General features: G+C 72.1%; 111 protein-coding genes (2 of these 111 cut by a window edge). 54 read left to right on the top strand and 57 right to left on the bottom strand.

Translation table 11 applies throughout. From position 1 onward, the window contains the following. Positions 1 to 292, bottom strand: partial view of a VOC family protein gene (locus ACIQM3_RS01675; RefSeq protein WP_401617400.1) — the 5' portion only. Its footprint begins 503 nt before the window's first position; the window shows 292 of its 795 coding nt (coding positions 1-292); it begins with the start codon at positions 290 to 292; the stop codon falls past the left edge of the window. Positions 293 to 647: 355 nt separating this feature from the next. On the opposite strand from ACIQM3_RS01675, the gene ACIQM3_RS01670 reads away from it, so the two are divergent. From ACIQM3_RS01670 to ACIQM3_RS01650, 5 genes are all read left to right on the top strand, one after another. Further along, positions 648 to 1295, top strand: coding sequence for a TetR family transcriptional regulator (locus ACIQM3_RS01670; protein WP_401617397.1), 648 nt, complete (start codon positions 648 to 650; stop codon positions 1293 to 1295). Between the two features lie 142 nt (positions 1296 to 1437). Beyond that, a complete protein-coding gene (locus ACIQM3_RS01665) occupies positions 1438 to 2103 on the top strand; it encodes a pyridoxal 5'-phosphate synthase (protein ID WP_401617394.1) in 666 nt (221 codons plus the stop codon). 86 nt (positions 2104 to 2189) lie between these two features. Beyond that, the gene (htpX, locus tag ACIQM3_RS01660; RefSeq protein ID WP_401617391.1) at positions 2190 to 3101 is read left to right on the top strand and encodes a zinc metalloprotease HtpX; all 912 of its coding nucleotides are present in this window, start codon (positions 2190 to 2192) and stop codon (positions 3099 to 3101) included. Between the two features lie 9 nt (positions 3102 to 3110). After that, on the top strand, positions 3111 to 3695 hold the full coding sequence (locus ACIQM3_RS01655; RefSeq protein WP_401617388.1) for a hypothetical protein: 585 nt from the start codon (positions 3111 to 3113) through the stop codon (positions 3693 to 3695). An 89-nt stretch (positions 3696 to 3784) separates the two neighbouring features. After that, positions 3785 to 4972 (top strand): flavin-containing monooxygenase, encoded by a 1188-nt coding sequence (locus ACIQM3_RS01650; protein ID WP_401617385.1) that lies wholly within the window; start codon positions 3785 to 3787, stop codon positions 4970 to 4972. Positions 4973 to 4982: 10 nt separating this feature from the next. Here the strand turns inward: ACIQM3_RS01650 and ACIQM3_RS01645 are convergent, their stop codons facing one another. Both ACIQM3_RS01645 and ACIQM3_RS01640 read right to left on the bottom strand, forming a co-directional pair. After that, a complete protein-coding gene (locus ACIQM3_RS01645) occupies positions 4983 to 6293 on the bottom strand; it encodes an MFS transporter (protein ID WP_401617382.1) in 1311 nt (436 codons plus the stop codon). A gap of 79 nt (positions 6294 to 6372) precedes the next feature. Beyond that, entirely contained in the window at positions 6373 to 6798 is a 426-nt protein-coding gene (locus tag ACIQM3_RS01640) for a DUF2809 domain-containing protein (RefSeq protein ID WP_401617379.1), read from the bottom strand. Between the two features lie 62 nt (positions 6799 to 6860). Here ACIQM3_RS01640 and ACIQM3_RS01635 point away from each other — a divergent pair, with 62 nt between their 5' ends. Next, positions 6861 to 7850, top strand: coding sequence for a GlxA family transcriptional regulator (locus tag ACIQM3_RS01635; RefSeq protein WP_401617377.1), 990 nt, complete (start codon positions 6861 to 6863; stop codon positions 7848 to 7850). A gap of 21 nt (positions 7851 to 7871) precedes the next feature. Here ACIQM3_RS01635 and ACIQM3_RS01630 read toward each other — a convergent pair whose 3' ends face one another. The 3 genes from ACIQM3_RS01630 to ACIQM3_RS01620 all read right to left on the bottom strand — a co-directional run bounded on the left by ACIQM3_RS01630 (position 7872) and on the right by ACIQM3_RS01620 (position 9921). Further along, positions 7872 to 8333: an ATP-binding protein gene (locus tag ACIQM3_RS01630; protein ID WP_401512790.1), complete on the bottom strand. Its 462-nt coding sequence runs from the start codon at positions 8331 to 8333 to the stop codon at positions 7872 to 7874. A gap of 594 nt (positions 8334 to 8927) precedes the next feature. Further along, positions 8928 to 9464, bottom strand: coding sequence for an EF-hand domain-containing protein (locus ACIQM3_RS01625; protein ID WP_401617374.1), 537 nt, complete (start codon positions 9462 to 9464; stop codon positions 8928 to 8930). An 82-nt stretch (positions 9465 to 9546) separates the two neighbouring features. Continuing rightward, positions 9547 to 9921: an STAS domain-containing protein gene (locus tag ACIQM3_RS01620; protein ID WP_401617371.1), complete on the bottom strand. Its 375-nt coding sequence runs from the start codon at positions 9919 to 9921 to the stop codon at positions 9547 to 9549. A 289-nt stretch (positions 9922 to 10210) separates the two neighbouring features. Between ACIQM3_RS01620 and ACIQM3_RS01615 the strand changes: the two genes are divergently transcribed. Both ACIQM3_RS01615 and ACIQM3_RS01610 read left to right on the top strand, forming a co-directional pair. Further along, complete coding sequence (locus tag ACIQM3_RS01615) at positions 10211 to 10792, top strand: RNA polymerase sigma factor (RefSeq protein WP_401617368.1); 582 nt, start codon at positions 10211 to 10213, stop codon at positions 10790 to 10792. After that, complete coding sequence (locus ACIQM3_RS01610; protein ID WP_401617365.1) at positions 10789 to 12075, top strand: maleylpyruvate isomerase N-terminal domain-containing protein; 1287 nt, start codon at positions 10789 to 10791, stop codon at positions 12073 to 12075. The genes ACIQM3_RS01615 and ACIQM3_RS01610 overlap by 4 nt, the downstream gene beginning before the upstream one ends. Before the next feature lie 4 nt (positions 12076 to 12079). Here the strand turns inward: ACIQM3_RS01610 and purU are convergent, their stop codons facing one another. Both purU and ACIQM3_RS01600 read right to left on the bottom strand, forming a co-directional pair. Further along, positions 12080 to 12979: a formyltetrahydrofolate deformylase gene (purU, locus tag ACIQM3_RS01605; protein ID WP_401617363.1), complete on the bottom strand. Its 900-nt coding sequence runs from the start codon at positions 12977 to 12979 to the stop codon at positions 12080 to 12082. 28 nt (positions 12980 to 13007) lie between these two features. Next, positions 13008 to 13454, bottom strand: coding sequence for a hypothetical protein (locus ACIQM3_RS01600; RefSeq protein ID WP_401619927.1), 447 nt, complete (start codon positions 13452 to 13454; stop codon positions 13008 to 13010). 174 nt (positions 13455 to 13628) lie between these two features. On the opposite strand from ACIQM3_RS01600, the gene ACIQM3_RS01595 reads away from it, so the two are divergent. Continuing rightward, complete coding sequence (locus ACIQM3_RS01595) at positions 13629 to 14897, top strand: ABC transporter substrate-binding protein (RefSeq protein ID WP_401617360.1); 1269 nt, start codon at positions 13629 to 13631, stop codon at positions 14895 to 14897. A 91-nt stretch (positions 14898 to 14988) separates the two neighbouring features. On the opposite strand, the gene ACIQM3_RS01590 is transcribed toward ACIQM3_RS01595, so the two are convergent. After that, a complete protein-coding gene (locus ACIQM3_RS01590; RefSeq protein ID WP_401617357.1) occupies positions 14989 to 16488 on the bottom strand; it encodes a hypothetical protein in 1500 nt (499 codons plus the stop codon). Positions 16489 to 16647: 159 nt separating this feature from the next. After that, positions 16648 to 18030, bottom strand: coding sequence for a transcriptional regulator (locus ACIQM3_RS01585; protein WP_401617354.1), 1383 nt, complete (start codon positions 18028 to 18030; stop codon positions 16648 to 16650). Positions 18031 to 18285: 255 nt separating this feature from the next. Between ACIQM3_RS01585 and ACIQM3_RS01580 the strand changes: the two genes are divergently transcribed. The 3 genes from ACIQM3_RS01580 to ACIQM3_RS01570 are packed head-to-tail and all read left to right on the top strand — an operon-like array spanning position 18286 to position 21466. After that, positions 18286 to 18963, top strand: a complete 678-nt coding sequence (locus tag ACIQM3_RS01580) for a bifunctional DNA primase/polymerase (RefSeq protein ID WP_401617351.1) — start codon at positions 18286 to 18288, stop codon at positions 18961 to 18963. A 38-nt stretch (positions 18964 to 19001) separates the two neighbouring features. After that, on the top strand, positions 19002 to 19826 hold the full coding sequence (locus ACIQM3_RS01575; protein ID WP_401617348.1) for an ABC transporter ATP-binding protein: 825 nt from the start codon (positions 19002 to 19004) through the stop codon (positions 19824 to 19826). After that, positions 19823 to 21466, top strand: coding sequence for a transporter (locus tag ACIQM3_RS01570; RefSeq protein WP_401617345.1), 1644 nt, complete (start codon positions 19823 to 19825; stop codon positions 21464 to 21466). Before ACIQM3_RS01575 ends, ACIQM3_RS01570 begins: the two co-directional genes overlap by 4 nt. A 32-nt stretch (positions 21467 to 21498) precedes the next feature. Here the strand turns inward: ACIQM3_RS01570 and ACIQM3_RS01565 are convergent, their stop codons facing one another. Continuing rightward, complete coding sequence (locus tag ACIQM3_RS01565; RefSeq protein WP_401619925.1) at positions 21499 to 22392, bottom strand: alpha/beta fold hydrolase; 894 nt, start codon at positions 22390 to 22392, stop codon at positions 21499 to 21501. 830 nt (positions 22393 to 23222) lie between these two features. Continuing rightward, entirely contained in the window at positions 23223 to 23915 is a 693-nt protein-coding gene (locus tag ACIQM3_RS01560) for a metal-dependent transcriptional regulator (protein WP_393757682.1), read from the bottom strand. A gap of 209 nt (positions 23916 to 24124) precedes the next feature. On the opposite strand from ACIQM3_RS01560, the gene ACIQM3_RS01555 reads away from it, so the two are divergent. Continuing rightward, a complete protein-coding gene (locus tag ACIQM3_RS01555) occupies positions 24125 to 24880 on the top strand; it encodes an SIS domain-containing protein (RefSeq protein ID WP_401617343.1) in 756 nt (251 codons plus the stop codon). Between the two features lie 45 nt (positions 24881 to 24925). Here ACIQM3_RS01555 and ACIQM3_RS01550 read toward each other — a convergent pair whose 3' ends face one another. Together ACIQM3_RS01550 and pdxH are read right to left on the bottom strand one after the other, a co-directional pair. Continuing rightward, entirely contained in the window at positions 24926 to 26314 is a 1389-nt protein-coding gene (locus ACIQM3_RS01550) for a PAS domain-containing protein (RefSeq protein WP_401617341.1), read from the bottom strand. Positions 26315 to 26716: 402 nt separating this feature from the next. Next, positions 26717 to 27349 carry a pyridoxamine 5'-phosphate oxidase gene (gene pdxH, locus ACIQM3_RS01545; RefSeq protein ID WP_401617338.1) on the bottom strand — a complete coding sequence of 211 codons (633 nt, stop codon included), beginning with the start codon at positions 27347 to 27349 and terminating at the stop codon, positions 26717 to 26719. 258 nt (positions 27350 to 27607) lie between these two features. Here pdxH and ACIQM3_RS01540 point away from each other — a divergent pair, with 258 nt between their 5' ends. Continuing rightward, complete coding sequence (locus ACIQM3_RS01540; RefSeq protein WP_401617335.1) at positions 27608 to 28717, top strand: citrate synthase 2; 1110 nt, start codon at positions 27608 to 27610, stop codon at positions 28715 to 28717. A gap of 107 nt (positions 28718 to 28824) precedes the next feature. Here ACIQM3_RS01540 and ACIQM3_RS01535 read toward each other — a convergent pair whose 3' ends face one another. From ACIQM3_RS01535 to ACIQM3_RS01495, 9 genes are all read right to left on the bottom strand, one after another. Next, positions 28825 to 29403, bottom strand: coding sequence for a TetR/AcrR family transcriptional regulator (locus ACIQM3_RS01535; RefSeq protein ID WP_401617333.1), 579 nt, complete (start codon positions 29401 to 29403; stop codon positions 28825 to 28827). Further along, positions 29391 to 30125: an enoyl-CoA hydratase family protein gene (locus tag ACIQM3_RS01530; protein WP_401617330.1), complete on the bottom strand. Its 735-nt coding sequence runs from the start codon at positions 30123 to 30125 to the stop codon at positions 29391 to 29393. Before ACIQM3_RS01530 ends, ACIQM3_RS01535 begins: the two co-directional genes overlap by 13 nt. Beyond that, complete coding sequence (locus ACIQM3_RS01525) at positions 30122 to 31699, bottom strand: 4-coumarate--CoA ligase family protein (RefSeq protein ID WP_401617327.1); 1578 nt, start codon at positions 31697 to 31699, stop codon at positions 30122 to 30124. The genes ACIQM3_RS01530 and ACIQM3_RS01525 overlap by 4 nt, the downstream gene beginning before the upstream one ends. An 82-nt stretch (positions 31700 to 31781) precedes the next feature. Continuing rightward, complete coding sequence (locus ACIQM3_RS01520; protein WP_401617324.1) at positions 31782 to 32945, bottom strand: acyl-CoA dehydrogenase family protein; 1164 nt, start codon at positions 32943 to 32945, stop codon at positions 31782 to 31784. Then, positions 32942 to 34915, bottom strand: coding sequence for an acetyl/propionyl/methylcrotonyl-CoA carboxylase subunit alpha (locus tag ACIQM3_RS01515; protein ID WP_401617321.1), 1974 nt, complete (start codon positions 34913 to 34915; stop codon positions 32942 to 32944). Before ACIQM3_RS01515 ends, ACIQM3_RS01520 begins: the two co-directional genes overlap by 4 nt. Before the next feature lie 8 nt (positions 34916 to 34923). Next, positions 34924 to 36519 (bottom strand): acyl-CoA carboxylase subunit beta, encoded by a 1596-nt coding sequence (locus ACIQM3_RS01510; RefSeq protein WP_401617318.1) that lies wholly within the window; start codon positions 36517 to 36519, stop codon positions 34924 to 34926. Further along, the gene (locus ACIQM3_RS01505) at positions 36516 to 38219 is read right to left on the bottom strand and encodes an acyclic terpene utilization AtuA family protein (RefSeq protein ID WP_401617315.1); all 1704 of its coding nucleotides are present in this window, start codon (positions 38217 to 38219) and stop codon (positions 36516 to 36518) included. Before ACIQM3_RS01505 ends, ACIQM3_RS01510 begins: the two co-directional genes overlap by 4 nt. After that, positions 38216 to 39022: a TIGR03084 family metal-binding protein gene (locus ACIQM3_RS01500; RefSeq protein ID WP_401617312.1), complete on the bottom strand. Its 807-nt coding sequence runs from the start codon at positions 39020 to 39022 to the stop codon at positions 38216 to 38218. The genes ACIQM3_RS01505 and ACIQM3_RS01500 overlap by 4 nt, the downstream gene beginning before the upstream one ends. Before the next feature lie 112 nt (positions 39023 to 39134). Then, positions 39135 to 39530, bottom strand: a complete 396-nt coding sequence (locus tag ACIQM3_RS01495) for a signal peptidase I (protein ID WP_401617309.1) — start codon at positions 39528 to 39530, stop codon at positions 39135 to 39137. A 229-nt stretch (positions 39531 to 39759) separates the two neighbouring features. On the opposite strand from ACIQM3_RS01495, the gene ACIQM3_RS01490 reads away from it, so the two are divergent. After that, the gene (locus ACIQM3_RS01490; RefSeq protein WP_401617306.1) at positions 39760 to 40173 is read left to right on the top strand and encodes a spore-associated protein A; all 414 of its coding nucleotides are present in this window, start codon (positions 39760 to 39762) and stop codon (positions 40171 to 40173) included. Positions 40174 to 40235: 62 nt separating this feature from the next. On the opposite strand, the gene ACIQM3_RS01485 is transcribed toward ACIQM3_RS01490, so the two are convergent. The 3 genes from ACIQM3_RS01485 to ACIQM3_RS01475 form a co-directional block, all read right to left on the bottom strand. Continuing rightward, a complete protein-coding gene (locus ACIQM3_RS01485; RefSeq protein ID WP_401617304.1) occupies positions 40236 to 40403 on the bottom strand; it encodes a hypothetical protein in 168 nt (55 codons plus the stop codon). Positions 40404 to 40451: 48 nt separating this feature from the next. Beyond that, a complete protein-coding gene (locus ACIQM3_RS01480; RefSeq protein ID WP_401619922.1) occupies positions 40452 to 40967 on the bottom strand; it encodes a DinB family protein in 516 nt (171 codons plus the stop codon). Positions 40968 to 41060: 93 nt separating this feature from the next. Next, positions 41061 to 42020 carry an EamA family transporter gene (locus ACIQM3_RS01475; RefSeq protein WP_401617301.1) on the bottom strand — a complete coding sequence of 320 codons (960 nt, stop codon included), beginning with the start codon at positions 42018 to 42020 and terminating at the stop codon, positions 41061 to 41063. A gap of 141 nt (positions 42021 to 42161) precedes the next feature. Here ACIQM3_RS01475 and ACIQM3_RS01470 point away from each other — a divergent pair, with 141 nt between their 5' ends. After that, a complete protein-coding gene (locus tag ACIQM3_RS01470) occupies positions 42162 to 43091 on the top strand; it encodes a LysR family transcriptional regulator (protein ID WP_401617298.1) in 930 nt (309 codons plus the stop codon). 63 nt (positions 43092 to 43154) lie between these two features. After that, on the top strand, positions 43155 to 44321 hold the full coding sequence (locus ACIQM3_RS01465) for a serine hydrolase domain-containing protein (RefSeq protein ID WP_401617295.1): 1167 nt from the start codon (positions 43155 to 43157) through the stop codon (positions 44319 to 44321). 64 nt (positions 44322 to 44385) lie between these two features. Here the strand turns inward: ACIQM3_RS01465 and ACIQM3_RS01460 are convergent, their stop codons facing one another. After that, the gene (locus ACIQM3_RS01460; protein ID WP_401617293.1) at positions 44386 to 46155 is read right to left on the bottom strand and encodes an LCP family protein; all 1770 of its coding nucleotides are present in this window, start codon (positions 46153 to 46155) and stop codon (positions 44386 to 44388) included. 458 nt (positions 46156 to 46613) lie between these two features. Between ACIQM3_RS01460 and ACIQM3_RS01455 the strand changes: the two genes are divergently transcribed. The 8 genes from ACIQM3_RS01455 (at position 46614) to ACIQM3_RS01420 (ending at position 53991) form a co-directional block, all read left to right on the top strand. Beyond that, positions 46614 to 48116 (top strand): sensor histidine kinase, encoded by a 1503-nt coding sequence (locus ACIQM3_RS01455; RefSeq protein ID WP_401617290.1) that lies wholly within the window; start codon positions 46614 to 46616, stop codon positions 48114 to 48116. Then, positions 48113 to 48559: a roadblock/LC7 domain-containing protein gene (locus ACIQM3_RS01450; RefSeq protein WP_401617287.1), complete on the top strand. Its 447-nt coding sequence runs from the start codon at positions 48113 to 48115 to the stop codon at positions 48557 to 48559. The genes ACIQM3_RS01455 and ACIQM3_RS01450 overlap by 4 nt, the downstream gene beginning before the upstream one ends. After that, on the top strand, positions 48556 to 48927 hold the full coding sequence (locus ACIQM3_RS01445) for a DUF742 domain-containing protein (protein WP_401617284.1): 372 nt from the start codon (positions 48556 to 48558) through the stop codon (positions 48925 to 48927). The genes ACIQM3_RS01450 and ACIQM3_RS01445 overlap by 4 nt, the downstream gene beginning before the upstream one ends. Continuing rightward, positions 48908 to 49564 carry a GTP-binding protein gene (locus ACIQM3_RS01440; RefSeq protein WP_401617282.1) on the top strand — a complete coding sequence of 219 codons (657 nt, stop codon included), beginning with the start codon at positions 48908 to 48910 and terminating at the stop codon, positions 49562 to 49564. The genes ACIQM3_RS01445 and ACIQM3_RS01440 overlap by 20 nt, the downstream gene beginning before the upstream one ends. Continuing rightward, a complete protein-coding gene (locus ACIQM3_RS01435; protein WP_401617279.1) occupies positions 49561 to 50796 on the top strand; it encodes a cytochrome P450 in 1236 nt (411 codons plus the stop codon). The genes ACIQM3_RS01440 and ACIQM3_RS01435 overlap by 4 nt, the downstream gene beginning before the upstream one ends. Beyond that, positions 50793 to 52001, top strand: coding sequence for a cytochrome P450 (locus tag ACIQM3_RS01430; protein WP_401617276.1), 1209 nt, complete (start codon positions 50793 to 50795; stop codon positions 51999 to 52001). The genes ACIQM3_RS01435 and ACIQM3_RS01430 overlap by 4 nt, the downstream gene beginning before the upstream one ends. Positions 52002 to 52109: 108 nt before the next feature. Beyond that, a complete protein-coding gene (gene serC, locus ACIQM3_RS01425; RefSeq protein WP_362939070.1) occupies positions 52110 to 53228 on the top strand; it encodes a phosphoserine transaminase in 1119 nt (372 codons plus the stop codon). A gap of 151 nt (positions 53229 to 53379) precedes the next feature. Beyond that, positions 53380 to 53991: a Uma2 family endonuclease gene (locus ACIQM3_RS01420; protein ID WP_401617273.1), complete on the top strand. Its 612-nt coding sequence runs from the start codon at positions 53380 to 53382 to the stop codon at positions 53989 to 53991. A 4-nt stretch (positions 53992 to 53995) separates the two neighbouring features. On the opposite strand, the gene ACIQM3_RS01415 is transcribed toward ACIQM3_RS01420, so the two are convergent. The 4 genes from ACIQM3_RS01415 to ACIQM3_RS01400 form a co-directional block, all read right to left on the bottom strand. Next, positions 53996 to 55732, bottom strand: coding sequence for a GAF domain-containing SpoIIE family protein phosphatase (locus tag ACIQM3_RS01415; RefSeq protein WP_401617270.1), 1737 nt, complete (start codon positions 55730 to 55732; stop codon positions 53996 to 53998). Positions 55733 to 55822: 90 nt separating this feature from the next. Further along, positions 55823 to 56377 (bottom strand): GNAT family N-acetyltransferase, encoded by a 555-nt coding sequence (locus tag ACIQM3_RS01410; RefSeq protein WP_401617267.1) that lies wholly within the window; start codon positions 56375 to 56377, stop codon positions 55823 to 55825. Between the two features lie 32 nt (positions 56378 to 56409). Further along, positions 56410 to 57240, bottom strand: a complete 831-nt coding sequence (locus tag ACIQM3_RS01405) for an ABC transporter permease (protein ID WP_401617263.1) — start codon at positions 57238 to 57240, stop codon at positions 56410 to 56412. Beyond that, positions 57237 to 58235 carry an ATP-binding cassette domain-containing protein gene (locus ACIQM3_RS01400; protein WP_401617260.1) on the bottom strand — a complete coding sequence of 333 codons (999 nt, stop codon included), beginning with the start codon at positions 58233 to 58235 and terminating at the stop codon, positions 57237 to 57239. The genes ACIQM3_RS01405 and ACIQM3_RS01400 overlap by 4 nt, the downstream gene beginning before the upstream one ends. Positions 58236 to 58346: 111 nt before the next feature. On the opposite strand from ACIQM3_RS01400, the gene ACIQM3_RS01395 reads away from it, so the two are divergent. Next, positions 58347 to 59120: a TetR/AcrR family transcriptional regulator gene (locus ACIQM3_RS01395; protein WP_401617257.1), complete on the top strand. Its 774-nt coding sequence runs from the start codon at positions 58347 to 58349 to the stop codon at positions 59118 to 59120. A 43-nt stretch (positions 59121 to 59163) separates the two neighbouring features. Further along, a complete protein-coding gene (locus ACIQM3_RS01390) occupies positions 59164 to 59565 on the top strand; it encodes a PPOX class F420-dependent oxidoreductase (protein ID WP_401617254.1) in 402 nt (133 codons plus the stop codon). A gap of 78 nt (positions 59566 to 59643) precedes the next feature. Here ACIQM3_RS01390 and ACIQM3_RS01385 read toward each other — a convergent pair whose 3' ends face one another. Continuing rightward, positions 59644 to 60492 carry an SDR family NAD(P)-dependent oxidoreductase gene (locus ACIQM3_RS01385; RefSeq protein ID WP_401617251.1) on the bottom strand — a complete coding sequence of 283 codons (849 nt, stop codon included), beginning with the start codon at positions 60490 to 60492 and terminating at the stop codon, positions 59644 to 59646. Between the two features lie 107 nt (positions 60493 to 60599). Between ACIQM3_RS01385 and ACIQM3_RS01380 the strand changes: the two genes are divergently transcribed. Then, a complete protein-coding gene (locus ACIQM3_RS01380) occupies positions 60600 to 61550 on the top strand; it encodes a LysR family transcriptional regulator (protein WP_401617248.1) in 951 nt (316 codons plus the stop codon). Positions 61551 to 61808: 258 nt separating this feature from the next. After that, positions 61809 to 62954 carry a serine hydrolase domain-containing protein gene (locus tag ACIQM3_RS01375; protein ID WP_401617245.1) on the top strand — a complete coding sequence of 382 codons (1146 nt, stop codon included), beginning with the start codon at positions 61809 to 61811 and terminating at the stop codon, positions 62952 to 62954. Positions 62955 to 63006: 52 nt separating this feature from the next. Here ACIQM3_RS01375 and ACIQM3_RS01370 read toward each other — a convergent pair whose 3' ends face one another. Together ACIQM3_RS01370 and ACIQM3_RS01365 are read right to left on the bottom strand one after the other, a co-directional pair. Then, entirely contained in the window at positions 63007 to 63681 is a 675-nt protein-coding gene (locus ACIQM3_RS01370; protein WP_401617242.1) for a histidine phosphatase family protein, read from the bottom strand. A 97-nt stretch (positions 63682 to 63778) separates the two neighbouring features. Further along, entirely contained in the window at positions 63779 to 64765 is a 987-nt protein-coding gene (locus ACIQM3_RS01365; RefSeq protein ID WP_401617239.1) for a WD40 repeat domain-containing protein, read from the bottom strand. Between ACIQM3_RS01365 and ACIQM3_RS01360 the strand changes: the two genes are divergently transcribed. Both ACIQM3_RS01360 and ACIQM3_RS01355 read left to right on the top strand, forming a co-directional pair. After that, positions 64764 to 65522 (top strand): GDSL-type esterase/lipase family protein, encoded by a 759-nt coding sequence (locus ACIQM3_RS01360; RefSeq protein ID WP_401617236.1) that lies wholly within the window; start codon positions 64764 to 64766, stop codon positions 65520 to 65522. The two genes, ACIQM3_RS01365 and ACIQM3_RS01360, sit on opposite strands and share 2 nt — an antisense overlap. A gap of 41 nt (positions 65523 to 65563) precedes the next feature. After that, complete coding sequence (locus tag ACIQM3_RS01355) at positions 65564 to 66523, top strand: endonuclease/exonuclease/phosphatase family protein (RefSeq protein ID WP_401617233.1); 960 nt, start codon at positions 65564 to 65566, stop codon at positions 66521 to 66523. A gap of 24 nt (positions 66524 to 66547) precedes the next feature. Here the strand turns inward: ACIQM3_RS01355 and ACIQM3_RS01350 are convergent, their stop codons facing one another. The 4 genes from ACIQM3_RS01350 to ACIQM3_RS01335 all read right to left on the bottom strand — a co-directional run bounded on the left by ACIQM3_RS01350 (position 66548) and on the right by ACIQM3_RS01335 (position 70369). Continuing rightward, on the bottom strand, positions 66548 to 67189 hold the full coding sequence (locus tag ACIQM3_RS01350) for a TetR/AcrR family transcriptional regulator (RefSeq protein WP_401617230.1): 642 nt from the start codon (positions 67187 to 67189) through the stop codon (positions 66548 to 66550). A gap of 220 nt (positions 67190 to 67409) precedes the next feature. Beyond that, entirely contained in the window at positions 67410 to 68357 is a 948-nt protein-coding gene (locus ACIQM3_RS01345) for a C45 family autoproteolytic acyltransferase/hydolase (RefSeq protein WP_401617227.1), read from the bottom strand. A 427-nt stretch (positions 68358 to 68784) separates the two neighbouring features. Next, positions 68785 to 69651, bottom strand: coding sequence for a DUF4429 domain-containing protein (locus tag ACIQM3_RS01340; protein WP_401617225.1), 867 nt, complete (start codon positions 69649 to 69651; stop codon positions 68785 to 68787). An 82-nt stretch (positions 69652 to 69733) separates the two neighbouring features. Continuing rightward, positions 69734 to 70369 carry a TetR/AcrR family transcriptional regulator gene (locus ACIQM3_RS01335; RefSeq protein WP_401617222.1) on the bottom strand — a complete coding sequence of 212 codons (636 nt, stop codon included), beginning with the start codon at positions 70367 to 70369 and terminating at the stop codon, positions 69734 to 69736. 132 nt (positions 70370 to 70501) lie between these two features. Here ACIQM3_RS01335 and ACIQM3_RS01330 point away from each other — a divergent pair, with 132 nt between their 5' ends. Further along, positions 70502 to 71635 (top strand): hypothetical protein, encoded by a 1134-nt coding sequence (locus ACIQM3_RS01330; protein ID WP_401617219.1) that lies wholly within the window; start codon positions 70502 to 70504, stop codon positions 71633 to 71635. 12 nt (positions 71636 to 71647) lie between these two features. Here ACIQM3_RS01330 and ACIQM3_RS01325 read toward each other — a convergent pair whose 3' ends face one another. After that, on the bottom strand, positions 71648 to 72676 hold the full coding sequence (locus ACIQM3_RS01325; RefSeq protein ID WP_401617216.1) for an aldo/keto reductase: 1029 nt from the start codon (positions 72674 to 72676) through the stop codon (positions 71648 to 71650). 113 nt (positions 72677 to 72789) lie between these two features. Between ACIQM3_RS01325 and ACIQM3_RS01320 the strand changes: the two genes are divergently transcribed. Continuing rightward, positions 72790 to 73398, top strand: coding sequence for a TetR/AcrR family transcriptional regulator (locus tag ACIQM3_RS01320; RefSeq protein WP_401617213.1), 609 nt, complete (start codon positions 72790 to 72792; stop codon positions 73396 to 73398). A gap of 119 nt (positions 73399 to 73517) precedes the next feature. Here the strand turns inward: ACIQM3_RS01320 and ACIQM3_RS01315 are convergent, their stop codons facing one another. Then, positions 73518 to 74801, bottom strand: coding sequence for a hypothetical protein (locus ACIQM3_RS01315; RefSeq protein WP_401617210.1), 1284 nt, complete (start codon positions 74799 to 74801; stop codon positions 73518 to 73520). A 56-nt stretch (positions 74802 to 74857) separates the two neighbouring features. Beyond that, entirely contained in the window at positions 74858 to 75367 is a 510-nt protein-coding gene (locus tag ACIQM3_RS01310; RefSeq protein WP_401617208.1) for a SigE family RNA polymerase sigma factor, read from the bottom strand. Between the two features lie 162 nt (positions 75368 to 75529). On the opposite strand from ACIQM3_RS01310, the gene ACIQM3_RS01305 reads away from it, so the two are divergent. Beyond that, positions 75530 to 76375 (top strand): aminoglycoside phosphotransferase, encoded by an 846-nt coding sequence (locus tag ACIQM3_RS01305; RefSeq protein WP_401617205.1) that lies wholly within the window; start codon positions 75530 to 75532, stop codon positions 76373 to 76375. 28 nt (positions 76376 to 76403) lie between these two features. Here the strand turns inward: ACIQM3_RS01305 and ACIQM3_RS01300 are convergent, their stop codons facing one another. Then, positions 76404 to 77744 carry an FtsX-like permease family protein gene (locus ACIQM3_RS01300; protein ID WP_401617202.1) on the bottom strand — a complete coding sequence of 447 codons (1341 nt, stop codon included), beginning with the start codon at positions 77742 to 77744 and terminating at the stop codon, positions 76404 to 76406. A 3-nt stretch (positions 77745 to 77747) separates the two neighbouring features. Beyond that, positions 77748 to 78557, bottom strand: coding sequence for an ABC transporter ATP-binding protein (locus ACIQM3_RS01295; RefSeq protein WP_401619919.1), 810 nt, complete (start codon positions 78555 to 78557; stop codon positions 77748 to 77750). Positions 78558 to 78745: 188 nt separating this feature from the next. Here ACIQM3_RS01295 and ACIQM3_RS01290 point away from each other — a divergent pair, with 188 nt between their 5' ends. Further along, complete coding sequence (locus tag ACIQM3_RS01290; RefSeq protein WP_362939111.1) at positions 78746 to 79024, top strand: metal-sensitive transcriptional regulator; 279 nt, start codon at positions 78746 to 78748, stop codon at positions 79022 to 79024. 20 nt (positions 79025 to 79044) lie between these two features. Here ACIQM3_RS01290 and ACIQM3_RS01285 read toward each other — a convergent pair whose 3' ends face one another. Next, a complete protein-coding gene (locus tag ACIQM3_RS01285; protein WP_401617199.1) occupies positions 79045 to 79539 on the bottom strand; it encodes a hypothetical protein in 495 nt (164 codons plus the stop codon). Between the two features lie 197 nt (positions 79540 to 79736). Between ACIQM3_RS01285 and ACIQM3_RS01280 the strand changes: the two genes are divergently transcribed. From ACIQM3_RS01280 to ACIQM3_RS01265, 4 genes are all read left to right on the top strand, one after another. Continuing rightward, on the top strand, positions 79737 to 80318 hold the full coding sequence (locus ACIQM3_RS01280; RefSeq protein ID WP_401617197.1) for a hypothetical protein: 582 nt from the start codon (positions 79737 to 79739) through the stop codon (positions 80316 to 80318). Between the two features lie 101 nt (positions 80319 to 80419). After that, positions 80420 to 81250, top strand: a complete 831-nt coding sequence (gene nadE, locus ACIQM3_RS01275; protein ID WP_401617193.1) for an ammonia-dependent NAD(+) synthetase — start codon at positions 80420 to 80422, stop codon at positions 81248 to 81250. A 178-nt stretch (positions 81251 to 81428) separates the two neighbouring features. Beyond that, entirely contained in the window at positions 81429 to 82403 is a 975-nt protein-coding gene (gene pip / locus ACIQM3_RS01270) for a prolyl aminopeptidase (RefSeq protein ID WP_401617191.1), read from the top strand. A 49-nt stretch (positions 82404 to 82452) separates the two neighbouring features. Next, positions 82453 to 83448 carry an aldo/keto reductase gene (locus tag ACIQM3_RS01265; protein ID WP_401617188.1) on the top strand — a complete coding sequence of 332 codons (996 nt, stop codon included), beginning with the start codon at positions 82453 to 82455 and terminating at the stop codon, positions 83446 to 83448. A gap of 142 nt (positions 83449 to 83590) precedes the next feature. Here ACIQM3_RS01265 and thpR read toward each other — a convergent pair whose 3' ends face one another. The 3 genes from thpR to ACIQM3_RS01250 all read right to left on the bottom strand — a co-directional run bounded on the left by thpR (position 83591) and on the right by ACIQM3_RS01250 (position 86173). Next, positions 83591 to 84163: an RNA 2',3'-cyclic phosphodiesterase gene (gene thpR, locus ACIQM3_RS01260; RefSeq protein ID WP_401617185.1), complete on the bottom strand. Its 573-nt coding sequence runs from the start codon at positions 84161 to 84163 to the stop codon at positions 83591 to 83593. A gap of 141 nt (positions 84164 to 84304) precedes the next feature. Beyond that, a complete protein-coding gene (locus tag ACIQM3_RS01255) occupies positions 84305 to 85639 on the bottom strand; it encodes an MFS transporter (RefSeq protein WP_401617182.1) in 1335 nt (444 codons plus the stop codon). A gap of 93 nt (positions 85640 to 85732) precedes the next feature. Next, positions 85733 to 86173, bottom strand: a complete 441-nt coding sequence (locus ACIQM3_RS01250; RefSeq protein WP_356707868.1) for a MarR family transcriptional regulator — start codon at positions 86171 to 86173, stop codon at positions 85733 to 85735. A gap of 134 nt (positions 86174 to 86307) precedes the next feature. Between ACIQM3_RS01250 and ACIQM3_RS01245 the strand changes: the two genes are divergently transcribed. Further along, positions 86308 to 86523 carry a hypothetical protein gene (locus ACIQM3_RS01245; protein WP_187355795.1) on the top strand — a complete coding sequence of 72 codons (216 nt, stop codon included), beginning with the start codon at positions 86308 to 86310 and terminating at the stop codon, positions 86521 to 86523. 50 nt (positions 86524 to 86573) lie between these two features. On the opposite strand, the gene ACIQM3_RS01240 is transcribed toward ACIQM3_RS01245, so the two are convergent. Further along, on the bottom strand, positions 86574 to 88025 hold the full coding sequence (locus ACIQM3_RS01240) for an NCS2 family permease (RefSeq protein ID WP_401617179.1): 1452 nt from the start codon (positions 88023 to 88025) through the stop codon (positions 86574 to 86576). A gap of 175 nt (positions 88026 to 88200) precedes the next feature. Between ACIQM3_RS01240 and ACIQM3_RS01235 the strand changes: the two genes are divergently transcribed. Continuing rightward, a complete protein-coding gene (locus ACIQM3_RS01235; protein ID WP_401617176.1) occupies positions 88201 to 88488 on the top strand; it encodes a DUF2530 domain-containing protein in 288 nt (95 codons plus the stop codon). Between the two features lie 151 nt (positions 88489 to 88639). After that, positions 88640 to 91048: an HAD-IC family P-type ATPase gene (locus ACIQM3_RS01230; RefSeq protein WP_401617174.1), complete on the top strand. Its 2409-nt coding sequence runs from the start codon at positions 88640 to 88642 to the stop codon at positions 91046 to 91048. 19 nt (positions 91049 to 91067) lie between these two features. Here ACIQM3_RS01230 and ACIQM3_RS01225 read toward each other — a convergent pair whose 3' ends face one another. Continuing rightward, the gene (locus tag ACIQM3_RS01225) at positions 91068 to 91931 is read right to left on the bottom strand and encodes a calcium-binding protein (protein ID WP_401617171.1); all 864 of its coding nucleotides are present in this window, start codon (positions 91929 to 91931) and stop codon (positions 91068 to 91070) included. Positions 91932 to 92151: 220 nt separating this feature from the next. Between ACIQM3_RS01225 and ACIQM3_RS01220 the strand changes: the two genes are divergently transcribed. Beyond that, a complete protein-coding gene (locus ACIQM3_RS01220; RefSeq protein WP_401617169.1) occupies positions 92152 to 92412 on the top strand; it encodes a hypothetical protein in 261 nt (86 codons plus the stop codon). A 46-nt stretch (positions 92413 to 92458) separates the two neighbouring features. Here the strand turns inward: ACIQM3_RS01220 and ACIQM3_RS01215 are convergent, their stop codons facing one another. Together ACIQM3_RS01215 and ACIQM3_RS01210 are read right to left on the bottom strand one after the other, a co-directional pair. Next, positions 92459 to 95638 carry a sacsin N-terminal ATP-binding-like domain-containing protein gene (locus tag ACIQM3_RS01215; protein WP_401617167.1) on the bottom strand — a complete coding sequence of 1060 codons (3180 nt, stop codon included), beginning with the start codon at positions 95636 to 95638 and terminating at the stop codon, positions 92459 to 92461. A gap of 246 nt (positions 95639 to 95884) precedes the next feature. Beyond that, entirely contained in the window at positions 95885 to 96814 is a 930-nt protein-coding gene (locus tag ACIQM3_RS01210; RefSeq protein ID WP_401617165.1) for a DUF3027 domain-containing protein, read from the bottom strand. Between the two features lie 441 nt (positions 96815 to 97255). On the opposite strand from ACIQM3_RS01210, the gene ACIQM3_RS01205 reads away from it, so the two are divergent. The 4 genes from ACIQM3_RS01205 to ACIQM3_RS01190 are packed head-to-tail and all read left to right on the top strand — an operon-like array spanning position 97256 to position 100837. Continuing rightward, entirely contained in the window at positions 97256 to 98701 is a 1446-nt protein-coding gene (locus ACIQM3_RS01205) for an MFS transporter (protein ID WP_401617162.1), read from the top strand. A gap of 27 nt (positions 98702 to 98728) precedes the next feature. After that, entirely contained in the window at positions 98729 to 99211 is a 483-nt protein-coding gene (locus tag ACIQM3_RS01200; protein ID WP_401617160.1) for a DUF2771 domain-containing protein, read from the top strand. Between the two features lie 29 nt (positions 99212 to 99240). Further along, positions 99241 to 99960, top strand: coding sequence for a futalosine hydrolase (locus ACIQM3_RS01195; protein ID WP_401617157.1), 720 nt, complete (start codon positions 99241 to 99243; stop codon positions 99958 to 99960). Continuing rightward, positions 99932 to 100837 (top strand): 1,4-dihydroxy-6-naphthoate synthase, encoded by a 906-nt coding sequence (locus tag ACIQM3_RS01190; protein ID WP_401617154.1) that lies wholly within the window; start codon positions 99932 to 99934, stop codon positions 100835 to 100837. Before ACIQM3_RS01195 ends, ACIQM3_RS01190 begins: the two co-directional genes overlap by 29 nt. 40 nt (positions 100838 to 100877) lie before the next feature. On the opposite strand, the gene ACIQM3_RS01185 is transcribed toward ACIQM3_RS01190, so the two are convergent. Next, entirely contained in the window at positions 100878 to 101261 is a 384-nt protein-coding gene (locus ACIQM3_RS01185) for a cold-shock protein (RefSeq protein ID WP_014154805.1), read from the bottom strand. Positions 101262 to 101427: 166 nt separating this feature from the next. On the opposite strand from ACIQM3_RS01185, the gene ACIQM3_RS01180 reads away from it, so the two are divergent. Beyond that, positions 101428 to 101664, top strand: a complete 237-nt coding sequence (locus tag ACIQM3_RS01180) for a hypothetical protein (protein ID WP_401617150.1) — start codon at positions 101428 to 101430, stop codon at positions 101662 to 101664. Positions 101665 to 101670: 6 nt separating this feature from the next. Here the strand turns inward: ACIQM3_RS01180 and ACIQM3_RS01175 are convergent, their stop codons facing one another. Further along, complete coding sequence (locus tag ACIQM3_RS01175) at positions 101671 to 102288, bottom strand: HAD family hydrolase (protein ID WP_401617147.1); 618 nt, start codon at positions 102286 to 102288, stop codon at positions 101671 to 101673. Between the two features lie 89 nt (positions 102289 to 102377). Here ACIQM3_RS01175 and ACIQM3_RS01170 point away from each other — a divergent pair, with 89 nt between their 5' ends. From ACIQM3_RS01170 to ACIQM3_RS01150, 5 genes are all read left to right on the top strand, one after another. After that, a complete protein-coding gene (locus ACIQM3_RS01170; RefSeq protein ID WP_401617144.1) occupies positions 102378 to 102929 on the top strand; it encodes a hypothetical protein in 552 nt (183 codons plus the stop codon). A gap of 116 nt (positions 102930 to 103045) precedes the next feature. After that, positions 103046 to 104056, top strand: coding sequence for a FecCD family ABC transporter permease (locus ACIQM3_RS01165; RefSeq protein WP_401617141.1), 1011 nt, complete (start codon positions 103046 to 103048; stop codon positions 104054 to 104056). After that, positions 104053 to 105138, top strand: coding sequence for a FecCD family ABC transporter permease (locus ACIQM3_RS01160; RefSeq protein ID WP_401617138.1), 1086 nt, complete (start codon positions 104053 to 104055; stop codon positions 105136 to 105138). The genes ACIQM3_RS01165 and ACIQM3_RS01160 overlap by 4 nt, the downstream gene beginning before the upstream one ends. Then, on the top strand, positions 105135 to 105995 hold the full coding sequence (locus tag ACIQM3_RS01155; RefSeq protein ID WP_401617136.1) for an ABC transporter ATP-binding protein: 861 nt from the start codon (positions 105135 to 105137) through the stop codon (positions 105993 to 105995). Before ACIQM3_RS01160 ends, ACIQM3_RS01155 begins: the two co-directional genes overlap by 4 nt. 1 nt (position 105996) lies before the next feature. Continuing rightward, positions 105997 to 106974, top strand: coding sequence for an ABC transporter substrate-binding protein (locus tag ACIQM3_RS01150; RefSeq protein ID WP_401617133.1), 978 nt, complete (start codon positions 105997 to 105999; stop codon positions 106972 to 106974). An 11-nt stretch (positions 106975 to 106985) separates the two neighbouring features. Here the strand turns inward: ACIQM3_RS01150 and ACIQM3_RS01145 are convergent, their stop codons facing one another. The 4 genes from ACIQM3_RS01145 to ACIQM3_RS01130 form a co-directional block, all read right to left on the bottom strand. Then, complete coding sequence (locus tag ACIQM3_RS01145; protein WP_401617130.1) at positions 106986 to 107615, bottom strand: hypothetical protein; 630 nt, start codon at positions 107613 to 107615, stop codon at positions 106986 to 106988. A gap of 102 nt (positions 107616 to 107717) precedes the next feature. Beyond that, on the bottom strand, positions 107718 to 108257 hold the full coding sequence (locus tag ACIQM3_RS01140; RefSeq protein WP_393757521.1) for a TetR/AcrR family transcriptional regulator: 540 nt from the start codon (positions 108255 to 108257) through the stop codon (positions 107718 to 107720). Between the two features lie 11 nt (positions 108258 to 108268). Continuing rightward, on the bottom strand, positions 108269 to 108850 hold the full coding sequence (locus ACIQM3_RS01135; RefSeq protein ID WP_401617127.1) for a sugar O-acetyltransferase: 582 nt from the start codon (positions 108848 to 108850) through the stop codon (positions 108269 to 108271). A gap of 56 nt (positions 108851 to 108906) precedes the next feature. After that, a complete protein-coding gene (locus ACIQM3_RS01130) occupies positions 108907 to 110073 on the bottom strand; it encodes a hypothetical protein (protein WP_401617124.1) in 1167 nt (388 codons plus the stop codon). A gap of 63 nt (positions 110074 to 110136) precedes the next feature. On the opposite strand from ACIQM3_RS01130, the gene ACIQM3_RS01125 reads away from it, so the two are divergent. After that, positions 110137 to 110306, top strand: partial view of a helicase-associated domain-containing protein gene (locus ACIQM3_RS01125; protein ID WP_401617121.1) — the 5' end (the start) only. The gene runs 2296 nt beyond the window's last position; only the first 170 of its 2466 coding nucleotides appear in the window; its start codon is at positions 110137 to 110139; its stop codon lies beyond the right edge, outside the window.

The raw sequence follows: 110306 nt of genomic DNA, 5'->3' as shown, positions 1-110306 counted from the left end.
CGGCCCGCACCGGGTCGGTGATCACCTGGCCGCCCGCCTTCCTGACCAGGGCCACGGTGGCGCGGATGTCGTCGGTCGAGAAGTAGACGCCCCAGGTCGTGGGCATGCGGCCGTCCCGCTTGGCCGCGAGCGCGGCGACGAGCTCACCTTCGCTGTACGCGTCCGCGAACGGCATGCCGTCGCCCGCCCGGAAGGTCCAGCCGAAGAGCCCGCCGTAGAAGCGCTTGCCGGCCTCCAGGTCGGAGAGCTGCACATCCACCCAGCAGGGCGCGGACTGCGCGAATACGGCCATGGCCCGGGTCCTTCCGTCGCATGGATCACCGTGACGCCCGTCACACTCAACGTAGCGTCGGGGGCCTTCCGGCGCGCCCCGAGGGGTTGAATAGAACCTTTGCCCGAATCGTGAAGGTTCTGCGACCTGCGTGGACAAGGTTGTCCACCGAAGTTATCCACAGGCTGTTGATAACAACATCCCACCGGAGCTCCTGCGGCGCGGCAATGAAGAGCAAATCCATAAACAGGTACGCCCGGCGAAAAGCGGATCACACAGCTCCGGGAATTGCGCTGTTCACCCCGTCCGCACTGGGGCGTTCCCCATTTGCAGTCGGTCAGATCGCGCTCGGATCACCCCTCGGTAAGCTGACGGCATGACAGGACAAGTACGCACCGTCGACGGCCGCGTGGCTGGTCGGCGAGGTCAGGCGACGCGGCAGAAGCTGCTCGACTGCCTCAGCGAGATGCTCAGCTCCTCGCCGTACCGGGACGTCAAAGTCATCGACGTCGCACGGAAGGCGGGGACTTCACCCGCGACTTTCTACCAGTATTTTCCCGACGTCGAGGGCGCCGTTCTCGAACTCGCCGAGGAAATGGCCAAGGAAGGTGCCGGACTGACCGAACTGGTCGGTGACCGCTCCTGGGTCGGCAAGGCCGGCTGGCAGGCCTCCGAAGAACTCGTCGAGGGATTCCTCGACTTCTGGCGGCGCCACGACGCGATCCTCCGCGTCGTCGATCTCGGCGCGGCCGAGGGCGACAAGCGGTTCTACAAGATCCGCATGAAGGTCCTGAGCTCCGTCACCAACTCCCTGACGGACGCGGTCAAGGAGCTCCAGTCCAAGGGCAAGGTGGACAAGGACGTCAGCCCCGGCGCGGTGGCCGGCTCCCTGGTCGTCATGATGGCGGGGGTCGCCTCGCACCAGAAGAGCTTCACCACCTGGGGCGTCAAGCAGGCCGAACTCCGGCCGAATCTCGCCCTGTTGGTCCATCTGGGCATCACCGGCAAGAAGCCGGTCAGGTAGGCGCCGGCCAGGACTCCCCCGCACACGCCGGGCGCCGCGCTCCTTCGCGGCTCCCCACGTCCTGTCTCACCGACGGCGGACCACCCCCTGTGGTCCGCCGTCGGCGTTTCCGCACCGGCGCGGGACGCTGTGGAATGGGCCCATGAGCGATGCACAGAAGGACTTCCGCGACCTGCTCCACGCGCAGCGCGTCTGGGACGTGTCCCTCCCCCTCTTCGACCCGTCCGCCGCGCCCGCCGCACCCCTCCCCCTCTTCCACACCTGGTTCGCCGAGGCGGTGGCCGCCGGGCAGACCGAGCCGCACACCATGACCCTGGCGACCGCGGACACGGAGGGCCTGCCCGATGTGCGCACGCTGATGCTGCACGACGCGGACGAGCGCGGCTGGCACTTCGCCACGCACGCCACCAGCGCGAAGGGCCGGCAGCTCGCCGCCCGGCCGTACGCGGCGCTCGGCTTCTACTGGCCCGCCCAGGGCCGCCAGGTGCGCGTCCGGGGCACGGCCGTTCCCGCGCCCCGGGAGGAGAGCCGGGCGGATCTGCGGTCCAGGTCCACCGGCGCGCTGGCCGCCGCGCTGACCGGCTCACAGAGCGAGGTGCTGCCCGCGCACGAGGACCTCGTACGGGCCTCCGAGGCGGCCTGGGAGCGGGCGCGGGCGGAGCCCGACACCGAGGCGGCGACCTGGACGCGGTACGTCGTCGAGCCTCGGGAGGTGGAGTTCTTCCAGGGTGACGACCGGCGCCGGCACGTGCGGCTGCGCTACCGCCGGGACGGCGCGGGCTGGACCAGTGAGCTCCTCTGGCCCTGAGTGGCCCTGAGCGCCCTGAGCCCCCTTCATCCGGTTCCTACCGGAAAGGAGCACTATGGGAGGCAGGTGAGCTGCTGGAGGCACCCATGGCACGAACGCGTTCCCGTTACGCCCCGGACCGAGGCCTGACCACCCGCATGGTGGGCACGATGTTCGTCATCGGCCTGCTGTACGTGGTCCTCGTGGGCGTGCTGCTCGCAGCCCTGCGCGGCTCCTGGCCCGTCATCCTGGTCATCACGGGCGGTCTGTTCATCGCCCAGTTCTGGTTCAGCGACCGCATCGCGGCGTACGGCATGGGCGCCCGGGAGGTCACCCCCGAGGAGGCGCCGGAGCTGCACGGCGCGATCGACCGGATCTGCGCCCTCGCGGACATGCCGAAGCCCCGGGTGGCCATCGCGCGGAGCGACGTCCCGAACGCCTTCGCGACCGGCCGCAGCGAGAGGACCGCCCTGGTCTGCGCCACGACGGGGCTGCTGCGCAGACTGGAACCCGAGGAGCTCGAGGGCGTCCTGGCCCACGAGATGTCGCACGTCGCGCACCGCGACGTGGCCGTGATGACCATCGCGTCGTTCCTCGGGGTCCTCGCCGGCGTCGTCACCCGGGTCGCCCTGTGGGGAGGCTTCGCCCGCAACAGCCGGGGCAACGACCCGGCGGGCATCATCATCATGCTCATCCCGCTGATCAGCGCGGTGGTGTACGCCCTGAGCTTCCTGCTGACCCGGCTGCTCTCCCGCTACCGGGAGCTCTCCGCCGACCGTACGGCCGCCCTGCTCACCGGGCGGCCGTCGGCGCTGGCCTCCGCCCTCACCAAGGTGAGCGGACAGATGGCCAGGATCCCGACGGAGGACCTGCGGAAGGCGGAGCCGTACAACGCCTTCTACTTCGTGCCCGCCTTCGCCGCCAGGGAGAGCCTGGGCCGGCTGCTCTCCTCCCACCCGACCCTCGAACAGCGGCTGGACCAGCTGGCCCGCATCTCCGCCGGCCTGTCCCACCCGTAAGGAGCTTCCGTGGGCCTGCTCGACAGCATCCTGGGCCGCAGCAAACCGGCCCGTCCCGACCTCGACCAGCTCTTCGCCGTGCCGTCGGCCGCGCTCACCCTCCAGGCCGGCACCGGTTTCACGCCGACCGGGCTCGGGTCGGTGTGCTTCGCGGGGGTGGAGGGCGGCACGTTCGCCCGTGTCCAGCAGGACGTCCGGGAGTTGCTCGACGCGGACACGGGGCGGGGCGGGGTCCCGGTCGAATTCAGCCGGGACACCTACGGCTACACCTGGCTGCTCGCCCGTCAGGAACCCGATGACACGGCCGCCCTGGTCAATGACCTGCACGCGGTCAACACCCTCCTCCAGGACGGTGGCTTCGGCCCGCATCTGCTCTGCTCGATGATCGGGTTCCGGAACCCGGAGGGACGTTCGCTGGCCCTCGTCTACCTCTACAAGAGGGGGACGTTCTATCCCTTCGCCCCGGCCCCCGGCGGCGGCGAGAAGCGCGACAACCAGCTGGAACTCCAGGTACGCGCCACACTCGGCGACGACCTCCGGGTGGAGGGCGACCTCTCGCGATGGTTCCCGGTGTGGGGCGCTCCCGGGTTGTGAAGGCCGCAGCCGCGTCCCGTGATCATTTTGCAACCGATTCCCGCCCGGACCGGAACCCATCATGTCCATGTCCTATTACGCTCCGAACCATGCCCGAATCGACCCCCGCCTCCGGTGAAGCCCTGCCCGCCTCCATCGACCGCACCGACGGCCGGCCGGTCTATGTGATCGGCGGCGGCCCGGGCGGTCTCGCCGCCGCGGCGGCCCTGCGGGAACAGGGCGTACGAGCGGTGGTGCTGGAGAAGTCCGGCCGCGTCGGGACGTCCTGGCGCAACCACTACGACCGGCTGCACCTCCACACGACCCGGCGCTGGTCGGCACTCCCCGGGCTGGCGATGCCCCGCCGGTTCGGGCGCTGGGTGTCGCGCGACGACATGGTGCGCTACCTGGAGAAGTACGCCGAGTACCACGAGCTGGAAGTGGTGACGGGCGTCGAGGTCTCCCGGATCGAGCGGACCGCCGACGGAACGGGCTGGCAGCTGAGCGCGACCGGCGGCCGGGTGCTCACCGGGCGGGCGGTGGTGGTGGCCACCGGCTTCAACCACACTCCGCGGATCCCCCTGTGGCCCGGCCGCGAGGACTTCACCGGCGAGCTGGTGCACGCCGCGCGGTACCGCGGCCCGGCCCCGTACGCCGGCAAGGACGTCCTCGTCGTCGGTATCGGCAACACGGGCGCCGAGATCGCCGTGGACCTGGTCGAGGGCGGCGCGTCCAGGGTGCGGATCGCGGTCCGCACGACCCCGCACATCGTGCGCCGCTCCACGGCGGGCTGGCCCGCCCAGGCCACCGCCGTCCTGGTCCGCAGGCTGCCGGTCGGACTCGTCGACCGGGCAGGGAGCGTGATGTGCCGCGTCTCCGTCCCCGACCTGGCGGAACAGGGCCTCCCCCGCCCCGACACGGGCCTGTACTCCCGGGTCAAGGAGGGCGCGATCCCCGTCCAGGACGTCGGTCTGATCGACGCGGTGAAGCGCGGCCGGGTGGTGCCCGTGGCAGCGGTCGAGTCGTTCGACGGGGACGCCGTGGCACTGGCCGACGGCACCCGGATCACCCCGGACGCCGTGATCGCGGCCACCGGATACGACCGCGCCCTGGAGGACCTGGTCGGCCACCTCGGCGTACTGGACTCCCGGGGCCGCCCCGTGGTGCACGGCGCCCGCACCCCGGACGGAGCGCCGGGCCTCTACTTCACGGGCTTCACCAACCCGATCAGCGGGATGCTCCGCGAGATGGCGCTGGACGCGCGGAAGATAGCCGCGCGCGTGGCGAGGACGGGCTGACCGCGGCCCCTCAGCGGACGGCCGCCGGCACCGGGGCCGTCCCCTTGCGGCGGATCACCAGGGCCATCAGGGCCGCCGTCGCGCAGAGGGCCCCCGCGGCGTACCAGACGAGGTCGTACGAGCCGGTCACGTCTCGTACGACCCCGCCGAGGAACGCCACCAGGGCCGCCCCCACCTGGTGCGATGCCAGGACCCAGCCGAAGACGATCGCGCTGTCGTCGCCGTACTGCTCCCTGCACAGGGCCAGTGTCGGCGGGACCGTCGCGACCCAGTCCAGTCCGTAGAAGACGATGAAGAAGACCATCGACGGCTGCACCGTCGGCGCCATCAGCATCGGCAGGAACAGCAGCGAGATCCCACGCAGGGCGTAGTAGACGGCCAGCAGCCTGCGGGCCTCGAAGCGGTCCGTGAGCCAGCCGCTGAAGATCGTGCCGATGATGTCGAAGACGCCGATGACGGCCAGCAGCGAGGCCGCCGCGGTGATCTCCATGCCGTGGTCATGGGCCGAGGGCACGAAGTGGGTGCGGATCAGGCCGTTCGTGGAGGCACCGCAGATCGCGAACGAGCCCGCCAGCAGCCAGAACGGGCCCGTGCGGGCCGCGTCGAACAGGACACGCACGGTGCGTGCCGCGGCACCCGTCGCGGGTGCCGGCTTCTCCACGTAGGTGCCGCCGTACGGGGCGAGCCCCACATCGGCCGGATGGTCACGCATCAGGAGCCAGACGAACGGGACGACGACGAGAGCCGCCAGCGCGACCGTCACCGAGGCCGGCTCCCAGCCGTGCCTGTCGATGATCCAGGCGCACAGCGGAAGGAAGACCAGCTGACCGGAGGCGCCGGCCGCGGTCAGGATTCCGGTCACCAGACCGCGCCGGGCCACGAACCAGCGGTTGGTGACGGTCGCCGAGAACGCCATCGCCATCGAGCCGGTGCCCAGCCCGACGAGCAGGCCCCAGTAGAGCATCAGCTGCCAGGACGCCGTCATCCAGACGCTCGCCAGCGCCCCGGCCGCGACCGCGCCGAGTGCGACGACCACGACCCGGCGGATACCGAACCGGTCCATCAGCGCGGCCGCGAACGGCGCCGACAGGCCGTACAGCGCCATGTCGAGGGAGACGGCGAGGCCGATCTCGCCGTACGTCCAGCCGAAGTCCTTGTTGAGGGGCTCGATGAGGAGACCGGGCAGGGAGTTGAAGGCCGCTCCGCCGATGATCGTCACGAAGGTGACGGCGGCGACGATCCACGCACGGTGTATCCGCGGGAGGGAGCGGCGGCGGCGGGGGGCGCGCTCGATCGTCGCGCTGTCGGTTGTCCGGTTCACGCCGACCAGCATCCGGCCCCCGGCCACCCCCGGACGAGTGGCCGGGGAGACACCCTTCGCAGGGATCGGGCCACCGGGGTCAGGACCGCGCGAGGGAGCGCCCGGACGGCAGGAGGCTGTGGACGGCCCAGGCCAGGGCCGCTCCCACCCCGTACCAGAGGAGATCCGGGGCGTTGAACGTCGAGCCCAGCACCAGCCGTGCCACCGCGCTCCGTTGCGCCAGCCCGGCCGGTACGCCGGTGAGCTGGGCCAGTTCCACCGCCCAGCTGAAGGCCAGCGCGGCGCCCGCGGCCGTCAGCGGCCGCACGCGGGGCACGAGGAGGACCACCAGGGCGTGGATCAGCACGGTGTAGAGCGCGTCGCCTGCGTACTTCGCCACGTCCCCGCTCGCCGCCGAACGCACGCCGAGGCCGGCGGCCACGGTCACGAGCGCCGCCGCCGCGGCCGCCGCGCGGACGAGGGCGGACCGGGGAACAGATGAGCGGGCAGCCGGCATTTCCTTCATGGCCGGTACGTTTATCAGTCCGTAGCCGGTCAGGCCCAATCCGTGGGAGAACGGGAGCCCAGATGCGCCACCGCGTCGTCGTGCTCGCCCTGGACGGAGTGATCCCCTTCGAACTGGGCATCCCGCAACGCATCTTCGGCCGCACACTGAGCACGGAGACGCCCGGCGCGGGCGAGAGGCTGTACGACGTCGTGACCTGCTCCGTGCGCCCGCCGGGCCCGGTCCGCACCGACGCCGACTTCAGCATCGTGGCCGAGCACGGCCCCGAGGCGCTCGCCACCGCCGACACCGTCGTCGTCCCGGCCTCGTACGAACTCGGCCCCGTCCACGAGGAGGGCCGGCTCACCGGCGAACTGGCCGCCGCCTTCGCGTACATCAGGCCGGGGACCCGTATGGTATCCATCTGCACGGGCGGCTACGTCCTCGCCGCCGCCGGATACCTCGACGGGCGGCCCGCCACGACCCACTGGGCTTCGGCCGAACACTTCCAGCGGCTCTTCCCGAAGGTCCGCGTCGACCCGGACGTCCTGTTCATCGACGACGGCGACGTCCTGACCTCGGCCGGTGTGGCCGCCGGGATCGATCTCTGTCTGCACATCGTGCGCCGCGACCACGGCACCGCCGTCGCCAACGACATCGCCCGCCGCACCGTCGTGCCCCCGCACCGCGACGGCGGTCAGGCGCAGTTCATCCGGCGTCCGCTGCCCGAGGCGGGGCTCGCCACGACGACGGCCGCGCGGACCTGGGCGCTGGGACGGCTGGAACAACCGATCCTGCTGCGCGACATGGCGCGGCAGGAGTCGATGAGCGTGCGCACCTTCACCCGCCGCTTCCGCGAGGAGGTCGGCATCAGCCCGGGTCAGTGGCTCACCCGGCAGAGGGTCGAGCGGGCGCGGCAGCTGCTGGAGTCCACGGGCCTCTCGATCGACCAGGTGGCACGGGACGCCGGCTTCGGTACGGCCACCTCGCTGCGGCAGCATGTGCAGGCCGCGCTGGGGGTGTCGCCCACGGTCTACCGGCGGACGTTCCGCTCGACGGCCCCGGGGCGCTGAGGAGCGCACCGGGCGGTGTCCTCAGGCGTTGGCCCGGTCTCCGGGCTGCTCCTGGATCACCGGGACCATCACCGGTCCGCCCCGGTCGATCTCGCACCAGATCCGCTTGCCCGCGCCCTCCGGCTGCCAGCCCCAGCGGTCCGCCAGGCCGTCCACCAGCTCCAGGCCGCGGCCGTTGGTGTCCTCACCTTCCGCGTGACGCGGCTGGGGCGGACGGCAGCTGGTGTCGGCCACCTCGACCCGCACCGTCCCCGCCGAACCGGCCGGACTCGCCGAGCCGAACAGCATCCGCAGCACGGCCGGACAGCCCGTGTGGACCACCGCGTTGGTGACGAGCTCCGAGATCAGCAGGATCAGAGTCTCCGCGAGCGGCTCGTCGTCCTCCATCCCGGACCCGATCAGCCGCGACCGCGCCCATCTGCGGGCCCGCCCCACCTCCGCGGGATCCGGCCCGACCTCCAGCTGAACCTGAAGCACCTGCACCGCTCACACCATCCGAACCGGCGGACACATCGCCTAGCGCCTCCTCGGAGTCACGGAACGTGACTCCCGTGCGAGACAGCATGGTTGACGTACAGTCACCGCAACAAGCGCTTCGGGCATATTCCAGCGCGAAGGAGTACGCGTGGTCCATACTGTGCGACGCGCGCTGCGGAGAGTCGAACAGAAGCGCACCGGCACCCCGGGGACCGAGTCCCCGGCAGGCCCGTCGCAGCTCCGTGGGTCACGAGCAGGGCACCGCGCGCCGCCCGGGGCGGCCACAGGGGCCGTACCCGGATCCTCCGCTTCCAGTACCACTCGCATCCAACGGAGCGTACCCGAGCGCGGGCCCGCGACTCCGCCCGGTGACCGCTCGCCCCGGCCGCACACCCGGGATCCGGATGCGTTGCGTCACCCGATCCGCACGGGCCGTACGCCCCCGGTCAGCCACGACCACCCCTGACCCCGCACCGCGGCCCGGCCGGGGCGCACCCCGAGCCGGGCCGCGGAAGGGCTCGAACTGCTCATGTCGTTGGGCGTGTTGACGCGCGGTCGCGGGCGATCACGGTGGCTGCGCGCCGGTTTCGCCCGCGCGGGCTACGCGTCGGGCTCGATCACGGTGAAGTACGCGGAGAAGGCGGCGACCGCCTCCGTCTCGGCGATCCGGCCGTCCTGGTCGGTGTCCAGGCTCCGGGCCGCGACGCTCGCGATGTCGTCCGCGGCGCCCAGCACCCGCAGGGCGCGCTCCACCGCGGCGACCGGCGCCGAGGCGGGCCCGGCCCCCTCGGGGTCCTTGCCGGCGGCGACGGTGAGCGCCGCACGCAGGAAGGGGCGCGCGATCTCCGCGAAGCGTTCGGGGTTGTCACGCAGCCGCTTCACGGCCCCGCCGACGAACTCCTCCCGGGTGACGCGCTGGTCCCCGTCCACGTCTGCGATGCCCGCCATGCCCTGCCAGAAGGCCTCGGCGCCCGTGTAGAGGGACTGGCCCCGGTCGCAGCGGGCCGTCGTACCGAACTCGGTGAGCAGACGGGCCGCCGCGGCGTTGAAATCGGCGCGATCGATGTAGCCGTTGCCGTCCTGGTCGAAGGCGGCGAAGCGGTGTGCGATCTTGCGCTCGTACTCTGCGCTGTCCATGCGGGGAGCGTACGACGCCGAGCGGCGTCACGTGTCACCGATGGTCGGCAGGGGTGTGACAATTTCGCGCCGGTCCGGCGTTTCAGGCGGTGAGGGGCTGGGAGTCGTCGTCGGTGGCCGCGTCCGAGTCGGGGTAGACGTCGAAGAGCCGGCGTACCCCGAGGGCGCCGAGCACCTTGTTGACGTGCGAACCGTCGACCGCACCGCGGGCCGGGAGGATGAGCCGCAGCCGGCCGCCGCAGGACTTCATGAGGCGTCGGGAGGCGATCAGGACGCCGACACCGCTGGAGTCGCAGAAGAGGACGCCGGAGAGGTCGAGGACCACGTCGTGCCGGCCCGCGGCCACCGCCCCGTGGACGGACTGACGCACGACAGGTGAGCTCACGAGGTCGAGTTCGCCGTGGATCCGCAGCACCGTCCACGCGTCCTGCTCGGTCTCGTACACCTTCAGCGTCACGCGACTCGGCCTCTCGTTCCGGGGCTCCGGAGGATCCGGAAGTTTCCGTTCCTCCTCGCGGCTGCCCGCGTACCCGCCCCGTGAAACACCTTTCCGCCCACCGGCCTGGCACAGGTTTCATCCAGAAATGATCGCTTCAGGATCGTTTACGCGGTCAGGAAAGGGCAAGGGGCGAAGCGTTCCCTATCATTCGGCGCCACTTGAGGGACGTACTTGCCGTAAAGGCACGTGTCCGGACCAGGCCGCCGACTACATTCGGCATGACGAAAGGCACAGGGCTGGGGGCTGGATGGCGAAGGACGCACCACCGCGCTGGGACCGCCGGATGCAGCAGCGGCTGGCGCGTGGCGAGGCGGCCGCCCTCGGTGAGCTCTACGACCGGTTCGCCGCCCTCGTGCACAGCCAGGCCCACCGCATGCTGGACGACGAGGACGCCGCGGACCAGGTGACGCGGGAGGTCTTCGGCTACGTCTGGGAGAACCCCGACGCGTACGACCCCAAGCACGGCTCCATGCGCTCCTGGGTGGCACGGCTCACACACCGCCGGTCCGTGCAGCGGATCCGCAGCACGCACGGTGAGGCCGACGGGCCCGACGCTGAAGCGCGGGCCGAGGAGCTGGAGCACCGGGTGCTCAAGGCCACAGCGGCGGCCCGGGCCGACTACATCGTCGCCTCCATGCCCGCGCCGCTGCGCGCCGCCCTGGAGCTCGCGTACGTCCAGCGCCGGGACTACCGGCAGGCCGCCGCAGACCTCGGTGTCACCGGGGACGAGGCCAGGCGCCGGCTGCGGCTCGGCCTCCAGCTGCTCGCCACCGCGAACACCCGGCCGTCGGCCGACTCCGCGCCTCCCGGATACGGGCCGACGCCGTGAACGGCGGACGCGACGGGGAGCAGCCGGTCGAGCGGCGCATACCGGGGCCGAGGGCAGCCGCGGACGACCGGGAGAGGCTGCCCCCGGTCCGGCCCGGCGGCTCGGAACCGCCCGAACCACCGGCACCTCCCGATCCTCCGGGACCGCCCGGGCCTCCGGATCCTCCGGGACCGCCCGCCCCACCGCTGCCCCACAAGGTGCTCAAGTCCCTCCTCGGCGCCTGGGCCCTGGCCGCCTGCTCCGCCGAGGAGACGGCGGCCGTCGAGGAGCACCTCACCTCGTGCGCGCCCTGCGCCGACGAGGCGCTGCGGCTGCGCGACGCGGTGGGTCTGCTGCACAGCGACGGCACCCTGGACCTGGACCCGATGCTCCGGTCCCGGGTCCTGGAGGGCTGTCTGGGCCGCCGCCCCGCGCGCATCCCCGTGCCGGCGTGGGCCGCGCCGTACGACGCGGAGACCGCACGGCTCGACGCGCTGCTCCGGGACATCGGCGACTCTGAGTGGCACGCGCCGGTGCGGCTGAAGTGGTTCGAGGACGACCGCCAGGTGAACCGCAAGACGACGGTCGCCGGGGTGATCAGCCACCTCATGGCGGTCGACGGTCTGGTCTCCAAGGCCCTCGGCCTGGACGACCCGCTCGGGAAGGGCGACCAACCCCTGCCGCCCACCGCGCGCACCGAGGCGTTCTGGTCGGCCGCCCACCGGCCGCCCACCCGGGCCGTGCGGGAGCCCTGGCGTGACCAGAGTCACTCCCTCGTCCGTACGGTGTCGTTCGCCGGCCGCGGCGTCTCGGAGCTCTCCGTCCCGTACGGCGGCTTCGCCCTCCCGCTGCAGGACTCGCTCCTGGAGCGGGCCTTCGAGTGCTGGGTGCACGGCGGTGACATCGCGGACGCGGTGGACTACCCGTACGAGCCGCCCGCCGCCGCCCATCTCCACCGGATGATCGACCTGGCCGCCCGGCTGCTGCCCGCCACCCTGGCCGAGCGCCGCCGCGCGGGGCTGGCCGCACCTGCCCGCCACCTGGTCACCGCCGGCTCACCGGGCCGCTCCCTCCACCTGGAGGTCGAGGGCCGCGGTGGCGGCGACTGGTACATCGCGCTGGACTCCCCGGCCGCCCTCGGCTCCCCCGCCCACACGGTCGCGCAGGTCGCGCTCGACGGGGTGGAGTTCTGCCGGCTGGTCGCCGGTCATGTGCTGCCGGTGGAAGCCGCGGCGGGCCAGGAGGGCGACCGCGAGGCGATCCGCGACGTCCTGTCCGCCGCGGCCTCCCTCAGCCGGCTCTGAATCCCTACGGGAAGACGACCGTACGGCGGCCGTTGAGCAGGATGCGCCGCTCCGCGTGCCACTGGACGGCGCGGGCCAGCGCCTGGCACTCCACGTCACGCCCCACGGCGACGAGCTGGTCCGGCGTGACGCCGTGCCCCACGCGCTCGACCTCCTGCTCGATGATCGGCCCCTCGTCGAGGTCGGCGGTCACGTAGTGCGCCGTCGCGCCGATCAGCTTCACACCGCGAGCATGGGCCTGGTGGTACGGCTTGGCGCCCTTGAAGCTCGGCAGGAAGGAGTGGTGGATGTTGATGATCCGGCCGCTCAGCTGCTTGCAGAGATCGTCCGAGAGCACCTGCATGTAGCGCGCCAGGACGACGAGTTCGACGTTCTCCCCACGGACCAGCTCCAGCAGCTGCGCCTCGGCCTCCGGCTTGTTCTCCCTGTTCACGGGGATGTGCCGGAAGGGGACGCCGTACGAGGCGACGAGCTCGGCGAAGTCGGTGTGGTTGGAGACGACCGCCACGATCTCGACCGGCAGGGCGCCGGTGCGGGAGCGGAACAGCAGGTCGTTGAGGCAGTGCCCGAACTTGCTGACCATCAGCACGATCCGCATCCGGTCGCTCGCCCGGTGGATCTGCCACTCCATCCGGAAGGCGTCCCCGATCGCGGCGAAGCTGGCACGCAGCTTGTCCACGGTCACCGTGGCGTCCGCCGAGAAGTGGACGCGCATGAAGAAGAGACCGGTGTCGTGGTCGCCGAACTGCTGACTGTCCTCGATGTTGCAGCCGGTCATGAAGAGGTAGCTCGACACGGCGTGCACGATGCCCTGCTTGTCGGGGCAGGAGAGCGTGAGGACGTACTGCTCGGCGACGGTGTCCGAGGCAGCGGATACGGATTCGGCGGGCTGCGGCGCGGTCATTCCCGTAGGGTGCCACACCCTCCGCAGGTCACGCCGATCTGGTCATGATGCGGAGCACGTCCAGGGACCGCGGCGGGGTGTCGGGGTCCTCGCCGTCGTTGGTGGCGAGCATCACATGGGCCTCGCGGGCGGCCACGACCGCATCCTGCCAGCCCGGGTGCTCCAGATAGGCGGGGACGGGGGCGTCGGCGCCTATCTGGTGCATGATGCGCAGCACCCGCAGGGCGGCGACGTCCACGAGGGCGGCCTCGGCGGAGTCGCGGAAGATCGTCCCGACGTATTTCTCGGCGGACCAGTTGTCCAGCCAGGTGTCCTCGACCAGGCGGTACACGGCGTCGGTGACGTCGCCGTACCCTTCCCGGCCGGCCAGCCAGCACTCGTGATGGAAGACGGGGTCGGAGAGCATGTGCAGCGCCGAGCGCACGTTGCTGCGCCAGCGCCACCACGGCATGTCATTGAGCGGCATGCCGCCCATGGTGGAGGAGCGACGGCCGCGACGGGAAGTGTTCTCCGAACCTTGCTGCACGGTTGCCGATCGTACGTTCCCTCGCCGGGGCCGTGCGCGGCCCCCCGTAATTCACCTCCAGGTCACCCTGTGTTGACCGGAGCACGCTGTGGCGTTACCCGTGAACCGCAAAAGTTCATGCCCATGACCGGATGGCGACGCGTCACCTCCCCCCGCCCCCACAGGCTCCTCACATCGGTGGCGGCCGGGGCACTGCTGATATCCGGCTGCGGTGTACTCCCTGGAGTCTCGGGGGGCTCCAGGGAGCCCGTCACCGTGATGACGTGGGCCCCCGACACCACCGGAGCCGACACCGTGAACATGGCGGGCATGCCGGCCATGGCCAGGACCTACGCCCGCTGGATCAACGAGAAGGGCGGGATCGACGGGCACGAGCTGCGGGTCCTCACCTGCAACGAGCAGGACACCGCGACCGGTGCGTCGAAGTGCGCCCGGCGGGCGGCCGACGAGGACGTGGCGGCGGTCGTCGGCTCGTACAGCAGGTACGGGCGGGCGTTCCTGGCGCCGCTGGAGGCGGCCGGGATCCCGTACATCGGCGGGTACGGCGCCTCCGCCGACGAGTTCACCAGCTATCTCTCCTACCCGGTCAACGGCGGCCAGCCGGCACTCGTCGCGGGCAACGGCGAGCAGCTGGCGGCCAGTTGCGATCGGGTGTCGCTCGTGCGGCCCGACACCCTGGTCGGCGACACCATGCCCGGGCTCCTCGACACGAGTCTCAGCCGGAGCGACCGCCCCGCTTCCTACGACATCAGCGCGGCCGAGGAGGCCACGTCGTACGACTCCGAGGCGGCCAAGGCCCTCGCCCAGGCCGACGACGGCTGTGTGACGGCGGTGCTCGGCAAGGGGACGGAGACGTTCTTCGACTCCTTCCGCCGGCTCGAACCCGAGGACAGCGGCGTGCGGATCTCGTCCGTGCTCGGCAGCGTCGGCCAGGGCCTCATCAACCGGTCGGGCGGCGCGGAGAGTCCCTTCGAGGGGGCTCTCGTCACCGGCTGGTACCCGGCGTCCGGCGACGCCCGCTGGAACGAGATGCGTGACGTGGTCGCGGAGTACGCCTTCGGGGACAACCGGATCGATCCCGAGGACACGGGCGTACAGACGACCTGGATCGCGTACACCGCGCTCAAGGCGGTCGTCGAGGCGATGGACCGGACCGACATCACGGCGGGCGGGATCTCCGTCAGCCTCAACCGCGGCACCGAGGTGGACACCGGCGGCCTCACCCCGGTCCTGCGCTGGCGCTTCCAGGACATGGTCGGCACGGCGGCCTACGGGCGCATCGTCAACGGACGGGTGACGTTCCAGGTGGTCCGCGACGGGCGTCTCACCGCCGCGAAGAAGGGCTTCGTGGATGTGACGGAGACCCTCGTGAACGCCCGGTCCGGCGGCTGACGCGCGCTCACCGGCCTCGTTCGAGAGCCTCCGCCCCGGCGTCCGCCCCGGCCTCCGGCCCCGGTGAGCACCGGGGTCGGAGGCCGCCGCGTCAGAGCTGCGTGGGGGCGCGCTCGGTCAGCCCGTACTTCTGCGCGATCTTGTTCCACAGCCCCGACGCCGTGCGCTTCTGGATGGTGGCGTCGCTGCTCGACGCGGCGGCCTTGGCGGTCGCGTCGGTCGATCCGGCCTTGCCGCCCTTGCAGACCTTCTTGCTGTTCTTGGCCTGGCTCGCCCACGTGGCGTAGTGGTCGTCGGCCTCCGCCGACGCCTGCCAGGCCTTGGTCAGGGAGGTCTTCAGCTTGTCGTGGGAGGGGAGCTGGTCGACGCTCAGCGCCTCGAGCCGGGTCACGAGATCCCGGCGCTGCGCGGCGGCGCCCTTCAGATCGGTGACCGCCTGGTCGAGTGCCTTGCAGGCCTTGATCTTCTCCACCGCGCCGATCACCGCCGAGCGGCTGTTGTTGCTGTCCGCGAGCAGCTTGTCGAGCTCCACGGCCTGGGGCTGCGCGGGGTCGTCCGCCGCCTTCTCGGAGGCCTCCGACGCGGGCGAACTCTGCGAGGCCACCGGCTGCTTGTCGTCCGAGGGGCTGTCGTCGCCCCCGCTCATCAGCGCGCCGGCGCCGAGCCCGATGACGGCACAGCCGACGACGACGGCGGCGATCAGCGGGATGTGCGCGGACCGCCTGCGCGGCGCGTCACCGCCCTGGCCCGGCTCCTCCGGGCCGTTCCCCCCGTGCCCGCCGTGGAAGCCCTGCGGGTCCGACCGGTAGGGCTGGGCGCCCTGCGGCGGCTGCGGCGCACCCGCGTGGGGCTGGTACGGCTGCTGGGGGCGCTGCTGCTGGGGCGGCCCGTCGAAGCGGGGCATCTGCTGCGTGCCGCCCGCGGGCTCGTCGCTGCGGAAGAGGCTGTCGAACTCCGCGGGCGGCTGTCGCTCGCCCGGGGTTCCCGGCCGGATTCCGTACGGAGCGCCGCCGGGGACCGGGGGTATGTACTGGGTCGCGTCGGCGTCGGACGGCTGCCCGGCGGCGGACTGCCCCAGGTAACGGGTGGACTCCGCCGGTCGCTCGGGCGGCAGCCCCCCGGGGAGAGGGCCGCCGGGCACCGGCGCGATGTACTGCGTGGCGTCCGCGTCCCCGCCGTGCCCCATGCCCTGCCCGGGCGCGGCGGCCTCGGGCGGCAGGGGCTGGGCGTACGGCTGCTGCTGGTGCTGCTGGTGCTGCTGGTAGGAGTCCTGCTGGTACCCGCCCTGCTGGGGCGCGTAGTGCTGAGGCTGCTGGTACTGCCCGTGCTGCGGCTGCTGGTACCCGCCCTGCTGCTGGTACTGCTGCTCCGGCGGCAGCTGCCCCGGTGGCGGGCCGTCCTGGTGCGCGGCCTGCGGCCCCCAGGGCTGGCCCCACGGCTGCCCGCCCGCGGGGACGGCCTGGTCCGGCTGCCCGCCCGCCGGTCCCCCCGCGTTCCAGGGGGCACCGCCCTCCGCGGGCAGCACGACACCTTCGTGGGCGTGCCGTACAGCGGGAAGCTGCGGCTCGTCACCCTGTCCGCTCTGCGTCACCGGGACTCCTACGTGTGAACCTATGGAATCGTCGGCTCACGCTACCGGGTGCCCGGAGCCCCGCGCCAAGCGCCCGACAGCCTCACGACCCCTTCACACAGGGGGTAACGTCTGGGGCCCCCACGGCGCTGTTCATGGTCAACTCGCCGAAGACGCCGGTCAGGCGGCCTGGAGCTCCAGCCTGGCGCCGAACTCGCGGACCGCCGGCTCGTCCGCGTACGGCTCGAAGCGCTGCTGGAGGTCATCGAGATATTCGGCGCCCCGGCTGGAGCGCACCGTCCCGAGGAGCTCCATCGCCCGCAGCCCCGTGTGGCACGCCTGCTCCACCTCACGGTGCTGCACCTGCGCCGAGGCCAGCAGCACCAGGCCGATGCCCCGGCGCCGGGTCCGGGACTCCGGGAGTGCCGCCAGGGCCTCCTTCGCCCGCCGGGCGGCCGGCTCGGCCTGCCCCAGGTCCCGGTGGCAGTGCGCCAGTTCGTCGGCGAGGTAGCCCGCGTCGAAGTGCGTGATCCAGGCCGGGTCGTCACCCTTCTCCGGGTCGGCCTGCTCCAGGGCGGCCAGCGCACGGCCCGCAGCGGCCTGGCAGGTGCGGGCATCGCCCATCAGCGCGTGTCCCCGGGCCTCCGCCGCATGGAACATCGCCTCCGCCCGGGGGGTCACGCGTCCCCGCGCGCCCTCCTGCGCGGCCCGCGCCAGCTGGGCGATCTCACGCGGATTGCCGAGCTGCGCCGCGAGATGGCTCATCGACGCTGCCAGCACATACCCCCCGTACGCCCGGTCACCCGCGGCCTGGGCAAGGCGCAGCGCCTGGATGTAGTACCGCTGGGCCAGACCCGGCTGGCCGGTGTCCACGGCCATGTACCCGGCGAGCTCCGTGAGTCTTGCGACCGCGCCGAACAGCTCCCGGCCGACCGATTCGCGGTACGAACCCGAAAGGAGCCCGGACACCACGCTGTTGAGGTAGTGCACCAGGACGGGACGTACATGCCCGCTGCCGAAGCGGTGGTCGAGGTCGACGAGCGCGGCCGTCATCGCCCGCACCGCCTCCACGTCCGGCATGCCGACCCGGTTCCCCGACGTCCGCGCCACCTGCGGGTCGGCGCCCGTGATCAGCCAGTCGCGGCTGGGCTCGACCAGGGCGGAGGCGGCCACCGCCGATCCGGACAGCAGGTCGCGGCGGCCCACGTCGCTGCGCCAGAGTTCGCAGACCTGCTCGACGGCGCCGAGCACGGTGGGCGCGAACTGCAGGCCGACGCCGGAGGCCAGGCTCTTGCCGTTGGCCATGCCGATCTCGTCGATCGTGACCGTGCGGCCGAGCTTCCGGCCGATCGCCTCGGCGATGATCCCCGGCGCCCTGCCGCGTGGTTGCTGTCCGCGCAGCCAGCGGGCCACGGACGTCTTGTCGTAGCGGAGATCGAGCCCTCGCTCCGCGCCGACCATGTTCACCCGGCGGGCGAGACCGGCGTTGGAACACGCCGCCTCCTGGATGAGCGTCTGGAGCCGTTCGTTCGGCTGACGGGCGACGAGAGGCCTGGCTGCCATATTTCCCCCTGAGACCGCAGTGATTCGGTGCGGGAATCACTGCCCGGCACGGCACGAGAAATGCGCATATTCATCTGTATCGGGTACGAGTCGTGCCGAGTTGGCACAGTCCTGCACCTGGTTACCCTCACATCGGTGCGTTTCCTCCTACGCGCCCCCGGCCGTGCATCCGTGCGCCCCGCGTGCAGGATCGATCCCTCTCGAAGGGCGCACGCACGCCCGTAACCCCTGGTGACGGCGGGAGTTGAGCGGGGCGTGGAAGAGCCCATCGGAGTGACGGAAGCCGCCCGGATCCCCCGACAGCGCAGTGAACAGCTGCTCGAGGCCGCGGCCTGGTACGCCCAGGAACGGCACTGGGACGTGTTCCCGGGCACCTGGCTCGTGGCCGCCGGGGGGACGGAGCGCTGCTCGTGCGGTGACGCCGGCTGCGCCGCCCCCGGAGCCCATCCCACCCGGCCGGACTGGGCGGGCCAGGCGACCGGCAGCGCCGCCGCGGCCCGCCGGATGTGGGCCAGGCAGCCCGGGTCGTCGGTCCTCCTGCCCGCGGGCCGGACCTTCGACGCCCTGGACGTACCGGAGTCCGCCGGCTTCCTGGCCCTCGCCAGGATGGAGCGCCTGGGCCTCACGCTCGGCCCGGTGACCCGGACCCCGGACCGCCGGATGCTGTTCCTCGTCCTGCCGGGCGCGGCCGCCAAGGCACCCGAGCTCGTGCGGCAACTGGGCTGGGACGCCGGGACGATCGGCCTGACGGCAGTTGGCGAGGGCCATTACGTGGCCGCGCCGCCGACCCGGGTGGCCGGGCGCGGTGCCGTGCAGTGGGCCCGGAGGCCCTCCCGCGCCGATCTCTGGCTGCCCGACGCGGAAGAGCTGATCAGTCCGCTCGCGTACGCCTGCGCCCGGGAAACGGCCGACGCCCGGACACGTCTTTCGTAGGGTGGTCCCCACACGTGGGGATATCGAAAGGCAGTGCCATGCCGGACCAGGCGGACAGCACGAGCAGGACGGACACGGCGGGTGTGGCGGCGACCCCACCACCAGCCGTGCGGGTCGAGGGGCTCTGGAAGCGGTTCGGGGAGCAGATCGCGGTCGGCGGGATCGATCTCGAGCTGCCGGCCGGCAAGTTCATCGGCCTGGTGGGCCCGAACGGTGCGGGGAAGACGACCACCCTCTCGATGGTGACCGGGCTGCTCAGGCCCGATATGGGCCGGATCGAGGTCGGCGGTCACGACGTGTGGCGCGACCCGGTCGAGGTGAAGGCCCGGATCGGGGTCCTGCCGGAGGGTCTGCGGCTCTTCGAACGGCTCTCCGGGCGTGAACTCCTCGGCTACACCGGGCGTTTGCGCGGGCTTCCGGGGGCCGAGGTCGACAAGCGGGCCACCCAGCTGCTCGACGTGCTGGATCTCGCGGGGGCGCAGGACAAGCTGGTCGTCGACTACTCGACCGGGATGCGGAAGAAGATCGGACTGGCGTCCGCCCTGCTGCACAACCCCGAAGTGCTGTTCCTCGACGAGCCCTTCGAGGGTGTCGACCCGGTGTCGGCGCAGACCATCCGGGGGGTCCTGGAGCGCTACACCCGCTCCGGCGCGACCGTGGTCTTCTCCAGCCATGTGATGGAGCTCGTCGAGTCCCTCTGCGACTGGGTGGCCGTCATGGCGGCGGGGCGGATCCGCGCCCAGGGCACACTCACCGAGGTACGCGGCGAAGCCGCCTCCCTCCAGGACGCCTTCCTGGAACTGGTCGGCGCGGGCGCCCGGGACACCGGGGACTCCCTGGACTGGCTCGGCGGTGCCCGATGACGGTGCTGGACGCCCCCGCCGGTTCCGCCGTCCCTGCCGTACCCGGCCAGGGCATCGTCCCCGTCTTCGTACGGCTCAAGCTGACGCTGCTGCGCAACGGACTGCGCCAGTCGTCCGGGCGCCGGGCCGCCTATGTCGCTTCGCTCGTCGTCACCCTGCTCTTCGCGGCGGCCCAGGTGATCGGCCTGATCGCGCTCCGCGGCCACGCCCAGGCAGGCACCCTGGTGGTGCTGCTGACCGCGGTGGTGGCGGTGGGCTGGGCGGTGATGCCTCTGTTCTTCCCGAGCGGCGACGAGACCCTGGACCCGAGCCGGCTGGTGATGCTGCCGCTGCGGCCCCGCCCCCTGATCGGGGCGCTGCTGGTGGCCTCGCTGATCGGCATCGGCCCGCTCTTCACACTCGCCCTGGCCTTCGGCTCGGTGATCGCGGTGGCGCACGGCGCCGCCGCGGTGGTGTTCGGGGTGGTCGCCGTGCCTCTGACGCTGCTGGTCTGTGTGGCGCTGGCGCGGTCCGTCGCCACGGCCAACATCCGGCTGCTGACCTCGCGCAAGGGCCGCGACCTCGCGGTGCTCAGCGGGCTGGTGATCGCGGTGGGCATCCAGTTCGTCAACTTCGGCGCCCAGCGCCTCGGCCGGGCGGGCGGGCTGTCCTCGCTGGAACCGGTCGCGGAGGTGGTGCGCTGGCTGCCACCGGCCTCGGCCCTCGGCGCCGTGGGGTCCGCCTCGGAGGGTTCGTACGGGGCGGCGCTCGGCCAGCTGCTGGTCTCGGTGCTCGCGCTGGGCGGCCTGATGTGGCTGTGGCAGCGGAGCCTGGTGAAGCTGATGACGTCCCCGGACGGCTCCACGCTCGCCGCCGCCGAGCCGTCGGCCCGCCGGTCGGGCACCGAGCGCTCCGGGCTCTTCTCGCTGCTGCCCGAGGGACGCACGGGCACGGTGATGGAGCGCAGCCTGAGGTATGTCGTACGCGACCCGAAGACCAAGGCGTCCTGGGTGACGGCCCTGGCGATCGGCCTGATCGTGCCCGTGCTCAACGCGGTGCAGGGGTCCGGGTCGGTCTACTTCGCGTGCTTCGCGGCCGGGATGCTCGGCATGCAGATGTACAACCAGTTCGGGCAGGACACCTCCGCCTTCTGGATGGTGGCGCTGTCGGTCTCCTCGACCCGGGACGCCTATCTCGAACTCCGGGCGCGTGCGCTGGCACTGCTGCTGATCACCCTGCCGTACACGGTCCTGGTGACGGTGGTGACCGCGGCGGTGCTCGGGGACTGGACGGCGCTGCCGGGGGTCATGGGGCTGTCGTTCGCCCTGCTGGGCGCGATGCTGGCGACGGGGGCGCTGGCTTCGGCTCTGTTCCCGTACTCGATCCCTCAGGACGGGGCGTTCAAGAACGTCGTGCCGGGGCAGGCCGGGCTCGCCTGGATCTCCATCTTCGGCGGCATGGTCGCGGCCGCGGTGCTCAGCGGGCCGGTGATCGGTCTGACGATCTGGCTGCACGTGGCGGACCGTCAGGACCAGCTGTGGCTGCTGCTGCCGGTGGGAGCGGTCTACGGCGCGCTCATCGGATGGCTGGGCGTGCGGCTGGCGGCGCCGCGCACGGCGGACCGGCTCCCGGAGATCCTGGCCGCGGTCAGCAAGGGCTGAGGGACCGGCTCACGGGGGCGGGGCGTCCGGGATCAGGGGCTGACGGCCTCCCGGTCGTCCCGGAAGCCGTCGGTGAGGCGCTCCAGGAAGGGCTCCACCGCCCGGCGCCAGCCCTCGGGCCGGTCGTAGTGGACGAGGTGGCCGGCGTCCTCCACCTCGGCGTACTGCCCGCGCGGCAGGACGCGGACCATCTCCTGGGCCTCGGCCCTGCCCAGCTCCCCGTCGATCCCGCGCAGGACCAGGGTGGGGCAGCGCACCTGCGCCAGCTCCTCCCAGTGGGCGTCGTAGACCCAGGTGGCCCGGGACGTCAGCATCTGCTCCTGGGAGAAGACGGGCCGCCAGCCGTCGGCGGTCTCCGCCATCACCTCGGCGAAGAACTCACCGCGGGAGGGGTTGGGCCGCTCCACCCAGGGGTCGTCCTCTCCGAACCACTTCCGTACGTCGGCGAGTGTCGCGAAGGGGAGCGGCCAGGTGTTGAACCAGTCCGCCCACTCGCGCTGCGAGGCCGCCCCGAGCGCGGAGGCCCGCATGTCGCAGATGATCAGCGCGTTGACGAGATCGGGGCGCTTCGCGGCGAGCTGCCAGGCGGTGAGCGCGCCCATCGAGTGCCCGATCAGGGTGACCGGGCCGAGGTCGAGCTGTTCGATCGCGGCCTCGGCGTCCGCGACGTAGGCGTCGCGGGTGTACGGGCCGTCGGCCGGCTTCTCGCTGCGCCCGTGACCGCGCTGGTCGAGACCGACCGGCCGGTGGCGCTCGGAGAGCCAGCGGGCTGTGGCGGCCCAGTGCGTGGCCCGGCCCATCAGCCCGTGGAGCATTAAGATCCCGGGGGCGTGCCCGGCCTCCGCGCGCCCTTTGGGCGGATCGGCGAACTCCCAGGCCGCGAGGCGTACGCCGTCCGATCCGGTCACATCGATGCGCCGCACCATAGGTTCTGGCACCCCCTTCTGGTCCTCGATCACCGTGTGTTCGTGCGTGCCAGACTATCGAACCTTTATTCGAAAACTCGCTTCCGGCTCGCAACATCCCACGTTTGAGTGACAGCGGTTCAGGATTGACGACGGCTCCCCAGGGGAGACCTTCTCCGGGAAGCGGACCACTCGGGGACAGGGGTCCGCGGAGACTGACCTCGAGAGCTCGGGGCTCCAGGTCAGGGCAGGGGAGGACCGGCCCCGGCACCTTCGGGCGCCGGGGCCGTCCCCTGTTCGGGAACGCACGGATCCGCACTCGGGGCGGACCGCCGGGATCGCCCGGCCGGCCGCCGGAGTGGCGCGGAGGCCCACCGGGGCGATTCGAACGCCCCGCACGGCCGTGGCAGCACCGGGGGGCATGGCACCGGAAGGCATCCAACCGGGATACGCGACACCGGAAGTCATGGCGCGGGGAAACCTGGCGCTGGGGTACGCGGCGCCGGAACGCATGGCGCCGAGATACATGGCGCCGGGATGCATGGCACCGGGCGCGGCGACCCCGGGAGGCGCGAGGGCGCCCGGCGTACGGGCGCGGGAAAGTCCGGCAGTCACCTCACGGTGCACGTGCCAGTGCGACGGGCGCATTTCCTGCTCCCTCCCCGACCGCCCGGCAGGCTCTGCCGGCACCCTCAGGTCATAGGCCTGGCCACAGCCTGGCACGCGTTTCGCCCGGGCGCTGCGATTCCGGGCGGAAAACAGAAACCGGGCTTACCGGTTCACATCTGCACGTGCATCCGCACCGGCGCCTGCACTTGCGGGCAGGCCACCGGTGGGTGGAAAAGCCCTGCTCAGCGCTTCGCGACGAAGACGTGCGAGGCGACTTCGGCGTCCAACTCGGCCGCCTCACCACTGGATCCGACCAGCACGCCGCCGGCCGACTCGGTCACGCTGACGACCGAACCGGGCTGCACGCCCGCCCGCCGCAGCGAATACATCAGCTGTGCGTCGGTCTGGATCGGCTCACCGATCCGGCGCACCACCACGGTCTTGCCCTCCGAGCCCGGGTCGAGCTCGGCCAGGCTGACCATGCCCTCGTCCAGGAACGGATCGGCCTCGGCCTTCTCGCCCAGCTCCTCCAGGCCCGGGATCGGATTCCCGTACGGAGACTCCGTCGGGTGCCGCAGCAGCTCCAGGACCCGGCGCTCCACCGCCTCGCTCATCACGTGCTCCCAGCGACACGCCTCCGCGTGGACCTGCTCCCACTCCAGGCCGATGACGTCGACGAGCAGGCACTCCGCGAGCCGGTGCTTGCGCATCACCCGGGTCGCCAGGCGACGCCCCTCCTCGGTCAGCTCCAGATGGCGGTCTCCCGCGACCTGGACCAGGCCGTCCCGCTCCATGCGCGCCACCGTCTGGCTGACCGTCGGACCGCTCTGGTCCAGCCGTTCGGCAATCCGGGCGCGCATGGGGACCACGCCTTCCTCTTCGAGCTCGAGGATGGTGCGGAGATACATCTCCGTTGTGTCGATCAGTCCGGACATACGTGCCCCTCGATGCTGTGACATGAAGTCGTCGTGCGATGGCCCTCCACCAATTCTGACGCATAGCACGGACAACCGTGCCCCGCCGTCGGGAGTCCGTGGTGACGGACGGTCCGGAGCGCTATTGACAGCCCACTGGTCCAGACCGCAACGTGATCCGCGACACGGGCACCGCACGGACCCCCACCTCCGCAGGAAAGGTCTCCTCGATGAGCGACAGCAAGCTCGCCGGTCAGTTCTTCGACGCAGCGATCGGCCTGCTGGAGCGGGTGCGCGACGAGGAGTCCGAAGCGATCGCCGCCGCGGGAGCCGCGATCGCCGACACCGTCGCCGCGGGCGGGCGGCTCTTCGCCTTCGGCGCCGGGCACTCCTCGCTCGCCGCGCAGGACGTCGTCTACCGCGCGGGCGGACTGGCCCTGATGAACCTGCTCGCCGTACCCGGCACCGTCGGCGTCGACGTCATGCCCGCCACGCTCGGCTCCGCGCTGGAGCGGGTGGACGGCCTCGCGAGCGCCGTGCTCGACTCCAGCCCGGCCCGGGCCGGCGACCTCCTCGTGATCATCTCCCTGTCCGGACGCAACGCGCTGCCCGTGGAGATGGCGCAGAACGCGCGCGCTCTCGGGCTGACGGTCGTCGGGGTCACCTCGGTCGCGTACACGACGGGCACCAGGTCCCGGCACGTCTCAGGCGGATTCCTCCGGGACCACTGCGACATCGTGCTCGACAGCAAGATCGCGATCGGCGACGCGGAGCTGAGCGTGGAGGGCGTCGAGGCGCCGTTCGCACCCGCGTCGACCGTCGTCACCAGCGCGCTGATGCAGGCCATGATGGCCACCGCCGCGGAGGAGCTCGTCGCCCGCGGCATCGAACCGCCGCTGCTGCGCTCGGGCAACGTCGACGGCGGCCACGAGTGGAACGGGCGCGTGATGCGGGAGTACGGCGACCGCATCTTCTACCGGCACTGAGACCGACCGGCACTGAGACCGACCGGCAACGGGGGCCGAGGCCCTTCAGGCACCCGGCCCGGCCGTCAGCCGGGCCAGGTCGACCGCCGAGGCGACCCGGACCGCCACACTCTCCGCGTACGTCACGTCGGGCCGCTCGAACGCGCCCCGGTTCGCCGCCCGAAGGAACGTCACCACACCCAACGTCCGCCCCCGGCTCCGCAGCACCGCGCACAGGGCGTGCACCGAGTCCCCCGGCCACTGGTGCTCCACCGCCCACGCCTCGCCCGCACCGGCCGGCGCCACGGCGCGCACGGAACCCATACGCTCCACGGCCTGGAGGGCGGGGTGCCCCGGCCCGTACCGCACCGGGAGCGAACCCCCGGATACCGGCAGACACGGACCAGGCGCGTCGGGCGGCGTGGACGCGGCCCGTACGAGCTTCCACCCCGCCGCCAGATCCGCCATCAGGTCGACCACCACATGGTCGGCGAACCCCGCCAGGGCGTAGTCCAGCGACGTGGTCGCCGCCTCCATGGGGTCCTCGCACTCCGCCGCCTGGCGCGCAGCCCGGTGCAGCTGGTTGGAGCGGAAACGCACCCGGTCCGCGTCCTGCTCCGCGAGCTTCGCCGCCGTGACGTCCCGGAACAGCCAGCCGACCCCCAGCGGAACGGGCTCCTCCGCCAGCGGCGAGGCCAGCCTCAGGAACCCGCTGCGCCAACAGCGCCGCCGCTCCCCCTCGGCGGTCCGCAGGGTCACCCACAGCTCGGCCGGGGCGGACGGAGCTCCCTCGGCGAGAACATGCTGCAGCGCCCCCTCCAGATCCTCGACACCCTGCACGATCAGCTCACCCAGCGGGCGCCCCAGCAGCGTCGTACGCCCGCCGCCCAGCGCCCGGGCGGCGTACGCGTTGACCACGGTCGGACGCAGGTCGACGTCCACGGCGACGACGCCCCAGGACGCGTCCTCGAACAGGGCCTCGCTGAGCGCGATGGACCGCTCCAGATCGATCTGCGCGTGCACCTCGCTGAACGCGCAGTACACCCCGGCGGGCTTCCCGTCCTCGCCGCGCACCCCGGACGACTGGGTCCGTACGAGGACGCGCCCGCCGTCCTTGCGCAGCAGCGCGAATTCGTGGACCTGCCTCCCCGGCGCGTCCATGGCCGCCAGCAGCCGCCCCTGCACGTCCTCCGCGTCCGCGCTCCGCACGGCCCACCCCGCGAAGCCGCGCCGCCCCACGGCCTCCGCGGCGCTCCAGCCGAGGATCCGCTCGGCCTCACGGTTCCAGTGGGTGATGGTGCCGTGGGCGTCGAACGCGCAGAGCGCGGCGTCCATGCCGTCGAGCAGCGCGGCGAGAAGCCGGGACCCCGGGATCGCCACCGCCGAGGGCTCCCGCCCGGGGTCCTCGTCGGGGCCGAGCGCGTCGGTGGTCCCGGTGCTTCTGGAAGCACTCACTCCGTACCTCCTGCAGGGCATATTCCGCTGCGGGTTCCGCATTGCCGCACGTCAGACCCATTGAACTCGAACGTGAGCCACCACACAGCCACTTCCACGAAATCCGGCGTCCATCGACGGATCCGTTAATTCGCTTGTGTGGCGCCGGGGGACGTTCTTAGGCTGTGGGCACACGTTGAAAGGAGGTGATCCGAAAAGTGCAGTCTTATCGGATTCGTGAGGTGGCTGCGGGCTGACAGCCCGTCGTCGCACACTGTGCACCTCGGCAGGCTGTCTGCCGAAACCCAAGCAGTCACCGACCCGCAGGCTCGCCGGTAAGTCCGGCCGGCTCCTCCGCAAGGAGGGACCAGAGCCTGCGGGTTTCTGCGTATCGGGGCCCGGAGACGGGCCCCGATTGACCGCTCACGGGCAGAGTCGCTCCACCCGCCAGTCCGCCGCCGGGCTCTCCCGGACGTAGCGCAGCCGGTCGTGCAGCCGGTTCTCGCGGCCCTGCCAGAACTCGATCGCGTCCGGTACGACGCGGAATCCGCCCCACTGCGGCGGCGCCGGGACCTTCTCGCCCTCCGGGTAACGGGCGGCGAGCTCCTCGTAGCGGTCGACCAGCTCCTGGCGGGAGCCGACCACCGTCGACTGCTCACTGGCCCAGGCGCCCAGCTGGGAGCCGTGGGGGCGGGTGCGGAAGTACGCGACCGTCTCCTCCCGCCCGACACGGGCCGCGGTGCCCGTGACGATGACCTGGCGGGCGAGCGGGTGCCAGGGGAAGAGCAGCGAGACGTACGGGTTCGCCGTCAGCTCGCGGCCCTTGCGGGAGCCGTAATTGGTGAAGAAGACGAAGCCGCGGTCGTCGTAGTGCTTCAGCAGCACGGTCCGGGAGGACGGCCGGCCCCGGGAATCAGCCGTGGAGACCACCATCGCGTTCGGCTCGTGGAGCGCGCCGCCCCCTGCGACCTGGCGGAACCATTGCGCGAACTGGTCCATCGGGTCGGCGGCGAGGTCCTGCTCCACGAAGTCCTCCGAGCGGTACTGCTCGCGCATCGCGGCCGGATCGGTGGTGCAATCGGATGACGGAACGCGAGAGGAGGCGGAAGCGGAAGACGGAGTGGCATCTGCTGTGGGCACGGGGCCATCCTGCCGCAGCGGGCCGGAATCCCTGCGGGGAGGGGCGCGATCGCCGGTCCGCGAGCCGGGAGGCTGTGCCCGACGTCACCCTTCCCCGCGTCGTGGTAACCCGCCAGTATGCGTGGACCGGCCTTTGTGGCCGTCATACAGCCGCCGAGTCGAGGGAGCCGCCCGATGTCCGACTTCGTACCCGGACTTGAAGGAGTCGTCGCGTTCGAGACGGAGATCGCCGAGCCCGACAAGGAAGGCGGATCGCTCCGTTATCGCGGTGTCGACATCGAGGACCTCGTCGGCCACGTGTCGTTCGGCAACGTCTGGGGTCTGCTGGTGGACGGGGCGTTCAACCCCGGCCTGCCGCCCGCCGAACCGTTCCCCATCCCCGTGCACTCCGGCGACATCCGCGTCGACGTGCAGTCCGCGCTGGCCATGCTGGCACCGGTGTGGGGCCTGAAACCGCTGCTCGACATCGACGAGCAGACCGCGCGTGACGACCTGGCGCGGGCCGCCGTCATGGCCCTGTCGTACGTCGCCCAGTCGGCCCGTGGCCAGGGGCTGCCGATGGTCCCGCAGAGCGAGATCGACAAGGCGCAGTCCGTGGTCGAGCGGTTCATGATCCGCTGGCGCGGCGAGCCGGACCCGAAGCACGTCAAGGCCGTCGACGCCTACTGGACGTCGGCCGCCGAGCACGGGATGAACGCCTCCACGTTCACCGCCCGCGTCATCGCGTCGACCGGCGCGGACGTCTCGGCGGCGCTGTCCGGGGCGGTGGGCGCGATGTCGGGCCCCCTGCACGGCGGGGCGCCCTCGCGGGTCCTCGGGATGATCGAGGAGATCGAGCGGACGGGCGACGCCAGGGCCTATGTGAAGCAGGCGCTGGACAAGGGTGAGCGCCTGATGGGCTTCGGCCACCGCGTCTACCGCGCCGAGGACCCCCGGGCCCGCGTCCTGCGCCGCACGGCCCGTGAGCTGGCCGCCCCGCGCTTCGAGGTGGCGGAGGCCCTGGAGAAGGCGGCCCTGGAGGAGCTCCACGCCCGCCGCCCGGACCGTGTCCTGGCGACGAACGTCGAGTTCTGGGCGGCGATCGTGCTGGACTTCGCCGAGGTCCCGGCACACATGTTCACGTCGATGTTCAGCTGCGCCCGTACGGCGGGCTGGTCGGCGCACATCCTGGAGCAGAAGCGGACCGGCCGCCTGGTGCGCCCCTCGGCGACGTACGTCGGCCCGGGCACGCGTGACCCCCGCTCGATCCAGGGCTACGACCAGCTGGCGGACCTGGGGAACTGACGGGGCGCGTTGTCCCGTACGCCCGGTCGTTGGAAGGTTACGGACGCCAGAGCCGGGCATATGGGGCAGCCACCCGTCCGTGACTTCCCAGCGAGCAGCGGGAGGCCTCAGGACAGGACGTCGTCCAGCAGCCGCGCCCACTGCGCGACCACCCTCTCCCGCCGCGCCCTGTCGTCCGTCAGCAGGTTGGCGAGGCCCAGGCCGCGGGCCATGTCGAGGAGGCCCTGCACCGTCTCGCGTACCCCTGGCCGGGTCTCGTCGGCGCCGAGGAGTTCGACGGCGATGCGGTGGGTCTCGCGGCCCACCCGTGCTTCGAGTTCGGTGACGCGGGGCCGGAGCTGGGCCTCGTTCGACGCGGCGACCCAGAGCTGGAGCGCGGCGCGGAAGAGCGGCCCGGTGTACAGGTCGACGAGCGCGGCGACGACCTCGGCGCGGCCCTGCACGGGCAGGGCGCGCAGGGCGGCGGAGCGTTCCTCGGCGACGTATTCGACGGCGCCGGTGAACAGGTCCTCCCGGGTGGGGAAGTGGTGCTGGGCGGCGCCTCGCGAGACCCCGGCGTGTTCGGCGACGACGGAGACGGTGGAGCCTGCCCAGCCGCGTTCGGCGAGGCAGGCGACCGCCGATGCCAGGAGCCGCTGCCGGGTGGCGCGGCTCCTGTCCTGCTTCGGGGGCGTCACAGCACCCATGCGGGATCCCGTCGTTCCAGGAAGGCCGTCATCCCCTCCCGTGCTTCGTCGGAGGCGAAGAGCGTTGCAGAGCGGGCGATGAGGTCTTCGGCGTGACTGTCGAAACTCTTCAGCACAGTAGCCGTGACCAGCTCCTTCGATGCCTTCAGCCCCTGGGGTGAGGCCCTGCGCAGTCCGTCGAGTACCGGTACGAGCGCCTTGTCCACGTCCTCGGCCGCCATGGTGACGAGCCCGGTACGGGCCGCTTCCACCGCGTCGAAGCGTTCACCGGTGAGGTAGTAGCGGGTGGCGGCGCGTGGGTCGAGGCGGGGCAGCAGGGGCAGGGAGATCACGGCGGGGGCGAGGCCCAGGCGCGATTCGGTGAGGGCGAAGGAGGACTCGGGGCCCGCCACGGAGACGTCGCACGCCCCGAGCAGCCCGAGGCCGCCGGCCCGGACGTGCCCGTTGACCCGGGCGACGACGGGCCTGGGCAGGGCGACGACCGCCCGCATCAGGCCGACGAAGGCCGCCGGTTCGGGGGGCGCCGTCAGGTCGGCGCCCGCGCAGAACGTGTTGCCGGTGTGGGTGAGGACGACGGCGCGGACGGTGTCGTCGGCCGCGCAGTCGGCCAGTGCCTCGGTGAGCTCGCCGACGAGACGGGCCGAGAGCGCGTTGCGGTTGGCCGGGGAGTCGAGGGTGAGGGTGGTGATTCCGCGGTCGTGGGCCGGGGGCACCAGGGTCATCGCGGCTTCTCCCGGTCGCGCAGCTCGCGCCGCAGGATCTTGCCGGACACCGCGCGGGGCACCGCCTCGATGAACTCGGCCTGTCTGACCTTCTTGTACGGGGAGACGCGCTCGGCGACGTACGCGATGACGTCGTCCTCCGTGAGGTCCCCCGCGTCCGGCCGGCGCACCAGGTAGGCCTTGGGGATCTCGTTGCCGTCGCTGTCGTGGACGCCGATGACGGCGGCGTCGGCGATCGCGGGGTGGGTCAGGAGGAGGGCCTCCAGGTCGGCGGGGGCGACCTGGTAGCCCTTGTACTTGATGAGTTCCTTGACCCGGTCGACGACGTACAGCCAGCCGTCCGCGTCGACGCGGCCGACGTCCCCGGTGTGCAGCCAGCCCTCCTCGTCGATCATGGCGGCGGTGGCGTCGGGGCGGCCGAGGTAGCCCTTCATCACCTGGGGGCCGCGGATGAGGATCTCGCCGTCGGTCCCGTCGCGGACGTCGGTGCCGGGGTCGGTGAGCGAGACGATCCGCATCTGGGTGCCGGGCAGCAGCTTGCCGACGGTGCCCGGTGGCGGGTTCTCCGCGTCGAGGGGGACGACATGGGTGCCGGGCGAGAGTTCCGTCATCCCGTAGGCCTGCCGTACGGCGGGCACACCGAGCCGGGTGGAGCAGGCGGCGGCGAGCTGGGCGTCCAGCGGGGCGGCGGCGCTGACGATGTACTCCAGCGAGGAGAGGTCGTAGTCGCCGACGAGCGGGTGCTTGGCGAGGGCCAGGACGATGGGCGGGGCGACGTACAGGCCCGTGATGCGGTGGGTCTGGATCGTCTCCAGGAACTGGGCGAGGTCGAAGCGGGGCAGGACGACGACCGTGGCGCCGTAGCGCAGCGGCCCGTTCATGAGCGCGGTCAGCCCGTAGATGTGGAAGAAGGGCAGCACCGCCAGGATGCGTTCGCGTTCGCCGAGGGGGACGAGGGGGCGCAGCTGCTCCAGGTTGGTGGCGATGGACCGGTGGGTGAGCATGACGCCCTTGGGGGTGCCTGTGGTGCCCGAGGAGTACGGGAGTACGGCGATGTCCTCGGCCGGGTCGAAGGCGATGTCGGGCTCGGGGGCGGTGGAGCCCAGCATGTCGAGTACGGAGGTGTGGCCCTCGGCCTGGTCGCAGACGTAGATCTCCTCGATGCCGCCCGCGAGCTCGGCGGCCCGGCGGGCGACGTCGAGGAGCAGGGAGACGGTGACGATCCAGCGGGCGCCCGAGTCCTTGAGCTGTTTGGCGAACTCCTCGGGCGTGGCCAGCGGGTGGATGGTGGTGACGGTGGCGCCGGCCCGGGTCGCCCCGTAGAAGACGGGCGGGTAGGCGATCGTGTTGGGGCTGTGCAGAGCGAGGACGTCGCCCTTGCGCAGGCCCGCCGCGGCGAGGTGGGCGGCGATGCGCCGGTGGAAGGTGTCGAGCTGGCCGTAGGTGACGGTCATCCCGTTGGTCCCGTCGATCAGGGCGGGGATGTCACCGAAGTCCGGGGCGTTGCCGAGGACGGCTTCGTGGATGGGTTTTTCGAGGGGCGTGACGTCTGCGTACTCGCTGTGGAACACCATGGCGGTCCCCTTCGACGCGGGTGGAGAGCCAGAATCGCCCCTGCGGGGGCGGATGGGGAGACCTGGGGAGCGACCGGAAGACTCAGTACGACTTCGGCAGGCCCAGGGTCTGGTGGGAGACGTAGTTCAGGATCATTTCCCGGCTGACCGGCGCGATACGGGAGACACGCGCCGCCGTGATGAGGGAGGCGAGCCCGTACTCGCGGGTGAGGCCGTTGCCGCCGAGGGTGTGGACGGCCTGGTCGACGGCCCTGACGCAGGCTTCCGCTGCGGCGTACTTCGCGATGTTGGCGGCCTCTCCCGCGCCGGTGTCGTCGCCGTCGTCGTAGAGCTTGGCGGCCTTCTGCATCATCAGCCGGGAGAGTTCGAGCTCGATGTGCGCCTGGGCGAGCGGGTGGGCGATGGCCTGGTGGGCGCCGATGGGCGCGCCCTTCCAGACGGTGCGGGTCTTCGCGTACCCCACGGCCCGATCGACGGCGTAGCGGCCCATGCCGATGGAGAAGGCGGCACCCATGATGCGTTCCGGGTTCAGTCCGGCGAAGAGCTGGAGGATGCCCGCGTCCTCCTCGCCCACCAGGGCGTCGGCGGGGAGCCGTACGTCGTCGAGGACCAGCTCGAACTGCTTCTCGGCCGCCTGGAGCTCCATGTCGATCTGGGTGCGGGAGAAGCCCGGGGCGTCGCGGGGGACGATGAAGAGGCAGGGCTTGAGACTGCCGGACCCGGCGTCCTCGGTGCGGCCGACGATCAGGGTGGCGTCGGAGATGTCGACGCCGGAGATGAAGACCTTGCGACCGCTGAGGACCCACTCCTCGCCCTCCCGCCGGGCGGTGGTGGTGATGCGGTGGGAGTTGGAGCCGGCGTCGGGCTCGGTGATACCGAAAGACATGGTCAGGGAGCCGTCGGAGAGGCCCGGGAGCCAGGCCCGTTTCTGCTCCTCGGTACCGAAGCGGGCGATGACGGTGCCACAGATCGCCGGGGAGACGACCATCATGAGCAGAGGGCTGCCGGCCGCGCCGAGCTCCTCCAGGACGATGGAGAGTTCGGCCATGCCGCCGCCCCCGCCGCCGTACTCCTCGGGGAGGTTGACGCCGAGGTAGCCGAGCTTGCCCGCCTCTTCCCAGAGTTCGCGGGGGTGCTCGCCCTTCCGGGCCAGACCGGTGCTGTAGTCGCGGCCGAAGCGCTTGCCGAGGGCGGCGACGGCGGCGCGGAGGGCCTTGTGCTCTTCGGTTTCGAGGACGGTGCTCATGGGGTCGTCTCCTCCTGGTGCGCGGGGGCTTCCGTGGCGTCCTGTACGACGGCGAGCAGTGCGCCGACCTCGACCTGGAGTCCGGGGGCGGCGTGGAGCGCGGTGAGGGTGCCGGAGGCGGGGGCGAGGATGCGGTGCTCCATCTTCATCGCCTCCAGCCAGATCAGCGGCTGCCCGGCCTCGACGACCGCGCCGGGGGCGAGCCCGTCGGCGAGACGTACGACGGTGCCGGGCATGGGGGCGAGCAGGGAGCCGGGTTCGGTGCGTTCGGCGGGGTCGGTGAAGCGGGGCAGGGCCGTGAAGGTGTACGAGCCGGTGGCCGTGTCCACGTACACCCGGTCGCCGTGGGTGGTGACGGTGAAGTGGCGCGTCACACCGCCGGTTTCGAGGGCGACCGCGCCGGGGCGGGCGGCGAGGACCCGCTCGCCGGTCCCTGGGGCGGGGATGCCGCTCCGGCCCGTGCGGTAGGGGATCTCATAGGCGGTGCCGTCGGGCTCGCACCGGTAGCTCCTGCTCTGCGGCTGTGAGGCGAGGTTGCGCCAGGCGCCGAGGCCGGCGGGGCCCGGACCACTGCCGGCCCCCACGGCGGAGGCGAGTGCGGCGGCGGTGGCGGCGAGGCGGCGGGTCTCCTCGTCGCCGGGGGCGGCTGACGTGGTCAGGGCGGCCAGGTGCCGGTCGTAGAAGCCGGTGTCGAGGTGCCCAGCGACGAAGTCCGGGTGGCGCAGGGAGCGTACGAGGAGCTCCCGGTTGGTGACCGGGCCGTGGATGCGGGCGCGTTCCAGGGCGCGGGCGAGGAGGCGGACGGCTTCGGTGCGGGTGGGGGCGTGGGCGATGACCTTGGCGAGCATCGGGTCGTAGTGCACCCCGACGGTGTCGCCGCCGGTGTAGCCGGTGTCGAGGCGGACGCCGGGTCCGTCGGGCACGTCGAGTGTGAGCAGTGCTCCGGTCTGTGGCTGCCAGTCCCGCGCCGGGTCCTCGGCGTAGAGCCGGGCCTCGACGGCGTGTCCGGTCGGCTGCGGTGGTGCGGCGGCCGGCAGGGCCTCGCCCTCCGCGACGCGCAGTTGCAGGGCGACGAGGTCGAGGCCGAACACCGCTTCTGTGACGGGGTGTTCGACCTGGAGCCGGGTGTTCATCTCCAGGAAGTACGGGCGCCCTTCGGCCGATACGAGGAACTCGACGGTCCCCGCGCCCCGGTAGCCCACCGCCTGCGCCGCGGCGACGGCGGCGTCGTGCAGCGCCCGGCGCAGCCCGTCGTCGAGTCCGGGTGCGGGGGCCTCCTCGATGACCTTCTGGTGGCGGCGCTGGAGCGAGCAGTCGCGGGTCCCCAGCGCCCAGACCGTGCCCTGCCCGTCCGCCATGACCTGGACCTCGACATGCCGGCCCCGTTCGACGTACGGCTCGGCGAAGACCTCGCCGTCCCCGAAGGCGGAGGCGGCCTCGGCGGAGGCTGCGGTCAACTCCTCCGGCAGTGCGGTCAGTTCCCTCACGATCCGCATCCCGCGCCCCCCGCCGCCCGCCGCCGCCTTCAGCAGCAGCGGGAGATCGGCGGCGGTGGCGCTCCCCGGGTCGACCGGAGCGAGCAGGGGGACATCGGCGGCGGCCATCAGCTCCTTGGCGCGGGTCTTGGACGCCATCAGCTCGATGGCCTTGACCTGCGGCCCCACCCAGACGAGGCCCGCGTCCAGCACGGCCTGGGCGAACCCTGCGTTCTCCGAGAGGAATCCGTACCCCGGGTGCACGGCGTCGGCGCCCGCGGCGAGCGCGGCGGCGACGACGAGGTCGCCGCGCAGATAGGTGTCGGCGGGAGCGGCCCCCGGCAGGCGTACGGCGGTGTCGGCCTCCCGTACGTGCAGGGCGTCGGCGTCCGCGTCGGAGTACACGGCGACGGTGGAGATGCCCAGTTCACGGCAGGTGCGGAAGATCCGGCAGGCGATCTCGCCCCGGTTGGCGACAAGCAGTGCGGTGATCATCCGATTCCTCACATCCGGAAGACGCCGAAGCCGCGCGCGCCTTCGACCGGTGCCGTATGGATCGCGGACAGGCACATCCCGAGGACGGTCCTGGTGTCGCGCGGGTCGATGACCCCGTCGTCGTACAGCCGCCCCGAGAGGAACATCGGCAGCGACTCGGACTCGATCTGCTGCTCCACCATGGCGCGCAGACCGGCGTCGGCTTCGTCGTCGTAGGGCAGCCCCTTCGCGGCGGAGGAGGCGCGGGCGACGATCGAGAGGACGCCCGCGAGCTGCTGGGGGCCCATGACGGCGGACTTGCTGCTGGGCCAGGCGAAGAGGAAGCGGGGGTCGTAGGCCCTGCCGCACATGCCGTAGTGGCCGGCGCCGTAGGAGGCGCCCATCAGTACGGAGAGGTGCGGGACCTTGGAGTTCGACACCGCGTTGATCATCATCGCGCCGTGCTTGATGATGCCGCCCTGTTCGTACTCCTTGCCGACCATGTAGCCGGTCGTGTTGTGCAGGAAGAGGAGCGGGATGTCGCGCTGGTTGGCGAGCTGGATGAACTGCGCGGCCTTCTGCGACTCCTCGCTGAACAGCACACCCTGCGCGTTGGCGAGGATGCCGACGGGATAGCCGTGCAGGCGCGCCCAGCCGGTGACCAGGCTCGTCCCGTAGAGCGGCTTGAAGGCGTCGAAGTCCGAGCCGTCGACGAGACGGGCGATGACCTCGCGGGGATCGAAGGGGACCTTGAGGTCGCCGGGGACGATCCCGATCAGTTCGTCCTCGTCGTACTTCGGCGGTTCGGCGGGCCCGGGATCCGGGTGCGCCTTACGCCAGTTGAGCCGGGTGACGATCCGGCGGGCCTGGCGCAGCGCGTCGTGCTCGTCGAGGGCGTAGTGGTCGGCGAGGCCGGAGGCGCGGGCGTGCATCTCGGCGCCGCCGAGCGATTCGTCGTCGCTCTCCTCGCCGGTGGCCATCTTCACCAGGGGCGGGCCGCCGAGGAAGACCTTGGACTGCTCCTTGATCATCACGGTGTGGTCGGACATGCCGGGGACGTACGCGCCTCCGGCGGTCGAGTTCCCGAACACCACGGCCACGGTGGGGATTCCTGCGGCGGACAGCCGGGTGAGGTCGCGGAACAGCGCCCCGCCGGGGATGAAGATCTCCTTCTGCGACGGCAGGTCGGCGCCTCCCGACTCCACCAGCGAGATGCAGGGCAGCCGGTTGGCGAAGGCGATCTCGTTGGCGCGCAGGGCCTTCTTCAGGGTCCAGGGGTTGGAGGCGCCGCCGCGCACGGTCGGGTCGTTGGCGGTGATCAGGCACTCCACGCCGGACACGGTCCCGATGCCGGTGACGAGCGAGGCGCCCACCGCGTAGTCGCTGCCCCAGGCGGCGAGCGGGGACAGCTCCAGGAAGGGGGTGTCCGGATCGACGAGCAGCTCGATGCGCTCACGGGCGAGGAGCTTGCCGCGCCCCCGGTGGCGGGCCACGTATTTCTCGCCGCCGCCGGCCAGGGCCTTGGCGTGCTCGGTGTCCAGCCCGTCGAGCTTCGCGAGCATGGCCTCGCGGTGGGCGGCGTATTCGGGCCCCGTGGTGTCGAGCGCGGTGGGCAGGACGGTCATGCGTTCGCCTCCGGTCGGTCCAGCAGCCGTACGGGCACGGTGACGTGCCGGGACCGCAGCCACTCCCCCAACGCCTTGGCCTGCGGATCGAAGCGCGCCTGCGCGGCGACGCCCTCGCCGAGGAGGCCGTGGACGACGAAGTTCAGCGCCCGCAGCCGGGGCAGGACGTGGCGTACGACGGTGAGCCCGGCGGTCTCCGGCAGCAGTTCCCGGAACCGCGCGACGGTCAGTTCGTGGGCGAGCCACCGCCAGGCGTCATCGGTGCGCACCCACACGCCGACGTTGGCGTCGCCGCCCTTGTCGCCGCTGCGGGCGCCCGCGATCCGTCCGAGGGGGGTGGTGCGGGTGGGCCCGGCGGGCAGCGGTTCGGGCAGGGCCGGCTCCGGCACCTCGTCGAGTTCCCGGTACGGGCCGGTGGCCGGGACGGCCTCGCGGGTCCCGTCGGGCCCCACGGCGACGTGCTCGACCTCGTCGGCCGGTACGTACGCGGCCTCGAACACCCCGTACGGCGCGCCCTTCCCGGGCGGGGCCGTCACATGGAAGCCCGGATAGCTGCCGAGTGCCAGCTCGACGGCCGCCCCGGAGACGGCGCGGCCGACCGCGTCCGCGTCCGGGTCGCGCACGACGAGGCGGAGCAGGGCGCTCGCGGTCTCCTCCGTCGCGGCGTCGGCCCGGTCGGTGCGGGCGAGTTCCCAGCGCACCTCGGCGGGTTTCGAACCGGCGCGGTCGAGCGCATCGGCCAACTGCCCCCGCACGAGCTGCGCCTTGGCCTCGATATCGAGCCCCGTCAGCACGAAGACGACCTCGTTGCGCCACCCCCCGAGCCGGTTGAGCCCGACCTTGAGCGTGGGCGGCGGGGCCTCGCCGCGTACGCCGTCGATCCGCACCCGGTCGGGCCCGTCCTGCGTCAGCGCGACGGTGTCGAGGCGGGCGGTCACGTCGGGCCCGGCATAGCGGGCGCCACCGGTCTCGTACAGCAGCTGGGCGGTGACGGTGCCGAGGTCGACGACACCGCCCGTGCCGTCGTGCTTGGTGATGACACTGCTGCCGTCCGCGTGGATCTCGGCGATCGGGAATCCGGGGCGGCGGACGTCGTGGTCGCCGAAGAAGGCGTAGTTGCCGCCGGTGGCCTGGGTTCCGCACTCCAGGACGTGCCCGGCGACCACAGCTCCGGCGAGGGCGTCATGGTCTTCGGGCGCCCATCCGAAGTGGGCGGCGGCGGGCCCGGTGACGAGGGCCGCGTCGGTGACCCGGCCGGTGACGACGATGTCGGCCCCGGCGCGCAGACAGGCGGCGATGCCGCCGCCGCCGAGGTAGGCGTTGGCGGTGAGGTAACCGTCGGGCACGGGCCGGCTGTCGCCCTCGACGTGCGCCACGCGCACGGGCACACCGGTCCGCGCCGCCAGCTCCCGTACGGCGTCGGCGAGGCCGGCCGGGTTCAGCCCGCCGGCGTTGGCGACGATCTTCACGCCACGCTCGTGGGCGAGCCCGAGCCCCTCCTCCAGCTGCCGCAGGAAGGTGGAGGCGTAGCCGCGCTTCGGGTCCTTGAGGCGGCTGCGGCCGAGGATCAGCATGGTGAGTTCGGCGAGGTAGTCCCCGGTGAGGACGTCCAGCGGGCCGCCGGTGAGCATCTCGCGCAGGGCGTCGAAACGGTCGCCGTAGAAGCCTGACGCGTTGCCGATGCGCAGCGGCCGGGTCATCGGTCCGCCTTCCGGGGGCGCCCGGGTCCGGCGGGTCCGGCGAAGGCCTGCGCGATGTCCAGCCACTGCCCGGCGTCCGTGCCCACCGCCTCGACGGCGAGGTCGTCCCGGTGGGCCCGCTGGGTGACGAGCAGACAGAAGTCGAGGAGCGGCCCGGTGACCCGCTGGGCGGCGTCCTCGGGCCCGTACACGGTCAACCCGCCGTCCTCGGCGCGCAGTTCGATACGGAACCGCTCGGTGGGCGGTTGCAGGCCCCGTACGAAGTAGGCGTAGTCCCGGGCCCGTACGCCGATCCTGGCGACGTGCCGCAGCCGGGCGGTCGGCTTCCTGGTCACGCCGAGCGCGTCGGCGATGTCCTGGCCGTGCGCCCAGGTCTCCATGAGCCGCGCGGTCGCCATCGAGGCGATGCTCATCGGCGGCCCGTACCAGGGCAGTTTCGTCCCCGCCGGCGCCGCGCGGAGTGCCTTCTGGAGCCGGGCCCGGCCCTCCCGCCACTCCACGAGCAGCACCTCGGGGGTCAGGGCGGCGACGGCTTCCTCGGCCGCGTCGCCGACGAAGGTCTCGGGGGCGGCCAGCGCCCTCTCGACCTCGGCGGCGAAGGCTCCGGGCTCGGTGGCGGCGGTCAGGGCCACCTCATCGGTCCAGTTGAGGTGGGCGATCTGATGGGCGACGGTCCACCCTTCGGCGGGGGTCGGCGCGGCCCACTCGGGTGCGCTCAGACCCGCTACGAGCAGGTCGAGTTCGTCGCTCTCCTCCCGCATGTCGTCGAGCACGGCGGCGGTCACGGCCGAAGCGTCGGGCACGGTGCGCTCCCCTCGGGGCGTGGCGGTGTGCACCGGAGCATGCCAGCGCCCCATAAAACAAGCAAGCATGCTTGCATGATTTATTCGGTGGCCCTGATGCGGTGGAGGGCGCTCAGTCGGCCCGGTATCCCGGCACGGAGGGCCAGCGCACGGTCAGCACCACGGACTCCTCCTCCGCGCACCAGGAGTGGTCGACGCCCCGGCCCCACACGACGTAGTCGCCCTGGCGTTCCAGCAGGACGTCGCGCTCGGGGAACCGCATCCGGAAGCGGCCGCTGATGAGCACGAGCAGGGCGGTGCGCTCCTCGCCCCGCACCCACTCCGGCCGCTCGTCACCCTGCGGATGGACACCCCACTTGATCTCCAGGGCCTCACTGTGGCGGGGGTCGGAGGGGTCCTTGAAGTGGCCGAGCAGCCATCCGCGGTCCAGCGCCGCGTCCGTCCCCGCATGGCCTGTGTATACGCCGTCGTCGCCGTTTGGGCCCGGCCGACGGGGAGTCACCGACATCCGGTTCGGACCTTCCGCACGTAACTCTGTCCGCGACTTCCCGGCGCACGCCGGGGCGGGCTCACATCGGCCACTGTTCGCACCCATTCAGTCATCGCCGCACAGCGGTTCCCCGGAGTGATCGAGTCATGAAATGATCTTGATCGCTACGGACCATACCGCGCGATGGCTCCGCCTCGCCCGGCCACTTCCCACATCTGACAAGCCCACCAGGAGTTCACTCATGCGCATGCCCAGACGACTCGCGTCCGCTGCGACAGTCCTCGGCCTCACCGCCGCCGGCATGACCCTCACGGTCGGCACCGCCGAGGCCGCTTCCTACAACAGCGCCTGTGGGTCGGGTTACAGCGTGATCGACTCCATGGATGTCGGCGACGGCAACACCTTCCTGACCTACAACAGCTCCACCGGTTACAACTGCGTCGTGACCGTCGGCGACGCCCCGGGGACGTCCCAAATCCTGGGCGCCCGTCTGCGACTGCACAGCACTTCCACCACATGGAAGTCCGGCGAGATGGACGACGGGGTGTTCAGCTACTACGCGGGTCCGGTCTACGCCTACGCCAAGGGCTCGTGCATCGACTGGGGTGGCCGCGCGGCGTCCAACTACACCCGCGTCAATTACGGCGTCCACTGCGGCTGAGCCGACGAACCCCACGCCTCGGGTCGGCGACCTCGTCGCCGACGGGTGAGAGATCTCCCGGGCTACTCCGTGCGGTCGCCCTCCGCCTGTGAGGGTTCGGTCCGGGGGACGTCGGGGTGGGTCTCGGGGGCCCTGCCGCGCACGGCCGGCTCCTCGCGTTCGCCCTCGGCCTGCGAGGGGGTGTGCGAATACAGCCCGGCGTACTCATCGGTTTCCTTGGTGACTCCCATGCGCGGGCCTCCTTCCTTCGCTCCCTTCCATCGTGCTCCCCGTGCCCGCTACCGGCCTTCCGACGCCTCCTTCATCTTCGTCGTCGTGCTGGCGCCGTCCAGCGCCTCCCGGATGATGTCGGCGTGGCCGCTGTGGTGGGCGATCTCGCGGAAGATGTGCCACAGGACGTGGCGGACGGTCCAGACGACCGGCTCCGGGGGCGACCAGGGGTACGAGGGCAGCGTGACCTCGCGGTCCAGGTCGGCCTCCTCGCGCACGGTGCGGTCGAACGCGGCCGCCGCCGCGTGGAAGGCCTCCAGCAGCCCGGGCACCGTCTCGGCGTCGGTCATCCGGTTGCCGTCGGGGTCGAGGTCCGCCCAGCCGACCTCGGCGGGGGCGGTGCCCTCGACGACGTCGAGCCAGCCGCGCTGCACGAGTCCGAGGTGCTTCAGGAGTCCGCCGAGGGTCAGCTCGCTGACCGTCGTCCGGGCACGGGCCCCGGCGTCGTCGAGCTCAGCGACGGTGTAGAGAAAGTTGGTGCGCTGATCGGTCACGAGCGCCAGCAGGTCGTCGCGTTCCGGCATGTGTTCCTCCAGGTCGGCCATCGCGACCACCCTAGGATCGGACGCCTGCCCGCGCAGGCGGAACGGGCAGGCCGGTCCCCCGACGCGGTGGACTCACCGCTTCCGCGAGCCCCGCGTCTGGCTGCGCACGGCGCCCATGCTCGCCCCGATGACCAGGGCGATGGCGAGGGCGTCGGTGGACGAGAGTGCCTGGTCGAGGAGGAGGAAGCCCGCCGTGGCCGCGATGGCCGGTTCCAGGCTCATCAGGACCGCGAAGGTGGGTGCGGGCAGCCTGCGCAGGGCCATGAGTTCGAGGGTGTACGGAAGGACCGAGCTCAGCAGCGCCACGGCGACACCCAGGGCCAGCGTGGTCGGGACGACGAGCTTCGAGCCCGATTCCATGATGCCGAGGGGCAGCGAGAGGACCGCCGCCACCGCCATGGCGAGGGCCAGCCCGTCCGCCTGCGGGAAGCGGCGGCCGGTGCGGGCGCTGAAGAGGATGTACAGCGCCCACATCACGCCCGCGCCCAGGGCGAACGCCGCCCCGACCGGGTCCAGGCGGTCGAAGCCGCCGCCACTCAGCAGGACGACACCACCGAGGGCGAGAGCGGCCCAGACGAGGCTGGTCAGCCGGCGGGAGGCGACGACGGACAGGACCAGGGGCCCCAGCACCTCCAGGGTGACGGCCGCGCCCAGCGGGATGCGGTCGACGGCCTGGTAGAAGAGCATGTTCATGCCGCCCATCGCGACACCGAAGGCGACCACCGTGCCCCAGTCGGCGCGCGAGTGCCCCCGCAGCTTCGGCCTGCAGATGACCAGCAGGACGACGGCCGCGGCGGCGAGGCGCAGGGTGACGACGCCGAGCGCGCCCGCCTTCGGCATCAGCAGAACGGCGACCGCCGCGCCGAACTGGACGGAGAGCCCGCCCGCCACCACCAGCGCGACCGGGCCGAGCGCGGCTCTCCGGGCGCCGGGGCGACCCGGCAGGCCGTGTCCCGGCTCGTCGAGCGCGGACACCGCCTCGGGTACGGCAACGGCGGCGGCGGGCTCTGCGGCAGCGCGCGGGTCGTTCACCGGAAACCTTTCGTTCGGTCTAATGGAGTGCACCAGGAGGTATACGGTACGGCACCGAGCAGGGGCCGTTCACCTCCTCACCGTAGGGACCCGCGCGCCTCCCGTGAAATGCCGATTGCGCTCCCGTTATGCTCCGCAGGCATGAGCACTGGACAGGGCACGGGGAACGGCGGCCGCTCCCTCGAGGTCCGACACCTCCGCACCTTCCTCGCCATCGCCGACGAGGGCGGCGTCACCCGCGCCGCCGCCCGGCTCGGCGTCACCCAGCCCGTCGTCTCCCGCACGCTGGCCGCCCTGGAGCGGCACATGGGCGTCCGGCTCGTCGACCGGTCCACCCACCACCTCGCCCTCACCCCCGAAGGCGTCGCCTTCCGCGACAAGGCGGCCGCCGCGGTCGGCGCCTTCGACGAGGCCGTCGACCCGGGACGGCCGCACGACCGGCCGCTGCGGATCGGGCACGCCTGGTCCGCGCTCGGCCCGTACACCACGCCGCTGCTGCGGGCCTGGCAGCAGCGCCACCCGGGGACCCCGCTCGAACTGCTGCGGATCGACGACCGCACGGCCGGCCTCACCCGCGGCGAGGTCGACGCGGCACTGCTGCGCGGGCCAGTGGAGACCCCGGGGCTCGTCACCGAGGTGCTGTTCACCGAGGCCCGGGTGGCGGCCGTGGCCGCCGACGGCCCGCTCGCCGCGCGCACGTCCGTGTCACTGGCGGATCTGGCCGGCGATCCGGTCGTCCTCAACACCGTCTCGGGCACCACCACGCTCGGCCTGTGGCCCCCGGACACCCGGCCCGCCGCCACCGTCACCGTCGCCAACACCGACGACTGGTTCACCGCCATCGCGGCCGGGCGGGGTGTCGGGGTCTCGGGGACCTCCACCGCCCGGATGCACGCGTACGCGGGTGTCACCTACGTGCCGCTGGACGACGCCCCGCCGCTGCCCGTCCTGCTGGCCCGCCGGGACGGCCCGGGCCATCCCGCGCTGCCCCGACTGGCGGCGCTGGCCCGGGAGATCGTGGCGCGCCAGCAGGGCACGCCGTCCGGAGATTCCGCTGCTGCTGGGGAATGAAGCTGTGACGTAAGGGAGTTGGGGACCTGTACCGACCAGGTCGATCACTCCAGGGGGCGTCTCATGACCGACACAGCCGACACCACCATCACCGTGCACGGCACGGTCGCGGCGGGTTTCGACGGCGTACGGGAGGAGTTCGCCGCCGTACTCGCCGCGGACCACACCGAGCCGGGCAGCCAGCTCGCCGTGTACCACCACGGCCGGCTCGTCGTGGACCTGTGGGCCGGGGAGGGCATCGACGGTGACTCGCTGCCCGCCGTGTACTCCTCGACCAAGGGCGCCGCGCATCTCGTCGTCGCCCTCCTCGTCCAGGACGGGGTCATCGATCCGGACCGTACGGTCGCGTCCTACTGGCCGGAGTTCGCCGCCGAGGGCAAGGGCGAGCTGACCGTACGCGAGCTGCTGGCACACCGGGCCGGGCTGATCTGGGCCGACGGCGGATTCGGCATCGAGGAGTTGGCCGACGACCGCGTCATCGCCGGGCGGCTGGCAGGACAGCGGCCCTACTGGACGCCCGGTACCGAGGTCGGCTACCACGCGCTGATGATCGGCGCCCTCACCGGCGAAGTGGTCCGCCGGGTCACGGGGCGGTCGATCCAGGAGATCTACGAGGAGCGGATACGCGCCCCGTACGGCCTCGACTTCCACCTGGGCCTGCCCGAGGCCCTCGAACCCCGCTACGTGGCCATCCGTCCCGCCGTGGCCACCCCCGAGCAGCGTGCGGAGGCCGCGGCGAACCCGCTCGACCTGGACAGCCTGATGGCGCTCGCGTTCGGCTTCGCCGAGGACCCGCCGCTCGACCTGGTCGCCCTCGCCAACACCCGCGCCGTGCGCGCGCTCGGGCCGGCCTCGGTCGGCGGGGTGGGCTCGGCGCGGGGGCTCGCGGGGATGTACGCGGCGGCGGTCTCCGGGCTGGACGGCCTGCCGCCGCTGCTCACCCCGGAGACGGTTGCCGAGGCCGGCCGGGTGCGGTGGAAGGGCACCGACGTGGTGACCGCTCAGGCCGATCCCTTCGCCCTGGGCTTCGAGGCGCAGCAAGGGCACTACCCGGCGCTCGGCGAGGGCGCCTTCGGGCACTCGGGAGCCGCGGGCTCGCAGGCATACGCGGACCCCGTCAACGGCGTGGCCTACGGCTACACCCGGCGTCGCTTCGCCCTTCCCGGCGGCGCCGCCGCGGAGAACGAGCGACTGTCCGCGGCGGTGAGCGAGGCCGTCGCCGAGCTCTGAGACGGCGCCCACCGCGGGGCCCGGCCCCGGCCGGCCCCGCGGTGGGCCGCGGGGCCGGCCGGAGTCACTTGGCGCAGACCGCCTTGTCGGCCTCCACGCGCTGGACGCCCTCCGGCGTCTTCTCAGGGGCCGAGAGCGGGCTGCCCGCCTCGGTGAAGTCCGGGCCCAGGGTCAGCACCATGGGGTCCATCTCGCCCGCGTCCGTCGTGGTCGGCTTGAGGGCCGAGGCCGACAGGCCCATCATGGCGGCCAGGCTGCGGGCCTGGTCCGCCTGGTTGGGGGCGTAGACGAGCTGGGTCTTCTTCACGTCCTCGGGCGCGTTCGCCTTGTTGGTGGACTTCAGCACGCCTTCCTCGTTCTGCAGCCAGTCCAGGGCGCTCTGCGCGGAGCCGGCGGGCGCGCCGCCGTTGAAGACGTCGACCCGCACGTCCGCCGCGTCGGCCTTCTCGCCCTTCAGCTTGGCGTCGTTCTTGGCCTTCGCCGCGGCCTTCTCCTGCTTCTCCACCGCGGTGAAGGAGACGTCCTCACGCATCATCGAGAAGACCTTCTGAGCCTTGGCGCTGTCCAGCAGGACGGTCGCCACGTCATCCGGGTTGTCCCGCACCGGGACGGTGGTGAACGTGATGTTCTTGGGATCGACCGACGCCAACTCCATGCCCAGCTTGCGGAGCTGATTTATGTCGGAGATCTTGTCGTCGACGGTGAGCGCCTTGGTGGCGGCCTCCGCCAGCGACCACATCTTGGTGGGGCTGGTCAGGGTGTCGTTGGACTTCAGCTTGCGCATCAGCGAGCCCAGGAACTGCTGCTGGATCTCGATGCGGCTCAGGTCACTGCCGAATCCGACGGAGTGCCGGGTGCGCAGGAAGGCCAGGGCTTCCTCGCCCTGGAGGGTGTGCTTCCCCTTGGACAGCTTGAGGTGGGAGTCCTTGTCGTCGATGTCCTTGGCGAGACAGACTTCCACGCCGTCGACGGCCGTCGTCAGGGACTTGACCGCGTTGAAGTCGGCCACCATGAAGTGGTCGGGCGTGATGCCGGTGAGCTCGGTGACGGTCCGCATGGTGCAGCTGGGGGTGCGGTCGGACTGTCCGAGGCTGGTGTTGAAGCGACTGGCGGCCGTCGCGGGGATGTCCTTCTTCTCCCCGTTCTCCAGGGTGGTCGGGCAGTTGGGGATGTCGGTTATCAGGTCCCGGGGGATGCTCAGCGCGGTCGCGTTCGTGCGGTCCTTGGAGACGTGGAAGAGGATGTTGGTGTCGGCGTGGCCGACACTGCCCGCGTCCCCGTAGCCCTCGTTGCCGTCGCCGGTCCGCTTGTCGGTCCCGATCACCAGGACGTTGATCGCCCGGTCCTTGCTGAAGCCACCGGTGCCGGCCCCGTCGGTGGAGACGGCGGTGATGTTGCCGTTGAAGTGCTGGTACACGAGGTAGCCCGCGGTGCCGGTGCCCACCAGCAGGAAGGCGAGCACACCGCCGGTCCACACCAGGGCCTTCTTCTTACGGGTCTTCCTGGGCTTCGCCTTGCGGCGTCCGGTGGAAGGCGCTGCCGCCCGGCTCCCCGGCCTCCGCGGCTCGTCCCGGTCCCCGCGCCCGCCGGCGCCACCCGCACCCCTGCGGCCGCCGCGCTGGCCGGGCACGGAGGCCCGGTCGCCGGGCGGTGTCGTCTCCGGCTTCGGCCTCCGGCGCGGTCCGGGCGTTCTGGCGTCCGACGCACCGGCCGACGCGGATGATCGCCCTGGGGAGGGAGTCAGTCGCAGTTCGTAATCACCGGTGTCCGGGTTGAGTACCCACTGGTCTGCGGGGTCGATATTTTCGTCCCGCCCACGGCCTTGCGCGTCCACGGTTGCCTGCGTCCTCCGTCGGGGCCACGCGGCGCCTCCCCCTTCAAGGCGCGCGGTCTGTCTTACGGCAGTGCCGACCTGGGAGGTCGGACGCACCGGAGCGCTCACACTAGCTGGCCACCGGCCCGGGAGCGACGATCGTGACAAATCAAGCCCCACACAGGGGACATACCTACGCATTCAACGCGCCTCGCCCATCCGACCTCTCGCGCAACACCGGAAACACTCGCCAACGGGCACGAATCAGGTCGGTACAAGCCAGATTTCATACAGAAGTGGCCACAAGGAATCCCCAAACAAGTCGCCAATTCTCCTATAGTTGCCGTGACTTGATCAGGAACAATCAGCTCCAGTTGTGGTTCTTTCGCCGTCACCACACCGATATGTCCTGATTGTCCCTTCGTTACACCAGCCGCACCTGTCCCTCCCGCCGCACCGTCCGCCCCGAGGACTCCCGATTGCGCCCTTCACTCCGGCCGACCGCACTCGCCCTGCTGATCTCGGCAGCCGTTACCGGTGCTCTGTGCCTGTGGACGGTCTCCGCCGCGCCCGCCTCGGTACGGACACCGCTCGCCTGGGGGGCGGGTGCCGCCGCCGTACTGCTGTGCGTCGCGGTGGCCGTGACGGTCCACACACTCGCCACCGCACGCAACCTGCGGGCCCTGCGGGCCGCCGACTCCGAACGCTTCACCGCCGAGACCTCCCGCCTCGTCTCGACCTCCGCCGCCGAGGCGCAGCGCTTCACCGCGGAGACCGCCCGGATCAGAGCTGCGGCCTCGGCCGAGGCGGCGCGGGTCACCGCCGAGGCGGACGAGCGGGTCGCACGGGTCACCGCCGACGCGGCCGAGCAGCACGAGAGGCTCACCGCCGAGACCGCCCGCCTCACCGCCCGCGCCCGGCGCAGCGAGACCGAGCGCTCCGCCGCGGTCGCCGCGTGTGCCAACGCCGCCGGCCGGATGCAGGCCCTGGCCACGAGCATGCTGGCCGACCTGCGTGAGATGGAGCACCGGCACACCGCCGAGGACGTGCTCGGCGACCTGCTGCACCTGGACCACCGCACGGCCCAGGCGGGCCGGCTCGCCGACTCCATCGCCGTGCTGACCGGGGCGCGTTCCGGGCGCCGCTGGGCCAAGCCGATCGTGATGGAGTCGATCCTGCGCGGCGCGATGGGCCGTATCGGCGGCTACCAGCGCATCCGCCTCCACTCGACCAGCGATGTGGCGATCGCCGGCCACGCCGCCGAGGGCGTCATGCACGCCCTGGCGGAGCTCCTCGACAACGCTGCCAACTTCTCGCCGCCCACCGCCGAGGTGCATGTGTACGTCGAGGAGGTCCCGGCGGGCATCGTCGTCACCGTCGAGGACAGCGGCCTGGTGATGAGCGATGTGCAGCTGCGCCGCGCCGAACGGGCCGTCTCCGCCGACAACCAGGACCTCACAGGGCTCTCCGGAACCCGGCTCGGCCTCGCCGTCGTCGGCCGGCTGGCCAGGAAGCACGGCCTCACGGTCTCGTTCCGGCCGTCGGCACGCGGCGGCACGGGCGCGCTGATGATGCTGCCGCAGGAGCTCATCTCCCGTACGCCCACGCCCGCCCCGGCCCCCGCGTCCGCCCGGCACCCCGAGCCGGAGCCCGACCACGCGACGCCGGACGCGGAGAACCAGGGCCGGGCCACGGCGGACTCCCCCGGGCCCGCGTCCCGCACGGCGGCCGCGCCCGGGAAGCCCGAGTCGGCGTCCGAGTCCACCGGTTCCGTCCCCCAGTTCGGAGAGAGCGGCCTGCCCAAGCGCCGCCGCGGCCGCACCCTGGCCGCCGCCGAAGCCCGTACCGGCGATGCCGCCCCCGGCGGAGCCGAAACCCCCAGGCCCCGTACCACCGACCCGAAGGTGCAGGCTGCCCGCTTCAGCACCTTCAGCAAGGCCGTACGAGCCAACTCCCCGCACCCGGAAGGCAACACCCGATGAGCGCGACCACCGACGAGAAGCTGAACTGGCTGCTGGAGGGGCTGCTCGACCGCACACCCGGCGCCCGGCACGCCCTCGTCCTCTCCCGGGACGGCCTGAAGCTGTGCCGCACCCCCGAACTCTCCGTCGACCAGGCCGACCAGCTGGCCGCGATCTCCGCCGGCATCCAGAGCCTGTCCCACGGCGCGTCCATGGAGTTCGGCGACGGCACCGGCGGCGTACGGTCCGCGATGACCGAGTTCTACGGCGGCGTGCTGTTCATCGTCGAAGCGGGCGCGGGCGCCCATCTGGCGGTCGTGGCGGCGGAGGACTCCGACGTCGGCCTCGTCGGCCACAACATGAGCGAACTCGTCGAGCAGCTCGGCGAATACCTCGTCGCCCCTCCGCGTGACCCCGCCGCCGGTGACGCGGCGGCCCCGGCCACGGAAAAAGCGGACGTATGACATCGGTCCCGCGCCCCCGCCCCGGACGCGACGACGACCCGGACCGGCTGTACACCCTGACGGGTGGCCGCAGCCGGTCCGACTCGGCCGCGTTCGACCTGGTGACGCTCGTCGTCGCCGAGTGCGAACCGAGCCCCGGGATGCAGTCGGAGCACGTCGCGATCCTGCGGATGTGCGACAGCCCCACCGCGGTCGTCGAGATCTCGGCCACCCTGAATCTGCCCGTCAGCATCGTGCGCATCATGCTGTGCGACCTGCTCGACACCGGCCGGATCAGCGCCCGCCACCCCCGTACTGCACGTGTCGAGGACCGGCTCCCCGACACCGACACCCTGGAACAGGTGCTCGTTGGACTCCGCAACCTCTGACCGTGCCGCCCTGCAGGCGACGGCCGACAACGGACTGAAGATCGTCGTTGTCGGCGGCTTCGGGGTCGGCAAGACCACCATGGTCCGATCCGTGAGCGAGATCCGTCCGCTCAACACGGAGGAGACCATGACCCGCGCGGGCGAGGCCGTCGACGACCTCGACGGTGTGCACTCCAAGACGTCCACCACGGTCGCCTTCGACTTCGGCCGCATCACGCTCGACGCGCGTTCGGTCCTCTATCTCTTCGGCGCGCCCGGACAGGAACGCTTCTGGTTCCTGTGGGACCGCCTCTTCTCCGGCACCCTGGGCGCCGTCGTGCTCGTCGACACCCGGCGGCTCGCGGACTCCTGGTACGCGATCGACCGGCTGGAGCACCACGGCACGCCGTTCATCGTCGCGTGCAACGACTTCGGCGGGCCGCTCCACACCGAGCAGCAGATCCGTGAGGCCCTCGACCTGTCCCCCGACGTCCCGCTCGTGGAGTGCGACGCCCGGGACCGCTCGTCCAGCAAGTACGTCCTGATCACGCTGGTCGAGCACCTCCACGCGCTCTCCCTCGCCCGCGCGAAGGGGGCCGACGCGGCCCTCGCGGGCGGTCAGGGCGCCACGGCGATGACCCCGGAGCGGACCCCGTGACCAAGTGCCCCGTGTCCCACGGCTCCGTCCCCCTGTCCGGGCCGCGGTTCCAGACCGACCCCGTGCAGCTGTACCGGGACATGCGCCGCGACCACGGCGCCGTGGCCCCCGTCGCGCTCGACGGCGACATACCCGCCTGGCTGATCCTCGGCTACCGCGAGCTGCACCAGGTCACCAACGACCCGGTGCTCTTCAGCCGGGACTCGGACCTGTGGAACCAGTGGGAGAACATCCCGGACGGCTGGCCGCTGCTGCCGATGATCGGCCACAAGCAGCCGTCGATCCTCTACACGGTGGGGGAACGGCACACCGTCCGGGCCTCGATGATCAGCAACGCGCTGGAGGCTGTCGACCCGTTCGCGCTCAGGCGGTACGCGGAGGAGTTCGCCGACGACCTCGTCGACGGCTTCTGCTCCACCGGCCGCACCGACATCATCGCCGAGTACGCGATGCTGCTCCCGGCCCGCGTCCTCGCGAGGATCTACGGATTCAGCGACGAGGTCGGAGGGCCCCTCGTCGGCGCGCTCAACGACATGATCGACGGCCGTGAGAGGGCCCTGGCCGGACAGCAGCACCTCGGCACGGCCATGCAGCAGCTCCTCGCCGACAAGCACGCCGGGCCCGGCGACGACGTCGCGAGCCGGATGCTCCAGGACCCGGGCGGCTTCACGAACGAGGAGGTCGCCCAGGACCTCATGGTGATGATGGCCGCCGGCCACCAGCCGACCGCCGACTGGATCGGCAACTCGCTGCGGCTGATGCTCACCGACGACCGCTTCGCCGCGTCGCTCTCCGGCGGCCGGCACAGCGTCGCGGAGGCCATGAACGAGGTGCTCTGGGAGGACACCCCCACCCAGAACGTCGCGGGCCGCTGGGCGTCCCGCGACACCCACCTCGGCGGACGCCACATCCGCGCCGGTGACCTGCTGCTCCTCGGTATCGCCGCCGCCAACGGCGACCCGCAGGTACGCACCGACGGCTCCGCCCTGACCGGCGGCAACAACGCGTTCCTCTCCTTCGGCCACGGCGAGCACCGCTGCCCGTTCCCCGCCCAGGAGACCGCGGAGGTCATCGCCCGTACGGGGATCGAGGTGCTCCTGGACCGGCTCCCGGACGTGGACCTCGCCGTCCCCGAGGACAAGCTGACCCGGCGCCCGTCCCCGTGGCTGCGAGGGCTGACGGAGCTGCCGGTGCACTTCACGCCCACCCCAGCACTTGGAGGCCCGAAATGACCAGGATCGCCCTCGATCCCCTCGTCGCCGACCTCGACACCGAGAGCGCCGCGCTGCGCGCCGCCGGGCCGCTGGCCGAGGTGGAGCTCCCCGGCGGGGTGCACTGCTACGCGGTGACGCACCACGCCGAGGCACGCCAGCTGCTCACCGACAGCCGCGTGGTCAAGGACATCAACGTCTGGAACGCCTGGCAGCGCGGCGAGATCCCGATGGACTGGCCGCTGATCGGCCTCGCCAACCCGGGCCGCTCCATGCTGACGGTCGACGGGGCCGAGCACCGCCGGCTGCGCAGCCTGGTCGCGCAGGCGCTCACGGTGAAGCGGGTGGAGCGGCTGCGGTCCGGCATCGAGGCGCTGACGAACGCCTCCCTGGACCGGCTCGCGGCGCTGCCCCAGGGCGAGACCGTCGACCTGAAGGCGGAGTTCGCCTACCCGCTGCCGATGAACGTCATCAGCGACCTGATGGGCGTGGACGCGGCGGACCACCCCCGGCTCAAGGAGCTGTTCGAGAAGTTCTTCTCGACGCAGACCCCGCCGGAGGAGGTCCCGCAGATGATGGCGGACCTCGGCACCCTCTTCACGAAGATCGTCGACGACAAGCGGGCGAACCCGGGCGACGACCTGACCAGCGCCCTGATCGCGGCCTCCGAGGAGGGCGACCACCTCACCGACGAGGAGATCGTCAACACACTGCAACTGATCATCGCGGCCGGGCACGAGACCACGATCAGCCTGGTCGTCAACGTCGTGGAGGCGCTCCAGACCCACCCGGAGCAGCGCAAGCGCGTGCTGAGCGGCGAGGTGCCCTGGGAGAACGTCATCGAGGAGACGCTGCGCTGGAACACCCCCACCTCGCACGTCCTGATCCGCTTCGCGACCGAGGACATCGAGGTCGGCGACAAGGTCCTGCCGAAGGGCGAGGCCCTCATCGTCTCGTTCGGGGCGCTGGGCCGCGACGAGAAGCAGTACGGGCCGACCGCCGGTGAGTTCGACATCACCCGCTCCCCCAACCGCCACATCGCCTTCGGCCACGGCCCGCACGTCTGCCCCGGCGCCGCGCTGTCCCGCCTGGAGGCGGGGGTCGCGCTGCCCGCCCTGTACGAGCGCTTCCCCGACCTGGACCTCGCGGTCCCGGCCTCCGAGCTGCGGAACAAGCCGATCGTGACCCAGAACGACCTGTACGAGCTGCCGGTCGATCTCGGCTGATCAGCGGCCCCGGTTCCCCGCCGCACCGGGCGCCCACGATCCGGAGCGTGTGTCTCATCGGACGGACACGGTCCTCGACCGCTTCCGGGAGGGACTACGCTCCGGATCGTGGCTGACATCCAGATTCCCGCAGACCTCAAGCCCGCCGACGGACGTTTCGGCGCCGGGCCCTCCAAGGTGCGGACGGAGGCGGTCGACGCGCTGGCCGCGACCGGCACCTCTCTTCTCGGTACGTCTCACCGCCAGGCCCCGGTCAAGAACCTGGTCGGCGAGGTGCGTGACGGCGTGCGCAGCCTCTTCTCCCTCCCCGAGGGATACGAGGTGATCCTGGGCAACGGCGGCTCCACCGCCTTCTGGGACGTCGCGACGCACGGCCTGATCGAGTCGAAGTCCCAGCACCTGAACTTCGGCGAGTTCTCCTCGAAGTTCGCGAAGGCCGCCAAGCTCGCCCCGTGGCTGTCCGACCCGACCGTCATCGCCTCGGACCCGGGCACCCACCCGGACCCGAAGGCCGAGGCGGGCGTCGACGTCTACGCCTTCACCCACAACGAGACCTCCACCGGTGTCGCGGCCCCGGTCAAGCGGGTCGCGGGCGCCGACGAGGGCTCCCTCGTCCTGGTGGACGCCACCTCCGGCGCGGGCGGCCTGCCGGTCGACATCACCGAGACGGACGTCTACTACTTCGCCCCGCAGAAGTCCTTCGCCTCCGACGGCGGCCTGTGGATCGGCGTGTTCTCCCCCGCCGCCCTGGACCGCGCCGCGCGCGTCCACGCCTCGGGCCGGCACGTCCCGGAGTTCTTCTCGCTGCCCACGGCGATCGACAACTCCCTGAAGAACCAGACGTACAACACCCCGGCGCTGGCCACCCTCTTCCTGCTGAACGAGCAGCTGAAGTGGATGAACACCCAGGGCGGCCTGGACTTCACGACCGGCCGCACGGCCGCGTCCTCGCAGCACCTGTACGGCTGGGCCGAGGAGTCCAAGTACGCCACCCCGTTCGTCACCGACCCGGCGAAGCGCTCGCAGGTCATCGGCACGATCGACTTCGAGGACGGCATCGACGCCGCGGCGGTCGCCAAGGTGCTCCGCGCCAACGGCATCGTCGACACGGAGCCGTACCGCAAGCTGGGCCGCAACCAGCTGCGCGTGGCGATGTTCCCGGCGATCGACCCGGCGGACGTCCAGGCGCTCACCGCCTGCATCGACTACGTGATCGACAAGCTCTGACGGTCACCGGACACGGTACGGCCCCGCACACCTCGGTGTGCGGGGCCGTTTCTGCTTCACTCAGCCAGGTGACGAACCGCCTGCGGGACGAAGTGGGGCGTCCCGCCCTACGATGATGGTCTCGACACCAGCCATTCCAGGAGGGCCCTCAATGTCTGCAGCAGCAGTCGAGCACCCCTGTGACGATGAACCGGAACCGATGCTCGTGACGGCCAACCACCTCATGGAGCAGCTTCCGGGTTATCGCGTCGAGATCATCGGAGGCGTCATCACCGTGGCCCCACCCCCGGACGGACCGCACGCCAACGCGCTGACCACACTCATGATCCCGTTCCTTGCCGCAGGGCTCCACGGCGACGAGACCAGGGTCCTCCAGGCCATCGGCCTGTGGCTGCCCGGCGGGCCCGAGGACTACGCCATCCCGGACCTCGCCATCGTCGACGCCGACTTCGACGAGCACCTGGTCGAGAACAACTGCTACGACCCGGCCGTCTTCCGCCTCGTGCTGGAGGTGACCTCCGGGAACTACAAGAGCGACCTGCGCAACAAGGTCACCGCGTACGCCGAGGCCAAGATCCCGGTCTATGTGATCGTCGACCGCAAGCACAGCCGCCTCCACGTCCTCACCGAACCCACCGGCGGCACCTACGACAACCACGAGGTGTACGCCCCCGGTCAGACCGCCGCGCTCCCTGACTCCATCGGTGCCGAAGTGGCGCTGGACGTGGCGGAGTTGGTGCGGGCCGGACGCCCTCGCGCCTGAGCGGTCACCTCCCGCCCTCCGTGACGCGGACGACGAGTACGGCCACGTCGTCCCGCTGAGGGGCGTCCGCCAGTCCGTGGGAGAGCGCCTCCAGGAGCTGCGGGAGCGGCTCGTCGCCGTGTGCCGCCAGGGTGGACGCCGCCTGGCCGATGCTCGCGTCGATGTCGTTGTCGCGGCGCTCCACCAGCCCGTCGGTGTACAGCAGGAGCACGCTGCCCCGGGGGAGTTCACGCGCGTGGTCGTGGCGGGCGGGGCCGGCCGGGGCTCCGAGGAGGAGCAGGCCGTGTTCGTCCAGGGCCGAGACTCGGCCGTCGGGTGTCCGGAGCAGTGGCGGTGGGTGGCCTGCGTTGGACCAGGTCAGACGCCACCGGCCGCCGTCCGGGTCGAGGCGGGCGTGCACCGCGGTGGCGCCGGGGCCCAGCGGCAGCGCGTCGAAGGCCCGGTCGACCGCGTCCAGCGCGGCGGCGGGTGAGTGCGCGGGGTGTCCGAGGGTGGCCATGCGCAGCATGCTGCGGATCTGCCCCATCACGGCGGCGGCCTGGACGTCGTGTCCGATGATGTCGCCGATGGACAGCATCAGGGCGCGCTGCGGGGCGTCCGGGAGCGGCGGCAGGAGGTAGGCGTCGTACCAGTCGCCGCCCACCATGTCCTGGTCGGTGGCCGGCAGGTACAGGGCGGACATGTCCAGGCCCGGCACGTCCGGGAGGTCGGTCAGCATCGCGGCCTGGAGCTGTTCGGCGGTGCTGAGCCGGGTCTCGACGAACAGGGTGCGGTCCACCGCCTGTCCCACGTACCCTGCCACCGCGGTGAGGGCCGCCTCCTCCGTCACCGCCAGGACGTGGGGCCGGGGCCAGCACCACATCAGCACACCACGGCCGCCCGGGAGCGGCACGCACAGCACGGAGCGGATGCCCAGCGCGTCGTACCCGGCGACGGCCTCGGGACTGAAGCCGGCCACGAGGGTCTCGTGATCCGGGACGAAGACGGTGCGCTGTTCGCGCATGGCCCGCGTGCTGGGGAAGCCGGCGTCCATGTCCAGGCGGTCGATGGCTGTCTCGACGGGCTTCACGTCGTCCGGGTCGATCACGCGCCACAGCCCCCGGCGGTCGGCGAGCAGCAGACCCACGAAGGACGGCGCGTAAGGGCCGTCGAACACGTGGCGCAGGCGCCGGGTGAGGTCCGTGAGGTCGTGGGAGTGGCCCAGCTCGACGGAGGCGCGCAGCAGCAGATCGGCGTGGTCGCGGTCCTGCCGGATCTGCTCGGAGGCGATCCGCAGGCGCAGTTCCACCGAGCAGGCGGCCGTGAGGTCCTCGAGGTCCTGCAGTTCGCCCTCGGTCCACTTCCGGGGCTCGTGGTCGATGGCGCACAGCGATCCCAGGACATGCCCGTCGGCATCCGTGAGCGGCATCCCGGCGTACGCGATCACCTGGAGGTCGGGGATGGCGAGACTGGCGCAGGTGCGCGGATGTGCCCGTGTGTCCTCCAGGACCAGCGGCCGGCCGTCCATGACGACGTGCTGGCAGAAGGAGTGGCTCAGGGGGGTCTCGCGCCGTTCTGCCCAGGGTTCGGCGAGTCCGACCATGCCGGGGAAGACCTGCCGGTCGGTCTCCAGCAGCGAGACCAGGGAGACGGGGACGCGGAGGAACCGGGCGACCAGTCGCGCGAACCGGTCCATGCCGGGGTCGGCCGCCGCCGTGAGCCCGGCGAGCCGCAGCGCCTCCAGCCTCCCCAGTTCGCCCATCCCGGGGCCTCCGTCGATTGCTCGGCAGCCGTGGCGGTGTCCACGCACCGCGCTCTACGAAGGTATAAGACAATTCCGGCCATGTCGTGATCAGGGGCCGTGCCCGGCGTCCGCCACCCGGCCCGGCGCGGCCTCCCGGGACACGTCCCGCCGCCACCGCACCTCGCCGTCCTCCCACTCACCCGTCGGCAGCAGCCCTGCGGCCGAGGCCACGGCGGCCGACGCCGCGTGGCCGGGGTGGATGTGGGCGACGACGGTACGGACGGAGCCCTGGCCCAGCAGGTGCCCGACCAGGCCGGCCGCCGCCTCCTTGGCGTATCCCCTGCCCTGCCACCGGGCCCCGACCACCCAGGCGACCTCCGCCCGTGCCCCGCGCACGGTGGCCTGGACGTAACCGGCCAGGCATCCGTCGGCACGCACCCGGAGCACCCAGTTCCACCAGCGTTCGGCGGGGTCGGGCGAGCCGGCGCCCTGGCGCTCGTAGCGGGCGCGCAGGGCGTCGGCGTCCTCCGGAACGCCTCCCGTGTAGGTGTGCAGGGCGGGGTCGAAGAGGACCACGGCCATCTCCTCCGCGTGCGCGACGTCCAGCGGGAGCGCGTCGAGACGGGAGGTGGAGAAGGGCTCGGGGGCCCCGTTGACCTGCATGGGGCGGAGCCTACGCGGCGTCCCGCCGAAGATCAGCGGCTGAGCCGCTGAAATCTGCGTACGGCGAGCGGCAGGAACACCGACGTGATCACCACGGGCCACACCAGTGCCATCAGCAGGGCGTGTTCCTCGACCCAGGTGCCGCCGCTCGCCACCGGGTTGCCGAACAGCTGCCGGGCGGCGGTGACCGTGGAGGAGACCGGGTTCCAGGCGGCGAGCGTGCCCAGCCATCCGGGCATCAGCGAGGGGGCGACCAGGGCGCTGGAGATCATGGTGACGGGGAACGCGACGGCGTACAGCCCGCCCGCCGACTCCGCGTTCGGGACGAGCAGCCCCAGCCAGACGCCCACCCAGATCAGGCTGAACCTCAGCAGCAGGAGCAGCGCGAAGGCCGCCACCGCCTCCAGCGGGCTGCCTCCGGCCCGCCAGCCGATCGCGAGCGCCGTGGCGGCCAGGATCGTCAGTTCGGCGCAGGCCACCACGAGGTCCGCGACGCCGCGCCCGGTCGCGACGGCGGACGGCGCCATGGGCATGGACCGGAAGCGGTCGATGACGCCCTTGCCCGCGTCGGTGACGACGGCCATGGCGGTGCCCATGAAGCCCATGGTCATGGTCGTGGCGAACATGCCGGGCATCAGGAACTCCCGGTAGTCGCCGCCCCCGGGGACCTTCATCGCGCTGCCGAAGACATAGCCGTACAGCAGCACGGAGATGATCGGGAAGCCGAGCTGCCAGACGATCGCGAGAGGCTGCCGCTGGTAGTGGGTGAGGCTGCGGCGGGTGACGTTCCAGCAGTCGGCGAGCGCCCAGTACGCGCGGCTCCGCTCGCGGCCGCTGGTGGGGTGCAGGTCCAGGGTGGTCATGCCGCGACCTCCATTCCCGCGGCGGCTTCCGCCCCGCGTCCCGTGAGGCGCAGGAACACGTCGTCCAGGCTCGGCCTGCGCAGCCCGATGTCCTCCACCGCGATCCCCTCGTCCTGGAGGGCGCGCGCGACCTCGGTCAGCGCGGCCACCCGGTCGGTGACCTGGGCGTGCACACGGCGGGCCGGCGCGTCCGTCACCACGAGCCCGCCGCCCGCCACCCGGTCCACGGCCTTCGCCACCGCGGGCAGGTCGGCCGGTTCGGCGGCGACGACCTCGATCCGGTCACCGCCGACCCGGTCCTTGAGCCCGTCCGGACTGTCGTCGGCGATGGCCCGCCCCCGGTCGATGACGGTGATGCGCGAGGCGAGCTTGTCGGCCTCGTCGAGATACTGCGTGGTCAGCAGCACCGTCGTCCCGCCGGCCACCAGCGCCCGTACGGCGTCCCAGACCTCGCCGCGGCCGCGGGGGTCGAGCCCGGTCGTCGGCTCGTCGAGGAACAGCACGGTGGGTGCCAGGATCATCGAGGCGGCCAGGTCGAGCCGCCGCCGCATCCCGCCGCTGTACTCCTTGACGCCCTTGCCCGCGGCGTCGGCCAGGTCGAACCGCTCCAGCAGTTCCCCGGCGCGCCGCCGGGCCCCTCCGCGGCCCAGGTGGAAGAGGCGGCCGAACATCTCCAGGTTCTGCCTGCCGGTGAGCACCTCGTCCACGGCGGCGTACTGACCGGCGAGCCCGATCCGGCTCCGTACGCGGCGCGGTTCGCGCGCGACGTCCAGGCCCGCGACCTCGGCCCGGCCGGCGTCGAACCGCAGCAGGGTCGCGAGGACCCGTACGGCGGTGGTCTTCCCCGCCCCGTTCGGCCCGAGCAGCCCGTGCACGGTCCCGGGGCGGACCGCCAGGTCGAACCCGTCGAGCGCGTGCTTCTCCGCCGCCCCCTTCTCCGCCCCGTACCTCTTCACCACCCGTTCGGCCAGCACGGCATATCCGGATGCGGACATGGCTCACTCCCCTCTCCGACTCCCGGGACCGGCCCCGAGAAACTGAGTACACCGTACCCGATTACGAGTACACCGTACCCAGTTTTGCGCCGACGGGCTTACCCTGTGGCCATGGCGAAGAGCGGACGGGCAGAGGGCACGACCACCGGCAGCGGCGACATCGGTCGCAGCCTGGAGCTCCTGTGGGGCACCGGGGAGCGCCCCAGCCGCGGCCCCAAACCCGGCCTCACGCTCGACCGGATCGTCACCACGGCCATCGGGATCGCCGACGCGGAGGGTCTCGACGTCCTCTCGATGCGCTCCCTCGCCACGGAGCTCGGCACCGGCACGATGACGCTCTACCGGTACGTCCCCGGCAAGGCCGAACTGCTCGACCTGATGCTCGACCGCGTCCAGGGCGAACCGCTCACCGTGGACGCCTCGGAGGTGCCCGGGGAGTGGCGGGTGGCCGTCGACGTGATGGCCCGCACCTATCTGGCGACTCTCCGGGCCCACCCGTGGCTCCTCAAGATCAACCAGGCGCGTACGGTCCTCGGCCCGAGCGCTCTGCGCGGCCTCGAACTGGCCCTCACCGGCCTCCGGGGCATGGGGCTCACCGACCCCGAGCTGATCGGGGTGATCATCACGGTCAACAGCTTCGTCGAGGGCCTCGCCCGCACCGAGAGCCACGCCGCGGAAGCCGCCCGGGAGACGGGCCTGGACGACGCCGCCTTCTGGGAGGGCCAGCGCCCCTACCTGGAGCGGGCCATGCTGAGCGGCGACTACCCGCACATGGCGGCCCTGTCGGAGGATGCGTTCGCCTCCGACTTCGACCACTTCGCGTTCGGCCTCGGCCGCATCATCGACGGCTTCGAGACCCTGGTCCGGCAGCGCGAGGAACAGTGACCGAAAAGCCCGGATCGCGCCGTTTTCATGCACCATGGGATACATGGAGACGATCCGTGAGCTCGAGCCCTTCGTGAAGCAGTACACCGTCCTGCTCAGCAGCCGCAGGCCGGACGGATCAGCTGCCAGGACCCCCGTCAGCATCGCTGTCGAGGGGGACCACGCCTACATCCGTACGTTCTCCTCGGCCTGGAAGGTCGACCGGATGCGTAACCACCCGGTCGTGGAGATCGCCCCGTGCACCGTGCGGGGCGCGCCGACAGGGCCGCCGGTGAAGGCATGGGCGCGGCTCCTGCCGCAGGACTCGAAGGAGAACACCCACGCCGCCCGGACGCTCTCCCGGAAGTACCCGGCGCTCCAGGGCGTGGCCGTCCCGCTCACCCACCGGCTGAAGCGCGACCACACGCTCCACTACGAACTGCGGCCCTTCACCGACGACGTCTGAGCGGACCGGGCTGGGCCGCCGAGCGCCGCTGCCGGCACGGCGCGGCGGCACGGCGGCGGGCGATCCGGCGGGCGGGGGTCAGGCGCCGTCGAAGTCCGTGCCCCGGGAGACCTTCTCCCACTCGGTCAGCTCCGCCCGCACCGAGTCCAGGTGGCCGGCGAGGGCGTCCACCGCGTCCCCGCCGAGCGGCAGCCGCAGAGGGGTCTGCCCGGCCTCCAGCGCCAGTCGGATCGCCGCCGCGGCCTTCGCCGGGTCGCCCGGCGCGTCACCTCCACCGGCCTCCACGGTCCGCCGGGTCACACCGGCCGTACCGGCGTAGGCCTCGGTCTCCTCGCTGAAGTACGCCGCGCCCTTGCCGAAGAGGTTGGTCCTGAAGGCGCCCGGCTCCACGATCAGCACCTTGATACCGAAGGGCCGCACCTCGTCGACCAGTCCCTCGGAGAGCTGTTCCAGCGCGGCCTTGGTGGCGCTGTAGGCCGAGAAGCCGGGGAAGGACAGCTGGCCTCCCATGCTGCTCATCATGACCACCGCCCCGCTGCGCCGCTCCCGCATGCTCGGCAGGAGAGCCCGGGTCAGCCGGGCGGGACCGAAGACATGCAGGTCGAAGAGGTCCCGCAGCTCCCGCTCCGTGGTCTCCTCGAACGCTCCGACCTGGGTGCGCCCGGCGTTGTTGACCAGGACGTCCACCCTGCCGTAGCGGGCCAGGACATCGGCGGCGACCTCGTCCACCCGCTCGCCGTCGGTGATGTCGAGGCCGATCGCCTCGACCTGGTCGGGGTGGGCGGCGACCAGGTCGTCCATCGCCGAGGTCCGCCGGACCGCGGCGATCACGGTGTCGCCGGCGGCGACCGCGGCCTCCGCGACGGCGCGCCCGAAGCCGCTGTTCGCCCCGGTGACCAGCCACACCTTGCCGTCGTTCGCGCTCATGATGGTCTCCCTCGTCGCCTGCCGTCCGGGACCGTTCCCGTCGACAGGTCCCACCCTTCACCCGGGCCCCGGGGCGCGTCCAAGACTTCCTGTGATAGCCATGGGTTATGGACGTCCACGGGCGCGATCTCCGCTACTTCACCGCTGTGGCCGAGGAGTTGAGCTTCACCCGGGCAGCCGAGAGGCTCTTCGTGTCGCAGCCCGCGCTGAGCAAGCAGATACGGATGCTGGAGAAGCAGACCGGCGCCGACCTCTTCGTCCGGGACCGGCGTACGGTCCGGCTCACGGCGGCCGGCGAGGCCCTGCTGCCGCACGCCCGCGCGGTGCTGGCGGCCTGGACGGCGGCGGAGCAGGCGCTGGAGGAGGCGAAGGCCGCCGAGCGGACCACACTGACCATCGGTATGTCCACGAGCCCGGGCCGCGGCCTACTGCCCGCCCTGCGGGCCCGCCTCACCGCCCGCTTCCCCACGGTCCGCCCGGTGCTGCGCCAGGTCAACTGGGCGGACGCGAGCGCGGGGTTGGCGGACGGTTCGTGCGATGTGTCGTTCGTCTGGCTGCCGCTGCCTGATGCCGGGCGGTACCGCTGCGTGGTCGTGGCCCGTGAGCCGAGGCTGATCGCGCTGCCGGACGACCACCCGCTCGCGGCGCGGGCGTACGAGGACCCCGAGGGCATGGCCGACTTCACGGACTTCCTGGACGAGCCCTTCCTCGCCCTGCCTCCGGACGCCGGACCGATGCGGGACCACTGGCTGGCCCTGGACGCCCGTGGCGGCCGGGAGCCGGTGATCGGGGGCGTGATCGCCAGCGCAGAGGAGACCCATGAGGCCGTGGCCAACGGGCAGGGCGTGGCGCTGCTGGCGTCCGGGAACGCCCCGCTGATCGCCCGTGACCACGTCATCTGCCTGCCGGTCCGGGGCATCACCCCGTCGGAACTGGCGGTGGCGGCCCGCCGCGACGACGAACGCCCCCTGGTACGCGCCTATCTGGCCGGGGCGAAGCAACTGGCCGCCGGGACGGGAGCGCCTTCCCGCGTGTCCCTCGGCGACGAGAAGCCATAGGCCATGCCCGCGAGGTCCCGCCCGGCCCGCGACGCCTGGCACTCCGCTGTCCCCGCGGTTCAGGGGGCCGCCGTGGGGCCTTCCCCCGGCACGCCCTGAGGACAGCGCGTCCGCGCATCAGGGGGAAAGCCGGATGGGCCGATCCCCTCTCCGCTGGTGGGATGGTCGCCGACCACCGGCTCCGGGGACGAAACAGCTCCGGCAACGGCCCGAGCGGTCCCTGAACGCACGGGCAGCCCGAACAGAAAAGGGATCACCATGCATGTGTCGAACAGGCGCCGGCGAGGCCTGCTGGCCCTGACCAGCCTGGCCGTTGCCCTCCTCACCGCATCGACCGGGCCGGCGACGGCGAAGCCGCGGCAGGCCGATCCGCTCCAGCGGCAGGTGGACGCGATCCATGACACCGGAGCCGTCGGCGTGCTTGCCGAAGTGACGTCACCGCACACACGTGAAAGGGCGAGGGCCGGGACGGCCCAGCGGGGCACCACGCGGCCGATGCCGCAGAACGGCAGGTTCCGGATCGGCAGCGCCACCAAGACCTTCACCGCCACGGTCGTGCTGCAACTCGTCGGCGAGGGACGGATGTCGCTGGAGGACACCGTCGATGAATGGCTTCCGGGAGTGGTCCGGGGCAACGGCAACGACGGCGGCCACATCACCGTACGGCAGCTCCTGCAGCACACGAGCGGCATCCCCGACGTCGAGCCGATGATCCCCGCGTTGCACAGCGCCGACGGCTACCGGACCGAGCGGTTCCGCACCTACACGCCCGAGGAGTTGGTGGGGCTGGCGATGCGGCACACTCCCGAATTCACTCCGAGCGGCACCGACTGGTCGTACTCCAACACCAATTACATTCTCGCGGCGATGATCGTCCACGAGGTCACCGGGCGGAGTTGGGCCCGGGAGGTGAACGAGCGGATCATCCGCCCGCTGGGCCTGAAGGGCACCGGTACGCCCGGCACCTTCCCATTCGTTCCGGGCCCGCACGCCCATTCCTACGCCGCGTTCGGCACCGACACCGCCATCGACGTCACGGTGCTCGATCCGAGTATGGCCATCGGCTCCGGCTCGGTCATCAGCACCACGCACGACCTGAACCGCTTCTACGCCGCACTGCTCGGCGGCCGCCTGCTGGCTCCGGCGCAGCTCGACGAGATGACGGCCACCGAGCCCGCGCCCGAGCTGGGCGCGAGCTACGGACTCGGCCTGGGTGAACTCCCGTTGCCCTGTGGCGGCAGCTACTTCGGCCACCCGGGCAACCTGCTCGGCAGCCGCACGTGGAGTGGCGTCACCCGGGACGGGTCCCGGACCGCCGTGGTGTCCGTCACCAGTGACGGCGGCCCGGGCACCCAGAAGGCCATGACGGCACTCGTCGAGCGGGAACTGTGCCGGAGCAGCTGACACCAAGCACCATGCCAGGTCCGCGAGGTCCCGCCTGCCCGAACGAAAGACCCTAGGGTCGGCCGTCCGTACCGTCGACGGCCTCCCCAGCGGGGCCGGCCGCCTCGTCGCCGCTGTCCTCCCCGCCGACTGCCAGGTCTTCCCAGTGCAGCACCCGCCAGCCTTCGCCGGGAGCTCCGGAGAGGATGACGACACCGGTGTTCCGCAGCGCGCGGGCGGACGCGAAGCCGACGTCGATGTTCTCGGCCCGGGCCGCCGCCCACATGCGGATGGCGGCGCCATGGCTGACCATGGCCACGGTCTCCGCCCCGGTGGCCGCGGCCTCCTCGACGACGGCGTCGTAACGCCGCAGCGCCTCCACGCCGTTCTCCCCGCCCGGCATACGGAGCCCGGTGTCCCCCGCCGACCAGGCGAAGGCTGTGGTCATGTAGGTCTCGACGGCCTGGTCGTCCCCGCGCATCTCGAGGGCCCCGGCGGACAACTCCCGGAGCCCGTCCCGCACCCGGACCTCCAGCCCCGTCCGCGCCGCCAGGGGTGCCGCGGTGAGCTGGGTCCGGAGCAGGGTGGAGGCGTAGAGGGCGTCGATCCTCTCCGCCGCCAGCGCGTCCGGGAGCGCCGCCGCCTGCTCCTGGCCCAGCGGGGTCAGGGCGGGGCCTGGCTCTGCGGTGTCCAGCAGACGCTTGACGTTGGATGGGGTCTGACCGTGGCGAATGAGCAGCAGCCGCATAAACAGATCTGTCTCCGGAGTGGCAGGGGCGGTCTTCCACTCTGCCACTGCGGGACCACTTCTTCGAGGGCCCGCCGGGTGACCCGGACGACTCGCCCTACCCCCGGCGGCGCTTCGCCGCGATCAGGGCCAGCACGATGACGACGACGGCCACGGCGCCGCCCGTAGCGGTGCCCTTCTTCGAGACGCCGTCCTCCCCGCCGTCCTCGGAGGACGTCCCGCCGCCCCCACCGTTCGGGGAGGCCTTGCCGCCGCCTCCGCCCTCCACCTCGACCCGCACCACTTCGCTCCGCTCCCCCTCGGAGCCGAACATCATCGCCGAGCCGTCCGCCGTGTACGTCACCGACTCGGACTGCCCCTGGAGCGGCACGCTCACCGCGTGGTCGGCGCCGAGCCGGCCGTTCTCGAAGGCGTAGCGGCGGGCGCTGAAGTAGGAGCGAAGCACCAGCTCCTTGCCGTCCGGCGAGAACGCGCCGTCCGTCACCCACGGCACCTCGCCCACGCGCCGGAAGACGTTGTCCCCGCCGGCGGTCAGCTTCTCCGGGCCCTCGTAGAGCGCGCCGCCTCCCTCCCTCTTCGAGGCGATGTACACCCGGCCCGTCTTGGGGTGGACCATCATCGCCTCGGCGTTGCGCGCCCCGTCCGCGTACGTCACGTCGAACTGCGTCGCCCGGACCGTGGCGTCCGCGAGCCGCTTCGGCTCGGGGAAGCGGTAGATCCAGACGTGGTCCCAGGAGCCGTCGAGATTGTCGCCGATGTCACCGACGTACAGATTCCCGTCGGGCCCGACGGAGATCGCCTCCACGTCGCGTGGCTCCCCCACACCCTTCATCGTGATCGTCGCCACGGTCTTCCCGGTCCGGGAGTCGACTGCGTAGACGTACGGCCCGTCGTCGCTGTCGTTGTGCGTCCAGTAGATCCCCGGGTGGATCCGGCTGGCGGCGAGACCGCTGGACTCGGTGATGCGGGAGTCCTCGATCGTGAAGGTCCGGTCCGCCCCGTCCCCGTCGTCCGCGACGGCGGGCACCGCCCCCGTCAGGAACAGGAGGGTGGCGGCGGCGGAGGCGGTCAGCAGCGATCTCATGGCACAAGTGTCCACTGTCACGTCGCAGGCCGGAGCGGTGATCGGCCATGATGTCGCCATGCGTTTTCTCTTCGTCGGCGACTCCATGACCATCGGGCGTTCCGGCGACTTCACCTGGCGCTACCGCATGTGGCAGCACCTCGAGGCGACCCTCGGCGACGGCGGGTACGCGATCACCGGCCCGCGTACGGAGCTGTACGACACCGAGGCCGACGCCCCGCTCTCCCACGCCTACGCCGACCCGGCCTTCCCCGCGCCCGCCCGCCGGCACCTGGCCGGATGGGGCGAGGGCTGGCTCCATATGGCCCCGGCCATCGCGGACACGGTCACGGCGGCCCGCCCCGACGTCCTGCTGGTCTCGCTCGGACTGATAGACCTCGGCTTCTACACGGACAGCACGCAGACGGCCGCGAACGCCCGGGAGTTCATCGCCGCGGCCCGCACCGCCAACCCGCGGATCAGGCTGGTTCTGCTCCCCGTCATCCCGAACATCCGGGCGGAGTCCGACGCCCCCTTCGCCGCCGAGTGCGACCGTTTCAACACACTTCTCGCGAAGACGGTCGCCGACCTGGACGCCTCGGGGTCCCCGATCCTGCTGGCCTCGCACCCCGCGGGCTACGACATCCACACGGACACCTACGACGGCACCCACCCCGGCCCCACCGGCGAGCACAAACTGGCCGGAGCCTTCGCCGACGCGATGCACCAGGCCTGGGGCGTGGGCGGACCGTACGCGGGAGCGCTGGCGGCGGCCTGATCCCCCCTGACCCTCACACCCGCGGGCTGGAGCATGAACGCGTGACGAAGAAGAAGCGGGACGGGCGGACGCCCGGCTGGAGCTGGGAGCGGGGCCGCGTGACCACCCTGCTCTGCCTCCTGACGGCCGTCCTTCTGGTCTTCCCCGGCCTGGTCCCCAACACCCCGGGGCACGCCGGGAGTCTGCTGGAGACCTTCCTCCCCTGGCTGGGCCTGGCCGTCCCCGTCCTGCTGGTCCCGGCGCTCCTGCGCCGCTCGCTCCTGGCGTCGGCTGCGCTGCTGCTGCCCGTGGCCGCCTGGGCCGCGCTCTTCGGGGGTCTGGTGTCCTCCGGGGGCCAGGCACCGGACGGCACGTTCACCGTGGTCCAGCACAACGTCAGCGATGTGAACCCCGACCCGGCCGCCACCGCACGGGCGTTGGCCGGGAAGGGCGCCGACATCGTCGCCCTGGAGGAGCTGACGGCCCCGGCCCTGCCCGCCTTCGAGGCGGCGCTGGCCGCGGACTACCCCCACCACGCGACGAAGGGCACGGTCGGCCTCTGGTCGAAGCACCCCCTCACCGGCGTACGGCTGGTGGACATCAGGCCGAAGGACGTCGGCGCGGGCTGGGACCGGGGCCTGCGGGCGACCGCCCGTACACCCCGGGGCGAGGTCGCCGTGTACGTCGCGCACCTCCCCTCGGTCCGTATCGGCGCGACCGGGCTCACGTCCGGGCGGCGGGACGAGAGCGCCGCTCTCCTGGGCGAGGCCATCGCCGCCGAGCCCCTGGACCGGGTGATCCTCCTCGGTGACCTCAACAGCACGCTGGACGACCGAGGCCTGGAGCCGGTCACCTCGCTGATGGACACTCCGGGCCCGGGCTTCGCGTTCAGCTGGCCCGCGAAGCTCCCGGTGGCCCGGATCGACCAGGTCCTCACCCGGTCCGCGACGGTCGCCCGCGTCCGGTCGCTCCCCGCCACCGGCAGCGACCACCTGCCCATAGCGGCGGACATCCGCCTCTGAGCGGTGCACCGGGGCGGTCCGGGCTCAGCCCGCCATCTCGATCCCGAGCATCGCCAGTCCCAGTTTGGTCAGCTCCTCCGACACCTCGCCGGGCCGGGCCCTGCGCGGGCGGCGGGCGTGGTGCGCCATGAGCTCGTGGACCGTACCCACCATCACCATCACCACGACCCGGTGGTCCCGCTCCTCCACCTCGCCGCGCACGGCGGCACGTTCGGCCTCACCGGTCAGGAAGTCGGTCCACAGGTCACGCCACCGCTTGCAGTGCGCGTCCACGGCCGGGCTCACTCCCAGGACCTCGACGAACGTCACCCGCGCCTCACGCAGATCCCGGGTCACCGCCGACACGTACGCGTCGAAGAGCCGCCGGAAGCGCTGCTCCAGCGGGCAGTCGTCCATCCCCTCGGAGAGCAGGGCCACTTCGGACGCCCGCAGTCCGGCTGTCGTGATCTGGTTGTGCAGGGCCATCAACAGGCCCTCCCGGGAGCCGAACTCCTCCCTGAGCACCTCCTCCGACACCCCGGCCGTCGCGCACAGGGCGTAGTCCGACGTCTGCGCGTAGCCGTACACCCCGAACAGCTCCAGGCCGGCGTCGAGGAGCTGCCCACGGGCCCGCGTACGCATACCGTCGACCGCGCCGGTCAGTTGGTCCACCGGGACATCCACCACGGGTCCTCCTTGGTCTGCCGCACATCCGGTGCCCACGACCGCCGTCGAGCGGGTCGCGCGGGCCGCAGAGGGCGCGGGCGCCTCTGGATGGCGCGTGCGCCATTGTCCTGGTACGTCCCGCCCTACGCGCGCCGCGCCGCGCCGCCACGCCGACAGTCCGCCAGGACCGGTGAGCGCTCGCACGGATGTGCAACAAGGGATACGCCGCCGAGGCCGGCCCTCACACGCGCCGGCCGATGTCCACGGTGCGTGTCCCGGACGTGAAGCCGCCGAAGGACTGTTCCCAGCTCTCCCCCGGCCAGTGGTACGTCACGCGGCCCTCGGCCGGACGGTAGTCCGCCGTGTACAGCGTGCCGAGGCCCTCGTCGTAGGCGTACTGGTACAGCGGCGGCTCCAGCATGGCCGCGACGTCCGGCCCCGTCGCGCGGACAGCGGCCAGCCGCTCCTGGGTCCGGGTCACCTGCTCCTGGCCGTCGGGCACCTCCAGATGCTGGTGGTTGGCGGCGCAGGCGTCCGGCGCCACGGTCATCGGGATGTCGGGGCCCACGTAGACGGTCACCGCCCGGGCAGGGTCGGCCAAGGTGACGTTCTGCGGGATCGCGACGGGTATCGGCCGCAGGGTGTCGAGGGCCTCGTCGACGGTCGAGCAGGTCTCCAGCAGGTAGCGCAGCACGATGAGGATGGTCAGGCCCGGCCGGTGGACGAACCGCCCGCCGAAGGTGAGGGACACGGCGAGCCCCGCGTCGTTCATCCCGTCCAGCAGCCCCCACCCGGCTTCCTGCGTCCCGATCACGGGGCGCAGGAAGTGCGAGGACACCAGGGTGCCTTCGCACATGTCCGGGCTGAAGTCGTAGTTCCGCAGCAGGGTGCCCGGGGCGCCGTACTGGGTGCAGGACGAGAAGAACGGTCGCATCCCCGCGTGCGTGAGGTAGGTCCCGCTGTTGGGGAAGTCCAGTTGCGCGGCGAGCCGGTCGAGCACCGGGACCAGCTTCGGCAGGTGCGACTCGAACAGCTCCCGCGCCCGCGCGACGCCCTCCGGCGTCAGGCTCTCCGCGCTCAGCCAGTTCTCCGCGGCCGGCGCCCACACCGCCCGAGCATGGGCGGCCCACCGCCCGTCGCTCCCGTCACCGACCTCCAGCGCGTGGAAGGTCATACGTCGCTGAGCCATGCCGATCACTCCTGGGGCAGCCGGGCGGGACGACCGCAACCTAGCGAAATGTGCAGGGTGATTCACAGCAGGCGCCACCGCCGGCAGTGAGCCGGCGGCAGGTCAACTGGCGTATGTGGCTCCTTACTTTGCCGGGCGGCCGGGCGGCGTCCCCCGTCCCCGTAGTCCTCGCCGACAAGCTCGCGCAGATCAGCGAGCTGTGGTTTCCAGCTCCGGCACGGGGACGTCACGCTCGGCCCCGGCGAGCTCTTCGTCGTCCCCCGCGGCGTGGAGCACTGCCCGGTGGCCGAGGAGGAGACCGCCATCCTGCTGCTCGAACCGGCGGGGACGGTCAACACCGGCGACGCGGGCGGTCCGATGACCAAGCAGGCCGAGATCCTCGGCTGACCCCGCCGTCGCGAGGCCCCGCCTCCCACCGGCCGTGGCGTCAGAGCCGCTTCAGCACGGCCTGTTTCGCGGCGGCGAACTCGTCGTCGGTGAGGATGCCGGCCCCGTGCAGCTCGCCGAGCTCGCGGAGCCGCCGCAGCAGGACGTCGTGGTCGTCGGCGGACGGGGCGGGCCCGGTTGCCGGGGCGGCTTCGAGCGTGAGGGCGGGGCCGACGGGTGCCGGCATCCGTACGAGCACGGCGGCCGCGACCAGGACCGCGGTGTACTCCCGCTTCGACAGCCCCCACAGATCGAGGGAGTACGGGTCGAACTTGGCGGGCGAGGCCGAGACGGAGCCTCCCCGGTCGAAGCGCAGGGAGCCGTTCTCCAGCCCGATGGCGGGCATCCAGCGCACCCCGGTCACCTCCGGCAGCGGAAGGGTGACCGCGCCGCCCGCGGTCTTCGACTCCTCGGCCTTCCAGTTCCAGGTGAGGCGGACCGTCTCCCCGTCGAAGGACGCCGTGCCGTCCCCGCCGCCGCCCGACACCGGCACCGACGGCCCCGGCAGCAGGAAGCGGTCCACCGGCCCGTCGGGCACCTGCTCGATGAGCAGGGCGTTGCGTATCTCGTCGACGAGGTACTCCGCCACGCCCGTGCGGTCCTTCTCCACCACGAGCTGATACGGGTCGGCGGCGTCCTTCAGCCGGCCGTCCGCGGCCCGCAGGACGGGGCAGGCACCGGTGCGCAGCCGCAGCCGCAGACGGCCGCCCTTGCGGTCCGGCTCGAAGGAGACCCCCGCGACCGCGTGCAGCGGGACGGCGAACTCGCCGAGTTCCTGCCGCACGGGGTGCACCTTGCCGCCCGGGACGATGCGCACCGTGTCCCCGTCGAAGCTCCACGTGCCGTCGCGCGAGATGATGTCCGCCATACGCCGGATTCTGCCAGGCGCACCGGCGTGCGTGACCGGGACGGCTCCTCACCCGGACACCGCCGCGTGGACCTCTGCGCGGTCAGCCGAGGTCGCGGCCCGCGCTCCGGCCGTGGACCAGCGGCAGGAAGACCTCGTCGACGATCTCGACGAGGACGGCGTCCGGCACGGCCGGGACACCCCGCGTCATGTACTCGTTGCGCAGCAGCGCCACCGGGGCGGACGCGACCCGGGGATGCACCGCCTGGGGGGTGGCCTCGCCACGGGAGACCGCCCGGCCGAGCACCGACGCCCACGCGGCCTCGTACGCATCGCCGCCGGCCTCGGGATCGCGCAGCTCGGCGAGCAGCCCCGGCGTCCCGCCGGCCGCCGCGATCAGGCCGCGCAGGATCTCCCCGTACGGCGACGACCAGGTGCTGTTCGCGCGCCGCAGCAGCTCCAGGGCGTCGTCCCGCAGCGATCCGGTGTCCGGCACCGTGGTCTCCGCCGCGGTCAGCCGGCGGTACGCGGCGACGCCGAGCGCGACGCGGTTGGGCCAGCGGCGGTAGATCGCGTTCTTGTTCGTGCCCGCCCGCCGGGCCACCTCGTCCATGGTCAGCCCGGCGACACCGGACTCCCCCAGCACCTCGGCCGCCGCCCGGAGGATCGCGTCCTCCAGCACCGCCCCGCGCCGCCGCTGCGCGCCGGCCTGCTTCGGCCCGTCACCGGCTTCCGGCACTGGTCGTCCCCTCTCGTCCCGTACGCCGATATCTACGGCACGGAGCGCGCCCGCACCAAATCCGGACGTCCGAGAGCCAGCCTTAGGGTACGGTCAGTACCCTAACGACATCCGCGCAGAGAGGGCCCTGCCGTGCGCACCTTCGGAATCAACTTCGACACCGGCTTCACCAGTGCCGGGACCACCACCCGCGAGCCCTTCGACCCGGCCGTCGTCCGCCGTGAGATGGAGATCATCCGCGAAGAGCTGCGCTGTGACGCCGTCCGCGTGACCGGCGGTGACCGCGACCGCCTGGAGACGGCCGCCCGACTGGCTGCCGAGGCCGGACTCGCCGTCTGGTACTGCCCGTTCACCAACGCCCTCACCCAGGACGAGCTCCTCGACCTCCTCACCGACAGCGCCGCCCGCGCGGAGAAGCTGCGGCGGGACGGCGCCGAGGTGGTCTTCTTCACCGGGTCGGAGATCTCCCTCTTCACCGACGGCTTCCTCCCCGGCGACACCACGGCCGACCGGGTCGCCGTCCTCTCCGACCCACAACGGCTGCGGGCCGCCCTCCCTGCCCTGTCCAACCGGATCAACGCTTTCCTCGGCGCCGCGGTCACCGCCGTGCGGGCGGAGTTCGGCGGACGCGTCGGGTACGCCTCGCTCCCCTTCGAGGGCGTCGACTGGACACCCTTCGACCTCGTCGCCAGCGACGCCGGCTACCGCGACGCGAGGAACGCGGGCCAACTGGCCGACGGGCTGAGGGCGCTGACCTCGCACGGCAAGCCTGCGGCGGTCACGGAGTTCGGCTGCGCGCCCTTCCGGGGCGGTGCCGCCATCGCGAGCCGGGCCGATGGTGTCGTCGAGTGGGACGAGAGGGCACGCCCCGCGCGCTTCACCCGCCCGGTGATCCGCGACGAGCGGGAGCAGGCCGATTACGTACGCGAACTCCTCGGCCTCTTCGAGAACTCCGGCATCGAAGCCGCCTTCGTCTACACCTTCGCCCGCTACGACCTGCCCGACGCCGGGACGGCCGGTGCCGGGGCCGACGACCGCGGCCGCGACCTCGACTTCGACCGCGACCGCGACCTCGACTTCGACCTCGACCGCGACCTCGACTTCGACCGCGACTTCGACAAGGCATCCTTCGGCGTGGTCAGGGTCCTCACCGACGGCCGTACGGGCACCGCGTTCCCGGGCCTCCCCTGGGAGCCGAAGGCCGCCTTCCACGCACTCGCGGAGTACGGCCGCGGCCGGACGGAGCCCCCACCCTCCGCCCACTGAGGTGCCGCGCGGTCAGGCGGCGGATCGCTCGCCGGGCAGCCGACGGCGCAGGCGGGCCTGCTGGATGGCCGGAGGGTCGTAATCCATGTCGAGCCTCCCGATGTCGGTGCCGGGAGGCACGATGGCGTCGATCCGGTCCAGGGTCTCGTCGTCCAGCACGGTCTCCGCACCCGCGAGCAGGTCGTCGAGGTGGTCCATGGTGCGCGGGCCGATGATCGCGGAGGTGACGGCCGGGTGGGCGATCGCGAAGGCGGTCGCCATGTGGGTCAACGACATCTCGGCGTCCTGGGCGACGGGGATGAGCTGCTCGACCGCGTCGAGCCGGCGCTCGTCGCCGAGGTGCTTGAAGCCGAAGCCGGCCCGGTGGGTGTCCGCCGTCTCGCCCTTGCGGTAGCGGCCGGTGAGCAGGCCGCCCGCGAGAGGACTCCAGACCAGGGCGCCCATTCCGTAACGCTCACAGGCGGGCAGCACCTCGCGCTCGATGCCCCGGTTCAGGATGGAGTACGGCGGCTGCTCCGTGCGGAACCGCTCCAGGCCCCGCCGGTCGGACACCCACTGCGCCTCGACGATGTCCGAGGCGGGGAAGGTGGAGCCGCCGATGTTCCGGACCTTCCCGGCGCGCACGAGGTCGGTGAGCGCGGAGAGCGTCTCCTCCACGTCGGTGTCCGGATCAGGCCTGTGGACCTGGAACAGATCGACGTGGTCGGTGCCCAGACGGCGCAGCGAGTCCTCCAGCGCGCGGACCAGCCAACGCCGCGAGTTGCCGCGCCGGTTGGGGTCGTCCCCCATCGGCAGATGGGCCTTGGTCGCCAGCACGACGTCGTCCCGGCGGCCCTTGAGCGCCTTGCCGACGATCTCCTCGGACTCGCCGTGCGAGTAGAAGTCGGCGGTGTCGACGAAATTGACGCCGGCGTCGAGGGCCCTGTGGATGATCCTGACGGACTCACCGTGATCGGGATTCCCCACGGCACCGAACATCATCGCGCCCAGGCAGTACGGACTGACCTTGATCCCGGTCCGGCCCAGCGTGCGGTATTGCATGAGGAGCTCCTCGTCCCTTGGCCCACGCATGGCGCGGGCATTAGGCTGCGTAAACGGAACAACGTTCAGCATCGACAATACGGAACAGTGTTCCGTATAGCAAGGGGAGCACCGTGCGCGAGGACACGACCCGGGAAGCCGAAGCCGACGCCGGAAAGCCCCCGGCGAAGCGGGTGCGCGCCGACGTACGGCGCAACACCGACGCCCTGCTCACGGCGGCTGCGGAGGTGTTCCTCACCTCGGGAGTGGACGCGCCCGTACGTCAGATCACGGCGAAGGCGGGCGTGGGTGCCGGCACGCTCTACCGGCACTTCCCGCAGCGCTCCGACCTCATCGCCGCGGTCTTCCGCCACGAGGTCGACGCCTGCGCCGACGCCGCGCCCACCCTCGCGGCGGAGTACGAACCGGCGGAGGCGCTCACCAGATGGCTCCAGCGCTTCGCGCTCTTCTTCGCCACGAAGCGCGGGCTCAGCGCCGCCCTGCACTCGGGGGACTCGGCGTACGACAGCCTGCCGTCCTACTTCGAGCAGCGCTTCATGCCCGTACTCACCACGCTCATCGACGCGGCGGCGAAGGCCGGCGAGATCCGCTCCGACGTGGACCCCGAGGACCTGCTGATCGCCACACGCAATCTGACCCTGCCGGCCACCGAGGACGACAACGACCACACACGGCGGATGATCGCCCTCCTCGTGGACGGCCTCCGCTACGCAGTGAGGTGAGCCGGGAGCCCCGTACGGTCCCACGGCCCGGTCGTTGGGAGAAAAGGGACGCCCGGAACGGCACATGAGGGGCACCCTGTTGTCTCGTTCCTCCCAACGACCCCACGCAGCGGAACGGCTCAGCTCAGCCACACCTTGCTCGTGACGATCTTCTCCATCTCGGCGAGGGTCAGGGCGGGGTCCTCGCGGGTGGCGGCCTCGTTCTGGTTCGCGGTGTTGAAGGCGGAGATCACCACCCGGAAGCCGTCGGGGCGGATCGTGTCGACCGTCCACATCTTCACGTCGCCGCCCTTCTCGCCCGGCCCCTGGCGCGTGGTGACCTTCGTGCCGTCCGCCAGGACCTTCGCGTCGGGGCCGAACAGGTCGCCCTCGACGTCGGACATGTCCGACTGGACGTTGATCTGCACGAAGCTCTTGCCCTGGCCGTCGTCGACCACGACGTACGCGTACTCCGCCTCCTGCCGACCGGACGCCTTCACCGTCAGGCCGTCGGGGAGCTGCTCGATCAGCCTGCCCAGGATCACGTCGCCGTTCTGACCCTGCGGGGCCGGTTGTTCCAGCGGCGGCTGTTCGGGCGCGGGGAGGGACTCGATGATCGGGCGCCACTCCTCGGCCCGGGCGAGCGCCTTCAGCCGGTCCAGCGACAGCGGCGGGGCGGGACGGCTGATGGGGGCGCCCTTCTCGGCGGCCGCGTTCCATTCGGTCACAGAGATCCGGTGGCCTTCGGGCGTCAGCAGGTCCGCGGACCAGCGCTTGGTCTCCACGCGCCGGTCCGGATACTCCCAGCCTTTGAACAGTACGAGGCGCGAGCCGTCCTTCAGCGTCGTGGCGGAGCAGGCCTCGAACACGTTGAGGTTCTTGTCCGGGCAGGAGAGCTCGCCTTCGGGCAGCTTCTGGTCGGGGTGCTGCCGGCTCAGGCTCACCGATACGGCGGCCTTCCCCTGGCCGTCGTCGTACACGACGGAGGCATACGGCGCGTGCAGGTTTTTCTGGTCACCCACACCGGTGGTGCCGCGGCCCCTCCCGTCGCTGACCTTCCCCGCCGGCAGCAGCCCTTCGAGGGTCTTGATCACCTGCGGGGCGGTGTAGGGGCCTGACGGCTTCTCGGTCCTGTCGGTCTTCTCCTTCGCCTGGGCGCCCACCGCCGCCCCGTTGCCACCGTCCTGCGAGGCGCCGGTGTTCCCGGTGACGTACGACCCGCCGAACCCGATCACCGCCAGCGCCGCCACGCTCCCGGTCACCACGGCGCTGCGGCGCAGCACCGCCCGGCGACGGCCGCGTGTCACGCCGCCGTCGACCAGCGGCCGCCCCGCGGCCGAGAACCCCTCCCCGGCCTGCTTCATCGCCACACCGAGCCCGCCCTCGAAGGCGTCCCGGTCGTCCTGAGCACTGTTTTCGCGCATGCCGTCCACCACCGTCCCCACACCTGTGGAAAGAGAAAAAAGAATCACGAAGAGAGTTAGTGCGCGGCCAGTTCACCGATGCTGCCGCCCAGGTGCTCGCGCAGCCGGGCGAGCGCACGGGTGCTGCGGGTGCGCACCGCCGCCGAGCTGACGTGCAGCGCATCCGCGGTCTCACTGACCGACCGGTCCTCCCAATAGCGCAGCACGATCACCGCCCGGTCCTTGGGCGGCAGGCCGCGCAGCGCGTCGAGGAGCGTCATCCTCAAGGACGCGTCCTCCGCCGACTCCCCCGCCCGCTCCGGCAGTTCGCCGCTCGGCCGTTCGCCGGCCGACCGGCGCCGCTGGTGCCCGAGATAGCACCGCACGAGCACGGTCTGCGCGTACGCCGCCGGATTCCCGACGCGCGACGTCCGTCCCCATATCGCGTACATCCGGCCGAGCGTCTCCTGCACGAGATCCTCGGCAAGATGCGTGTCCCCGCCGGTCAGCAGGCACGCCGAACGGAACAGATGGCCCATACGGGCTTCCGCGAACTCACGGAAGGCGCCCTCCTTGGACTGCCTCATCCGCCACCCCCTCTCACCTACACCCTTTAGATGCGGTGGCCGTCGGGAAATGTTTCACCCGCGAGGCCACGGACCGATGTTCATGCGGGCAGCGCCCCGCCGTCCGTCGGTCGGGCAGCAAAAGGAGGTGCGCCCAGGAGGGCCGCGTCGCAGGATTGCCGCGTGACCGAGCCGATGAGCGACGCCGTTCCGCCCCGTCCCGTCCTCGACGCCTTCGGGGTGCGGGGGACCCCTGTTCCGCTGGCCGGTGGGCAGGGGCGGAGTGTTCTCGTCGGCGGGTACGTGTTCAAGCCTGCCGAGGGCGCCGAGGCCGAGGCCGAGTGGGGCGCTTCGCTGTTCGACGAGCTGGCGACGGGCAGTGGTTTCCGCGTCCCACTGCCGCTCCGGGCCGCCGACGGCCGGAGTGTCGTGGACGGCTGGACGGCCGGTGAGTTCCTGACCGGTGAGCCCGGCCCGCAGGGGCGTTGGGAGGACGTCCTGCGCGCCGGCCGCGCCTTCCATGCCGCGTTGCGGCCGTATCCCCGGCCGGTCTTCCTCGCACGGCGGGCCCATCCCTGGGCAGTGGCCGACCGGGTCGCGTGGGGCGAGGAGGACGTCGAGGTGACCGAGGACCTCGCCGCGCCGTTCTCGGCCCTGTTGGAGCTGAGGCGCCCCGTGAGGCAGGACGCGGCTCAGCTCATCCACGGCGATCTCACCGGCAACGTCCTCTTCGCCCCGCACGAACTGCCCGCTGTGATCGACTTCTCGCCCTACTGGCGGCCTCCGCTGTTCGCCGAGGCCGTCGTGATCGCGGACGGTCTGCTGTGGTGGGACCTCCCGAGCGGACTGCTCCTGGTGCGCAGCGATCACGCCGACTGGCGGCAACTGCTGATCCGTGCGCTGATCTTCCGGCTCGTCGCGCTCAGCGAGATCGTGAGGCCTGCGGGGCGGGCCCGGCCGGGTGAGCCGGAGCGGTATGCCCGGGCGGCCCGCCTGGTGGCGGAGAGGGTGACGGGGCCTCAGACGTAGCCGAGGCCCCGGGGCGTACGTGTCCGGATCACGCGGCCACGGTGACGGCCTCGATGGCCGGGGCACGCAGGGTCCTGCGCGCGGTTCCGAGGCTCGTGCCGAGGGTGACCACGGTGGCGATGGCCATGATGACCAGCCAGGTGCCCGGGCCCTGGTCCGGCAGGACCTGGTCGGTGCGGACCATCGTGAAGGGGATGATCCCCGCGATTCCCGCGACCGTGCCCAGGACGAGCCCGGTCAGTGTGAGGAGCACCGCCTCCCAGCCCACCACGCCCAGGACCTGCCCGGGTGTGGCTCCGGCGAGGCGCTGCTGGCCGAACTCGCGGCTGCGGTAGGAGGTGGCGGCGTACAGGCTGTTGACGAGCATGATGCAGGAGAAGACGACGATGATGCCGACGACGACGAGGTTGAGGGTCTCCAGGTTCTTGTCGTCGACCGTCTTGTCCAGGCCGGACGCCGTGACCCAGTCGCTCTCGACGCCCTGGATGTAGAGGGTGGCGGTGGCCATGCCGGTGAAGATGATCATCGGCATGAGCACTCCGGCCAGTTCCGCGCCGCGTCGGCGCAGGTTGCGGGCGCTCAGGTAGCCGCCCGCGCCGCCCACCGCCGCGAGGGGGCCCCGCAGCAGTTCCAGGAGCCTGCCCAGCAGGGACGGGGCGAGGACGGCGAAGCCGACGGAGAGCAGGATGGCGCCGTAGGCCGGGAACGCCATCAGCATCTCCTCGGTGCTGTCGACGGCGTACGTGGTCAGGATCCCCCCGGTCCCGGCCACCAGCGCGGCGGAGCCGGCCAGGGTGCGGCCCCGGCGGCCGGACGGGCCGCGCGCGCCGGCGGCGGCCTTGGTGGCGCGGCGTACGGCGAGGAACGCGGCGCCGACGGAGGCGAGGACCGCGATACCGAAGCCCGAGCCGAGGGCCATCGCGCCGAAGGCCGGGTCGACGTCCGCGGCGACCTGGCCGCTGTCCTTGAACAGGTCGACCAGGAGCCGGCCGCCGAGCACGGCGGGCCCGACGGCGAGCGCGGCGCCGACGAGTGCGACGACGGCGGACTCCCCGACGACCATGCGCGTGACCTGGGCGGGAGTCGCCCCGGTGCAGCGCAGCAGGTGGATCTCCTCGGCGCGCTGGCGGACGCTGACGGTGAGGGTGGAGGCGATGGCGAAGAAGACGAGGAGGGAGCCGTATCCGCCGACGACGCTCGCGGAGATGGTCATGGACTCCGAGCTGACCTTGTCGACCCCCGGGGCCGCCGCCGTGTCGTGCAGGGAGCTGAACGTCATGATGATCACGGCGCCGAGGAACGCCGAGAGCAGGGTCGCGAGGAAGCGCCCCGGGCGCTTGCGGACCGAGCGCGTGGCAAGGAACAGCATGGCTCACACCTCCATCAACGGGCCGTTGTCCGCGCGCCGTTCGGCCACACGGTCCCCGAGGTGGGTCATGCGTTCGGCGACGGCCTCGGCGGTGGGAGCGGGGAGGTGTCCCGCCAGTCGCCCGTCCGCGAGGAAGAGGACCGAGTCGGCGTAGGAGGCGGCGACCGGGTCGTGGGTGACGAGCACGACGGTGCTGCCGTGCACCCGGACGGTCTCCTTCAGCAGGCTCAGCACTTCGCGTGCGCTGCGCGTGTCCAGGGCGCCGGTCGGCTCGTCGGCGAAGATCACCGCGGGCCGGGTCACGAGGGCGCGCGCGATGGCGACACGCTGGCGCTGCCCGCCGGAGAGCTCGTCGGGGAGATGGCCGAGGCGGTCACCCAGGCCGACCTGCGTGAGAACCGCGCGGATGCCCTCCCGGCCGGCCTTGCGGCCGGCGAGCCGGAGCGGCAGCGCGGTGTTCTCCTCGACGGTCAGGGTGGGGAGCAGGTTGTACTGCTGGAAGATGAAGCCGATCCGGTCCCGCCGGAACTTCGTGAGCGCCGCCTCGCCGCCGCCGCTCATCTCCTCGCCGTCCACGACGATCTGTCCCCGGTCGGGGCGGTCCAGGCCGGCCGCGCACTGGAGGAGCGTGGACTTGCCGGATCCCGAGGGGCCCATGACCGCGGTGAAGCTCCCCCGCGGGAGGCTCAGGGTCACGCCGTCCAGGGCGGTCACGGCGCTGTCCCCGGTTCCGTACACCTTGCTCACCGAAACCAGCCGCAGAGCCTCGGCGGTCCGGCTCGTGGGCTGTCGTCTGCGATCGGACATGGCCATCACCCTCTGCTCGTCGGACGCACTCTGCGCCACGTCCACGACGCTACGGAGAGGGGCGGGCGGGCACATTGGGCGTACGCCCCCGACTTCGGGGTGGCGCTGAGTACACCCGGACCAGGGGGAAGCACCCGGGTACGATACCCCTGGGGGTATACGAGCCCCAGCGACAGGTATGCGCGGGAGGAACCATGCAACTCGACATGGCGGCCGAAGAGCTGAAGTCCGTCCTCAACCGGCTCCGGCGGGCCCAGGGGCAGATCGCCGGGGTCATCAGGATGATCGAGGAGGGCAGGGACTGCGAGGACGTGGTCACGCAGCTGGCCGCCGCGTCCCGGGCCCTGGACCGGGCGGGGTTCTCCATCATCGCGACGGGGCTCGAACAGTGCCTGGCCGACGAGGGGCAGACACCGGCGGACAGGGACCGGATGCGCGCCCGTTTGGAGAAGCTGTTCCTCTCACTGGCGTGAGAGGACGCGAGGACACCCCGTCAGCGCTCCGGGAACGGCTCCCCGCACGCGCTGCAGAACTTCGGCTCCCGGTCGGCCGACAGCCGCCCGCACTCCGGGCAGACCAGGTCCAGCATGCAGGGAGCCTCACCGCCCTCGTACGCGGGAGTGCGCACGGCCGGCTTGATCGTGAGGCCCGGGCGCCGGCGGTGCACCGTGAGGTACGTCAGCCCGTCCGGCCCCGCCTCCAGCGCCCTCCGTGAGGTCCGGGGCAGCCAGGTGACGGCCGTCGGGGCGAGGTCCAGGGTGTCGCCGCCGCCCGTACGCAGGCTGCCGCCGCCCGCGAGGACGACGAGCAGCACGTCCAGGACGTCCTCCTGGTGCTCCTCCACCCCGGCGTCCGGCGGCAGATGGACGACATTCGCGTCCAACTCCCTTCCCTCTTCGGCGAGACGCCAGAGGGCGCCGCGCTCGCCGGGTGCCGCGGAGGCGAGGAGTTCGTCCAGGACCGCCAGCACCTGGGGGGTGGCGTTCACGTCGCGGCCTCCTCGTCGTAGCGTTCGCGGGCCTCGTGGACCGGTCGGAGCAGGCCCCCAGCATTTCACGGGGACAGGGGATCCACTCAGCCATGCCCGAGCTCCGACAGCCGGACGAAAGGCCTCCGTTGGTGGAGGCCTTCTCCGGCCGGTCCGAAACCGCCGAAAGGACCCGGTGACCGCTGTACTCTCGGCCGATGATTCAGCCGACGCCCTCGCCCCCCTCGGCCACGGACGCCGAGTGCGTCGCGCTCACCCGGACCCTGCGCCGCCGGGGCACCGCCGTGCTGTCGGTGTTCGCCGTGGTGTGGGCCTTCGCCGGGGCGTCCGGGCTGGCGTCGTCGGGTGCGGCTCTGGCCGTCGAGATCATCGCCGTGCCGGTCACCGCGGCGGCGCTCCACCTCGCCTACCGCAAGGGCGCCGCGCCCTCGCCGCGCCTGGTCTCCCTGCCCGCGAACTGGGCGCGTTCGGTCGGCATCGTCAACGTCGCCGAACTCGCGGCGATCTTCGCGGTGATCGCAGCGTCCAACGCCTCCGGCCACCCCGCCTTCATTCCGCCGGCCGTCGCGCTGGTGGTCGGCCTGCACTTCGTCCCGCTCGCGCGCCTCTACGACCAGTGGCAGTACAAGGGGACGGCCGCGCTGCTCTGCGCCGTCGCGGTCCTCGGTTTCGCGCTGATCGCGGCCGGCCTGTCCGACGGCGGCGTGCGCGCAGTGGTGGGCCTGGGCTCCGCGGTGACGCTGTGGGCGTCGGCGTACCACGTGGCCGTCAGGGGCTGAGGCTCCGGCCGCACGGCTCCACCGGCGCACCGGACCTGCGGGAGAGGGCCCTGGGTAGGGTGGGCGCGACAGCGCACCGTGAACCGGACCGAGGAGCAGACGTGAGCGAGCCGGCGGACATCGCCCTGCAGCAGGAAATCGCCAGGGAGCTGGAGGTCGCGGAGACCTTCGACGCCCACCAGGAGATCGAGCGCCGCGTGGCCTTCCTCGCCGAGCGGCTGACCTCCACGGGTCTGGGCTCGCTGGTCCTCGGCATCAGCGGAGGCGTCGACTCCACCACCGCCGGCCGGCTGTGCCAGCTCGCCGTCGAGCGGGCCAGGGCAGCGGGCCACGCGGCCCGGTTCTACGCGATGCGACTTCCCTACGGCGTCCAGGCCGACGAGCACGACGCACAGCTCGCGCTCTCCTTCATCAATGCCGACCAGGTGCTGACCGTGGACATCAAGCCCGCGACCGACGCCATGCAGGAGTCCCTGCTCGGCGGCGACGTGGCCTTCCGCGACCCCCACCACCAGGACTTCGTGCTCGGCAACGTCAAGGCCCGGCAGCGCATGATCGCCCAGTACGCGGTGGCCGGAGCGCACAGCGGCCTGGTCGTCGGCACGGACCACGCCGCCGAGGCGGTCTCCGGCTTCTTCACCAAGTTCGGGGACGGCGCGGCCGACCTGGTCCCGCTGACCGGGCTGACCAAGCGCCGGGTGCGCGCCGTCGCGGAGGCGCTCGGCGCGCCGGCCGAACTGGTCGGGAAGGTGCCGACGGCCGACCTGGAGACGCTCGACCCGGGCAAGGCGGACGAGCACGCGCTCGGCGTCACCTACGACACCATCGACGACTTCCTGGAGGGCAAGCCGGTGGACGAGCAGGCCTTCGACACGATCGTCGGCCGCTACCGCCTCACCGACCACAAGCGCCGGCTGCCCATCGCGCCGTAGGGCCCCGCACCGGAGAACCCTGGCGTCACCCCCACGGCGCGGCTGCGGGACCGGGCCCCTCCGCCGACCGGTCGGATCCCACGCCGAGGACTCCGCCCGCCACCACTCCCGCGGCTACCGGGGCAGCGGGCCGCCGTCCACCTGCATCGAACAGCTCACGGACCGAGGGGGACACGCAGTGGACAGGCGGCCCGACGAGAAGTACCCGCCGGTCGAGCCCTACGACCACGGAATGCTGGACGTCGGCGACGGCAACCTCGTGTACTGGGAGGTCTGCGGCAACCCGGCCGGCAAGCCCGCTCTCGTCGTCCACGGCGGCCCGGGCTCGGGGTGCGGGCCCGGGGCCCGGCAGCACTTCGACCCGGACCTCTACCGCGTCGTGCTCTTCGACCAGCGCAACTGCGGCCGTTCCACCCCGCACGCGAGCGACCCCGCCGCCGACATGCGGCACAACACGACGGCGCACCTGATCGCCGACATGGAGCTCCTGCGCGCCCACCTCGGCATCGGGAAGTGGCTGCTGCACGGATGGTCCTGGGGCTCCACCCTGATCCTGGCGTACGCCGAACAGCACCCGGAGCGGGTCTCGGAGATCGTGATCCCCGCGGTGACGACGACCCGGCGCAGCGAGATCGACTGGCTGTACCGGGGCGCCGGACAGATCTTCCCCGAGGCGTGGGACCGGTTCCGGGCGGGCGTCCCCGAGGCCGAAGGCCCCGATGACCTCCTCTCCGCGTACGCCCGGCGGACGGAGAGCCCCGACCCGGAGGTCCGGGCGAAGGCGACGGCCGACTGGTGCGCCTGGGAGGACGCGGTGCTGTCCATGGAGACGCACAGCGGCCCGCCTCCGTACACGGGGCGGCCGGACCGTGACCGGCTGGCGTTCGTCCGGATCTGCGCGCACTACTTCTCGCACGCCGCCTGGCTGGAGGAGGGGCAGCTGATCCGGGACGCGGGCCGCCTCGCGGGCATCCCCGGTGTCCTGGTGCACGGCCGCTTCGATCTGGGCAGCCCGCTCATCACGGCCTGGGAGCTTGCCAGGGCCTGGCCGGACGCCGAACTGACGGTGATCGACGGCGCGGGCCACACGGGCGGCCCCGCGACCTCCCGGGCGGTGCTGGCCGCGCTGGACGACTTCGCACGGCGCGCCTGAGCGGCTCCCCCTTGCTTCGAGCGCACTCGAAGGAGTTGGGTTGGCATCCATGAAGTACACGCAGCTCGGACGCACCGGACTCAAGGTCAGCCGCCTCGTGCTGGGGACGATGAACTTCGGCCCCCAGACCAACGAGAGCGACAGCCACGCGCTCATGGACGCCGCCCTGGAGGCAGGCGTCAATTTCTTCGACACCGCGAATGTCTACGGCTGGGGCGAGAACAAGGGCCGCACCGAGGAGATCCTCGGCACCTGGTTCGCACAGGGCGGCGACCGCCGCGACAAGGTCGTCCTCGCCACCAAGGTCTACGGCAACATGGGCGCGGACGGCGAGGCGTGGCCCAACCACGACAAGCTCTCCGCCCTCAACATCCGCCGCGCAGTCGACGCCAGCCTCAGGCGGCTGCAGACGGACCACATCGACCTGTACCAGTTCCACCACGTCGACCGGGACACCCCGATCGACGAGATCTGGCAGGCCATCGACGTACTGATCCAGCAGGGCAAGATCCTTTACGCGGGCTCGTCCAACTTCTCGGGCTACAAGATCGCCCAGGCCAACGAGCGCGCCCGGCAGCGGGGCAGCTACGGCCTGGTCAGCGAGCAGTGCATCTACAACCTGATGGAGCGCGGGGCCGAGATGGAGGTCATCCCGGCCGCCCAGGAGTACGGCCTGGGCGTCATCCCGTGGTCGCCGCTGCACGGCGGACTGCTCGGCGGCGCGATCCGCAAGGAGCGCGACGGCGGCGGCGCCCGGTCCACCTCCGGCCGGTCCGGTGAGGCGCTCGCCGACCCGAAGGTGCGGGCGCAGATCCAGGCGTACGAAGACCTCCTGGAGAAGCACGGCCTGGAGCCCGGCGAGGCCGGTCTGGCCTGGCTGCTCACGCGGCCCGGCGTCACGGGGCCGATCTCCGGCCCGCGCACACGCGAGCAGCTCGACTCGGCGCTGCGCGCGGTGGAGCTGGAGCTGTCGGGCGAGGTGCTGTCGGCCCTCGACGAGATCTTCCCCGGCCCGGGGCCGTCGCCGGAGAACTTCGCCTGGTAGCCGGCGCGCGTGCGTGCGTCCTCGGCGGGCTCAGCCCCCGAGGGCGGACGCCGCCGCGACGACGATGAACATCAGTACGAGCACGGCGGCCATGATGCGGTTTCTGGTCTTCGGGTCCACCCGACGAGCGTAACCGCCCCGCTCACCGCCCCAGCGGCCAGGCCCGCACCACCTCGTACCGCGGCTGCTCCCCCGGCACCCCGTCCACGGGCGGATTGCTGCGTACGAGACTGAGCTCCCCGGCCTCCCAGCGCAGGCCCTCGAAGCCTTCCAGCGCCGCCGTGTACGGGGTCAGGTCGGCCTGGCCGCGACTGCGGGCCAGGGTGAGGTGGGGGGTGTAGCGGCGGTGCTCCTCCATCGGGATCCCGGCCCTGCGCGCGGCGGCATCCGCCCGCTGCGCCAGCAGCCGCAGAGTGTCGAGGCCCCCCGCCGCCCCCGCCCAGAGCGCCCGGCCGTCGAATCTGCCGCCGCCGTGGATCCGGAGCGGGAAGGGCTCGGTCCGGTGCGCGGCACGCTCCAGCCGGCTGTACAGCTCCGGCAGCAGCTCCTCGTCGACGTTCCCGAGGAAGGCCAGCGTGTAGTGCCAGCCCGCACGGGCGGTCCAGCGGAGGTTCACGGCCCCGGGGATCGTGTGCAACGGACCGACGGCCCCCGCAAGCTCGTCGGCGGCGGGTCCGGGCGGCAGGACGGCGGCGAAGAGTCTCTGGCTGCTCATTCGGCGAGTGTCCCAGCGTCCCGGCGTGTCCGGGGCCCTTCGGCGTACGGCCTCACCTGGAGACCGCCGGCTCCCCCGCGCCTGAACGCACGACTGCCCTCCTCCCGGCGGGGGAGGAAGGCAGTCGCGTGTCACCGGCTCTCAGGCCGCCGTGGCCAGCTGCTCGCGCGGGACTATTCGCACGTGCGGGCGACCCGGCCGCAGGTCGACCTTCAGACGCAGGCCGCCGACGCGCGTCAGCATGAAGCCGACTCCGACCGCGGCCACCATGGAGATCGCGCCTCCGGCCGCCATACCGACCCGGGCGCCGTAGGTGTCGCTGATCCAGCCGACGATCGGGGCGCCCACCGGCGTGCCCCCGGCGAAGACCATCATGTAGAGGCTCATCACCCGGCCCCGCATCTCGGGGTCGGCGGCCATCTGGACGCTCGTGTTGGCGCTGATGTTGGTCGTCAGGCCGATCATGCCGATCGGGAGCAGCAGCAGCGAGAACAGCCACACCGACGGCGACAGGGCCGCGGCGACCTCCAGCAGACCGAACAGGGTGCCCGCCGCCACCAGCATCCGCAGCCGCGAGGAGCGACGGCGGGCGGCGAGCAGGGCCCCGGCGAGGGAACCGGCCGCCATGAGGATGTTGAAGAACGAGTACATCCCGGCGCCGCCGTGGAAGATCTCGTCCGCGAAGGCCGTCAGGAAGATCGGGAAGTTGAACCCGAACGTGCCGACGAAGCCGACCAGGACGATCGGCCAGATCAGATCGGGCCTGCCGGATACGTAGCGCAGGCCGTCACGGAGCTGGCCCTTGGCCCGCTTGACGGTCACGGACGCGTGGAGCTCGCTCGTCCGCATCATCATCAGGCCGACGAGCGGCGCGATGAAGGACAGCCCGTTGAACATGAACGCCCAGCCGCTGCCGACCGTCGTGATCAGGACACCCGCGACGGCGGGGCCGATGAGCCGGGCGGACTGGAAGTTCGCCGAGTTCAGGCTGACCGCGTTGCGCAGCTGCGCGGGGCCGACCATCTCGGAGACGAACGACTGGCGCGCCGGGTTGTCGACGACGGTCACCATGCCGAGCAGGAAGGCGATCAGGTAGACGTGCCAGACCTCGACGACGCCGGAGAGGGTCAGGACGGCGAGCGCGACGCCGCAGAGGCCGAGTGCGGCCTGGCTGATGAGCAGCAGACGCCGCTTCGGGAGCCGGTCGGCGATGACCCCGCCGTACAGGCCGAAGAGCAGCATCGGAAGGAACTGGAGGGCCGTGGTGATACCGACGGCGGCGGCGGACCCGGTGAGGCTCAGGACGAGCCAGTCCTGCGTGATGCGGGACATCCAGGTACCGGTGTTGGAGATCACGGCGCCCGTGGCGAACAGGCGGTAGTTACGGATCTTCAGCGACGAGAAGGTCCCGCCGGTCTTGCTCTCGTGGGTGGAAGTCGGTGCGGGGGCGGAGTCTGCTCCGGATCCCGTACTCAAAAGAGTTCGCCTCCTCGGACGTATACGGCGTTCTTACTGACGGGGACGTGACTGCGGGCGCTGCGGACCGGGGTCCGGCGGCGCCCGAAGGGGTCACAGGTGGGCGAGCTTCTCCAGCACGGGCGCGGCGGCCCGCAGCTTCTCCCACTCATCCTCGTCCAGGCCCTCGGCGAGTCCGGTCAGCCAGGCGTTCCGCTTGTCGCGGCTCTCGGCGAGCATGGCTTCCGCCTGCTCGGTCCGGCTGACCATCTTCTGCCGACGGTCATCGGGGTGCGGTTCCAGTCTGACCAGGCCCTTCGCTTCCAGCAGCGCGACGATGCGGGTCATCGACGGGGGCTGCACGTGCTCCTTGCGGGCCAGCTCACCGGGGGTGGCTGAACCGCAGCGGGCGAGCGTACCGAGCACCGACATCTCGGTGGGGCTCAGCGACTCGTCGACGCGCTGGTGCTTCAGGCGCCGGCCCAGCAGCATCACGGCGGAGCGGAGGGAGCTCACGGCGGCGGCACTGTCACCGTCGTGGATCAGGTCAGGCATGTTCCTTAGCGTAACTCATTAGCCATGCTAAATACCACCCGGTGGTACACGCGCGAGAAACTGATCACCCGAACGAGTGAGTATGAGGCGGAAAGACGCGCGAAAAGGCCGCACGTGCCGCGACCCTGCTTGGCATGGGATCGACAGTGCTCAGCCTGCGCATAGACGGTGAGCTGCTCGACCGGCTCCGCCGGCACGCCGCGAGACGCGGTATGAGCGTCCAGGACTACGTGGTCCAGACGCTCGTGCGCGACGATTTCGACGAACGTTTCCACGCCGCCGTCGACGAGACGGAGAAGTTCTACGGGGCGGAGACCCGTCACGCGGACCCGGCCGACCGGGTCACATGACGGGCTCCGCCCCGCAGGGGTGAAGATTTTTCGCGCGTCGGGGTGCGCGCCTACGTGAGGCCGAGCGCCGGCATCGCGTAGTAGAAGACGAAGACCGCGGACACCACGTACATCGCCGTCGGGACCTCCCGGCCGCGCCCGGCCGCCAGGCGCATCACGCTGAAGGCGATGCAGCCGATGCCGATGCCGTTGGTGATCGAGTACGTGAGCGGCATCATCAGCATGGCCATGAAGGCCGGGACGGCGAGCGTGTAGTCGCTCCAGTCGACGTCCCGCACATTGCCCGCGAGGATCAGGAAACCGACCGCGATCAGCGCCGGAGTGGCCGCCTGCGAGGGGACCATCGTCGCCAGCGGCGTCAGGAGCAGCGCCACCGAGAAGAGCAGCCCGCTCACCACGCTCGCGAGCCCGGTACGGGCGCCCTCGCCGACCCCCGCCGTGGACTCGACGAAGCAGGTCGACGCGGAGGAGGAGCTCACGCCACCCGCGGCGACGGCGACACCGTCGACGAGGAGGACCTTGTTGATGCCCGGGAAGTGGCCGTCCTTGTCCATCAGCTTGGCCTCGTCACCGACGCCGAGGATGGTGCCCATCGCGTCGAAGAAGCAGGACAGCAGCACGGTGAAGACGAAGAGGATGCCGGTCAGGAGGCCGACCTTCCCGAAGCCGCCGAACAGACTGACCTGACCGATCAGCCCGAAGTCCGGGGAGGCCACCGGATTGCCGGGCCACTCCGGGACGGTCAGCCCCCAGGCACCGGCCGGCAGGTCGGCGACCGCGTCGATGACCAGCGCGACGACCGTCATGACGACGATGGAGAGCAGGATCGCGCCCGGCACCTTGCGGACGATCAGCGCGAGGGTCAGCAGCGCGCCGAGGACGAAGACCAGGACCGGCCAGCCGTTGAGGTGGCCGTCGTTGCCGAGCTGCAGCGGCACCGTGGTGTGCGCGGCGTCCGGGATGCGGGAGACGAAGCCGGAGTCGACCAGGCCGACCAGGAGCACGAAGAGGCCGATGCCCATCGCGATGCCCTTGCGGAGCGAGCGCGGCACCGCGTTCATCACGCGCTCGCGCAGCCCGGTCGCGACGAGCAGCATCACGACGATGCCCGCGAGGACGACCATGCCCATCGCGTCGGGCCAGCTCATCCGGGGGGCGAGCTGGAGGGCGACGACGGTGTTGACGCCGAGGCCGGCGGCGAGCGCGATCGGCACATTGCCGATGACACCCATCAGGAGCGTGGAGAACGCCGCCGCCAGCACGGTGGCCGTGACGAGCTGGCCGCCGTCGAGCTGGTGCCCGTACATGTCCTTCGCGCTGCCGAGGATGATCGGGTTGAGCACGATGATGTACGCCATGGCGAAGAACGTGGCGAAACCACCACGGACCTCGCGCGCGACCGTCGACCCCCGCTCGGAGATCTTGAAGTAACGATCAAGGACACCGTGAGGCTGCTGCGGCATCGGAGGCTGATCGACCGGAGCGGTGGCCGAGGAGGACATGTATGACCTTCAGTCGTGCATCGAGGGGATGAAAGCGGTCAGATTTGGATGTTCACACGAATGAATCGAGTCACCCACAAGCAGATTCAGTATGAATACATAAGGGAAAGATCGCTATCTCCGCGCGTAGATCCTTGGGCCGACTGGCCCGCAGCGCAGCCCGTAGACTGACCGCATGGAGAAGTGGACACCGAAGCACGAGGCGCCCGAGCCCCTGGAGGGCCCTGTCGTCGCCACCGTCACGGGCGGCACGATCCTCTGGTTCGTCCTCTTCGTCGTGCAGGTTCCCTTCTACGGCTGGTTCGACGACCGCGGTCACGCCTGGTGGATCTGGGTCTGCCTGGCCGGTGCCGGACTGGGCCTGATCGGCATCTGGTACGTCCGGGGGCGGGACGCGGCGCTCAAGCGGGCCGCCGCCCGTGCCGCCGCCGACGGGCCCGCGCCCGACGGCGCGCACCACTGACTGCGGGCGCCTGCTCCCGTACGGCCCTGCGGTTCCGATCCCCCGGCCCCGTCCCCTGACGTACGACCGTGGGACCATTCCGGTCCTCCCCCGGTCGGATCTTCCGGCGCCCGGCGGGTGAACCGCCCCTTCCGCCCGTACGGTCGGAATCATGACGCAGCGGGCACTCGATCCCTTCGGTGAGCAGCCGGACCCCGTACGGACCTCGCCGGCGCCCGCGCCACCGGGCGGGCTGACGACCGCCGAGGTCGCCGAACGGGTCGCCCGAGGCGAGGTCAACGACGTACCGGTCCGCTCGTCCCGCTCCGTCACCGAGATCGTCCGCGCGAACGTCCTCACCCGGTTCAACCTGATCATCGGCGTGCTCTGGGTGATCATGCTGTCCGTCGCGCCGATCCAGGACAGCCTCTTCGGCTTCGTGATCATCGCCAACACGGGGATCGGCATCGTCCAGGAATGGCGCGCCAAGAAGACCCTGGACAGCCTCGCGGTGATCGGCGAGGCGAAACCGACCGTGCGGCGCGACGGAAAGGCGGCGGAGGTCTCCGTCTCCGAGATCGTGCTCGGCGATCTGGTCGAGCTGGGCCCCGGGGACAAGGCCGTCGTGGACGGCACGGTCGCCGAGGCCGACAGCCTGGAGATCGACGAGTCGCTCCTGACGGGCGAGGCCGACCCCGTGGTCAAGCGGCCCGGCGACCCGGTGATGTCCGGCAGCTTCGTCGTCGCCGGCGGCGGGGCGTTCACCGCCACCAAGGTCGGCCGCGAGGCCTACGCCGCCCAGCTCGCCGAGGAGGCGTCCCGCTTCACCCTCGTGCAGTCCGAGCTCCGCAGCGGCATCAGCACGATCCTCAAGTACGTGACCTGGATGATGGTGCCGACGGCGATCGGGCTCGTCATCAGCCAGCTGGTCGTCAAGGACAACAACTTCAAGGACTCGGTCGCCCGCACGGTCGGCGGCATCGTCCCGATGATCCCCGAGGGCCTGGTGCTGCTCACCTCGGTCGCCTTCGCGATCGGGGTCATCCGGCTCGGCCGCAAGCAGTGCCTCGTGCAGGAGCTGCCCGCCATCGAGGGCCTGGCCCGGGTCGACGTCGTCTGTCTGGACAAGACCGGCACCCTCACCGAGGGCGGCATGGACGTCACCGAGGTCCGCCCGCTGAACGGCTCCGACGAGGAGTACGTACGCCGTGTCCTCGGCGCTCTCGGCGCCTCCGATCCCCGGCCCAACGCCAGTCTCCAGGCCATCATCGACGCCTACCCGGACGGTGAGGGCTGGGGCGTCACGCAGGCCATGCCGTTCTCCTCGGCCCGCAAGTACAGCGGGGCCGCCTTCACCGAGGGCGACGGCGAAGCGTCCGCCTGGCTGCTGGGAGCCCCCGATGTCCTCCTGGGCGCCGACGACCCCGCCCTCGCCGAGACCGGCCACCTCAACGAGCAGGGGCTGCGGGTCCTGCTCCTCGCCAGGGTGCGGGGTGAGCTGGACGCCCCGGACGCCGCCTCCGGGGCCGTGCCCACCGCGCTCGTCGTCCTGGAGCAGCGGCTGCGGCCCGACGCCGGCGACACGCTGGCCTACTTCGACGACCAGAACGTCGACGCGAAGGTCATCTCCGGCGACAACGCCGTCTCGGTCGGCGCGGTGGCCCAGAAGCTGGGGATGCCGGGCGCCGAACACCCCCTGGACGCCCGCCGGCTGCCCGAGGACAGCGACGACATGGCGACGGAGATCGAGCGGAACGCGGTCTTCGGCCGGGTCACCCCGCAGCAGAAGCGGGACATGGTCGGGGCGCTCCAGTCACGCGGGCACACGGTCGCGATGACCGGGGACGGCGTCAACGACGTGCTGGCGCTGAAGGACGCCGACATCGGGGTCTCGATGGGCTCGGGCTCGGAGGCGACCCGCGCGGTGGCCCAGATCGTGCTGCTCGACAACAGCTTCGCGACGTTGCCGTCCGTCGTCGCCGAGGGCCGGCGGGTCATCGGCAACATCACCCGGGTCGCCACCCTGTTCCTGACGAAGACCGTCTACTCGGTGCTGCTGGCGATCCTGGTGGTCTGCTTCCAGGTGGAGTACCCGTTCCTGCCGCGCCATCTCACGCTGCTGTCCACGCTGACGATCGGCGTCCCGGCGTTCTTCCTGGCGCTCGCCCCCAACAAGGAGCGGGCCCAGCCGCACTTCGTGCGCCGCGTCATGCGGTACGCGATCCCCTCCGGGGTGATCGCGGCGGCGGCCACCTTCGCCACGTATCTCGTCGCCCGGCACCACTACGCCGGTACGGGGGCGCTGGACGCGGAGACGAGCGCGGCGACCCTCACGCTGTTCCTGGTCTCCATGTGGGTCCTGGCGATCATCGCCCGCCCCTACACGTGGTGGCGGATCGCCCTGGTGGCGACGATGGGCCTGTGCTTCCTCATCGTGCTCGCGGTGCCCTGGCTCCAGGACTTCTTCGCGCTGAAGCTGGTGGGGACGACGATGCCGTGGGCGGCGGTGGGGATCGCGGTGGTCGCGGCGGCCGTCCTGGAACTGGCCTGGCGTATGGTCGGCCGCCGCTTCCGCTCGTAGCTGTCTACTTCACAGCTGCTTACTTCACGTCGACGAAGTCACCCGCGGTCGTGACGGCCGGGGTGGTCGAGGTGCCGGCGAAGCTGTAGCGCCAGTAGCCGTCCACCGAGGCCTTGACCGTGGTCTTCAGCGCACCGGTGCTGTTCGTCTTGATGGTCTTGACGGTGGTGTAGGTGCTGCTGGTCTTCTTGCGGAACTGCAGCTTGACGGGCTGCACGGTGTAGCCCATGTACGTGCCGTTCTCCCAGTTGGCACGCGAGAGCTTCCCGGTGGCCGTGATGGTGGCGCCCTTCTTGACGGGCTCCGGCGCGGCGTTGACGGTCAGCTTGGAGAGGCGCTGGACGCGGGCCGTGGACTGGTAGTCGTTCCACGCGACCGACTGGTCGCCGGCGAGCGCGCCGGCGGTGACCTTCCAGGTGCCGGCCAGCGTGTTCTTGTACAGGTCGTAACCCGGGTACGCCGTGATCGTCATCGTGCAGGTGGCGGTCGTGGCGCTGAGGTTCTTGCAGGACGCCACGTCCTCGTTCGGCAGCAGCACCCCGTCGAGACCGGAGCTCACGTTCGTGCCGTGCCACAGGTCGATGTAGCCGTCGACTATGCCGGACGGGTGCGAGGCGGTGACGGAGACCGTGATCTTCTTCGCGGCCGTGGTGCCGACGACGACGTCCTTGCCGCCGTTGATGACGACCTTGGAGATCACCGGGGTCGTCACGGCGGCGCGCGCCGCCGCGCGAGGGGCCTTGGCGCCGGTGCCGAAGACCTCGGCCGCGGTGGGCCTGTCCAGGTCCGGGACTGCCTGGTCCCCCGCCTGCGCGGCCGGTACGGCGAGAGCGGACAGAGCCAGGGCGCCGGAAACAGCGGCGACGGTGGCACGAATACGCATGTGGTCCCCTGTGGAGCAGGGGACCCGCCGTGGTGGTGTCCACCCGGCGGGCCCCAACTGGTCGATGAGTCTGATGACTCGCACGATCAGACAGCGCCCGGATGTGAATAGTTGTGCCCGGGGAATGTATTTATGGTGAAGATCACACAGGGGTGCCGGGTCGGTCCGGTATCAACACCCGTGCACCCGGTCACGCCTCCGGGGCAGAGGGGGCACACGGATGATCGACCCGCTCACCGGCGTCATCGCGGTCGCGGTCTCAGGAGCGCTGGGCGTCGCCGGCGAACGTGCCGCCCGCAGGCGGAAGCGCGCGTTCTGGGACCGCTACGGGACCTATGAAGGGTTCCGGCGCCAGGTCGACGAGGACAAGGTCCGCTCCGTGCGCGGCGCCCGTGGGGACGTCGCGGCGATCAAGACGGTCCGGGACGACCACCCGCTCGCCTCGCTGGTCGTCGCGAAGCGGTACGTCCAGGAGCTGTGAGACCCGCCCGGTCGCGGGTCTCCGACAGCCTCCCGGTTGCCGGTCGTCAGTCGAACCAGCGGTCCCGGGCCAGCTCCTCCGTGCGGGACGGGTCCTCCAGGAGCGCCGCCACCTCGAAGCGGCGCGGCCACTGGCCGGCCGCCCAGGCGAGGCCGGCCGCCACACCCTCCACCGTGGACGCGTGGACCACACCGTCCGGGCCGCGACGCCAGTCCAGCTCGACGCCGCCCGCGCGCAGTTCGCCGTGCTCGACGTACGTGCCGGGGGTCCCGGCGCCGAGCAGGATCCGTACGGACTCCGGCACCTCGTGCACCTCGCCCTCCGTCGTCACCACGGCCTCGACGCTCTCGCCGAGCCGCCGCACCTGGAGCAGGTCCGCCAGCTCGGCCGCCCGGGCGGGGGCCACCGGGAGCAGTGGGAGCCCGCCGGTCAGCGGCAGCAGGTCGGGGGCGTCGGCGATCACGACGTCCGCAGCGTCGGCGACCCGCACCTCGTCGTCCACGACGGCCCGCAACTCGTCGGGCAGCGTGACCTGTTCGGGGTCCAGCTCGGCGAGCGCCGTGTAGAGCGAGTGCAGCTGTACGGGACCGACGGGGCGGTCCTCGTCGGCGAGCCGGCCCAGCAGCTCGGCCGCCCCGCCCGGCTCGTCCAGGAGCGCCGCCACCGAGGTCCGTACGCCGAGGGCGCGCAGCACCTGCGCGTCGTCGAAGCCCGTCGCGTCGGCGGAGTCGTACAGGCCCGCGAGGCGCGGGTCACCGCCCGCCGCGCGCAGGCCGGCCGGGCGGCGGCCGTCGAGCACGGGGTGGTCGCGCAGCCACCACGCGGTGTAGGGCCGCACCGACTGCGTCGTACCGTCCGGGAGCAGCACCCGTACCGGCTGGGTCAGCGCGTCGCGCAGCGGCGGGAGGGCGAGCATCGCGAGCGCCTGCGGCCAGGCGTCGTCGTCGACGAGGTCCAGGTCGCGTACGGCGACGAGCTCGGTGGCGACCGGTGGGACGGGGGTGTCCGGGAGCTGGTCCAGGACGTCCTCGCACCACACGTCGACGGCGTCGAGCAGGCCCGCGTCGTCGGGCTCGGCGAAGTCGCCGTCGCGGGGCTCCAGTTCGTCCGGGTCCAGGACGACGTCGGCGGCCCGTACGAGGGCGAAGGTGGCCAGCACCCCGCAGGCGGTCAGGGGCTGTTCACCCCAGCGATCGGCCAGCTCCGCGTCGCACAGGGCGAGTTCACCCTCACGCATCACCTGGGCGAACGGGCTGTCCGGCAGCACGAGTTCGCCGGCGGGTGCGGGTTCGCCGTCCTCGTCGGGCAGGGCGAGCGCGCCCAGCCAGGGCTCGTCGCCGGGCGCGAGGTCCGCGTCGCGGACGAGCGTGAGGACGGTCTCGGCGAGCTCGTCCCCGTCCAGGGCGTCCTCGTCCCAGATCTCGCCCGCGTCCAGCGACCCGGCGACGGCGGCCCGGACCTGCGGGGTCGTCAGGACGGCCCGGGGGGTGGCGGGCAGCGCGCCGAGCTTCTCCAGCAGGGGGTGGGCGGCGTCCGGGTGGGCGACCTTCAGCCCGAGCCGGGCCAGCCGGGCGAGCACGGGCGAGGTGAGCGCGTCCGGCAGCGGCAGGAGGACCTGGCGGGGTCCGATCGTGGTGCGGGGCGGCGCGTCCACCGGGCCGGCGAGGGGCACGGGCAGCCCGGAGAGCCGGTCGGGGTCGACGCCGGCCAGGCTGTCGTAGAGTCGCCGCCACCAGTCCGGGTCGCGCTCCAGGCCGGCCAGCCGGTCGATGGCCTCGGTCAGCGGGACCCGGGCGACACCGAGCGTGCGCAGCTCGACGCGGCGTTCGAGACCGGCGGGCAGCAGACAGGGCAGGACCTCGGCGAGGACCCGTACGGTCCGGTCGCCCACGCCCTCGACCACCTCGGCCTCGACGGGCCGCAGCGCGGTCGTCCCCGGGCTCGGTGCCCCGGCGCCGTCCCAGTCGTCCCACTGGGCCGCGGCCTCGGCGGGGTCACGGGGCGCGGCGGGCTCCAGGAACGCCACCCGCGGCAGCCGCTCCAGGATCGCGGCCCGCAGGGCGCCGTCGAGCTGCCCCTTGCCGAGCGCGCCCGGCACCAGCGCGATCGTGGCGGTGGACACGGGCTCCCACCCGGCGAGCAGCTCGGCGTAGGCGTCGGCCGCGCGCTCCACCAGGAAGTCGGTCAGCGGGCCCGGCGCGGGGTGCCGGCGGGTGGTGTCCAGCGGCAGCGAGGCGATCAGCAGGGCGGGGACACCGAGGGGCTCGTCGGTGGGGGTCGGCGCGTGCACGACGGGTGCCGTACGGGGCTGCTGGGGCGCCCCGTCCTCGCCCACGGGCACGGCCCACGTCACGGACCAGTGCGGACGCAGCCGCTCCTCGACGGGCCGGTCGGCCAGCAGAGCGGGCTCCAGGGGGCCCTGGCCGGCGACGGTGCGCCAGCGGTGGAGGCCGTGCACGGAGTCGTCGACGTGCGTGTACGGGCCGTGCTGCGAGCGTCGCAACGTCCGTACGCCGGCGGGGGTTTCGATGACGATCTCGTCGAGGCCGGACAGCGTCAGGAGGAGCGCGTCGTCGACGCCTTCCAGCAGCCTGCTCACGAGGTCCTCGGCGACACCGTCGCGGAGCGGCAGGACGACCACGGTGTCGTAACCGTCGGGCGCGGTGCCCTCGGCGGGCAGCGGGAGCCGGAGCAGCGGTACGTGTCCGTCGCGGCGGCGCAGCTCGTCGCCGAGGCCGGGGCTGCCGACGGCCGCCTGCCGCGCGAGGTCGCGGGCCTCCGCGAGGGACCAGCGGACGCCTCCGTGGCGTCCGATCACGGCGGGCTCGTCACTGACGGCCAGCACGGCGGCGAAGCCGACACCGAAGCGGCCCACGGACGACTCGTGACCCTCGCGCTTGGCGGAGGCACGCAGGGTGCTCAGCGACTCGACGCCGGTCGCGTCGAGGGGCGCGCCGTTGTTGGCGGCGGCAAGCACGGCGGAGCTGTCGCCGTCCGCCTCGTGCAGGGTGAGGCGGAGCCGGCCGGGGACACCGGCGCGGGCGGCGGCGTCGGCGGCGTTCTGGGCGAGCTCGACGACCAGGCGGTCGCGGTAGCCGCCCAGCGCGAGGTCCTCCTCGGCGTTGGCGTCCTCCCGGAAGCGGGCCGGGCCCGCGCCCCAGGCGTCGAGCACGCCGCGCCGCAGTCGCGCCGTCCCGAACGGATCGGCCCCCTCGGTCGCATTCATGCTCACGCTCGTACTCCGCTCTTCCGGTGACCCGTAACCCGTGACGCCCAGTGTGCGCCCGAAGGTACCGCGACGGGGCAGCCCCCGACGCCGGCCGGCCACGGGACCAGCAACACGCAGGGCCGGACCGCGCCCCGGCAAGATCAAGCCCGCCCGGCGATTGAGGACAAAGCCTGTACCAGGAGCGCCCGCGGGCCCCGCGATGCCCGGGCACCGCGAGCCCGGACCCCACAGCGGACAGGAGCGTCAGGAGTGCCCCAGATCCTCCGTCGCGCCGTCCGCACGGTCCGGGACCGAGCCGGAGCCGTCGGCAGGACGCAGGGAGTAGTCGTCCACCCGCATCGTGTCCAGCGCGTGCGACGGCTTCGGCGTCTTCGGCATGACCGCCGCCTCGGAGTGACCCCCGCAGCCGTACGCCAGGGAGACGACCCGGCCGTCCGCCGGGGCGAACTCGTTCGCGCAGACCCCGAAGGCCTGCTTCAGCGAGCCTGCCATCGGCACCAGGAACGCGCAGGTGACACACGACGCGGGCGCCGCCTGCGCCATGGGCGTCTTCGCGCCGAACTCCTCGTCCCACCGGTCCGCCGCCAGACTCAGCCCGTACCGGGACAGCACCCGCGCACGCCTCGTGCCGAGCTCGTCCGCGACCGCGGCGATCGAGCCCCGCCGCGTCCCGGGCAGCGTCGTCAGCTCCGCGTCCTCGACGTCGGCGAGGGCGGCCAGCTCCTGCGACACCTCGGAGACCGCGGAGTTCGGCAGGGGCTCGTCCTCGCCCGTCCAGCCGGGCTCCAGGCGCGGATCCTCCGCCTCGGTGGGCAGCAGGTCGCCGGGGCCCATGTCGCCGGGCCGCAGCCGCTCGCTCCAGGGCACCCACTCGGGGGCCAGGAGCGCGTCGGATCCGGGCAGCAGCACCGTTTCGTCAAGGGTGACGTTCTTGGCGCGGGAGGCCCTGGCGACCGTCACCGCCCAGCGCCAGCCCCGGTAGCCGGGTTCCTTGGCCTCGAAGTAGTGCGTGACGACCCGGTCCCCCTCGGAGACCAGGGCCACGTGCTCACCCACCACTCCTGGCGCGGCAGCCTCTTCCGCGGCCGCGCGTGCGAGGTCTACCGCCTCGGCGCACAGACGGTCAGGGGCGGGGGTACGGGCCGTACGGCTTCGCGTCGTCGCAGCACTCACAGGTCTCGCTTCTCTCCATACGCCGTCTCACGAGCGCGCCAGCAGCTCCATCGATGTCCGATTTCGGCCATGACAGTTGTGAGCGGAGCGGACCTGGGGGCCGCGTCGACGTCCACACCCGTTGTGCCTGCCTCGGGCGCGCCTTCTGCCACCCATTCTGCGGGATCGCGGAGAGGCGCGCGGCCAAGAACAACCGCCGGTGGCGCGTGAGTGCACGCTACCCTCTCCGCCGCCCCGCGCCCACCTGCCCGTCCCAAACAGCACCGGAACCCTTCCGTACCGGTTCGGATCCGTTACCGGGCGGAGAGCGGAATCGCCCGGGAGCGGCGGCGCGTACAAGCCGTTTCCCGGCCGGGGACGACTCACCCGACGGAGCGTCCGTCGCCACACCCCGGCCCGATCATGGGTTCGTGACGGCGGGGGGTGGGGCACTATGACGACGTGGCCGCCGCCAGGTCGTCCGACGGATCCGGCCCGCTCCGCAGGGCGGGGCGGGCGATCACCCGTGCCCTGCGCGCCCCGTTCACGGGCACCGCACGGGGGATCAGGAAGGCGACCCACGCCCACGGGGCCGGCGAGTCCGGCCTCGGCAAGCTGATCGAGCTGCACGCGGTCAACGGCGCCGGTGACGTCATGATCACCGTGGCGCTCGCCTCCACGGTGTTCTTCTCCGTACCGACGGACGAGGCACGGGGGCGCGTCGCCCTGTACCTCGCCGTCACCATGGCCCCCTTCACCCTGCTCGCCCCGGTGGTCGGCCCCCTCCTGGACCGTCTGCCGCACGGCCGCCGCGCCGCGATGGCCGGTGCGATGTTCGCCCGGGCGGTGCTCGCGATCACGATGTCGGGCGCGGTGGCCACGGGCGGCCTGGAGCTCTATCCGGCGGCCCTGGGCGTCCTGGTCTGCTCGAAGGCGTACGGGGTCGTGCGCAGCGCCGTGGTGCCCCGTCTCCTGCCGCCCCGCTTCTCCCTGGTGAAGGCCAATTCGCGGGTCACCCTTGCCGGTCTGCTGGCCACAGGTGTCGCGGCGCCGATCGGGGCGGGGCTGCAGAGCATCGGGTCCCCCTGGCCGCTCTACGGCGCCTGTGTGATCTTCCTCGGCGGTACGGTCCTCGCCTTCACGCTGCCCCCCAAGGTCGACTCCGCGAAGGGCGAGCGCAAGGCCCGCCTCGTCGTCCCGCACGAGGAGGCGGCCGCCCCGCCGCCCGTCCGCGTCAGCACCTCCAAGAGCGCCAGGGACGGCAGGACCGGCAGCACGTGGGCCGCGAGGAGGAGCCGGCGGGAGAAGCCGCCGGGGCTGCGGTCCGTCGGGCCGTCCGTCCTGCACGGCCTCCAGGCCAACGCCGCGCACCGCGCGCTCTCCGGCTTCCTGATCTTCTTCCTGGCGTTCCTGCTGCGCGAGCACCCCCTGGCGGGGCAGAGCGCCGCCGTCTCCCTCGGCATCGTCGGGGTCGCGGCGGGCGCCGGGAACGCCTGCGGCACGGCGGTCGGCTCGTGGCTCAGGGCGCGCGGCCCCGAGGTGATCGTCGCGACGGTGCTGGGGCTCGCCCTGGGGGTCGCTGTGCTCACCGCGGTGTTCTTCAGCACCGTGATGGTCGCCGCCCTCGCCGCGGTCGCGGGTTTCACACAGGCCCTGTCCAAGCTGTCGCTGGACGCGATGATCCAGCGCGACGTGCCGGAGGAGGTGCGTACGTCGGCCTTCGCCCGGTCGGAGACGCTGCTCCAGATGTCCTGGGTGGCCGGCGGCGCGATCGGCATCGCGCTACCGCTCAACGGAGTACTCGGCATGTCCGTCGCCGCGGGGCTCCTGGCGCTGGGTGCCGCCGCCTCCGTACGGGGCCTCCTGGGGGCCGCACGGCGCGGCTCACCGCACCCCCGCGTGGCGTGAGCGGCACCGACCGATAACCTTCGGCGCATGACCGTTGCGTTCTTCTCCGGTAAGGGCCGTCGAATCGGCGTCGCTCTTGGTGCCGTGTCCGCGGGACTCCTAGTCCTGTCCGCCTGCGACAAGCCGACGCCGCTCGCCACCGTGACGGTCGGCGACAACTCGGTGAGCGCCGAGGCGTCCTGCTACAACGACGGCAACGCCCTCAAGGAGTCCGAGATCCAGGGCTGCCTGAACAAGAAGGCGGAGGACACCGTCAAGGTCGCGATGGACGACAAGGTCCGCTTCGGCGTCGACCCCGAGGTCGCGGACCACGGCTGGAGCCTCTTCATCAACGGCCAGCAGGCCGAGCAGGAGCCGTACAAGAAGACCTACCGGTCGATCCCCGGCAGCGCCTTCTTCGCCAGCCAGACCGGTGAGACCACGGCGGACAAGACGCAGGTCAGCATCGTCGAGACCAAGGGTCAGAAGCTCACGGGCGTCTGGCACTTCCAGCTCACGAAGACATCCTGACCGACCCTTCGACCCCGAGGACCACCGCCGTGCGGGTGCTTGTCGTGACCGCCGTCCCGGCCGAACGGGACGCGGTCACGCGCGCGTTCGGGGGTGATCCGGAGGTGCGGGAGGTGCCCGGCGCCGAGCTGCACCGGGCCGGCCCGTTCGACGTCCTCGCGGGTGGCGCGGGCCCGGCCGCCGCGGCGGCCGCCACCGCCTTCGCCCTCGCCGCCGCGCCCGCCTCGCAGCCGTACGCGGCCGTGGTCTCGGCCGGCATCGGCGGCGGCTTCGCACCCGCCGCGCCCGTCGGCTCCCTCGTCGTGGCGACCGGCATCGTCGCCGCGGACCTGGGCGCCGAGACCCCGGACGGCTTCGTGCCCGTCACCGGTCTCGGCTTCGGCAGGGACACCTTCCTGCCGCCCGAGGCCCTCGTACGGGACGTGGCGGAGGCCACCGGCGCCGTGCCGGGCCCCGTCCTCACCGTCTCCACCGTGACCGGCAGCGCGGCCCGCACCGCCGAGCTGCTGGCCGCGCACCCCGGAGCCGTCGCCGAGGCCATGGAGGGCTTCGGCGTCGCGGAGGCCGCCGACAGGTTCGGTGTGCCGGCGCTGGAACTCCGGGCCGTCTCGAACACCGTGGGGCCGCGCGACCGCGGGGCCTGGCGTATCGGCGACGCCCTGGCGGCGCTCACCGAGGCGTTCGGGAAGACCGCACCTGTAGTGGAAAGTTGGACCTGGCATGACCGACTCGACCGACATCGTGACTGACACCGCGACGGACTCCGCCGGCGCTTCGCTCCCCGCGCTGCGGATCGCCTTCTCGCCGTGTCCCAACGACACCTTCGTCTTCGACGCCTGGGCGCACGGAAGGGTCCCCGGCGCGCCCGCCCTCGACGTCACCTTCGCCGACATCGACCTCACCAACGGCATGGCCGAGCGCGGCGAGCTCGACGTGCTGAAGGTGTCGTACGCCGTCCTCCCGTGGGTGCTCGACGAGTACGCGCTGCTGCCGTGCGGCGGGGCCCTGGGGCGTGGCTGCGGGCCGCTCGTCCTCACGAGGGAGGCGGGCGCGGACCTGACGGGGAAGACCGTCGCCGTGCCGAGCGAGCGCTCCACCGCCTATCTGCTGTTCCGGCTGTGGGCGGCCGAGGTCGTGCCGGGCGGCGTGGGCGAGATCGTCGTCATGCCGTTCGACGAGATCATGCCGGCGGTGCGCGACGGCCGGGTGGACGCCGGGCTCGTGATCCACGAGGCCCGTTTCACGTACCAGAACTACGGTCTGCACAGCCTCGCCGACATGGGTGAGCACTGGGAGTCGACCACCGGCCTGCCGATCCCGCTGGGCGCGATCATCGCGAAGCGCTCGCTGGGCGAGGAGACGCTGAACAGGCTGTCGGAGTCGATCCGTACGTCGGTGCGGATGGCCTGGGACGACCCGGAGCGTTCGCGTCCGTACGTCCTGGAGCACGCCCAGGAGATGGACCCGGCCGTGGCCGACCAGCACATCGGGCTGTACGTGAACGAGTTCACCGCCGACCTCGGCGAGAGCGGCTACGCGGCGATCCGCGGCCTGCTGACCCGGGCGGCGGCCGAGGGCCTCGTGCCGGCGCTGGCGCCGGACGCGTTCTCCGTCACCGGGCGCTGATCAGGGACGCCCGGGCCCTGCCCGGGCGTCCCCGCGTACGTCAGACGTCGAGCTGGTCGGCGACGGCCCTCAGCAGGCCGGCGATCTTCGCGCCCGCCGCCTTGTCGGGGTACCGGCCGCGTTCCAGCAGCGGCGTGATGTTCTCCAGCACCGTCGTCAGGTCCTGCACGATCGAGGCCAGCTCGTCCGGCCTGCGCCGCTGTGCGGCGGCGACGGACGGCGTGGGGTCGAGGATCACCACGGAGAGGGCCTGGTCACCGCGCTGGCCGGCCACCACGCCGAACTCGACGCGCTGGCCGGGCTTGAGCGCTTCGACGCCGGCCGGGAGTACGGAGGAGTGGACGAAGACGTCGGCGCCGTCGTCGCGCGAAAGAAAGCCGAAGCCCTTTTCCGAATTGAACCATTTGACCTTACCCGTGGGCACGTCTGTCCTCGTCCTCGTACTCGTCGGTGCGCGGGAGAGCCGTGAAACGGCTCCGGATAGCAGTACAGCGGGTCTTCCGACCCGCCGTGCCCCAGGCTAATGGTCCAGGGGCCGGACACAAGACGTCGCCGAATGGTTCCGCCGAGCTGGGAACTACCCTGACCGGGTGAGTACTACTCCTTCCGGCGCAGGCGACCGGCTCGTACAGGTCGGCGCGATCGTCTTCTTCATCGGCGCACTGGCCACACTGGTCACCGTGGCCCCACTGTTCCTGGGCACCGACCCGTTCCCGTCCATCGCCTACGCGGTGTGCATGCTGATGGGTGTGGGCTTCCTGATCGCGGCCGCGGGGGTGGTGCGGTCGGTGTGGAAGAACTCCCCGAAGCGCGCCGCGGCCCAGTAGCGGCGCTCACGCCGCGGCGAAGGTCCGCAGCCAGGCGGGGAACACCGTGAGGTCCGGCAGGATCACGTCGGCTCCGGCGGCCCGGAGTTCGTCCTCGTCGCACGGGCCGGTGGTGACACCGACCGACAGGGCGTTTGCCGCCCGCGCACCCCGCACGTCCCCGGTGTGGTCGCCGACGTAGACCCGCGCGCCGTGCTCCAGGAGCGCCTGCGCCTTGCCCTCCGCCCAGAGCCCGCCGATCAGCACGTCCGCGTCTATGCCGAGGTGCGCGAGGTGGAGCTTGGCGTTCGGCTCGTACTTGGCGGTGACGACCATCGCCCGCCCGCCGAGCGCCTGGACGGCCTCGACGGCCTCCCGGGCGCCGGGGAGCGCGGTCGTCGGGGTGATCGCCGTGTCCGGGTAGAGGGCGCGGTACCGGTCGCAGGCCTCGTCGATGGCGTCGGCCGGGAACCAGTTCCGCATCTCGTCCTGGAGCGGCGGGCCGAGCCGGCTGACGACCAGTTCGGTGTCGATGTACACACCCGTCTCGGCCGCCAGTCTCTCGTAGGCGACCTTGATGCCGGGCCGGGAGTCGATGAGCGTCATGTCGAGGTCGAATCCGACCGTCAGGGTGGGTGAGGACATGACGTCCATTGTGCCGGTGTCCCGGACCGGGCGGCCGGCCGTCCGAAATGCGGGCCCCACCGCATCCGCCCCCTACCGAGGAACGGCCCTTGACCCCGTACTCCCTGGCGTTCTACGTCCATGCCGTCACCACCGGCACCGTGCTCGGCCTCCGCCCCGAGGGGTCCCCCGACGAGGTCGCCTCTGTCCTTGGGACGGACTTCGCCGAGAGCGACTTCGGCCGGGCCATGTGCCGTGACTACGGCCTGGCGGAGTTCCACTACCACCGCGCCGGGGCCCGCGACCCCTGGTCGGGGCACCACTTCAGCCTCCAGGTGCACCGGCTCGCCCGCCGTGACCGCACCCTCCCGGGCGAGGTGCTCCGGGCCCGCTACGGACGGTTCGCCCCGCGGCTCCGGTTCGAGAAGCTGGAGCGTCTCCTGCGGCGGCGGGGCGTCCCGCTGGTGGAGATCCCGGAGTACCCCGGGAACGCGCCGTACTACCGCACGTTCTGGCAGCCCGCCTCGCGGACGGCCGTCTCCTTCATCGCCGTACACGGGGAGTACAGCACGCCGGACGGCCTGCGGGTGGGGGACGTCCACAAGATCCAGGCCCCCGTCACCGCCGAGGAGGTCGCCCTGCGCAGGGCGAGGGCCCGGTGACGGAGCCCATGGGCGCCCTGCCCCGGTTCATGGGCCGCACATAGACTTAGCCAAGCCTTACCTCGCAATGCCCTGATCCGTGCAGTTCCTGGCCCTCGCTCCCCCGATTGGTTCCGATGGCAGCCGCCGCTCCACGCCTGTCCAGACGCGCGCTCGCGACCGCTGCCGCCGTCGTCGCCCTGCTGCTCTCCGTCCTGCTCAGCCTCGCCGTGGGGGCCAGGACCATCGCGCCGTCCGCGGTCCTCGACGCCCTGCTGCACGGCGGGCACTCCGACGCCGCCGAGGTGATCCGGCAGATGCGGGTGCCGCGCACCGTGATCGGGCTGATGGTCGGCGCGGCGCTCGCCCTCGCGGGCACGGTCCTCCAGGGCATCACGCGTAACCCCATCGCCGACCCGGGGATCCTCGGGATCAGCCAGGGCGCCTCGGTGGCCGTCGTCCTGGCCATCGCCTACGCGGGGATCCACACCCTCACCGGCTATGTGTGGTTCGCCTTCGGCGGGGCAGCCGTCGCTTCCGTCGCCGTGTACGCCATCGCCTCCCGGGGCCGGGGCGGCGCGACGCCGGTCAAGCTCGCGCTGGGCGGCGCCGCGATCAACGCGCTGCTCGTGTCGGTGACCATGGCGGTGCTCACCACGAAGGCGTCCGCGCTCGACGAGTTCCGCTTCTGGCAGGTGGGCTCGATCGCCGGCCGGGAGGCCCAGGTCGCCCAGCAGATCTGGCCGTTCCTACTGATCGGGGCCGCCCTCGTGGTGTCCGTCGCGCGCGGGCTCGACGCGCTGGCGCTCGGCGAGGACGTCGCGAAGGGTCTGGGGCAGAACGTCGCGGCCGTCCGCATCGTCGGCGGCATCGGGGCCACCGTGCTCACCGGCGCGGGCGTCGCGGCGGCCGGACCCATCGCCTTCGTCGGTCTCGCGGTGCCGCACATCGCCCGCGCGATCGTGGGCGGCGACCACCGCTGGGTGCTGCCGATGGCGGCCCTCGTCGGGCCCGTGATGCTGCTCGTCTCCGATGTCGTCGGCCGGGTCCTGTTCCCGCCCGGCGAGGTCCCGGCAGGCGTGATGACGGCGCTGATCGGCGTGCCGTTCCTGGTCACCCTCGTACGCCGGAAGGCGGTGCCCGCATGAGCGCGGACACGGCAGTGCCCGTACGGACCCCGGTCCGTCCCGCCGGCTACCAGGTCGTACGGGTCGGGAAGCGGGCCCGGTTCCTGCTCCACCGGCGCGCCGGGCTGGTCGCCGTGGCCCTCGTCGTCCTGCTGGCGGCGGTCTGTGTCGCCTACCTCTGCACCGGTGAGAGCTTCGTGGCGCCCGCGGAGGTCGTGAAGGTCGTCCTCGGGCAGCCGTCGCCCGACGAACTGGTCGTGGGCACCCTGCGGCTGCCCCGCATGGTCGTCGGGCTGCTCGTCGGCGCGGCCTTCGGGATCGCCGGGGCGCTCATCCAGACCGTCGCCCGCAACCCGCTCGCCAGCCCCGACATCATCGGCATCAGCCAGGGCGCGAGCGCGCTCACGGTCGGCGCGATGACCTTCGGCCTCACCTCGTACACCGTCCTGCCCTACCTCTCCGTCATGGGCGGCGTCGCCGCCGCCGCGCTCGTCTATCTCTTCGCGTGGCGCGGCGGGCTCCACGCGACCCGCTTCGTCCTCATCGGGATCGGCTTCGCGATCGCCCTGCGGTCGGTGACCACCCTGTTCCTGACGAAGGGCGACTACCTGGTCGCCCAACAGGCGCAGATCTGGATGACGGGCTCGCTCAACGGCCGCGGCTGGAACGAGGCCGCCCCGATCGGCTGGGCCCTCCTGGTCCTGCTCCCGGCCGTCCTGTGGGCGGCGCGCGCGCAGCGCACCGTCTCGATGGACGACGACACCGCGACGGCGCTGGGCGTCCGCCTCGGACGCGTACGGCTGGGGCTCGTCGCCCTCGGGGTGGTCCTGGCGTCGGTGGCGACGGGGACGGCCGGGCCGGTCGACTTCGTGGCGCTGCTCGCCCCGCAGATCGCCCGCCGGATGACGCGTACGGCGCAGATCCCGCTGCTGTGCTCGGCGCTGCTCGGCGCCGTGATCGTCGTCCTCGCGGATCTGCTGGCCCGCAGGCTCTTCTCCCCCACCGAGCTCCCGGTGGGTGTGCTGACGGCGGCGGTCGGCGCCCCGTATCTGATCTGGCTGATCATCCGTGGCCACGGCGGCCGCAGTGGAGGCAACGCATGACGACGACCCGTACGCAGGACACCGCCACGTCCAGGCTCACGGCGCGCGCCCTGACCCTCGCCTACGACGACCGCACCGTCGTGCACGAGCTGGACCTGGCCGTGCCCGACGGGTGCGTGACGGTCATCGTCGGCCCCAACGCCTGCGGCAAGTCCACGACCCTGCGCGCGCTGGGCCGGCTGCTGAAGCCGGCCGGCGGATCCGTGCTCCTGGACGGTACGGAACTGTCGCGCATCCCCACGCGCACGATCGCCCAGTCGGTCGGGCTGCTCCCGCAGACGCCCGTGGCACCCGAGGCGATCACCGTCTCCGACCTGGTCGCCCGCGGCCGCCAGCCGCACCAGCGCTGGTGGCAGCAGTGGTCGGACGCGGACGAGCGCGCGGTGAGCGACGCCATGGAGCGCACGGACATCACCGCGCTCGGCGACCGGCCGGTGGACGAGCTGTCCGGGGGCCAGCGCCAGCGGGTGTGGATCGCGATGGCGCTCGCGCAGGACACGGATCTGCTGCTGCTCGACGAGCCGACGACGTACCTCGACATCGCGCACCAGGTCGAGGTCCTGGACCTGGTGCGCCGGCTCGCCGCCCCGGCCGCGGACGGCAGCCGGGGGCGGACCGTCGTCACCGTCCTGCACGACCTCAACCAGGCCGCCCGTTACGCCGACCACCTCGTCGCCATGAAGGCCGGCCGCATCGTCGCCGAGGGGCGGCCCGGGGACGTCGTCACCGCCGAGCTCGTGCGCGAGGTCTTCGGCCTGGAAGCCGTCGTCGTCCCGGACCCGGTCACGGGCTCGCCGCTCGTCGTACCCGGCGCGCCCTGGACTCCCGCCCCGTCCTCTTCAGGAAAGGCTCTCTGACATGCCCGTCTCGTCCCGTCTGCTCGTCACCGGTTCGCTGGCAGTGACCGCCGTACTGACCCTCACCTCCTGCGGCTCGTCCGACTCCGGCTCCGGCTCCGGCGGCTCGGCCTCGTCCTCCGACGGCAGGACCCACACGGTCGCCACGGCCATGGGCAACATCAAGGTCCCCGTCGCCCCGAAGCGGGTCGTCGTCCTGGACACCGCGGAGCTGGACTCGGCGCTCACCCTCGGCGTGACGCCGGTCGGCGCCACGCACACCGGCACGGAGTCGGGTTACCTGAGCTACCTGCCGAAGGAGAAGGTCGCGGGCATCGAGGACGTCGGCGAGATGATGACGCCGAACCTGGAGGCGATCGCGGGGCTGAAGCCGGATCTGATCCTCACCAGCAAGATCCGCCACGGCGACAAGTACGACGAACTCTCGAAGATCGCCCCGACGGTCATGACGGAGAACACGGGCTATCCCTGGAAGGAGAACTTCCAGGTCCACGCCAACGCGCTCGGCAAGGTCCCGGTGGCCGAGAAGGTCATCGCCGGCTACGACGCACACGTCGGCGAGGTCACCGAGGCGCTCGGCGGCAAGAAGAAGGCGGCGGCCACCGAGGTCAACATGGTGCGCTTCGTCGAGGGCGCGGACATCCGCGTCTACGGCCGCCAGAGCTACATCGCGACGATCCTCGCCGACGTCGGCCTCGGCCGGCCCGCGATCGTCGACAAGGCCAAGGACGGCTTCTCGTACGACGTCAGCCCGGAGAAGATCGACCAGGCGGACGCGGACGTCGTCTTCCACTCGACGTACGGGGACGCGGAGAAGTCCAAGCAGAAGCAGACCGTGGGCAGCGGGCTCTGGAAGAACATGGGCGCGGTGAAGGCCGGCCAGGTGTTCCCGGTCGAGGACGGGCTGTGGATCCAGGGCATCGGCTACACGGCGGCGGACAAGATCCTGGACGAGCTCCAGGCGGACCTGACGAAGTAGGGCCCGCGCGGTCACCCCTCCCGGTTCCGGCGCCCCAGCGCTTCCCGGAGCCTGACGGCCGCCGGAGCCACCAGGAGCGGGGCCACGATGCCGCCCAGCGCCGCGTAGCCGACCGAGGGGTACTCGCCGCGGAGGAAGACGGAGAGGCTGTCCGAGCGGGCGCCTCCCTTGCCGCCGAGCGTCGTCGTCACCACGACGACGCCGGCGGCTCCCAGCAGGCCGCAGCCCGCCGCGAGCAGGCCGTGGCCGGCCGCCCCGGTGAGCCGGCGCGGCTCATGGCTCCGGCGCCACGCCGAGCTGTTCTCGAAGAGGCCGCCCAGGCCCACGACGACACCGCCGACGCACGGGAAGAGCACGAACCCGGCCGAGGCGGCAAGGCCGTACCCGCCGCCGGGCCACCGCGGGGCGACGTCACGCCACACGTCCTCCGGCAGTGGGGAGAGGAACAGCAGCACAGCCCCGCAGACGACGGTGGCCAGGACCAGCGCCCCGGCCACCGGCCACAGCTTCCCGCGCCGCTCCCGGCGCTGCCCGCCGCCGTCGGACGCGGTCCGCTTCGCCGCGCGCCTCGTTTCCTCGGCCCGCTTCGCCGCGCGCCTGCGCCGCGTCTCCCTGGCCCTTGCCCCGGACCCGCGTGCCATGGTCCCAACCCCCCTCGTAGAGCGTGAGGGAGATGGTCTCATCGGTGGAGAAGCCTGTGGGGCGCGGTGTCAGGTCCGCGCCCCACAGGCGGTTCGGTGGTCCTAGGAGGTCATGCGCAGGACCGCCAGCCGCGTCAGCTCGCGGTCCTGCGGCTCGGTGTCGAGGGACCGGTGCAGGGCCAGCCCCTCGATCAGCGCGTCCAGCTGACGGGCGGTGTCCGGGTCGAAGTGCTGCTCCAGCAGGCGGCGGCTGCGGTTCATCCACGCATGGGTGAGCTCGCGGTACTCGTCGCGCCGGGCGGCCAGCGTGTAGAGCTCCTGGGTGAGGACGAGGTCGCGCCGGGGGCCCTCGGAGAGCACGTGGATGAGGTCGGTGACGGCCTCACGCGCCTGCTCGGGGGTGTCGACCCGGCCCAGGTGCAGCTCGAAGACGGCCACGATGTGGTCGGCGAAGCGGGTGAAGGCCTCGCGCAGCAGGTCGTCTATGCCGTCGAAGTGGTACGTCATCGAGCCCAGCGGGACCTCGGCGCGGCCTGCGATCTTGCGGTGGGAGACGCCGACGACGCCCTCCTCGGCGATGTGGTCGAGCGTGGCGGCGAGGATGCGCTCGCGCCGCTGCGGATCCGTGCGTCCGGTGGCCATGGGCGGGCGGGTCAGACGCCGCGGACGACGCGTGCGGGGTTGCCCACGGCGACGACGTCGGCGGGGATGTCCTTCGTGACCACGGCTCCGGCCCCGATCACGGAGTTGGAACCGATGGTCACCCCGGGGCAGACGACGACCCCGCCGCCGAGCCAGACGTTGTCACCGATGGTGATGGGGAGCGCCGCTTCCAGCTTGTCCCTGCGGGGCTCGGGCTCCACGGGGTGGGTGGGGGTCAGGAGCTGGACGTTGGGGCCGATCTGACAGTCCTCGCCGATGGTGATGCGCGCGACGTCCAGCGCCGTGAGGTGGTAGTTGACGAAGGTGCGGGCGCCGATCGTGATGTTGCTGCCGTAGTCGACGTAGAGCGGCGGGCGCAGGTCGACGCCCTCGCCCACGGAGTCCAGCAGCTCCGCCAGGATCGTCCTGGCCGCGTCGGCGTCCTCGGTGTAGGCGGCCTGGAAGCGGGCCGCGAGGCGCATGGCCCGCTGCTGCCGCCGGCCGATCTCCGGGTCGTCGGCGACGTAGAGGTCACCGGCGAGCATGCGCTCGAGGTTGGTACGCGGATCGTTGGCGAAGTAGTCCGTCGGCATGCGTACGATCGTACACCCTGAAGTGTACGAACGTACACTCTCCGTGCCGGCCGCTGTCATCCCGCCAGCCTGCGTGACCGCCACACCAGATACAACGCCGACGACACCGCCGCCACCCGCACCACCACGGGCCAGACGTCCGTCATCGCGTCCCCCATCGCGTCCGCCGCGAGGGGTTCGCCCCAGCGGCCGTCCGTACGGCCCCACAGCCAGACGAAGGCTCCGGCCACGACCACGCCCGGCAGGCCCAGCGCGACCCACTTGGCCTCGGCGCGCGAGAACTTGCGCGAGCTGTACGCCAGCAGCCAGCCGCCCGCGAGCGCCAGCCACGACCCGGTCACGGCGCCGGCCACCAGCAGGGCAGCCGCCAGCAGCAGCAACGGGTTCGAGAGGCGGGGCCGCACGGCGGCCTCGCCGTCCACGGCGGCCCGCCGGACACGGCGCAGCCGTAGCTTCCGCCGCCGGGGCGCCGGCGGCTCGGCCTCCTTCCCGGCCTCCGTCGGCCCGGGCTCCTCCGCCTCGGCCGGCGCACGCGGCCCCGGGGCCTTCGGAGCGCTCGGCAATCCGAACAGCTCCGGGCTCTCCAGCCCGCCCACGAACCCCGGCACGGCGGTGCCGGGCCCCATGGCCCCCGGCACGCCCTGCCCGCCGGGTCCGCCTTCACCGAAGGGTCCCGGCTCGATCCGCCACCACTCGGGCTCCGCCCCGGCGGGCGCCTGGTCCAGGCCGGCCATGTGCGGCGCGGAAGCCGACGGCCAGTCCGGGTCCGGCTCGCCGGACGCCCTTTTCTCGGTGTCCGGCTCCCCGAGCCCCGACTCCGGGCTCCCGGCGGCGCTCCGGGGCTCCTTGCGGCCCGGCGACGCGCCCTTGCGCGGCGCGGCTTTCCCGAGCACGCTCCGCCGCGCCCGTGGTACCCCGCGCGGTTCCGCGGTGTCCGTGGCCGTGCCCGCGGCCGCGTCCGCCCGGGGAGACGGCAGGGACACCGCCCCGTCGCCCGACTCGGCCGCAGCGGCCACGAGTTCACCCGGGGCGCCGAGCCGTCCGAGGATGCGCCGGACCACCGCGGGAGAGTCCGAGCCGTCCGTGGAGCGCTGCCGGTCGATCTCGCCCCGGAGCGTCGCGACGAGCCTCATCCGGGCGCCCGAGGACAGCTGTTGCTGCTGTGCCAGGTCACCGACCCGGCTGAGGTAGTCGTAGACAAGCTGGTCGCTCTCGATCCCCACGCGATCGTTCTCCCTCCACCGCCCTGCCCCGACCGTAGCGTTCCAGGGGCTACCGTGGGACGGATGGGGACGACCACACCACCGCGCACGCTCGCCGAAGCTCTGCGCGCCCGGGGCGACGAATCGCTGGCAGGGCTGCTGCGTGCCCGCCCCGACCTGCTCAGCCCCGTGCCGAACGACATCACCCAGCTGGCGACGCGGGCCGGCACCCGCGCCTCCGTCGTCCGTGCGCT

The organism is Streptomyces sp. NPDC091271, from assembly GCF_044757505.1.
Lineage (GTDB): Bacteria > Actinomycetota > Actinomycetes > Streptomycetales > Streptomycetaceae > Streptomyces.
The sequence above is the reverse complement of the archived record's forward strand: the minus strand, read 5'-3'. Positions and strand labels throughout refer to the sequence as shown.

Coding starts and splice junctions, on each gene's coding strand:
- ACIQM3_RS01670 (WP_401617397.1), top strand. CDS start 648: ATGACAGGACAAGTACGCACCGTCGACGGCCGCGTGGCTGGTCGGCGA.
- ACIQM3_RS01665 (WP_401617394.1), top strand. CDS start 1,438: ATGAGCGATGCACAGAAGGACTTCCGCGACCTGCTCCACGCGCAGCGC.
- htpX (WP_401617391.1), top strand. CDS start 2,190: ATGGCACGAACGCGTTCCCGTTACGCCCCGGACCGAGGCCTGACCACC.
- ACIQM3_RS01650 (WP_401617385.1), top strand. CDS start 3,785: ATGCCCGAATCGACCCCCGCCTCCGGTGAAGCCCTGCCCGCCTCCATC.
- ACIQM3_RS01640 (WP_401617379.1), bottom strand. CDS start 6,798: ATGAAGGAAATGCCGGCTGCCCGCTCATCTGTTCCCCGGTCCGCCCTC.
- ACIQM3_RS01635 (WP_401617377.1), top strand. CDS start 6,861: ATGCGCCACCGCGTCGTCGTGCTCGCCCTGGACGGAGTGATCCCCTTC.
- ACIQM3_RS01625 (WP_401617374.1), bottom strand. CDS start 9,464: ATGGACAGCGCAGAGTACGAGCGCAAGATCGCACACCGCTTCGCCGCC.
- ACIQM3_RS01615 (WP_401617368.1), top strand. CDS start 10,211: ATGGCGAAGGACGCACCACCGCGCTGGGACCGCCGGATGCAGCAGCGG.
- purU (WP_401617363.1), bottom strand. CDS start 12,979: ATGACCGCGCCGCAGCCCGCCGAATCCGTATCCGCTGCCTCGGACACC.
- ACIQM3_RS01600 (WP_401619927.1), bottom strand. CDS start 13,454: ATGGGCGGCATGCCGCTCAATGACATGCCGTGGTGGCGCTGGCGCAGC.
- ACIQM3_RS01595 (WP_401617360.1), top strand. CDS start 13,629: ATGACCGGATGGCGACGCGTCACCTCCCCCCGCCCCCACAGGCTCCTC.
- ACIQM3_RS01585 (WP_401617354.1), bottom strand. CDS start 18,030: ATGGCAGCCAGGCCTCTCGTCGCCCGTCAGCCGAACGAACGGCTCCAG.
- ACIQM3_RS01575 (WP_401617348.1), top strand. CDS start 19,002: ATGCCGGACCAGGCGGACAGCACGAGCAGGACGGACACGGCGGGTGTG.
- ACIQM3_RS01570 (WP_401617345.1), top strand. CDS start 19,823: ATGACGGTGCTGGACGCCCCCGCCGGTTCCGCCGTCCCTGCCGTACCC.
- ACIQM3_RS01565 (WP_401619925.1), bottom strand. CDS start 22,392: ATGGTGCGGCGCATCGATGTGACCGGATCGGACGGCGTACGCCTCGCG.
- ACIQM3_RS01560 (WP_393757682.1), bottom strand. CDS start 23,915: ATGTCCGGACTGATCGACACAACGGAGATGTATCTCCGCACCATCCTC.
- ACIQM3_RS01555 (WP_401617343.1), top strand. CDS start 24,125: ATGAGCGACAGCAAGCTCGCCGGTCAGTTCTTCGACGCAGCGATCGGC.
- pdxH (WP_401617338.1), bottom strand. CDS start 27,349: ATGCGCGAGCAGTACCGCTCGGAGGACTTCGTGGAGCAGGACCTCGCC.
- ACIQM3_RS01540 (WP_401617335.1), top strand. CDS start 27,608: ATGTCCGACTTCGTACCCGGACTTGAAGGAGTCGTCGCGTTCGAGACG.
- ACIQM3_RS01535 (WP_401617333.1), bottom strand. CDS start 29,403: ATGGGTGCTGTGACGCCCCCGAAGCAGGACAGGAGCCGCGCCACCCGG.
- ACIQM3_RS01530 (WP_401617330.1), bottom strand. CDS start 30,125: ATGACCCTGGTGCCCCCGGCCCACGACCGCGGAATCACCACCCTCACC.
- ACIQM3_RS01525 (WP_401617327.1), bottom strand. CDS start 31,699: ATGGTGTTCCACAGCGAGTACGCAGACGTCACGCCCCTCGAAAAACCC.
- ACIQM3_RS01520 (WP_401617324.1), bottom strand. CDS start 32,945: ATGAGCACCGTCCTCGAAACCGAAGAGCACAAGGCCCTCCGCGCCGCC.
- ACIQM3_RS01515 (WP_401617321.1), bottom strand. CDS start 34,915: ATGATCACCGCACTGCTTGTCGCCAACCGGGGCGAGATCGCCTGCCGG.
- ACIQM3_RS01510 (WP_401617318.1), bottom strand. CDS start 36,519: ATGACCGTCCTGCCCACCGCGCTCGACACCACGGGGCCCGAATACGCC.
- ACIQM3_RS01505 (WP_401617315.1), bottom strand. CDS start 38,219: ATGACCCGGCCGCTGCGCATCGGCAACGCGTCAGGCTTCTACGGCGAC.
- ACIQM3_RS01495 (WP_401617309.1), bottom strand. CDS start 39,530: ATGTCGGTGACTCCCCGTCGGCCGGGCCCAAACGGCGACGACGGCGTA.
- ACIQM3_RS01490 (WP_401617306.1), top strand. CDS start 39,760: ATGCCCAGACGACTCGCGTCCGCTGCGACAGTCCTCGGCCTCACCGCC.
- ACIQM3_RS01485 (WP_401617304.1), bottom strand. CDS start 40,403: ATGGGAGTCACCAAGGAAACCGATGAGTACGCCGGGCTGTATTCGCAC.
- ACIQM3_RS01480 (WP_401619922.1), bottom strand. CDS start 40,967: ATGCCGGAACGCGACGACCTGCTGGCGCTCGTGACCGATCAGCGCACC.
- ACIQM3_RS01470 (WP_401617298.1), top strand. CDS start 42,162: ATGAGCACTGGACAGGGCACGGGGAACGGCGGCCGCTCCCTCGAGGTC.
- ACIQM3_RS01465 (WP_401617295.1), top strand. CDS start 43,155: ATGACCGACACAGCCGACACCACCATCACCGTGCACGGCACGGTCGCG.
- ACIQM3_RS01450 (WP_401617287.1), top strand. CDS start 48,113: ATGAGCGCGACCACCGACGAGAAGCTGAACTGGCTGCTGGAGGGGCTG.
- ACIQM3_RS01445 (WP_401617284.1), top strand. CDS start 48,556: ATGACATCGGTCCCGCGCCCCCGCCCCGGACGCGACGACGACCCGGAC.
- ACIQM3_RS01430 (WP_401617276.1), top strand. CDS start 50,793: ATGACCAGGATCGCCCTCGATCCCCTCGTCGCCGACCTCGACACCGAG.
- ACIQM3_RS01420 (WP_401617273.1), top strand. CDS start 53,380: ATGTCTGCAGCAGCAGTCGAGCACCCCTGTGACGATGAACCGGAACCG.
- ACIQM3_RS01415 (WP_401617270.1), bottom strand. CDS start 55,732: ATGGGCGAACTGGGGAGGCTGGAGGCGCTGCGGCTCGCCGGGCTCACG.
- ACIQM3_RS01410 (WP_401617267.1), bottom strand. CDS start 56,377: ATGCAGGTCAACGGGGCCCCCGAGCCCTTCTCCACCTCCCGTCTCGAC.
- ACIQM3_RS01405 (WP_401617263.1), bottom strand. CDS start 57,240: ATGACCACCCTGGACCTGCACCCCACCAGCGGCCGCGAGCGGAGCCGC.
- ACIQM3_RS01400 (WP_401617260.1), bottom strand. CDS start 58,235: ATGTCCGCATCCGGATATGCCGTGCTGGCCGAACGGGTGGTGAAGAGG.
- ACIQM3_RS01395 (WP_401617257.1), top strand. CDS start 58,347: ATGGCGAAGAGCGGACGGGCAGAGGGCACGACCACCGGCAGCGGCGAC.
- ACIQM3_RS01390 (WP_401617254.1), top strand. CDS start 59,164: ATGGAGACGATCCGTGAGCTCGAGCCCTTCGTGAAGCAGTACACCGTC.
- ACIQM3_RS01385 (WP_401617251.1), bottom strand. CDS start 60,492: ATGAGCGCGAACGACGGCAAGGTGTGGCTGGTCACCGGGGCGAACAGC.
- ACIQM3_RS01380 (WP_401617248.1), top strand. CDS start 60,600: ATGGACGTCCACGGGCGCGATCTCCGCTACTTCACCGCTGTGGCCGAG.
- ACIQM3_RS01375 (WP_401617245.1), top strand. CDS start 61,809: ATGCATGTGTCGAACAGGCGCCGGCGAGGCCTGCTGGCCCTGACCAGC.
- ACIQM3_RS01370 (WP_401617242.1), bottom strand. CDS start 63,681: ATGCGGCTGCTGCTCATTCGCCACGGTCAGACCCCATCCAACGTCAAG.
- ACIQM3_RS01360 (WP_401617236.1), top strand. CDS start 64,764: ATGGCACAAGTGTCCACTGTCACGTCGCAGGCCGGAGCGGTGATCGGC.
- ACIQM3_RS01365 (WP_401617239.1), bottom strand. CDS start 64,765: ATGAGATCGCTGCTGACCGCCTCCGCCGCCGCCACCCTCCTGTTCCTG.
- ACIQM3_RS01345 (WP_401617227.1), bottom strand. CDS start 68,357: ATGGCTCAGCGACGTATGACCTTCCACGCGCTGGAGGTCGGTGACGGG.
- ACIQM3_RS01340 (WP_401617225.1), bottom strand. CDS start 69,651: ATGGCGGACATCATCTCGCGCGACGGCACGTGGAGCTTCGACGGGGAC.
- ACIQM3_RS01325 (WP_401617216.1), bottom strand. CDS start 72,676: ATGCAATACCGCACGCTGGGCCGGACCGGGATCAAGGTCAGTCCGTAC.
- ACIQM3_RS01315 (WP_401617210.1), bottom strand. CDS start 74,801: ATGCGCGAAAACAGTGCTCAGGACGACCGGGACGCCTTCGAGGGCGGG.
- ACIQM3_RS01310 (WP_401617208.1), bottom strand. CDS start 75,367: ATGAGGCAGTCCAAGGAGGGCGCCTTCCGTGAGTTCGCGGAAGCCCGT.
- ACIQM3_RS01300 (WP_401617202.1), bottom strand. CDS start 77,744: ATGCTGTTCCTTGCCACGCGCTCGGTCCGCAAGCGCCCGGGGCGCTTC.
- ACIQM3_RS01295 (WP_401619919.1), bottom strand. CDS start 78,557: ATGGCCATGTCCGATCGCAGACGACAGCCCACGAGCCGGACCGCCGAG.
- ACIQM3_RS01290 (WP_362939111.1), top strand. CDS start 78,746: ATGCAACTCGACATGGCGGCCGAAGAGCTGAAGTCCGTCCTCAACCGG.
- ACIQM3_RS01280 (WP_401617197.1), top strand. CDS start 79,737: ATGATTCAGCCGACGCCCTCGCCCCCCTCGGCCACGGACGCCGAGTGC.
- ACIQM3_RS01265 (WP_401617188.1), top strand. CDS start 82,453: ATGAAGTACACGCAGCTCGGACGCACCGGACTCAAGGTCAGCCGCCTC.
- thpR (WP_401617185.1), bottom strand. CDS start 84,163: ATGAGCAGCCAGAGACTCTTCGCCGCCGTCCTGCCGCCCGGACCCGCC.
- ACIQM3_RS01250 (WP_356707868.1), bottom strand. CDS start 86,173: ATGCCTGACCTGATCCACGACGGTGACAGTGCCGCCGCCGTGAGCTCC.
- ACIQM3_RS01245 (WP_187355795.1), top strand. CDS start 86,308: ATGGGATCGACAGTGCTCAGCCTGCGCATAGACGGTGAGCTGCTCGAC.
- ACIQM3_RS01240 (WP_401617179.1), bottom strand. CDS start 88,025: ATGTCCTCCTCGGCCACCGCTCCGGTCGATCAGCCTCCGATGCCGCAG.
- ACIQM3_RS01235 (WP_401617176.1), top strand. CDS start 88,201: ATGGAGAAGTGGACACCGAAGCACGAGGCGCCCGAGCCCCTGGAGGGC.
- ACIQM3_RS01230 (WP_401617174.1), top strand. CDS start 88,640: ATGACGCAGCGGGCACTCGATCCCTTCGGTGAGCAGCCGGACCCCGTA.
- ACIQM3_RS01225 (WP_401617171.1), bottom strand. CDS start 91,931: ATGCGTATTCGTGCCACCGTCGCCGCTGTTTCCGGCGCCCTGGCTCTG.
- ACIQM3_RS01220 (WP_401617169.1), top strand. CDS start 92,152: ATGATCGACCCGCTCACCGGCGTCATCGCGGTCGCGGTCTCAGGAGCG.
- ACIQM3_RS01215 (WP_401617167.1), bottom strand. CDS start 95,638: ATGAATGCGACCGAGGGGGCCGATCCGTTCGGGACGGCGCGACTGCGG.
- ACIQM3_RS01200 (WP_401617160.1), top strand. CDS start 98,729: ATGACCGTTGCGTTCTTCTCCGGTAAGGGCCGTCGAATCGGCGTCGCT.
- ACIQM3_RS01190 (WP_401617154.1), top strand. CDS start 99,932: ATGACCGACTCGACCGACATCGTGACTGACACCGCGACGGACTCCGCC.
- ACIQM3_RS01175 (WP_401617147.1), bottom strand. CDS start 102,288: ATGTCCTCACCCACCCTGACGGTCGGATTCGACCTCGACATGACGCTC.
- ACIQM3_RS01165 (WP_401617141.1), top strand. CDS start 103,046: ATGGCAGCCGCCGCTCCACGCCTGTCCAGACGCGCGCTCGCGACCGCT.
- ACIQM3_RS01160 (WP_401617138.1), top strand. CDS start 104,053: ATGAGCGCGGACACGGCAGTGCCCGTACGGACCCCGGTCCGTCCCGCC.
- ACIQM3_RS01155 (WP_401617136.1), top strand. CDS start 105,135: ATGACGACGACCCGTACGCAGGACACCGCCACGTCCAGGCTCACGGCG.
- ACIQM3_RS01150 (WP_401617133.1), top strand. CDS start 105,997: ATGCCCGTCTCGTCCCGTCTGCTCGTCACCGGTTCGCTGGCAGTGACC.
- ACIQM3_RS01145 (WP_401617130.1), bottom strand. CDS start 107,615: ATGGCACGCGGGTCCGGGGCAAGGGCCAGGGAGACGCGGCGCAGGCGC.
- ACIQM3_RS01140 (WP_393757521.1), bottom strand. CDS start 108,257: ATGGCCACCGGACGCACGGATCCGCAGCGGCGCGAGCGCATCCTCGCC.
- ACIQM3_RS01135 (WP_401617127.1), bottom strand. CDS start 108,850: ATGCCGACGGACTACTTCGCCAACGATCCGCGTACCAACCTCGAGCGC.